The organism is Nonomuraea sp. NPDC049152 (genome assembly GCF_040648355.1).
Classification (GTDB): Bacteria; Actinomycetota; Actinomycetes; order Streptosporangiales; family Streptosporangiaceae; genus Nonomuraea.
Map to the genome: position 1 here is coordinate 45,547 of NZ_JBEZDO010000019.1, position 111,263 is coordinate 156,809.

Sequence of the window (111,263 nt, forward strand, 5' to 3'; positions counted from 1 at the left end):
GCACCACCCACACCGACACCGGCCTTTCGGCCAACACCGCCTACACCTACACCGTCCGCGCCCGCGACGCCGCAGGCAACCAGTCCGCCCACAGCGCCAGCGTCACCGCCACCACCACGGGCGGCGGCGGAGGCGACACCAGCCCGCCGTCGGTCCCCGGCAACCTCCGCTCCACCGGCGTCACCGCCGGCAGCGTCTCCCTCGCCTGGAACGCCTCCACCGACAACGTCGGCGTCACCGGCTACGAGATCTACCGCGGCGGCACCCTCCTCACCACCGTGACCGGCACCACCCACACCGACACCGGCCTTTCGGCCAACACCGCCTACACCTACACCGTCCGCGCCCGCGACGCCGCAGGCAACCAGTCCGCCCACAGCACCAGCGTCACCGCCACCACCACGGGCGGCGGCGGAGGCGGCGGCAACAAGGTCCTCGGCTACTTCGTCCAGTGGGGCGTCTACCAGCGCGCCTACCACGTCAAGAACATCGACACCAGCGGCTCGGCGGCCAAGCTGACCCACATCAACTACGCCTTCGGCAACGTCCAGAACGGCCAGTGCACAATCGGCGACAGCTACGCCGACTACGACCGCTTCTACCAGGCGGGTGAGAGCGTGGACGGCGTCGCCGACACGTGGGACGCGGGCGCGCTGCGCGGCAACTTCAACCAGCTGCGCAAGCTCAAGAAGAAGTACCCGAACCTCAAGGTGCTGTTCTCCTTCGGCGGCTGGACCTGGTCCGGCGGCTTCGGCCAGGCCGCGCAGAACCCGACGGCCTTCGCCGACTCCTGCTACCGCCTGGTGGAGGACCCACGCTGGGCGGACGTCTTCGACGGCATCGACATCGACTGGGAGTACCCGAACGCCTGCGGCCTCACCTGCGACACCAGCGGGCCCGCCGCGTTCAAGAACGTGATGTCGGCCCTGCGCAGCCGCTTCGGCTCCGGCAACCTGGTCACCGCGGCCATCACCGCCGACGGCAACAACGGCGGCAAGATCGACGCGGCCGACTACGGCGGCGCCGCGCAGTACGTCGACTGGTACAACGTCATGACGTACGACTTCTTCGGCGCCTGGGCGGCCCAGGGCCCGACCGCCCCGCACTCGCCGCTGACCGGCTACAGCGGCATCCCGACCCCGGGCTTCTACTCCGACAACGCCATCCAGAAGCTCAAGAGCAAGGGCGTCCCCGCGAGCAAACTCCTGCTCGGCATCGGCTTCTACGGCCGCGGCTGGACCGGCGTCACCCAGTCCGCGCCAGGCGGCACCGCCACGGGTGCCGCGCCAGGCACCTACGAGCAGGGCATCGAGGACTACAAGGTCCTCAAGACCCGCTGCCCCGCCACCGGCACCATCGCCGGTACGGCTTACGCCTACTGCGGCAACCAGTGGTGGAGCTACGACACGCCGAGCACGATCGGCGGCAAGATGAGCTACTCGAAGAACCAGGGCCTCGGCGGCGCGTTCTTCTGGGAGCTCAGCGGCGACACCACCAACGGTGAGCTGATCACCGCGATGAAGAGCGGCCTGGGATGACCTCCGGCTAGCCCGCCAGGGCCGGTCCCCCGCCTGGGGGACCGGCCCTTTCGGCTTCCGGGGACACGGCCGCCCGCCCTGCCGGTACAGCCCCCGATCGGCCCGTCCGGCTCCGGGCGTGGCCCACCGAGGGTGAGCCCGCGTGACCGATATCGCTAACCTTGGTGCCCCATTGGCGTACGAAGGGTGAAGACATGTCCACGACGACAGAGGCCGCCGGCGGGAAGTCGGTCAGGACCTGGTTGCTGGACGGCCTGAAGCCGGAGGACCGCCACTCATCAGGGATGCACGAGGAGCATCCCGACAAGCAGCACCCGTGGTGGAAGACGATGTGCCTCACCGGCGTCGACTACTTCTCCACGCTGGGCTACCAGCCGGGCATCGCGGCCCTGGCCGCCGGCGCGCTCTCCCCCATCGCGACGTCGCTGCTGGTGGCCCTCACCCTGTTCGGCGCGCTTCCCACCTATCGCGCGGTCGCCGAGGAGAGCCCGAGGGGCCTCGGCTCCATCGCCATGCTGGAGCGCCTGCTGCCCCACTGGTGGGGCAAGCTCCTGGTCCTGGTGCTGCTCGGCTTCGTGGCGACGGCGTTCGTCTTCACGATCACGCTGTCCGCCTCCGACGCCACGGCGCACATCGTGGAGAACCCCTTCGTTCCCGAGGCTCTGAGCGGCCAGCGGGTCCTCATCACGACCCTGCTGATCGCCGCACTGGGCGCGATCTTCCTGCGCGGCTTCAACGAGGCCATCGGGCTCGCCGTGGTCCTCGTCGCCGTCTACCTGACGCTCAACGTCGTGGTCGTGGGCATGGGCCTGCTCCAGGTGATCGAGCATCCCGCTCTGGTGGCCAACTGGCAGACGGCCCTGACGACGGGCCACGCGGGGCCGCTCGCGATGATCGGCGTCTCCCTCCTCGTCCTGCCCAAGCTCGCGCTCGGCCTGTCCGGGTTCGAGACGGGCGTCGCGGTGATGCCGCAGATCCAGGGCACCCTGGAGGAGCGCATCAAGGGGGCCAAGCGGCTGCTCACCACCGCCGCCCTGATCATGAGCGGGTTCCTGATCGCCAGCAGCTTCGCCACCGCGATCCTCATCCCGCACGCGGAGTTCGAGAAGGGCGGCAGGGCGAGCGGGCGCGCGCTGGCCTTCCTCGCCCACGAGTACCTCGGCGACTTGTTCGGCACCGTCTACGACATCAGCACCATCGCCATCCTGTGGTTCGCGGGCGCCTCCGCCATGACGGGCCTGCTCAACATCGTCCCCCGCTACCTGCCCAGGTACGGCATGGCCCCCGACTGGACCCGCGCCATCAGGCCGCTGGTCCTGGTGTTCGCCGCGATCTCCGTGCTGATCACCATCATGTTCGGCGCCGACGTCGAGTCCCAGGGCGGCGCGTACGCCACGGGCGTCCTCGCGCTGATCCTGTCCGCCGCCGTGGCCGTCACGATCTCCACCTACCGCAAGGGGCGGCGCCCTGCCGCCTACGGGTTCGCGACGATCTCCCTGGTCCTCGGCTACACGACGGTGGTCAACATCGTCGAGCGCCCCGACGGCCTGCAGATCGCCCTGTTCTTCGTCCTCGCCATCGTCATCACCTCGCTCATCTCCAGGGCCACCCGCTCGACCGAGCTGCGGGCCGGCCGCATCGAACTCGACCCCACGGCGCTGCGCCTGGTCGAGGCCGTCGACGGCCCGCTGCGGCTGATCGCCAACGAGCCCGACGAGCGGGACTCGCGGGAGTACGCGGACAAGGACAGGGAGGCCAGGGCGCATCACCACCTGCCCCCTGACGAGCCCATGCTGTTCCTCGAGGTGACCATCGGCGACGCGTCGGAGTTCTCGTCGGATCTGAAGGTGATCGGCGAGGAGCGCCACGGCTACAGCATCCTCAAGGTCAGCAGCTCCAACATCCCCAACACGATCGCGGCGATCCTGCTCCACCTGCGCGACGTCACGGGCAAGCAGCCGCACGTCTACTTCCACTGGGTGGAGGGCAATCCGGTCGCCGCGATGCTGCGCTACCTGCTGTTCGGCGGCGGCGACGTGCCGCCGCTGACGCGCGAGGTCCTGCGCCAGGCCGAACCCGAGCTCGCCAGACGACCCCAGGTGCACGTCGGCTAGCGAGGTCCCTCCCGCAACGAGAGGGACCTCGCCGCTATCCCTTGTCGAGGGCCAGGTTGAGCTGGAGCACGTTGACCGCAGGCTCGCCCATGAATCCGAGCGCCCTGCCGGTGGTGTGCTCCTTGATGAGCGCGTTCACCGTCGCCACGGCGATCCCGCGCTCCTTGGCGACTCGGGGCGCCTGGAGCTGGGCGTAGGCGAGCGAGATGTGCGGGTCGAGCCCCGAGCCGCTGGCCGTGACCGCGTCCGCGGGCACCGCAGGCGCTCCCGCCGTGCCCCGGACGGGCACGGTACGGCCGGCCGCGTAGTCCTCGCCCGGCTTGCCGCACTCGACCTTGACGCCCTCGAAGGTGGCGGCGAAGGGCCGCGCGGGGCAGGCCTGGTTGACGCTGACCGCCCTGGTCGGCGTTCCGACGGCGGGGAAGACCTTCAGCACCGCGCCCACGCCGTCGGGCGTGCAGTACGGCCTGGCGCCGCTGACGCCCTCCAGCTCGCCGATCGCCTCGGAGCGGGCGCAGACCTGGGTGAGCAGCGATTGCTTGCCCTCGGCGCCCGGCACCGGCAGGGTGTCGACGACGTCCTCGGGGCCGAGGTTGCCGGCGGCGGTCGACAGCATGTCGTAGCCGTCACCGGCCGCCGACGGCCGGCTCTGGAAGTACTTCCTGACGGGGTTGCCGTCCTTGTCGGTGAAGAGCTGGCCGACGATGGCGCTCCCCACGGTCTTGCCGTCGCGCTCGACTAGGGAGCCGTTGGCCTTGTCGTGGAAGACCGCCTGGGCGACACCGGTGACCGCGAGCGGGTAGATCCCGCCGAGGATCACGGTCAGGACGACGATCGCGCGGACGGCGGCGAGGTGCTGGCGAACCCAGCTGGGCAGGCGTTCCATTTACGACATCCCCGGAAGGAATTGGATGAGAAGGTCGAGCAGCTTGATGCCGATGAAGGGCGCGACGATGCCGCCCAGGCCGTAGACGTAGAGGTTGCGGCTGAGCAGCTTGGAGGCGCTGGAGGGCCGGTAGCGCACGCCGCGCAGGGCCAGCGGGATCAGCGCGATGATCACCAGCGCGTTGAAGACGACGGCGGACAGGATCGCCGACTGCGGGCTGGTCAGGCGCATGATGTTGAGCGCGTCCAGGCCCGGGTACACCGCGGCGAACATCGCGGGAATGATCGCGAAGTACTTGGCGATGTCGTTGGCGATCGAGAACGTGGTCAGCGCGCCACGCGTGATCAGCAACTGCTTGCCGATCTCCACGATCTCGATGAGCTTGGTCGGGTTGGAGTCGAGGTCCACCATGTTGCCCGCCTCCTTGGCGGCGCTGGTGCCGGTGTTCATGGCCACGCCGACGTCCGACTGCGCGAGCGCGGGGGCGTCGTTGGTGCCGTCGCCGGTCATGGCGACCAGGCGGCCGCCCTCCTGCTCCCTCTTGATCAGGGCGAGCTTGTCCTCCGGCGCGGCCTCGGCGAGGAAGTCGTCCACGCCCGCCTCGTCGGCGATCGCCCTGGCGGTCAGCGGATTGTCACCGGTGATCATGACGGTGCGGATGCCCATGCGACGCATCTCGTCGAACCGCTCGCGCATGCCCTGCTTGACGACGTCCTTGAGGTGGATGACGCCGAGCACGCGGCCCTTCTCGGCCACGACCAGCGGGGTGCCGCCCGAGCCCGAGATCCCGTCCACGATGTGGCCGACCTCGTCGGTCGGGTGGCCGCCGTGGTCGCGGACCCACTTCATGACGGCGGTGGCCGCGCCCTTGCGGACCTGCCTGCCGTCGAGGTCGACGCCCGACATGCGGGTCTGCGCGGTGAACGGTATCCAGTGGGCGTGGGCCAGCTCGCCCGGCTCCCGCTCCCGCAGGCCGTACGCCGTCTTGGCGTACACCACGATCGAGCGGCCCTCGGGCGTCTCGTCGGCCAGGCTGGACAGCTGTGCCGCCCGCGCCAGCTCCACCTCTGGCACCCCTGCGACCGGCACGAACTCCGAGGCCTGCCGGTTGCCCAGCGTGATGGTGCCGGTCTTGTCCAGCAGCAGCGTGCTCACGTCGCCCGCGGCCTCGACCGCGCGGCCCGACATGGCCAGCACGTTGCGCTGGACCAGCCGGTCCATGCCCGCGATGCCGATCGCCGACAGCAGCGCGCCGATCGTGGTCGGGATCAGGCAGACCAGCAGCGAGACCAGCACCACACCCGTCACGCCGTCACCGGTCAGCGCCGCCGAGTCGGGGACACCGGGGTTGACCGTCTTGGCGTAGATCGCGAAAGGCTGCATGGTGACAGTGGCGACCAGGAAGATGATCGTCAGCGCGGCCAGCAGGATGTTGAGCGCGATCTCGTTCGGCGTCTTCTGCCGGTTCGCGCCCTCGACCAGGGAGATCATCCGATCGATGAAGCTCTCTCCCGGCTTCTGCGTGATCCGTACGATGATCTTGTCGGACAGCACCTTGGTGCCACCGGTCACCGCCGACCTGTCACCGCCCGACTCCCGGATCACCGGCGCGGACTCACCCGTGATCGCCGACTCGTCGACGCTCGCGATGCCCTCGACGACGTCGCCGTCTCCGGGGATGGTCTCCCCCGCTTCGACGACCACGAAGTCGCCCAGCTTCAGCTCGGGCGCGCCGACGGTGTCCCACTCCGTGGAGGTGCGGCTCCTCAGGCGGCGGGCCGTGGTGTCGCGCTTGGCGGCGCGCAGCGTCGCCGCCTGCGCCTTGCCCCTGCCCTCGGCGACCGCCTCGGCCAGGTTGGCGAACACGACCGTCAGCCAGAGCCAGACCACGATCGCCCAGGCGAAGAACGACGGGTCGAGGACCGCCAGGACGGTGGTGAACACCGCGCCGATCTCCACGATCAGCATCACGGGGTTGCGCCAGAGCGTGACGGGGTTCAGCTTGACGATCGCGTCCGGCAGCGACCTGACGAGCTGTTTGGGATCGAGCAGGCCGCCACCGACCTTGTTCCTCTTGGGTGAGGGAGCGTTCTCCGGCGCCTCTGCCAGGTGGGTCGTCATGACAGGAGTCCTTCCGCGAGGGGGCCGAGCGCCAGAGCCGGGAGGAAGGTCAGCGCGACCACGATGATCGTCACGCCGACGACCATGCCGACGAACTGCGGCCTGTGGGTCGGCAGCGTGCCCGCCGACTCGGGCACCGGCGCCCGCTTGGCCAGCGAGCCGGCCAGCGCGAGCACGAAGATGATCGGCAGGAAGCGGCCGAGCGCCATGCACAGGCCGAGCGCCACGTCGTACCACGGGGTGTTCACGGTGACCCCGCCGAAGGCGGAGCCGTTGTTGTTCGAGGCGCTGGTGAAGGCGTAGAGGATCTCGGAGAAGCCGTGCGGCCCGGCGTTCAGCCTGGCCGCCAGGCCCGCCTCGTTGCCCATGGCCACAGCCGTGCCGACCAGCACCAGGATCGGGGTGACCAGGAAGTACAGCGAGGCCAGCTTGATCTCTCGGGCGCCGATCTTCTTGCCGAGGTACTCGGGCGTCCTGCCGACCATGAGGCCGGCGACGAACACGGTGATCACGGCCAGGACGAGCATGCCGTACAGGCCCGCGCCCACGCCGCCGGGAGCGACCTCGCCCAGCATCATGTTGAACAAGGTCATCATGCCGCCGAACGCGGTGTAGGAGTCGTGGGCGGAGTTCACGGCGCCCGTCGAGGTGAGCGTGGTCGAGGCGGCGAACGTCGCGGAGTTGGCGACGCCGAAGCGCACGTCCTTGCCCTCCATGGCGGCGCCGATCGCCTGCGGGACGGTGCCCCCCGCCCGCAGCTCGAACACGTTGGTGAGCGCGACGCTCGCGACGGCGATCGTGGCCATCACCGCGAGGATCGCGTAACCCTGGCGGACCTGGCCGACCATCCTGCCGAAGGTGCGGGTCAGGCCGAACGGGATGACCAGGATCAGGAAGATCTCGAACCAGTTGGTCCAGGAGGTGGCGTTCTCGAACGGGTGGGCCGAGTTGGTGTTGTAGAAGCCGCCGCCGTTGGTGCCCAGCTCCTTGATGACCTCCTGGCTGGCCACCGGGCCGCCGGTCATGTTCTGCGTGCCGCCGGCGAGCGTGGTGATCTCGTGTGGGCCTGCGAAGTTCTGCACCAGGCCGCCCGCCACGAGGATCAGCGCACCGACGAACGCGATGGGCAGCAGGATGCGCACGGTCCCGCGCACCAGGTCGACCCAGAAGTTGCCGATGGTGTCGGCCCCCCTGCGGGCGAAACCGCGCACCAGCGCGATCGCCACGGCCATGCCGACCGCGGCCGAGACGAAGTTCTGTACGGCGAGCGCCGCCATCTGCACCAGGTGGCCCATGGTGTTCTCGCCCGCGTAGGCCTGCCAGTTGGTGTTGGTGACGAAGCTGATCGCGGTGTTCCACGCGAGGTGGCCGGGCACCGGCGCGAAGCCGAGCGACAGCCACAGCTTGTCCTGCAGGCGCTGCATGCCGTACACGAACAGGATCGAGACGAGCGAGAAGGCCAGCAGGCTGCGGGCGTAGACGGCCCACCGCTGCTCGGCGTCGGCGCGGACGCCCAGCAGCCGATAGATGAAGCGCTCGACCACGGTGTCCTTGGCGCCGGTGTAGACCCGGTACATGTGGTCGCCGAGCGGCTTGTACGCCACGGCCAGCGCGATGGCCAAGGAGGCGATGAAGACCCAGCCCATCAGAAGCGCTCCGGGAAGAGCAGGGCCGCGATCATGAAGATCACCACGACGACGGCCACGATCAGGCCGGTGGCGTTGACGGCGCTCACAGGCGCTCCACCGCCTTGACGACAAGCCCGAAGATCACGAAGATCGCGATCGTCAGGGCGACGAAGATGACGTCAGCCATCCCCACTCCTCAGGTCCGAATATTGCTTTCCTGGTCAGCAAATCGGGGGATTTGAGGAGTTTTGCCGTTCTTGACGGGTTCCATACGGCAAGGCGCCGAGTATTGACACGATCCTTACGTCATGCGTGCCGTTGACGAGAGGCGGCGATGCCGTCGAGATCGCTCGCCCCGCTCAAAAACACAAGCCGGGACCCGGCCCCTTAAGGGACCAGATCCCGGCTCGTGTCGCGCGAATCGTCAGACGACGGGAACGATGTTCTCCGCCTGCGGGCCCTTCTGGCCCTGCGTGACGTCGAAGCTGACCTTCTGGCCCTCCTGGAGCTCGCGGTAGCCCTGGGTGGCGATGTTGGAGTAGTGGGCGAAGACGTCAGCGCCGCCGCCGTCCTGCGCGATGAAGCCGAAACCCTTTTCGGCGTTGAACCACTTCACGACGCCAGTTGCCATGTCGATCTCCCTCGATAGGCGCAGTAATGAAACCCGTACGTCACGGGCCCACGTCGCCGCAATGACCCATCCGGAAATGACCGGCTAAAACAAATGCGCCTGGGGGTTACATCCCGTCAGGCGCACACAACGTTCATGGGTACCAGAACTGCAACACCAATAAATTTAGCACGTACCCCGGCTGCTGCGACACGCGCTTGCGGGTCGTTTTTCTCCTCCGGCAGGATCCGCCCGGGCGCGTATAGCAGGCTCCACGCGAGAGGGGTCAATCCCCCTGGGGAGGCGTAAGCTGGGCTCACCTGGGACATTCCGTATGTCGGCAGCCGCGTCGGCGTCGCCTCAGGCACAGTCGGCGCTGTACGCCGGAGACGGGCGGCACGTCTGATGCCGAACCACGACTTGCACATCGTACGCACCCTGCCCCCGCCCGAGCCGACGCCGACAGCCCGGATCCATCTGGAACCGACCCTCACCCGCGACGGGAACCTCGACGGAGCATGGTGGCCTCGCTCGACGGAGCTGTGCGCCGAGCTCCCCGCCCTCGTCAGCGCGCTCGACGCCCTGCTCGGCCCCATCCTGCGGGTCAGGCTCGACCTGGCCGCCTGGGACGACGTTCCCGCCCACCTCATGATCGACGGCCGGTTCCTCCGGGTCAGCGGCTTCCCTGAGACCGCCGACACGATCAGGCTGATCCGTGGTGACCAGGACGGCTTCCAACTCCTGGTGATCCCACCGGACACCGCCTCGTCGATGGCCGCCGCCGCGATGCGGACCGCGGCGCGCACCGGCAACACCCTGTCCGCGACGGAGATCCTCTCTCATTGCCGCCCGTTCCACCCGGCACCGGCGCCCGACATCGCGATACGCCCCTACCGGTCCTCCGACCAGGCGGCCGTGCTGGCGCTGGTCGAGGCCGACCACCTGCCGGGCCAGCCCATCTGCTCGCCCGAGGTGCTCGACGAGGCCATCGAGGGAACGTGCCGCCGCGACCCCGCCCCCTGGGCGCAGTTCGACAGGCCGAGAACCGAGGTGATGGTGGACGCCGACAGCCAGGTGCTCGGCGCCGTGTCCTACGCGGTTCGCAGGGACACCGGCGAAGGACTGATCCTGTGGTTGCACGGCCGCGAGATCCTGGTCGTCGTCGAGGCGCTCGTCTCCCACGCCCTTGAGGAACTGAGCGGCAGGCGGACCGTCCACGCCTTCATGTCCGGCCTCGGTCTCGGCCCCTCGGCCCTTCCTTCCGGACGCCGGCCCGTGACACGCAAGGTGCTGGAGCACGCCGGGTTCTCCGGCCGGAACTCGTGGCGGTACCTGCGTCGTGTCACGCCAGAGGCCTGCCTTCCTGAGACGACCCACCCGCCCGTCGAGGTGGTCCGCAGCACGGCCCCGCTCGGCTGGTGGCTGAGGAGCCACGACGACGACCTCTCCGCCGAAGTCGTCGCCCAGACGCCGGTGGGAGACGTCGGCGTCCTTTGGTGGTTCGGCGCGGACGCCCTCCACACGGACGAGACGTTCGAGCGGGCGATGCTGTACGAGGCCATCACGCTCCTGCGCAGGCACGGCGCGTCGGAGACGGTCCTCTACGCCGACGACAAGCAGGCCGACGGGCACCCGACCTGGGCGGTGTTCGTCGATGCCGGTTTCGTGGAGATCGACCATCTCGTCTCGTACGCCAAGCGGGGCGCCACCACGATCACGGTCGGCGGTGAGGCCTACTGAGACGAGCGACTCGCGGCCGCCGCCCGCCGGACGTCCACCGTCCGAGCAGGTAGGCTGGCGCGACCGAGGACATCGTGCACGCCGGCGCACCGGCCCGGCGTCGCCGCGGCGATAGACAGAGCATCGGTCTCACTCGAGCACCGAGACGGGCTTGGCCAGCATGACATCGGCACTTCTCGCGCCCACCGCCACCGTCGTCCACCTGCGCGGCGTCATCGACATCTTCTCCAGCAACGCCCTGCGCCAGCGGCTGCTCCGGCTCCTGCCGACCAGCGAGGGCACCCTGATCTGCGACCTTTCGTGCGCCTCGTTCGACGACGTCTCCGGTCTCGGCGTGCTGGTCGGAGCACGACGCCGCGCCAGGTCCATGGGCATCCTGCTCGCCCTGGCCGCGCCGAACCCGTACACCGCCGAGCTCCTGCGAACCACGGGCCTGGGCCCCGGCTTCCTCATCTACGAGTAGGACGGGTCGCGCTCCAGGAGTGGTCAGGCCCAGCGGCCGTCGCCGGGTCCCGTCGGCAGCCGGTCGGCCCGCTCGATCCGGCCGGGCACGCTCAGGCCGCCGTCAGGAGCGCGCGGGCCACGTCGGCGGTGGCCGAGGAGGTCACGGTCGAGGTGTAGCCGTCGCGCAGCGAGGCGTCCAGGTCCTTGAGCCCGTTGCCGCTGAGCGTGATCACGACCCGCCGGCCGAGCTCCAGCCTGCCCTTGGCGTGCAGGTCGAGCAGGCCCGCGATCCCGGCCGCCGAGGCGGGCTCGGCGAAGACGCCGTCACGGCGGGCGACCTCCCGGTAAGCGTCGAAGATCTGCTCGTCGGTCACGGCGGCGATCAGCCCGCCGGACTCGTCGCGGGCGGCGACGGCGCCGTCCCACGTGGCGGGGTTGCCCACGCGGATCGCGCTCGCCTCGGTCTCCGGGGCCGCGACCGGCGCGCCGTGCACGAGCGGGGCCGCGCCGGCCGCCTGGAAGCCCCACATGCGCGGGAGCCGGCCGGCCAGGCCCGCGGCCTGGTAGGTCTGGTAGCCGCGCCAGGTGGCGGTGATGTTCCCACCGTTGCCCACGGGCTAGCACGATCCTGTTTCCGACCGAGGAACCTGCGCGGCACAGGACGGACGAGCGGGCGGGGTGACAAGACCTCCGGCCGCGAGGCGGTCGAGGCGCGCAGGCCGCGTCAGGCGAGTTCCGACGGCTCCCGCTGGGCCTCGGCGAGGACTTCGTGGATGACGTGGCGGGCGTTGGCGGCGATGCCGGGGTTGGTGCGGTGGTAGTACGGGAGCTGGATCAGGGCCATGGACAGGGCCCAGCCGCGGCCGCGTGCCCACATCGCGTCATCGGCGCCCACGGCGGCGCGGAAGACCGGGCGGGCTTGCGCGGGCAGCAGGTTCCAGGCGGGGAGCAGGTCGCAGGCCGGGTCGCCGACGCCCATGCATCCGAAGTCGAGGACGGCGCTCAGGCGGCCCTGATCGACCAGGAGGTTGCCCGGCATCAGGTCGGAATGGGACCAGGTGGGCGCCCTGACCAGTCCGGGGTCTTCAGGGCGGCGTCCCAGGCCCGGATGGCCGCCTCCGTGTCGATGAATCCGCGCAGCTCGTCGATCGCGGCCCGGGTCGAGGTGTCGAGTGCCGCCAGCGGGCCACCCCGGTAGGCGGGCGGGGCTCCCGCGGGGTCGATCCGCCGCAGCGCGGTGATGAAGGCCGCCAGGTCCTCGGCCAGCAGGTCGGGATGAGGCAGGGCGTTGACGACGGGATTCTCACCCTCCAGCCAGGGGCAGACGGTCCAGTGCCATGGGTAGCCCTCGGCGGGTTCTCCGGTCTCCAGGACCGCGGGGACGGCCACGGGCAGGAGCGGCGCGAGCCTGGGCAGCCACTGGCGTTCGGCCACCGCGTCCTTGACGCCTCCCTTCACGCGGGGGAGGCGGACGGACAGGTCGTCGCCTAGCCGGTAGACCGCGTTGACCGTGCCCGAGGAAGGGAAGGGCTCGATGGGCAGCTCGGCCCAGCGGGGGAACTGGCCGGCGAGCAGCCTGCGGACGAGGTCCGCGTCGATGTCCGGCTCATTCGCGTGCATCTTGCCAGAGGTCATGGACGCCTTCCGCGGGCCTGGGCGGCTGTTCGAAGGTCAATACGAGCGTCAGCCGACGGTCCGCGTCAACTCGTGCGCTCCAGGACGACCACCGGGATCTCCCTGCTCGTCCTGACCGCGTAGGTGTAATAGATCGGCCGCCACAGGTCAGGCTTCTGGCATGCGTATGGGGAGAGCGCGGACGGCAGGCGCGGCGGTGGATGGAGGGCGACCTCGCCTACTACCGCAAGGGACTCGACGACTTCATGGATCTGCACGCCGAGCCCTAGCGATCAGGCGAAGCGGCTGACGACCTTGTCGAAGACCGCGCGTTCCTCCGGCTTGGGCGCGTAGCAGACGATCTCGTCGAAGCCGATCGCCTCGTAACGGTCCACCATCCTCGCGAAGTCGTCGACCGAGGCCCACGGCGTGATCGAGCCGTACGCGAGCAGGATCCTGCGCACCTGCCCCGGCTGCCTGCCGCGCTCGCCGCAGAGCGCGTCGAGGGTCCTGCCACGCTCGACCGAGGCCTGGTAGAAGTCGTCCTCGGCGGCCGCTCCTGTGAACGTCACCCACGCGTCGGCGTGGTCGGCCACCACGGCGAGCCCCTTCGGCCCGTTGGCGGCGACGATGAGCGGGACGCGCGACTGGACGGGCGCAGGGGACAGCGCCGCGCCGGAGTAGGGGTAGTGCGGGCCTTCGTGGTCGCTCGTGTCGCCCGACAGCAGCCGGTCGACCGCGCCGACGAACTCACGCAGGCGCTCCGCCCGCTCCCTGGGGTTCCAGAACGGCACCCCGGCCATGGCGTGGTCGGCGGGCCACAGGCCGGAGCCGATGCCGAGCTCGAACCGCCCCGCCGACACGTGGTCGATGCTCACCGCCTGCTTGACCAGCACGGTCGGCCGCCGGTAGGCCATGTTGCCGATCAGCAGGCCGACCCTGATCCGCGTCGTGGTCGCCGCCCACGCGGCGATGATCGTGGGCCCGTCGTGCACGGGTGTGGCGGCGTTACGCGAATTGAGCAGGTTGTCGCCCGTCCACAACCCGTCGAACCCCGACTCCTCGGCGATCCGCGCCCATTGGCTCGCCTCCTCCCAGGTGCCAGGGTTGACCTTGAGGCCGAAACGCATGGGGGTCCCCTCTCGCCGAGATCTGCCGCGACCAGTGTCGCCCATGCCGAACGATCGCGACGAAGGAGCCCGTACGGCCGGCGGCCAAGGACCCCGCCGTCCGCCGCACTCACCTCGACCGCAGAAACCCGACGGCCCGCGTGGACCGCATGGACCGCGCGGGACGCACTGCGCGGGACGCAGAGGGCCGCGCGGGCTCGCGGCGGGGGTTGACCCGGGGTCCGCTCCATCTCCTAGGGTGTCTGGGCGACGCCCGGATCACCGGGCCCCCCGTCGAAGGATCGTGATCATGCGTTACCGCACCCTGGGTGGCACCGGTATGGAGGTGAGCGTCCACTGCCTCGGGACCATGATGTTCGGCGCTGTCGGCAACCCCGACCACGACGACTGCGTCCGCGTCATCCACGCCGCCCTCGACCAGGGCGTCAACTTCGTCGACACCGCGGACATGTACTCCGCGGGCGAGTCCGAGGTGATCGTGGGCAAGGCGCTCAAGGACCGCCGTGACGACGTGGTGCTCGCCACCAAGGTGCACTTCCCGATGGGCCAGGGCCCCAACAGGGGCGGCAACTCCAGGCGCTGGATCATCAAAGAGGTCGAGCAGAGCCTGAGGCGCCTCCAGACCGACTGGATCGACCTGTACCAGATCCACCGCCCCGACCACAGGACCGACATCGAGGAGACGCTGTCGGCGCTGACCGACCTCGTGCGTGACGGCAAGATCCGCGCGTTCGGCTGCTCGACGTTCCCCGCCGAGGAGATCGTCGAGGCGCATCACGTCTCCGACCGCCGCGCCCTGCACCGGTTCAGGACCGAGCAGCCGCCGTACTCGCTGCTCGCCCGCGGGGTCGAGTCGTCAGTGCTGCCCGTATGCCTGCGGTACGGCATGGGCGTGCTGACCTGGAGCCCGCTCGCCTCGGGATTCCTGTCGGGCGCGTACAGGAAGGGCAGGAGCGTCGACCTGTCCACCGGCCGGCCCGCGCTCACGCCCGCCCGCTTCGACCCCTCGCTCCCGCAGAACGCGGCCAAGTACGACGCCGTCGAGCAGCTGATCGAGGTGGCCTCCAGCATCGGCTGCTCGCTCGCCGAGCTCGCCGTGGCCTTCGTGGTCGCGCACCCCGCCGTCACCTCCGTGATCACCGGGCCACGGACCATGCGTCACCTGGACGAGCTGCTGAAGGGCGCTTCGCTCGTCCTCGACGACGAGACTCTCGACCGGATCGACGCCATCGTGCCGCCGGGGACCAACGTCTACCACCCCGACGGCGTGTGGCGTCCGCCGTCGCTGGCCGACGCCGCGCGCCGCCGCCGCCCACTCGCGGAGCGCGCCGCGGCCGAATGACCCGGCCCCGAACGGCAAGGCCTTCACCGGGATCAGCACACCGGCGAGAGCGATGAGGTAGGCGTCCGCCGCCCATGCGGCGGCGGACGGCGCGATGCTGTAGAGCAGGGCGAGAGGTTCCGCGATCGCGTTCAAGACGGTCGCGTTCGTCGCGAACAGGAGCGCCGCGAGAGTGAAGGAGGTAAGCGTCAACCAACGTCTGATCATGGGACAGACCGTAGGAAAGAACACTTGACGATCACTTACACCGCCTGTCAGGCCCCGGTGGGCGCCAGGGGACGGGGCTAAGCACCGCCGGTCAGGGACCTGTGGGGCGCCAGGGCACGGGGCTGGACAGGACCATCGAGCTGGACGGCGTGCCGTACGCCGCGAGCCTGTCGATCAGCGACTCGAAGTCCTCCATCGTGGGCACCGCGACCCGCAGCACGCAGCACGCCCCGCCGGTCACCCTGTGCACCTCGAAGATGTCGGCCGAGTCGAGCATCTCAGGGTGGCGCAGCACGCACCCGGGTCCGTAGCAGGACATCGTGACCAGCGCGACCACGCTGCGGCCCGTGTGCCTGGGGTCGACGTACGCGCGGTAGCCACCGATGACGCCCGACTCCTCCAGCTTGCGCACCCGCTCGGCGACCGCGGGCGGCGACAGGTGCACCCGGCGCGAGAGCTCGCTGAAGGACAGCCGCGCGTCGGCCTGCAGTTCACCCAGCAACAACCAGTCCAGATCGTCCACTTTCACTTCCAAAGGCTTCAAGGCGAAATCCGCGACGAGTATGCGGGTAAACAGCCTAAGGACCGTTCGATCGGCATTCCACCTCAAGGGCCGCGAAGGCAGGATGGGCGGTATGGAAGTCATGCCGATGACCGCCGTCGATAGGGACGAGAGAGCCGAGGCCAACGGCGGTGCGCCGACGCTCGAGTTCGACCGTCGCGTGCCGTACGACCGGTATGTTCGCGCGAGCACGCTGCACACGCTGCAGCGGACGTTGAGCGACGACCCCGGCGAGATGTCCTTCCTGATGATCAGCCAGATCATGGAGCTGTACTTCGGGCTGATTCGCTTCGAGCTGCGCCAGGCCCAGAGCCTGCTGCGTGACGACGACGTGTGGGGCGCGCTGGCGCCGCTGCGCAGGGCCGCGCTGCACCTGGACGGGCTCAACGCCGCATGGCGCGGGCTGCGCTGGATGACCCCCGCCGAGTTCAACCGCTTCAGGGACCTGCTGGGTGAGGGATCGGGCTTCCAGTCCGCGATGTACCGGCACCTGGAGTTCGCGCTGGGGCTCAAGACCGAGTCGCTGATCCGGCCGTTTAAGCGTCAGCCCGAGATCTACGCCGAGCTGGTGGACAGCCTGGAGTCACCGTCGCTGTGGGACGAGGTGATCGCGCTGCTGGAGCGCCGCGGCCTGACCGACGGCGGCGAGGGCGTGGTCGACGCGTGGGTGTCGATCTACGGCGACACCGGGCCCGGCAACTACCTGCGCATGCTCGGCGAGGCGCTGGCGGACGTCGCCGAGGGCTTCGCCGACTGGCGGTACCAGCATCTGCAGGCCGTACGGCGAGCGATGGGCGCCAAGGCCGGCAGCGGCGGGTCGGCGGGGCTGGTCTGGCTGGAGCGCAGCATGGCGCGCACGGTCTTCCCCGAGCTGTGGACCGCCCGCACCTTCATCTAGCACCCCAGGAACGCCCAGCGACCACCGCATGATCTCGGGTGATCATGCGGTGGCCGGCTCTCGTGCGCCCTGGGCAGGCGAGAGCGGGAGTGTTAGCTCGGCGGGGTCAGCTCGTAGAACGCCTCGCAGTTGCCGGGCCACTCGTCGTTGCCGCGTTCACCGGGCACGGGGTAGACCCTGCACGCGGAATGCGCGATCCTGCCCTCGCCGTTGCGGACGGTCACGTGCAGGATGGGGCCCGAGGCCGCCAGCGCGACAGCGACGGCGTCGCCGGGGTAGTACTCCACCGACGACACGTCATGCCACTCGGGGTTGGTCCGTGGGTCGCGAACGAGAGTCCTGCCGTCGCTCGTCACCGTGGCGACGAACTTGGAGTCCTTGATGAAGACGGTGGCGACGCTGCCACCAGGGCCCTCCGGCCCTCTATCGCCCGCGGGGCCCTTCGGGCCCTGCGAACCCTTGGGACCCTGCGGACCCCTGAGACCCTGCGGCCCCCTGAGACCCTGCGGACCGCGGCGCCCGGCCTTGCAGCGGCAGTGGTGACGACCGTGGTGGTGGCGGTGGCAGCAGCGCCCGAAGTGGCGCCGACCCCAGCAGCCGCCCCCTCGGCAGCTCAGCGACTTCTCCCAGGAGAGGACCGCCGGCTGTGCGGCGGTCTGGACTCCGGCGGTAACAGCGCTTGACGCACCCCACGCCTGGGCGGAGGGCAGGAGCAGGGCACCCATGGCGAGGGCGGCCAGCGTCAGCTTGCGAACACTTCCGCGACGTTGCGGAAGGCCGGTCTGTATCGTCATTTTTGTCCATTTCGTGTCATGCATGGCCTTCAGAAGTAGCGAGCTTCGTGAAGGCCTGGGTAGCGACGATCTACCCCGCGCATGGTCAGGTCAGCCGCCCCCGATCTCCATATGACCTCCAAGACTCGATACTCAAAAAGAAAGAGCCACATACACGCGAAATCGCACTATTAGTAGTTGAATCGCAGTTCCCGGTCTAACGAGGCTGGATGGCTTATAGCGCTATAACGTGAGATAACCGCCACCGTAATCGTCCGGAGTGACGGATCTCCTGCGCCACCCGCCCGCCCCGATCCGCCGGCTCGTCTGGCCCGATGGCCGGAGTCGGTCTCGCAGAAGATCGCGAACGTCAAGAAAGTCGCCGCTCCTCAACTCCGCGAAACACGACGAACAGCGCCTAATGAGGTCATTCATGACACGGACCAGGGCTTTAGCCAGGCCATAGACGCGAAATGCGGGCGTCGTGGCACAAACCACGACGCCCGCGGCTCCGGGCGTACACCAAGGGGCGCATGGCCTCCATGGAGGAGATTCAGGAAGTCCTGAGCATGGGCTCGAAGGTTGTGCACTCGCGCCTGCCGTCCAGCATCCTGAACGCTCGCCGGATGGACGGCCGGTGTCGCCGGCAGTTCATGTCCATTCTGCGGATGAGTCGACGATCCGCATTCGGACCGACGCCCTTCATGAACTGCTCGGCGTCCTGTTACTGCTGGTTGACGCTGACGTTGCAGCCCGTCGACTCGTTGTTGGCGGACGTCATCGGGCCGATGGGGATGAGGGCGACGGTGATATCGCCGATACCGCGGTTGCCGCACACGGCAGTGTTCCCGGACACCGTGGAGACGTTCAGTTCGGTCTCATTCGACTTGGGCCACTCGTCCGCCTGAGCCGGAGTGACAAAAGCCACGCCGGCGAGCCCTGCAATCACTGCGCCACTGACTAGAAGCTGCTTGAGCATCTTAATTCCCCGATTGATCTCGATTCCATAGCTCAGCCTTACCGCTTGAAGGCTGGCCATTAGCTATTAGACCTGCATGTAGCACCAGAGGCAATCGAATGACGGCAAAGAAGTCTCAATCTCTCATCAACACGTTTTCGAGGGGCAAGTCCGATATATAGGACATACTTGATGAAGGCGATTATATTGTGTCCATTTCACCGCGCCGCCGCACAGGAGGGCCATCAGGGAGCCGACGGCCCGGTCATCACTCCCTGCAAGGGCGAGAACCAGCCGGAATCCCAGAAGCGGCCAATCGATCACACGCCCGTCTACGCGGCCCGGACCAACCCGCGAACACCCCAGCTCAAAAGCTGGCGGATTCACCACAAGGTCGCTGTCGCCCCGGAAAAGGCCGGCCACATATGCAAAGGCATCGCCGTCCGGAGCCACCAGGTATCCCAAGAATGGAAAAAGGCTTAGCGCACTCGGCGAGTCGGTGTCCGACCGCCATCCCCGAAGAGGGTTTGGTGTTTCTTTACGCCGGCCATGGGGCGATTGGCTTGCTCTTCGTGAGACGCGTAGGTCTACTTGCTAGGGCTCACCCTTCTGGGATACGAGCTGAATCCTCAGACCGAGTTCGATCGGGAGTTTTAAATGCTCAAGAGACTCGCATTTGGCGGAGCCCTGTTCGCAGCGTTGGCCGGCGTGGCTTTTGCCTCTCCGGCTCAGGCGGAGACGCCTCGGCCGAACGACTCCAACACGGCCAAGGCGCACGGAAACGTGATTGTGTGCGGCAACAGTGCGGTTGGCGACATCATCGCCGTCGTCGGAGCCCTCGCTCCGGTGTCGTTCGTCAAGCAGCAGCCCGTGGACTGCAGTATTCGGGTCCTCCAGAACCAGGGCGAGAACCAGGGCTAGGACCAGCACGAGGACTAGGAACTGCTGCGATCAGTGGCTAGCACGAATGAGGCTACAAAGGTCGGTGTTGAAAATGCTCGCCAGGACGGGCAACGGTCACCGATCTGCTGTCCGGCGTGAGGGTGATGAACCTTTCGCCGGACCTGGCCTGCTGCATTAGCCTCAGGCTTTCGCGGTGAATGTGCCCGAAGCCGATTGTTTTATCTGACAAAACGTCTTTGAACGTGCCCCCTCACACAAACGCAGGCCCGGATCGGGCACTCTCCCGCGCAACGTCATCGCCGATCTCCAGCCTCGCCTCAGGTGGTGACTGCCTGGCCGACATCGCGCTGGGCGCGCCCAGCCCGAACCATGCGGCCCGCAGTCTCGTCTCCCGCCCGAGCGACCGACCGGCCATCGACTCAGCTCAAGCGTTGACAGCCATCCGCCTCGCTCCGGCTCAGCTGCCTCAGCGCAGGTCCTGATCCGCGCCGACTCCGGTGGCGGCACCCGTGATTTCCTCACCTGGTTGACCCGGTCCGGCCAACCTGCCGCTACACGACTTCACCCCGAACCAGCTGTGGTGTTAACTCGTCGCGCCGGCCTGGAGCCCCTGGCCTGGATGCAGATCCTCGTCCTGAACGGCACCACCGCGCCTGTTCGCCGTGACCGGCCGACTCATCCGCAGCGGTCGACGGCTACGACTTCACATCACCGCACCATGGCCCTGGCTCCGAGACATCCCCATCGCCCTCGACCGGCTACAGCGCTCCATGCGACGGGACCAGCACCGCATCGCCCCGACGGGTGAGAGGACAGACGAGCTGAGCTGTGGAACCCGCCCACCCGGTCCGACCGCCGGGCAGAACACGCTGACCACGACGCGGACGTCACCTCAGCCGCAAAGTAATCCACATTGCATTTGGATATGCCAAATTCTTTGGCGGGCGCCGGTCCAGGCCAGCGGCTTTCTCACTTCATGGGATCGTTCGACCCGGCATGAACACGTCCGGCCATCGTCTTATGGTTAAGGAACACTCTGAGAGGCTTAGTGTTTCTTTACGACGGTCTCGCGCTTATTAGCTTGCTCTCCGCGTGACGTGTGGGTCTACTTGCTAGCGGCTCTCCCCTTTTGGGATAAGAGCTGATCCTCAGAACGAGATCGATCAGGAGTTCAGATGCTCAAGAAGCTCGCACTTAGCGGGGCCGTGCTGGCTGCGTTCGCCGGCCTGGCTCTTGCTACTCCGGCTCAGGCTGACACGTGGCCCAAGTCGCGCGAGAGCGACCAGAACGTCTCCACGGTGTCCGGGAACCTCGCCGTGTGCGGTAACCGTGGCATTGGCGATATCTCCATCGTCGCCATCACGCTCAACCCGGTTACCTTCGCCGACCGCGAGCCGGTGGACTGCAACGTTAAGGTCGACCAGGACTAATGCTTGTCCTGGATCGGTAGGAAACCAGATTGAGCACGGGGGCCGGTACTCAAGCCGGCCCCCTGTGCGTCTTCGTCGCCGTCTGACGTTAATACACCGCATCCTTCGCTGGAACCTGTCCAGCGCTCCGGCTTCACCACCGCCCGTTCGGACGGGTCGTGATACAACCCGAGCACATCGACGGCCTTCTCCACAAACAGCGGACCGGCCGACAACTTGACCGTCTCGCTCCGGTGCGGCTTGAGCTCAAAGTGCCGCCAGAGCCGGCCGATGGTCGACTTACGCTGGTTGTCCTTGCCCTCCGCACAGGCCGGCACGATCTTCGAGCGCAACCCCACGACCCGCGAGGACTTCGCGCGCCGTGCCCACGGATATCTCCAACTCCCGCGGCACCTGCGCGTTGTCGGCCCCTGGCTCAGCACACACCAACACGATCTACGGTCGGATCGCCAAACTCGACGTCCCCACCCGACATGCCGATCAGCCGTGTCCGCTCAGCTTCGCTCAGGGGATCTCCGCCGCGCCCAAGGCCCTCTTCACCGCCCCGGACCTGCCGCCTGATGTGGATCGCCTGGACGGCGTGCGGGAACCGTCAGCGGGCCTTGACCCGGCAAGCCACGCGGTTCCTCTGTCTGGCCACGGTGATCGACCAGTATGCGCGGCTGGCGGGATGGCCGATCGCCGAGCGCAGGCGCGCCGACCTAGTCGTTGACGCGGCGCATGCCGCGACTGTCGTTCGCGCGAGGCTGGACATGGCGATCTTCCAATCTGATAGTGCCCAGGACGCCTCTCGGCAGTTCACCGGGGCCTGGCGGCAGTGGAGCGTGCGCCAGTCGATAGGTGTGGTGGGCAGCAGCGCCGACTACGCCGAGGCCCTTCGACGCCACGCTGCAACGCGACACCTTGCAATGCGCTCACGGTTGGTCATGTCGGCGGCGTTCACCGGGGTGAGTCTTGCCATTCCGGGGCAGGTGGGGATGCCTTGGCCGAACGACCCCGATGCGGCCGAGCAGTACGGAAACGTCACTGTGCGCGGCAACACTGGAATCAACCCCGCCTCGGCGCTCCGGTGACTGCGCCGAAAGTCCGCAGGTCGACTGCGGTATTCATGCCTACAGGACCAGAGCGAGGGCCAGGACTGAGAACTACTGCGATCGGGTGTGCGGCACGGATGGCCCCACAAGGTCGGTGTTCGAGGACCCCAACGCGTCGGCCGATCTGTAAACACTTGGTGCTGTTGGAGTTGATGGACATCATATTATCGATAAAGCGTGTACTCGCATACTCGGGCGGCCGGTCTGCAAATCGCCGCCGATCCGTCCGGCAGCTTCTCCTTTTGGCACCGTTCGACCAGAAGTACGCTCGGCTTAATACGCCTCGCCATCATCTTCAAGGTAAGCAATACGCCGAGAGGTTTGGTTTTTCTTTACATCAACAACGGGGTTATCAGCTTGCTCTCGGTGCGACGCGTCGGTCTACTTGCTTACCGGCTCACCCTTCTGGGAAACGAGTTGAATCCTCAGACCGAGATCGAGGGAGATCAGATGATCAAGAAGCTTGCATTCAGCGGCGCCGTCCTCGCAGCGTTCGGCGGCCTGGCTATTGCCGGCCCCGCCCTGGCGGACACCTACCCGCAGCCGGGCGCGGCCAAGCAGAACGTCTCCGCGCAGAACGGCAACACCGCCGTGTGCGGCAACAGCGGCATCGGCGACATCACCGTCGCCCTCGTCCCGCTCAACCCGATCGTCTTCAACGAGGACAAGTCGGTGAACTGCAGCGTCCAGGTCGACCAGGACTAAGAGCAGTTCTCGATCAGTAGGAATCTGATCGATCACAAAGGTCGGCGCCACCGCGGCGCCGACCTTTTCCTGTGCACGACGCACCTCGAGCCGACGGCGCGTTGATCCCTCGGGATCTCGACGCCACCGTCCTCATCTCGCACTCTGACAAGGGTCAGGCTGCTCCGGCCTGGGAGGCGTTCAGCTTTCCTGGCGGGCAGAAGCCGGGCCGCCTGGCGATCGGCTTCCCCCTCACCGACGACATTCAGCCTCGCCTCCTGGCCCAAGGGCATACGGTCATTGTTCCAGCGGAGGTGGATCAGGGCCTTCCAGGCTGTGAGGACCGTCACGGAGCGTTCGCCGAGGGCCTGGATGAGGGCATGAGGCCTTGCACTGCCCTGGCCGGTGCCAGGAGAGACCCCGAACGAGTCGGTCGAGTCGATCGGCGACGACCTGGGCGTCCAGCGCGCCTTGTCATCCTCGGGCTATGTGGTGGTTCTGGACGGCGTTGGCTTCGCAGAGGTGGCCGGCCTTCCGGGTCCGCAGCGGAGCTTGCGGGGGACTGCCGGCTTTCGAGCCGGGCGTTCGCGCGTGCGCCCGGCACGCCGCTGTGGACCTCAGGCTTCAATCTCCGGCGTGGTCCACGACTTGAAGGCGGCCCGCATCTGGCATCTCCGCCGCCTCAAGGCCGCCGGACCTATCACGCTCGCCCACCGACAAAGGCTACGCCGGTGGTCAGCCGTGCCTTACAAGGACGTAAGGTGCCACCGCCGCAGAAGGCCGACTCCCACGCCAGGCTTCGCGGACCGGGAGCGCGGGCAAATCCGGCGACCAAGTGGGCGTAGAGGTCGCCGTTACGCGGGTGTGCCGGCATCAGTAACGCTTACCGCGCGGGCTCCAGGCGCCGCCAGCGGCACAGCGCTCCGGATGCCGGGCGCGGACCAGGTCGGCCAGGCTGATCAGGGTGCGGTTGGACAGTTCCGCGTTCCTCTTTCTGAGCCCGCGGCAGAGACATGCCCGCTCGCCGGCGGTGCGGGACGGTCAGGGCGGTGTTGGGGCAGACGCCGTCGGCCAGGACGCTGACAACTTCGTCGGCCTTGTCGCCCGGTGCCCGGTCGGCCGGTCGCCACCACCAGGCGGGTGTCGGCATCGACAATGGCCTGAACGTTCGCGGAGAAGCGGTGGTTGCGGCTCGAAGCGCCGATGGTGCGATCGCGCACCGGGATGAGGATGCCGTCCACGATCCCCAGGCGGTCCTCGGCATCAGCCGGCGGGGCGCGGGCTCGAGAGCGAGCAGGGGGCCACGGGGCCCGCTGATATGGCAGACGGTGGAACGGGCAGAGCGTCGCGAGCTGCCGCATGGTGAGGTTGGTGCGGTAGTGAGCGGAGAAATGCCCGCTCCCGCTCGTCTGCAACACCCTTGAGGGTGAGCAGCGCCGGCAGGTAGAAAAAGACTTTCACTGCCGGACGCGCAATAGCGAATATACAGGGGGTCGGCCGTTTTCCGCGCCGGCCCCCTGCCACCGATCTATCGTCTTACTAGTCCTGCGTGGCAATAACCTGGCAGGTCACAGCCTTGTTGTCGCGGATGACAACCGGTGTGAAGTTGAGGACGACGGCGGTGACATCGCCGATGCCCTGGTTGCCGCACACGGCAGTGTTCCCGTTCTGCGTGGAGACGTTCTGTGCGGCGTCACTCGGCTTGGGCCACGTGTCCGCCTGAGCCGGAGTGGCAAGACCCACGCCGGCGAACGCAGCCAGCACGGCCCCGCTAAGTGCGAGCTTCTTGAGCATCTGAACTCCCGATCGATCTCGGTCTGAAGATTCAGCTCGTGCCCCCGAGGGGTGAGCCGCTAGCAAGTAGACCGATCTGCCTGATGAGAAGCAAGCCAATAGCACGGCCATTGCCGTAAAGAACCGCCAAACATTACTGCATGTCTCTCAGAGAGAAGAAATGCATTGTGGGCGAGATCTTAATGAGGACGCAGTACGGTTATGTCATACCTCTCAATAAGCCTTTTTCGTCCCGCTTCGCGAAGCCCCCTGGCCAGGGTCGATACGAAGCGGATTGAATGCGACGAGCTAGTTATAGAGGGCGAAATGCGGGCGTCGTGGCGCAGACCACGACGCCCGCGACTCCGGGCGTATGCCAATGCCTCCATGTAGGAGATTCAGGAAGTCATGGGCATGGGCTCGAATATTGTGCATCCGCGCCTGCCGCACGGCACCTTGAACGCTCGCCGGATGGACGGCCGGTGTCGCCTGCAGTTCATGGCCATTTTTGCGGATGAGTCACGATCCGCATTCGGACCGACGCCCTTCATGAACTGCTCGGCGTCCTGTTACTGCTGGTTGACGGTGACGTTGCAGCCCGTCGACTCGTTGTCGGCGGACGTCACCGGGTTGAAGTTCAGGAGGGCGACGGTGATATCGCCGATACCGCGGTTGCCGCACACGGCAACGTTCCCGGTCACCGCGGAGATGTTCCTTTCGGTCTCACTCGGCTTGGGCCACTTGTCCGCCTGAGCCGGAGCGGCAAAAGCCACGCCGGCGAGCCCTGCAATCACTGCGCCGCCGACTAGAAGCTGCTTGAGCATCTTAATTCCCCGATTGATCTCGATCCCGCAACCCAGCCTTACCGCTTGAAGGCTGGCCATTAGCCATTAGACCTGCATGTAGCGTTAGAGGCAATCGAATAGCGGCAAAGAAGTCTTAATCTCTCATCAACACGTTTTCGAGGGGCAAGTCCGATATTTAGGACATAATGAGTACTTTCATCCCGCTTCGCGGAGCTGAAGTATGAGGATGGCTTTGAGTTGACATGTGAGAAGCAGCGTAGTTTCCGCAGGATAAGCCAGATTTTCAGCTGCGCATTCGGCGTTCACCTGGGCACGGAGCTTGGCATGCGAGGAGTTCGCGGTCCGCTCTGAGGCCGGCCTCGCGGATGTGGAGCCGAGACACGGACATGCTCACAGTGAAGCCCTCTGCCAGCCCCGCGAGCGTCTCGCCCTTGCTCCGGGCATGGAAGCAGCCCAGGTCCAGGTCAGTCCAGCGAGGTGTCGCCCATCGACTCGAGCACCCCGCGCAACAGCCCGCAGAGCTGATCACGTTCGGCTGGGCCGAGGGCGGCCAGCAGCCTGGCCTCGTTCTCGACGTGCAGCCCGACCAGCTCGTCGATGAGGCGCAGCCCCTCGGGGGTCAGCCTGATCCGCACCGATCTGCGGTCCTCGCTGTCGCGGACCCGCTCGACCAGCCCCTTGGCCTCCATCTTGTCGATCCTGTTGGTGATCGCTCCCGAGGTCACCATCGCCGCCTTGAGCAGCGCTCCCGCCGTCAGCTCGTACGGTGGCCCCGAACGCCGCAGCGTGGCCAGCACGTCGAATTCGAAGCTCTCGAGCCCATGCTCGGCGAAGAACTGTCTGAGCGCCTGGTCGAGTAGGCGTGACAGCCGCGAGAGCCTCCCGACGACACCCATGGGCCAGACGTCGAGGTCAGGCCGCTCCCTGTTCCACTGCGCGATCACCGCGTCCACCGCGTCGGCCATGCCTGTCCTCTCAACGGAAATAATCTCAACGTTCATAGACTTGACGTTCATACAAGTTGGGTGCTGTTATCTCAATGTTGAGATTATCAATGAGAGGTGATCGACGTGTCCACGATCGAAGCCGAACCGATCGCGCGCGCTCACTACACGAGCGACGTGGCTCTGGCCGCCCTCGCGCCTGTGAGCTGGGGAACCACGTATGTCGTCACCGCGACGCTGCTGCCCCCCGACCGACCGCTGCTCGCCGCGACCCTGAGGGCGCTACCCGCGGGTCTGGTGTTGCTGGCCGCGACCCGCCGCCTGCCGCGCGGAGCGTGGTGGTGGAAGGCCGCTGTGCTCGGCATGCTCAACTTCGGCGCCTTCTTCCCCCTGTTGTTCTTCGCCGCCTACCGGCTGCCCGGCGGGGTCGCGGCCACGATCGGCTCGGTCCAGCCGCTGGTCGTGGCGCTGCTGTCGATGCTGATCCTCCAGGCGAAACCGGCCCGCGCCGCGCTGTACGCGGCCGCGGCGGGCACCGGCGGCGTGGCCCTGCTGACCCTGACCGCGCAGGCCCGCCTCGACCCGCTCGGCATCGGCGCCATGTTGCTGGCCACCTCGCTGATGGGGGCGGCCATCGTCCTCACCAAGAAGTGGGGCCAGCCGGAGTCGCCCCTGGTCATGACCGGCTGGCAGCTCACCATCGGCGGCCTCGTCCTGGCACCGTTCACGCTCGCGGTCGAGGGCCTGCCCCCGGCGTTCACCGGGCAGAACCTTCTCGGCTTCGCCTACCTGGGCATTGTCGGCACCGCCCTGGCCTACGCCCTGTGGTTCCGCGGCATCGACCGCCTCGCGCCCACCTCCGTTTCCCTGCTCGGCCTCACCAATCCCCTGGTCGCCACGGTGGCCGGCCTGGTGGTCCTCGGGCAGACCCTGACCGGCTGGCAGATCGCCGGATTCGCCATCGCGCTCGCCGCGCTCGTCGCAGGCCAGACCCTGAGCAGGAAGGCATCATGACCACCACAGTCCTGTCCCCCGAGCGGGTCCCGTTGAAGACCTGGCTGGCCGTGGCGGCCGTCGCGGTCGGGACCTTCTCCGTCGTGACCGTCGAGCAGCTTCCCGTGGGTCTGCTCACCTCCATCGGCGGCGACCTCGACGTCACGGAGGGTACGGCCGGCCTCATGGTCACCGTGCCAGGCCTGGTCGCCTCGGCCGCCGCGCCCCTCCTGCCCGTCGCCATCCGCCGCCTGGACCGGCGCGTGGTGCTCATCGGCCTGCTCAGCCTGATGGTCCTGGCGAACGCGCTGTCGGCCCTCGCGCCCAGCTTCGCCGTCCTGCTCGCCTCACGCTTCCTCGTCGGGGTCAGCATCGGCGGGTTCTGGGCGCTGGCGGCCGGCATCGCCGTACGGCTGGTGCCCGACAAGCACGTGCCCCGCGCGACCTCGCTGGCCTTCGGAGGGGCGACGGCCGCCAACGTACTCGGCGTCCCCGCGGGCACGCTGATCGGCGGGCTCACCGACTGGCGCGTGGCGTTCGCCGCCGTGGGCGCGCTCGGCCTGCTCGTGGTCGCCGGCCTGTGGCTGCTGCTGCCGCGGCTGCCCGCCACCGAGCCCGTACGGCTGCGCGCGCTCCCCCGGCAGTTCCGCAACCCCGTCGTCAGGACCGCGGTGGTCTCGACGTTCCTCCTGGTGAGCGGCCACTTCGCCGCCTTCACGTTCGTGAGCCCCATCCTGCAGGGCATCTCGGGCGTCAGCGAGAGCATGATCAGCCCGCTGCTGCTCGCCTTCGGCGTCGCCGGGGTGGTCGGCACGTTCATCGCGGGGGCCGGAGCCTCACGCGACATCAGGAAGACCATCATCACGCTCGGCGTCACGCTCGCGGCGATCCTGGCGCTCTTCCCTCTCCTCGGGGGAAGCCCACTCAGCGGGTCGGCGCTGCTGATCCTGTGGGGCCTGGTCTACGGCGGGGTGCCCGTGGCCGTACAGACGTGGATCTTCAAGGGTGCGCCGGACGCGACGGAGGCGGCCACCGCGCTGAACACCTCGGTGTTCAACCTGGCCATCGCGCTGGGAGCACTGCTGGGCGGCGTCGTCGTCGACGCGGTCGCCATCACCGGCGTCCTGTGGTTCGGCGCGCTGCTCACGGCCCTGACGTCGTTGGCGGTGTGGCGGACCAGGGACGCGTGATCGGGAATTCGCGCTGAGGAATCTCGCGGCGAAGGGGGCCGTGGCGTGCCACGGCCCCCTTCTCGCGGATCAGCTACGGCCGGCGAAGAAGGCGCGGACGTCCCCGGCCAGCACCTCGGGCACCTCGTGCGCGGCGTAGTGGCCGCCCACGCCATAAGTGTTCCACTGCGCGATGGCCTTGTGGTCGCGCTCGGCGAAGCGGCGGATCGACTGGAAGTCGTTGGCGAAGCCCGCCAGACCGATCGGCACCGTGGTCGGCCCTGTGGGGTTCTCGGCCTTGGCGTCCTCGTAGTAGAAGCGGATCGACGAGCCCGCGGTGCCGTAGAACCAGTGGATCGCGATGTTCGTCAGCGTGAAGTCGCGGTCCAGGTGTCCCCCGATGAGCTGCCCCATCCAGCCGAGCAGCCCGGCGGGCGAGTCGGCGATCGCGTGGGCCAGGGTCTGCGGCGACTGCGACTGGAGCTGGTTGAAGGCGCCCATGTTCTCCCAGAACCACTGCAGGTGCCGCATCGCCGCCTGCTCCTCCTCCGTCAGGTCCTGCAGCTCGGCGGGGTCGCCGGTGGGGAAGGAGAAGATCTGCGTGACGTGCACGGCCACGACGTGCTCGGGGTCGACCCTGCCGATCTCGGGGGAGACGAGCGCGCCGCCGTCGTTGCCGACCGCGCCGTAGCGCTCGTAGCCCAGACGGGCCATCAGCTCGGCCCACGCCTTGGCGGTCCTGTACCTGTTCCAGCCCTTCTCGGTCGGCGGACCCGAGAAGCCGAAGCCCGGCAGGGAGGGGATAACCAGATGGAAGTCGCGGGAGAGGTCCTCGATCACGTCGAGGTACTCCACGACCGTGCCGGGCCATCCGTGCGTGAGGATCAGCGGGAGCGCGTCCTGCTTGGCCGAGCGGACGTGGATGAAGTGGATGTTCTGCCCGTCGATCTCGGTGGTGAACTGCGGGTGGGCGTTCAGCCTCGCCTCCCAGGCGCGCCAGTCGTAGCCGCTGCGCCAGTAGTCGACCATCTCCTTGACCCACTCGACGCTCACGCCGTACTCGAAGTCACTGCCGGGGATCTGGTCGGTGAAGCGGGTCAGCGCCAGCCGGGCCTGAAGGTCGTCCAGATCGGCCTGCGGGATCTCGACGCGGAAGGGACGGATCTCAGACATGGAAAGCTCCTCCTGAACGGAACGGCTTGTTCTGTTCCAACTCTATCAGAATGAAGCCTTCCGTTCCAGACCTTGAGGGCGGAGAACGAGGGGGCGCCTCGGGCGTGTCTGCGCCCACCGGGACCTTCCCTGACTCACGCCGCGTCCATCCCCTACAGCACTACCAGTGGGAAGTACCATCAGCGAATGATCGAAAATACCGAAACCGTGCCTGGGTGGCTTGCTCCGGACGAGCTGGAATCGATGCGCGGCCGGATGCCGATCCTCTACGTCGATGCCGTCCCCGTACGGGTCGACGAGACCGGCGTGGTCACCCACGTCGGCCTGTTGCTGCGCATCTCCGCGGACGGCGCGGTCAGCAGGGCGCTGGTCTCCGGGCGCGTCCTGCACCACGAGCGGATCCGTGACGCGCTGATGCGCCACCTGGAGAAGGACCTCGGGCCCGTCGCGTTGCCGCACATCCCGGCGTCGCCCCAGCCGTTCACGGTGGCGGAGTACTTCCCGACGGCCGGCGTCACGCCGTATCACGACCCGCGCCAGCACGCGGTGTCGCTCGCCTACATCGTCCCCGTGGTCGGCGACTGCAGGCCCCGGCAGGACGCGCTCGACCTCGTCTGGTTCACGCCCGAGGAGGCGGCGTCGCCGATGGTGCAGCAGGAGATGATCGGCGGGCAGGGCGTGCTGCTGAAGCAGGCGCTCGCCTCCGTCGGCCGACTTCCCTGAGCCCGCCCGCGCCCAGGCCCGACGGTCAGCGCTCGGGCTTCGCTCTGACATGCATGCGCTCGCCCTGCTTGCCGAAGAGGCTGAGCACCTCGGCGGGACCGTCGCCCGCGCTGCCGAACCAGTGCGGCAGACGGGTGTCGAACTCGGCGACCTCGCCCGCGCGCAGCACCAGGTCGTGGTCGGCCACCAGGAGGCGCAGCCGTCCTGACAGCACATAGAGCCACTCGTAGCCCTCGTGGGTCTTCAGCTCGGGCTCCTGCCGCCTGACCGGGATGACCAGCTTGAACGCCTGGATCGCGCCGGGCTGGCGGGTCAGCGGCAGGACGGTCATGCCGTGCGCCTGCCTGGGGGCGATGCGGACGCGGGGGTCGCCGACCTCGGGCGCCCCGACCAGTTCGTCCAGAGGCACCTGGTGCGCCTGGGCGATCGGAAGCAGGAGTTCCAGGGACGGCCGGCGCAGGCCGGACTCCAGGCGCGACAGCGTGCTCTTGGAGATCCCCGTCGCCTCGGACAGCGCGGTCAGAGTGACGCCCCGGTCGGTGCGCAGCCGCTTGAGCCTCGGGCCGACCTCCGCCAGCACGGCATGAATGGACACATCACGAAAATAGCGAACCCGCCGCCCGAGAAGTCGCCACTGCGGTGATATGTGCGATATTTCAGCAGGTCAGCGGCGTTGCGCGAGCAACCGGCGCGGGAACCATCACAGTCATGTCGATCCCCCTGATCAACGCGTCCCCCGCCCCCGACGGCGCCTTCCCCCGGCCCGCACCCTACCATCAGCTCCGCGTGCCCGCCGAGCTGGTCGCCACGGCCCGGCGCGGGCTCAGAGGCGCCGGTACGGCACGCAAGCGCGTGCTCGTCATCGGTGCCGGCATGGCCGGCCTCGTCGCCGCCTACGAGCTGATGCGGCAGGGCCACGAGCCGATCGTCCTGGAGGCCCAGCAACGGGTCGGCGGCAGGGTGCTCACCCTGCGCGGCTTCGCGCCAGGCCTGTACGCCGAGGCGGGCGCGATGCGGATCCCGCGCGTGCACGACCTCACGCTGGCCTACTGCGAGCGGTTCGGCCTGCGGCTGCGACCGTTCGTGATGGGCAATCCCCGCACCCTGGCCTACATCCAGGGCGTCAGGACCACCATGGCCCGGCTGAACGCCGACCCCGCGATCATCGACTTCGAGCTGGCCGAGCACGAGCGCGGCAGGACCTACGAGGACCTCTGGCGTGCGGCCACCCAGGAGATCCACGACCTGTACGAGCAGGAGGGAGAGAACGCGCTCGACCGGATCTGCGCCGAGTACGACCGCTACTCCATCCGCGGCTTCCTGCGCGACCGCGGCTTCTCCGAGGGCGCCATCGAGCTGTACGGCGTCATGAGCTTCAGGGAGGCCAACCTCAACGCGGCCGTCATCGAGCAGTTCCGCGAGATCGTCGGGCGGGCGTTCGAGGACATGCAGGAGATCGAGGGCGGCAGCGACCTGCTGCCGAACGCCTTCTACAAGGAGCTCAGGCACCACATCAGGTTCGGCCACGAGGTCACCGCCATCGAGCAGGACGGCTCGTCCGTCACCCTGCACGTCAGGACCGGCTCGGGCAGGACGGCGATCACCGGCGACCACGCCATCTGCACGATCCCGTTCTCGGTGCTGCGCGACGTCGAGACCAGCCCCGCCTTCTCCCGCCGCAAGCAGCGCGCCATCCGCGAGCTGAACTACAACGCCTCCACCAAGATCCTCTTCCAGGTGCGGCGGCCGTTCTGGGAGTCGAGCGACGGCATCGTCGGCGGCACCACGGTCACCGACCTGCCGATCAGGCGCATCTGCTACCCCTCCCACCAGGCGAAGGAGGAGGAGCGTTCGGTTCTGCTGGCCAGCTACACCTGGGGCCAGGACGCCCTGCGGTGGGGCGCGATGTCGTCGCAGAAGCGGGTCGAGCAGGCGCTCGAGGACGTCGCCAAGATCCACCCTGAGATCCACGACCACTTCGAGTTCGGGCTCTCGCACGCCTGGTACGACGACCCCTACGCGGCGGGGGCGTTCGCGCTCTTCGAGCCCCACCAGCAGACCAGCCTGCACGAGGCGATCATCGCCCCAGAGGGCAGGGTCCACTTCGCGGGCGAACACTGCTCGCTCTGGCACGCCTGGATCGAAGGGGCGCTGGAGTCGGGGCTCAGTGCGGCGCGTGCCGTACACCAGGCTGCGTGATGGCCGCGTAGCGGCGCAGCCAGGCCGAGGCCTCCGCCAGGTCAGCGGAGGCCGCGGCGCAGGCGGCCAGGTGCGCGCGCACCGATTGGCGCAGCCACGGCGGCGCCGCCCCCGCCTCTTCCAACTTGGCCTCGATCTTCCGCAGCCGCTCCGCGCACTCGGCCAGCGCGTGGGCGTCGCTCTGCAGGACCATCGCGTGGGCCGTGATCACTTCGGGTACCGCCGACATGCCGCTCCTTCGTGTCAGGTGATGAGAACAGGCCCGGCCGCGTCCGTGAACGTCTGGCGCGCAGGGGACGTCAGGCACAGCAGGGGGCGGGCCCCGTCGAGGTCCAGCCGGCGGAACGCGTCGGCCAGCGGATGCGCCCGCAGCGCGACACCCAGCCTTAGCCTCGGCGCCAGGTGCGCCCTTCCCTTGCCGCGGGCCTGTACGCGGGAGCGCAGCACGGTGTCGCCGTCGCGCGCGTAGCCGACCAGGCCGCGGTCGCCGTGCGGCAGCCACGGGCCGAGGCTCCCGCGCAGCCGGAGCAGCTCGCCGGCCGAGACGTTCACGGCCCTGCCCGTCAGCCCGACCTCCATGGGCAGCTCGTACGGCACGCCGCCCCACAACCGCGCCGCCACGGCGCAGACGTCCGCGCCGTCCACCACCGAGGCGACCGTGAACCACCCGGAGCGCCCGCGGTCCGCGGAGCGCAGCACGACACCGAGATGGAGCTCCCGGTAGGCGCCCACACTGGTCCGCCGGTTCCACGCCACGTGCAGCGCGACGAGCGCCCGGCCGCCGAACCCGGTAGCGGGGCCGAGCCCGCTCCCCCGGAGCAGTTCGGCCGCCGCGACCGCGTCGGCGGCGAAGTACGCGGTGAGCGCGCTGCCCTCCCGGCACCTGACGGGCGGCGCGGCCGTACCCTCACCATGGGTCTGGAACGGAAGGCCCTCGGCGTACGGCACGCGGTCGAACAGCAGGTAGGCCTGTGATCGCACCACCCTCCCCCGGTACGGCCCGAGCCGCTCGTCGATCGTCCGCCTCGCCTCGGGCAGGTCGGCGGCGAGGTTGGCCATGTAGTGCTCGATGCTGTGGCAGAGCGGGAACAGGTGGGTGGCGTCGAAGTAGTCGACCACGTACCAGTCGGGATGCAGGTCGAAGCAGCCGCCCGCGCCCTGCCCGTCGAGGGTCGGGATGATGTCGTGCTGGTTGGTGACGCTCGCGACCCACGTGCGCGGGTCGGCGGGCTTCTTGAAGTCGATCGGCGAGCCGACGGCGACGGCGTGGGTGACGGTGTGGCGGGCGCAGAAGCCGGGATCCTGCGCGAGGTTCATGATCGCGGCGCCGCCCGCGCTGTGGCCGATCAGCGCGATCTCGTCGCCCTCGGGCACGCCGTAGTCCTCGACGGCCTTGGTCAGGGCGCGGCTGTAGGGGCTGCTGTCCAGGACCGCGCTGCTGAACGCGCCGAGCAGGTCCTGGGGCGAGTCGTTGTCGGGCGTGCCCGCCCGCATGCCGGGCGCCTGGAGGACGTGGCGCACCACCCCGTCGGGGCCCTCGACGCTCTGGACGAGCACCCTGCCCTTCGTGCCGAGCGCGCTGATGTTGCCGAGGAAGGCGAGCAGCGACCCGTGGTCGTTCAACGGCACGCCGGACTCGACGCGGCGGGCGGCGCCCTCTCCCTTGTCGAGCACGGCGACGGCCCTGTTGCTCATGCCGGTGATCGGGTCGGCGGTGGCGTAGCCCCTTCCGGTCGCGATCAGCCAGGCGGCGGCGTCGTTGAGCGGGTTCTCGTCCAGGAGCGCGCGCAACGCGAGGACCTCGCCGAAGACGGGGGCGAGCGCGCTGAGCGTGCGCACCGCTCCCCTGTCCTTGAGCAGGGCACGCAGCGCGCGGACCGCTTCGAGGTCACGGTCCTCGGCGGCGGCCTGGACGAGCCTGCCGAGCATGGGGTCGGTGACCAGCTCGGGGTGGTCGAGGGCGACGGCGGCGATCCGCAGGCGCAGGGAGGTGGCCAGCACGCGGACGGCGAGGCTCTCGGCGCCGGCCATGGCGCCGGCTTTGGCCGCGAGGGTGGCCAGGCGGTTTCCCGTGACGGCGTAGCCGAGACCGTCGCGGTTGGTGACGGTCTTGAGCAGGGCGCGCTGGGTCAGGCAGCCCGCGACGAAGGAGCGGGGGATGGCGGCCAGAACGGCCTTGTCGGTGAGGGCGGTGGTGGCGTGGGCCGCCGCCTCGTGGATGAGGATCCCGACGTCGACGAGGTCGCGTGCGGCGGCCCTCAGCTCTGCCGACCCGGTGGTGGCCTTGTCCCGGGGAGTGGGAGGGGCCGCGAGGGGGTCGGAGGCCGGATCGGACGGGGTCGGGTCGGAAGAGGCGGGGCCGGTCATGGGCGGTCCAGGCGCGTCATGCTGATGTAGCGGGGCCGAGGGTCCTCGGGGGTGTTCCTGCGGACGACGTCCGCCAGGCTCCGGGTGCTCCCGATGATGCGCACTCCCTGCGGCGAGAACGTGGCCGCGTTGAAGACCCGGGGCGCGAGCAGGGGGTTCGTCAGCGCCTGGGAGAACGCGTCGATCGCGATGATCTTCGTCAGCAGCGGCGGGAGCATCGCGTCGGGCGATCCGGGCTCCTCGGCGAACAGCCCGACGTACAGGTCGAGGTCGTCCACCCCCCGGTACAGCGACCGCAGCGCGTCGGCGACCTTCACGTCCCCTGTCACCTGCTCGAACCCGCGCACGGGCGGGAAGCGGCAGTGCGCGCGATAGCTGTTGTACGGCGCCAGGTCGAGCGCGCGGGAGTCGGCGATGCTGGCCACGTCCACCTGCCGCAGGATCGGGTCGGTGTTGAACAGGCCGATCCTGCCCGCCCGCTGCCTGGAGGCCTCCTCGAGGAGCCTGCCGAGCCCCGCCGAGGGGATCAGCGGGCCGCCGAGCATGGTCTCGGCCATCGGCAGCTCGCGCCCGCCCACCGACAGGGTGGAGGGGATCAGGCTGTGCCAGCGGTAGACCAGGTTGAACTCCACCGACGCCCAGTTCTCGCGCTGCCAGGGCGCGCAGGCCAGGCGGGTCGACAGCCGGGGGTCGAGGGTGAACCTGAAGTGGTACGGCGTGATGTGGTTGATGTACTCCTCGACCACCAGTTTGATCAGCAGCACGATGAGGATGTTGCGCGCGGTCTGGAACAGCCGCTCGTCGTCCCAGCCCGGGTAGTGCTCGGCTAGCACGGTGACCACCCTGTTGTGCTCTCGCAGGAACAGCACGGTGAGCATGGTGAAGCCGATCTGGATGTTGCCCCGGTCGCTGCCGGTGGCGAACAGGGTGTCGCGCTGGGCGTCGGTGAGCTCGTCGAAGCGGATCACGCTCAGCGGGGCGAACTCCGGCTTGATCTTGCCGTTCTCGCAGAGGTGGGGAGGGAACTCACCGCCGTCGATGAGCTGGCTCTTGAGCCGCCCGCCGTCGAACGTGCGCAGCGCGGCCGTCGCCGCCTCGTGCAGGCCGTACACCTGGTTGAGGTCGATGTGGTGGTTGGAGGAGTTCTTGCGGGGATCGCGGGGTGTGGCGGTGTCGCCGCGCAGGAACCCGTCGGTGAACCACTGGGCGAAGTAGGCGAACAGCACGGTCGAGCGGGGGCAGGGGATCATCCGCTCGCCCCTGGTGAACAGGTCGGCCGCGCGCTCGGGGGTGGGCCTGCCCTCGGTGCCGCAGGAGGCGGGCACGTGCCTGCCGCTGTAGGTGCGGTCGGTCAGCGACGCCCACGAGGTGTAGTCGGCCATCGTGCTGAACGGCTCGGGCCTGGGCGGCATCTCGCGGATCGCGTGGTCGATCAGCGTGGCGTTGAGGCGCCGCCGCAGGGGCTGGATGGTCTGCACGATGTCCCAGAACGGCCGCGCGCTGGTCAGGGCGAGGAACCTGAGCCGGTTGGCGGCTCCGTCGGTGGCGATGCTCCGCGCCGTCATCAGGCCTCCAGCCCGAGGACGAACCGATCGGGGAAGATCCCGTTGGAGCGGGTGACCGCCTCGATCACGTGGACGCCCGGGCGGCGCAGCAGCCGCCGTACGGCCTCGCAGATCACCACCCTGGCCGGATGCACGCCCAGGCACGCGTGATGGCCGTGGCCGAAGAACAGCTGGTGGTGGCGGGGCCGGTCGAGGCGGAACGACTCGGGCTCGGTCAGCACGTCGGCGTCGAACATCGCGGAGGCGGCCGCGGCGAGCACGAAGGTGCCGGCCGGGATCAGCGTGCCCGACAGCTCGTGGTCGCGCTCGCAGATCCTGGGAAGCAGCTTGAAGAACGGGTTGAACCGCAGCGCCTCCCACACGTAGCGGTCGAAGTCGTCGTCGCGGACGGCCTGGGACAGCACCTCGGGGCGCAGCAGCAGCTGCTCCGTCGCCTCGACCATCGCGCCGGGACCGCTCTCCACGAACCCGAGCGGCAGCCCCGCCATGTTGACCAGGACCCGCTCGTCGTCGCAGCCGCTGGCCGCCAGCCTGGAGAACACGTCGCCCGACCGCGCCGCCGTCCCCGATCTCCGCAGGGCGAGCTGCTCGCGCAGATGGGCGATCATCTGGGTGCCCGCCTCGACGGAGGCGGCCTGGATGGCCGGGTCGCCGAGGTAGTTGGCGAAGCAGTCGGCGATGATCGTCCTCGACCACCGTGAAAGGGTCTGCGCGTCGGGCCCTGGGAAGCCGAAGTACTCCGCGCACACGCCGAGTGCTACGGGTCTGAACAGCTCGTGGACCACCTCGATCTTCCCGTTCGGCGCGGCCGCGTCGAGCGCCTCGTCGGCCAGGCGGCCCGCCATCGCCCGCACCTCGGGCACGTCGGCGGGGTCGAGCAGGTACTGCATCAGCCCCTTCTCCCGCCAGTTCATCGCGGTGGCGTCCCTGGCGAGCATGAACGCGCCGCCGAGCGCGGCGTCGAGCCGCGGCCCGAAGGCGCGGACGCTGAACACCTCCTCCAGGGAGAGCACCTCGGTGACGTCCGCGAAGCGGGTCACGACCGTGAAGACGGGGGTGACGAGGACGGGGCGTCGCTCGCGCAGCTCGGCGAACAGCTCCCGCCATTCGGTCCGCATCCACTCGCGGACCAGGCCGAACGCGGCCATCGGGTCGCGAGCCAGCACGTCGTCGTACTTCTCCAGATGGCCCATGACGCTATGTAGCCACAGTGCGGCGACCGATCCCGATGGCTACTCCGTGGAGTGTTCCGGATCTCGTGAGTGACTGATCCGTCACTTAACGGCAACTGCCGTGACATGGGAACACGACTCTTGAATGAGGGGCGTGAACCCGGAGACCGTCGCGGTCGGAACCGCCCGCCGCACCGCCTATCTGGTCGTCCTCGTGCTCCTTCCGCTGCTGCTCGTGGCGCTCGCCGTGCCCGGCGCGTGGGGGTGGGGCATCGGGCCTCGCGACGTGGTGATCGCGGTGGTGATGTACCTGGTCAGCATCTTCGGCATCGCGATCGGCTACCACCGGCTCTTCACCCACAGGGCGTTCAAGTGCGGCAGGCCGTTGCGGATCGCGCTCATGTTCGCCGGGGGGATGGCGGTCGAGGGCCCTGTCACGCTGTGGTCGGCCGAGCACCGCCGCCACCACAAGTACGCCGACAGGGAAGGCGACCCGCACTCTCCATGGCGCTACGGCGAGAGCGGCCTCGCGCTGCTGCGCGGCATGGCGCACGCGCACGTCGGCTGGTTCTACACCGCGCGCAGGCGCTCGAACCGCCGGCACTGGGTGCCCGACCTGCTGGCCGATCCCGACGTGCGGCGGTTCGACGCCTGGTACCCCGCGGTCGCCGCGCTGTCGTTCGCGCTGCCCGCGGTGGTGGGCGGGCTGTGGTCGATGTCGTGGGCGGGCGCGTGGACCGCGCTGTTCTGGGGCGGCCTGGTGCGCTTCGCGGTCGTGCACCACGTCACCTGGTCGGTCAACTCGATCGCCCACACCTTCGGCTCCAGGCCGTTCGCGACGCGGGACCGCTCGTCGAACGTGCGGTGGGTGGCGATGCTGACCCTCGGCGAGGGCTGGCACAACTGGCACCACGTGGAGCCGACCTGTGCCAGGCACGGAGTGCTCAGGGGGCAGTTCGATCCGAGCGCCAGGCTGATCCGCTGGTTCGAGCTGGCCGGGTGGGCGCACGGCGTGCACTGGCCCGATCCCGCCAGGCTGGAGCGCGTCTCGCGCACCCCCTAGGCCGCCGGCCTCATCCCCGCGCGCGAAGGTCGGCGATGGTGTCGTCGGCCCACTCCACGGTCGTCCGCACGTGCCTGATCCCGTGGTCGAGCGCGTAGCGTCCGAACTTCTCGCCCGCCGACGTGTCGGCGCACAGCGCCTCCAGCATCTCCAGTTTCTTGACGTACCGCTCCCGCAGGCGATCGAGCACCGCCACCGCGTCCTGCGGGTCGAGCAGCGGCAGCAGGAACGCCTGCAGCGCGCTCTCGCTCCTGACCGTGAGGCTCGGCGTCTGCTCCATGAGCCACGCGCGCAGCTGTTCGGCGCCCTCGGGGGTGATCGTGTAGGTCTTGCGGCCCCTCGCTCCCTCGGCGTCGGCGGTGACGAGACCGTCGGCGGCCATCTTCACCAGCTCCGGATAGATCTGGCTGTGGCCCGCCTGCCAGACGTAGTTGAGCGACGACTCGAACGATTTGGCCAGGTCGTAGCCGCTGGACGGGCCAGCGGCTGTCAGCAGGCCGAGGAGCGCGATCCGTAGGGACATGGCTCCATGATAGCTAAGTTTTGACATGTAAATTCTTACATGTCACTCTCGACACATGTTGCTGATCCTGGCCGTCCTTGGCGGCATGTTCCTGGCGATGCTCGACCAGACGATCGTGGGCACCGCGCTTCCGCAGATCACCGCCGAGCTCGGCGGCACCGGCCTGTACACCTGGGTCGTCACCGCCTACCTGCTGACCTCCACCGTGACCGTCCCCCTGTACGGCAGGCTGTCCGACCAGCACGGCCGCAAGCCCCTGCTGCTGATCGGCGTGGTGGTCTTCCTCGTCGGCTCGGCGCTGTGCGGCCTGGCGCAGGACATGCCGCAGCTGATCGCCTTCAGGGCGTTGCAGGGGCTCGGCGCCGGCGCGTTGCTCCCGCTGTCACTCGCGTTGATCATCGATCTGTTCCCGGCCGAGCGGAGCGCCCGGGTGCAGGGCGCGATCGGCGGCGTGATGGCGTTGAGCTACCTGGCGGGCCCGTTCCTCGGCGGCCTCTTCACCGACCACGCGAGCTGGCGCTGGGCCTTCTACGTCAACCTGCCGATCGGCATCGTGCTGATCGCGATCATCGCGTGGCGCCTGCCGTACCTGAGGGGCACGGGCGGCGGAAAGCCCGACTACCTCGGCATCACCGTCTTCACCGTCGCGATCAGCGCCCTGCTGATCGGCCTGACCGAGAAGGGCGTCGACGGCCACACGTGGACGGACGCGGCCGTCGCGGGCCCGATCGGCGGGGCGCTGCTGGCGCTGGCGGCGTTCGTGCTGGTGGAGCGACGGGCCGAGCACCCGGTCATCCCGCTCCATCTGTTCGCCGACCGCACCTACACGCTGGTCATGCTCACCTCGTTCTTCACGGCCTTCTGCATGTACGCGGGCGTGGTCTTCCTGCCGCGCTACTTCCAGGAGGCGCTCGGCGCCAGCGCCACGGACTCCGGCCTGCGGATCTACCCGCTCATGCTCGCGATGGTGATCGGCAGCGCCGCGATGGGCGCGCTGATCTCCAGGACCGGCACGTACAAGCCCTACCTCGTCGGCGCACCCTTCCTGCTGGCCGCCGGCTCGCTCCTGTGCGCGAACCTCGGCCTCGACACCTCCGGCCTCGCGCTGGCGGCATGGATGGCGCTCATCGGCCTCGGCATGGGCCCGATGCTCTCGGGCCTCACCGTCGCCGTGCAGACCTCGGTGGCGCCGCAGCACATCGGCACCGCCTCGGCCAACCTCACCTTCTTCCGGCAGATCGGCGGCTCGGTGGCGCTGGCGATCGCGGGCACCGCCTACGGCTCGGTCATCTCGACGGACGCTCCCCTGCACGGCCTGCAGGCCGCGCACGCCTCCGCGGCCGCCACCGTGATCCCGTGGCTGGGCGTGTCGGGCGCGCTGATCGCCCTCATCGCACTGCTCGCGCTGCCCAGCCGTACCGTGCTGCGGAACGGGCCGCGTCCTGGCGCCGAGGCCATGGCGGCCGCCTAGGAGAGCTCGATCGCGTCGAGTGCGGCCGACAGCCTGGTCAGTGCCTGCAGGGCGGCGGCCCACTCGGCCTCGCCCAGCTCGGCCGCCAGCCGCTCGGCCAGGTCCCTGTGTCCAGGGTCGATCTTCTTGACCGCGGCCATGCCCTCGGGAGTCGGCCTCAGCAGCTTGGCCCTGCGGTGGGCAGGGTTGGGCAGGTACTCCGCCAGCCCCTTCTCCACCAGCAGGTCGGCGATGCGCTGCACGCCCTGGCGGGTCATCCCCATCACCCTGGCGATGCCCGCCACCGGCAGCGGCTGCTTCAGCACCGCGCCCAGCACCTGCCACCAGGCGGCGGTGAGGCCGACCGGTCTGGCCAGCCCCTCCGCCACCTCCATGAACTGCCCGTTGAGCCGGAAAGCCGTCAGCGCGGTCGCGGACAACAGCTCTCCAGGGTCGCTCATGGCGCCATCAGCACCTCGACCGCCGACGCGTCGCTGTGCTTGAACAGCCTGAACCACGCGTCGAGCTTCTCCGGCGAGTAGACGCCGAGCTTGGCCAGCACCTCCCTGGCGAAGGCCACGGGCTCGGTCGGCCCCGCCGTGATGAGGTCGCGATCGGTCACCGCGTCGGCGTCGACGTAGTGCTCGGCGCCGTTGTAGCCGTCGCCCTGCACGTAGCCGGGGAACGCGCTGGTGTGGTCACGATCGTCGAGCAGCCCTTCCCTGGCCAGGCCGGGGACCGCGCCGCAGATCGCCGCGACGGGCACGCCCGCGTCCAGGAACTCGCTCGCCTTCTTCGCGAACGCGCCGTTGCCGCCCTCGTCCCACAGGGACGCGCCGGGCAGGATCAGCATCGCGCTGTCGGCCGGAGAGAGCTGGTCGAGCGCGAGGTCGGGCAGGATGCGCGAGCCGCCCATCGTGGTGATCGGGTCGGTCGACTCGCCGACGGTGACGATGTCGTACTGCTCGCCGCGCAGGTGCGCGGTGGCGTATCCGGTCTCCCAGTCGGCGAGGGTGTCGTAAACGGCGAGGTGAACGATTCGCTTCATGGCAACATCTTGTCATAACGACAACATGTTGTCAATCGAATATCTGCAAGGATGGTCCCCATGGCAGAGATCGTCGGCGGCGGACGTCCAGTCAACGACGCCGAACGGCGGGTGATCGCCCATCTCCGCGACCACGCGCCCGACGACTGGCTGCTGCTGCACAACATCGAGATCCCGCGCCGCGGCGACCTGTTCGAGGTCGACCTCATCGTCCTGACCGGCCACTCGCTCGTGGTCATCGACGTCAAGGGCACCAGAGGCCGCATCGAGGTGTCGGGACAGCGCTGGTTCCCTCCGCGCAGGGAGGCGTTCGGCTCGCCCGTGGCCAAGCTGCGCGGCACCGCGAGGGCGCTGAAGGGCCTGCTCGTCGACAAGCACCGCGAGCTGGAGCGGGTCTACGTCGACAGCCTGGTCGTGCTGTCCTCCCCCGACGCCGAGCTGGTCGACGCCGGAGGGCGCGAGGCCGCCAACGTCACCTACCTGCCCTCCCTCATCGCCACGCTGGCCGACCCCGGCAGGGTACGGCGGGGCGGCACCCATGACGCCAAGCCGTACCTGCCGAAGATCCTCGACGCGCTCAACGCCACCGTACGGCGCAGCACCGCCCCGCCCAGGTTCGGCAACTGGGAGGTCGCCGAGCGGCTCGGCGGCGACAGCAAGGTGACCGAGTATCGCGCGTTCAACGCCACCGTGCCGGACAGCGAGACCGTGCTGCTGCGCGTCTACCAGGCCGACCCCCTGGCCGACCAGGAGCAGCGGGCGGCCGAGCGGCAGCGCATCGCCAACGCCTACCAGTCGCTGACGAGGATCCCCGCCCACCCCGCCGTCGTCAGGTCGCGCGACTTCTTCGCCATCGACGACGAGAGCAGGTTCGTGCTCGTGCTGGACGACGTCCACGGCAGGGCGCTCCACCTGCAGCTCCAGGAGCACAGGCCCGAGCTGATCAAGGGGGCGCTGCGGGGCATGCTCTCCGGCCTGGCGCACGTGCACGCCCACGGCGTGGTCCACAGGGCGCTGACCCCCGCCTCCGTGCTGGTCACCGAGGAGGGCCAGGCGATGCTCACCGGGTTCGACTACGCCAAGGGCGCGCCCAGGGCCTACACCGTGGCCAACGAGCTCAGCAACGTGCTCGACGCCCAGTACGTCGCCCCCGAATGCCACGACAGGCCCGACCTGATGACCGAGGCGTCCGACGTCTACGCGGCCGGCGTGATCGCCCACCGGCTGCTGCCCGACGCCGCCGACGGCCTCTTCTCCGAGATGGTGCACCCCGACCCCGACAAGCGGCCGAGCGCGGCAGAGGCGCTCTCCGCGCTCGACGGCACCCCGCTCTCCGCGCTCGACGGCGCCCCGCTCTCCGCCAGGGAGGGACGGCTCAGACGCCTTCTGCGGCGAGTGATCCCCTGAGCGCCACGGCCTCGCTCAGGTAGCCGCGGGCCAGGTCCGCCCTGCCCGCCGAGCGGTACAGCTCGCCGAGGAGCTCGGCCGAGGACGCCTGACCGCTGCGGTCGCCGAGCTGCCTGAAGACCGCCAGCGAGCGTTCGAGCCCCGTCGAGGCGGGGATGAGATCGCCGCGCGCGGCCTGGAGCCCCGCCAGCCGCTGCAGGGCGTAGGCGCCGCAGTGCAGGTCGCCGAGGCTTTCGAAGATCTCCAGCGCGCGCTCGACGTGGTGGCCGCCGAGCTGGATCGACACGCAGCCCTCGCGATGGACGTCGCCGAGCTCCTGGGCCAGGCGCAGCGCCTGCCCCAGCCAGTGCGCTGCCTGGACGGGGTCGCCCGACTTCAGCCAGACCCTGCCGATGGCCTGCCGGGTGTAGGCCTCGCCGTTGAGGTCGCTCATCGAGCCGAACATCGCCAGGGCGCGGCGGAAATGGGACAGCGCGCTGGGGTGCTGGCCGCGGAACTGCGCGACGGCGCCGAGCCCGCAGACCGAGGTGGCCTCCGCCCTGGTGTCGCCCAGCTCGTGGAAGACCCTGCGGGCGCGGGCGAACATCTCCTCCGACTCGGCGTAGCGGTCCTGGTAGAGGCAGACCTGGGCGAGACCGCGGAGCATGGCGGCTTCGCCGTACCTGTCGCCTGCGACCCTGGCGGCGGCCAGCGCGGTGCGGTGGGTGCGCTGCCAGGTGTCGAAGTGGCAGCGCAGGTCGAGGTAGGGGACCATCGCGGCGGCCAGCCCCCAGGCCTGCTCGGCCATGCCCGCCGCCGCGGCAAGGCCGACGGCGTCCTCCAGCGCCCCGTGCTCGACCTCGAACCAGGCCAGCGGGTCGGAGGTGAGCATGTCGAGGGTGCCACGCGGCAGCCACCAGCGATCCGCGGCGGCCGAGCTGAGCGTGAACACCGTGGTGGGCAGCTTGGCGGTGGCCAGCTCGGCGGTCGCGGTCCATCCCGCGACGACCCTGGCGAGCGCGGCGGGATCGGAGCGCTGTTCGAGCGCGTGACATCGGACCAGGTCGGGCAGCTGGAAACGCGGCTGGCCGAGCCGGTCGGTGCCGACCAGCCGTAACAGGTCGGCGTCCACCAGGGCGTCGGTGACGTCGTCCGCGCGGTGCCTGTCGAGCACGGCGTCGACCACCCAGCCGGGAATCGCGGCGCCACCGAGCCTGCCGAGGGTGTGCAGGGTGCGGGCGGCCTCCTCCGGCAGGCCCCGATAGCTGTGGTCGAGGCCCGTGCGCACGTCGAGGTCGCCGATGCGCAGCTCTCCGATCCTGCGGTCCTCGTCCGTGAGCCGGCTCTGGAAGACCGCGAGCGACCAGCCGGGCCGCGCCGCCAGCCTGGCCCCCGCGATCCGTACGGCCAGCGGCACGAACCCGCACGCCCGCACGATCGCCGTGGCCGCCTCAGGCTCCCGCGCCGTCCTCGCCTCGCCGACGATCCTGCGCAGCAGGTCCTCGGCCTCGGACCGTGACAGCGCCTCCAGGTGGATCTGGAGCGCGCCGGGCAGCGAGGTGAGCTTCGCCCTGCTGGTCACGATCACCGCCGACCCGTGGCCCGGCAGCAGCGGCCGCACCTGCGAGGCGTCCATGGCGTCGTCGAGCACCACGAGCATCGGCCGGTCGGCGAGCATCGAGCGGTACAGGGCCGAGCGTTCCGCCGGCGAGGAGGGGATCGAGGTCGCGCCCATCGCCCTGAGCGCCTGGGCGAGCAGGTCGGCGGGGTCGGTGGTGGCCAGGCTGAGGAACAGCTGTCCCGCGGGGAACCTGACCGCGAGGGCCTGTGCGGCGTGGACGGCGAGCGCGCTCTTGCCCGACCCCGGCGGCCCCGAGATGACCGCGAGGGAGAACGGGCCCGCGAGCGCCACCGACTCGCCGACGCGGCCCACGAAGTCGGGGATGTCAGGGGGGAGCTGGCGAGGGACGGGCGCGACCGCCTCGGCCACCCGGACCGCGCCCGCGACCACGCCGGGCGGCGGCCCTCCCTCCAGCACCCTGGCCTGCACCTCGCGCAGCCCCGCTCCCGGCTCCACGCCCAGCTCGGCGACCAGCTGCCGCCTGATCGTGGTGTAGCAGGCCAGCGCCTCCGCCTGCCGCCCACTCCAGTGCAGGGCGAGCATGAGCTGCCCCCACAGGTCCTCGCGGAAGGGATGCTCCGCGCACAGGGGGCGCAGCAGGGCGACCGCCTCGCCGTACCGCCCCTGCTCGAGGCGGGCGGCGATCAGCTCGCGGGCAGCGGCCAGCCGTACCTCGTGAAGGGGGGAGAGCCTGCGCGTCCACAGCGGATGGTCGGGCAGGTCGGCCAGCGGCGCGCCGCGCCACAGCGCGAGCGCGGCGGCCAGCGAGTCGGGATCGCGGCGAGCCACCAGGCGCTCGAACTGCAGCAGATCGAGGTCCTGGGGGGCGACCTCGATCAGGTATCCGGACCCCTCGGCGCGGATGTGCGTGCCGAGGGACGAGCGCAGAGCACTGGTGTAGGTGCGCAGGTTCGCCTGAGCCGAGCGGGGCGGGCGATCCCACAGCACCTCGGCCAGCAGGTCCGCGCTGACCAGGTGGTTGGCGTCGAGAAGCAGTGTGGCCAGCAGCATGCGCGGCTTACCGCCGGAGATTCGCAGTGGCCGCCCTCCGGCCCACGCCTCCAGCGGGCCGAGCACATGGAAGGACACCATGGCAGCCCTCTGTACGTTTTTTGTGCAGGTTATTCCCACCCTGGGCCCTAGCAAGACATATCCGGTGCGGAAGGGGTCCCAGTGAAACTCCGAGCAGTCGCCATCGCGGGCTTAGCCCTGTTCCTGAGCGTCGCCGCCGCCGACCCAGGCGACGAGGGCGGCGACCCACCCAACCAGGTGACCGCCGACGTGGGCGTCATGGCCACCAACTTCCAGATGCCCTTCCCCTGCGGGCAGTCGTGGAACGGCAACTCCAGCGCGAGCAGCGCCCACCAGTCGTGGGAGATCGACTTCAACAGGGGCAGCACGCCCGACGCCGACCTCGGCGACACCGTGGTGGCCGCCGCGGCGGGCACGGTGGTCATCTCCGCCCATCAGGGCTCGACCAACGGCTACGGCAACCTCGTCAAGATCGACCACGGTGGCGGCTGGGCAACCTACTACGCGCACCTGAACGTCCGCTCGGTCAGCGTGGGCCAGTCCGTCTCCCAGGGCCAGAAGGTCGGCACCGTCGGCAACACCAGCAAGCCGGGCAACAACATCTCACCCCACCTCCACTACGAGGTGCGGCTCGGCAGCAGCTACCCGTCCAACATCCAGAAGGCCGTCTTCAACGGCGTGACCTTCGGCTACCCCATCCAGACGCTGACCTCGAAGAACTGCGGCGGCAGCAGCAACCCGCACACCCCGCAGGAAGTCTGCGGCGCCGGCTACAGCGTGATCGACTCGGCGGCCCTCGGTTCCTCCGGCACGGTCTACCTGCTCTACAACAGCGGCAACGGCTACAACTGCGTCGCCACGATGAAGAGCGCCTCGCTCGGCACCGCCACGGCGACCACCGCCTACCTGGAAGTGCAAGGCAGTAGCAGGATCACCGACTCGGGCAACTACGAGTACTACGCGGGACCCGTCAGGGCGTCGGCGGCGGACAAGTGCGTGAAGTGGGGCGGCAAGGCAGGCTCCTCCACCTACGACAGCCCCTTCGAGCACTGCGGCTGATCAGCGAGCTTCGACAGGGCCTCCACGGCGCGGTGGAGGCCCTGTCCCGCGTCACACCATGCCGATGATGTCGACCACGTAGACGAGCGCGGTCCCCGCGGGGACCGCCATCCCCCCCGCCGTCAGGACCTCCTTCGCGACGGCGGGCGCGGTGATCGCGACCCTGCTGCCCACCCGCCTGCCGGTCAGCCCCTCCACCCAGCCTGGCGGCACCGCGCCTTCCTTCAGCACGACGACGTTCGGGCCGCCCCTGGCGGACGAGGAGTCGAAGACCTTCCTGCTGGGCCAGCGGGCCCCGACGTACTGCACGACCACCCTGGCGCCGCGCGTCACCGGCGGTCCTGAACCGTCGATCAGGACGCCAGGGCGGAGGGTGTCCGGCAGGTCAGGCAGCCGCCGGCCGACCAGCCTGGCGTCCGGCGGGTAGCCGGCGAGGATGTCGAAGACGAGCACCAGCGTCTGGCCGCTGTCGGCGCGCCCGGGTGTGCCGCGCGGGCCGTACGCGAGGTGGGCTGGGCTGACCAGCATCACCCTGCTGCCCACGGGCCGGTCGACCAGCGCCCGCTCCCACGCCTGCGAGACGTGCCGCCCGTCGAGGACGACCGCGGTGGGCTGGTTGGTGTCGTAGGTCGTGACGTACGGCTTGGCGCCGTCCCACCGGCGGATCTCGACCTCCGCCAGCACCACGTCGCCCCTCCTGGTACGCGGGCCTGAACCCTCCGACAGCACGCTCACCGTGGGCGTGGGTTCTGGACGGCGCAGGGGCACCTCGATGACGGGCCGCTCGCCGAACGCGCCGGTCACCGTGGGGGTGGCGGGTGGTGCGCAGGAGACGGCGAACACCAGGCAGAGCAGGACGATGGCGCGCACGGTGATGACCTAGCCGCGATCGTCTCAAGCGACTCCTGGCCGCCCGCCATCTCCGCGCAAACCCGCCCACTGGGGATCCGGGCGTCCGGAGGCTCGGGCGGCGGGCACACTGGTGTGCTGTGAGCCGACCGAACCTGGCGCGCAGGGTCGCGGACGCGGCCGAGATCGCGCTCGCCACCCGCAAGTACGTCACCTTTCTCGACGTCGTCACCGGCCTGCGCTGGCTGCACAGCCGCCACGTCGACACCTGGCGCCAGGGCAGGGCCGCCACGCTCGCCGAGCTGGCCGCCGTCGACGACTCGCGGCTGCTCGACGCCGCCGCGGCGCTGGGCGAGTGGGCGCGTTCCAAGGGCCTGCGCCCGGTGGAGACGCCGTACCTGTCAGGCGGCAGGGACCGTCGGGAGCTGCGCTTCACCACTTCGGGCGAGCAGGGCTCCTTCAAGGTCCACTGGATCTCCCCCGACCTCAGCGACACGCGCGTCAAGCAGCTCACCGAACGGCAGAGCAAGGCGCCCGACCTGGTCGTGGTCTCCCCGCTGGAGCCGTGGAGGTGCGCCGTGTGTGGCGACACGGGCCCCTACCTGATCACAGAGGACGACCGCCCGCTCTGCCTGACCTGCGCCGACCTCGACCACCTCGTCTTCCTCCCCTCGGGCAACGCGGCACTGAGCCGCAGGGCGAAGAAGGAGAGCGTGCTGTCGGCGGTGGTCGTGCGGTACAACCGGCGGCGCAAGGTCTACCAGCGCCAGGGCGTGCTGGTGGAGGAGGCCGCACTGGCCCGCGCGGAGGAGCAGTGTCTGGGCGACGAGGAGGCGCGCGAAGCCCGCCGGGCACGCGACCGTGAGCGCAGGGCCGAGCAGGACCTCGACTATCAGGCCAAGATGGCGGACGAGATCGTGCGGCTCTTCCCGCGCTGCCCGCCGGGGCGCGCCGAGTCCATCGCCGCCCACGCCGCCCAGCGCGGCAGCGGCAGGGTCGGCCGTACGGCCGCCGCCAAGGCCATGGACGAGAACGCGATCACGCTCGCGGTCGTGGCCTCGATCCGCCACCTCGACACCGACTACGACAGGATGCTGATGGACGGCGTCCCCCGCATGGAGGCCCGTGACCGCATCCGGCCGGTGATCGAGGCCAAACTGTCGGAGCTCAAGGGTAGAAATCAGGCATGAGCGACTGGCACGCCGTCCGACAGGCCATCCACGACTTCGCGCTGAGCCTGCCCGAGACCCACGAGGACTTCCCGTGGGGCGAGAGCGTCATCAAGGTCAACAAGAAGGTGTTCGTCTTCCTCGGCATCGACGAGCCGACGGAGAAGTGGAACCCGGCGTTCGGCGTGAAGCTGCTGTCGGAGTCGCACGGCCACGCGCTGACCGTCCAGGGCGCCGAGCCCAGCGGTTACGGGCTGGGCAAGGCGGGCTGGGTGACGGTCCCGTTCGAGAGTGAGCTGCCGGAAACCGAGGTGCTGCTCGACTGGGTGGAGGAGAGCTACCGGGCGATCGCCCCGAAACGGGCGATCAGGCTACTGGACGGCCAGGCGCAGCGCGAAGCCGACGAGTAGGACGCCGGTGATCCGTTCGACGCGCCGCCGTACCCGGGGAGTGCGCAGCAGCGCGCCCATCCTGTCGACCACGAGGACGTAGACGAGGAACCACAGGAAGTAGAGCCCGGCGAAGACGGCCGACAGCAGCAGCGCGTCGTCGGGCCCCTTCATGAACTGCGGCAGGAACGTGACCTGGAACAGCAGCACCTTCGGGTTGAGCAGGTTGGAGAAGAAGCCGTTGCGGATGTGCCGCTGCCCCGCGGTCGGCGCCTCCTGCGGCTTGGCGCGGAAGGACTGCACGCCCAGCCACAGCAGGTAGGCGATGCCGAGCCACCTGAGCACGGTGAACGCGGTCGGTGAGGCGGCCAGCAGCGCCGACAGGCCGAGCGAGGCGGCGGTGGCGTGGACCGTGAGGCCGAGCAGGCCTCCCGCCATCGTGAGCAGTCCTGCGACGCGGCCGTGGGTGAGGGAGCTACGCATGATCAGGGCCGCGTCGGGGCCGGGGATCATGATCATGACAAGCGCGGTGACCGCGAAGGTCAGCAGCATGGCGGGGGTCTCCCGGAAGCCGGGCGCGCTCCGGGAGACCCGCGGGTGTGCAGGCCGCACGGAACCGCGGACGTACAGGGGCGCCTTGTGGGCGCCCTTGATATTACTTGTCCGAATTCCGGTACGGCGCCACGGGCCTGCCCAACGTGGGCGTGCCCAGCAGCCTGGCCGAGGAGACAGCGTAGATGCCGTCGTTGGTGAACACCCAGACGATCTTGCGGTCCCATTCGACGTAGACGGCGTGGGTCTGGTTGCCGAGCGCGTAGTCGGGGACGCCCTTGGCGAACCCGCTGGGCACGAACTGCGCGACCCGCTTCGGCCGCCTGACGTCGGTGGTGTCGAAGAACTGCACGCCCGCGTTGTAGAAGGCGTAGGTCAGCAGGCCCTGCTTCGGGTCCCCCGGAGAGGTGTAGGAGCCCGACCGCTTGGGCCCGAAGCTGCCGCCCCGCCGGCAGTAGTCGGCGAACCTCGCCCCCGCCGCGGGCTCGGGCCTGGGAAGCTTGCCGACGATGCGCGGGTGGCGCGGGTCGCGGGCGTCGATCTGGAACACGTCCTTGTACGGCTCGTGGCAGTCCTCACCGAGCGGGTAGCCGGAGACGTAGACCAGGCCGGTCTTGGCGTACTGGGAGACGTCCACGTTGTCGGCCTCGGTGCCGCCGACCGACATCGGCAGGTCGAGGTGGCCGACCTCCTTCATCGCGGCGGGGTCGGAGAGGTCGAGGATCGACAGCCCGTAGCCGCCCATCGCGGCGAAGCCGTACTTGCCTGAGACGAAGAACGGCATGCGCGCGCCCATCCACGAGGTCTGGTTACCGCAGCGCGGGTTCTTCGCGTAAGCCGCCTCCTCGCCCGCCACCTGGCCCTTGCGGTGCCATTCGCCGACCTTCTTCGGGTGCTTCAGATCGGACATGTCCCAGGCCTGGTAGCCGGGCGAGTAGAGATAGGTGGGCACCTCGGTGTTGCGCCAGGTGTCGAGCGGGGCGACGGCGACGTACATGTACGTCCCGCCGGTCCAGTACGGCACGTCCAGCGAGCCCGAGCCCTGCTGCACGCCCGGCTTCGGGTCCGTCAGCGTGGGGTCGGTGGTCACGGTGGACAGGAGCTTCCAGTCCTTCCTCCGCGGGCCGTCAAGGCGGTAGACCTTGAAGCCCTTGAAAGTGGTCTCCTCGCGCAGTTGCTTCACGCCCGAAGGGTTGTGGAACTTGGTGCGCTCGACCGCGTCGCCCAGCTGGTCGACCTGGCGCTTCTGCTCGAAGGACTGGATCATCACGTAGTGGCCGTCACGCCACTGGATGGTGGAGGCGCCCCAGTAGTCGGCCGTCTTCCAGTCCTTGCCGGTCAGCACCTCGACGATCTTCACTTTGCGCACGTCGGTGACGTCGTAGACGCGGGCCTCTGTGCGGTCGTACTGGAACAGGTAGCGGCGGCCGTCGAAGTCGACGACGTTCTGCCAGGTGTGGAAGTAGTCCGGGGTGAAGTCCGCGCCCCTGTAGGAGGCCTCGACCTTGATCGGTCCCTCGACGTAGCTCTTCGGGTCGTAGCCCTTGGTCTTGGGGAAGAGGTCCTGCGCGCCGCCGGGGAAGCGGAAGCGCTCCTCGCCCGCGGGCGTCAGTGCTGGATGGCGGAACGAGCCGTCGAGCTGCATGCCGTACTCGCCGGGGGCCGGTTCGCCCGGCCGGCGGTCACCGCAGACGGTGGGGAAGGCGTCGTCGGGTTCGGCCTGCGCGGGGGCGGCCACCAGCAGGCTTGCCAGGCAGGCGGTGGTGGCCAGAGTCGCTCTGAACATCTTGTGACCTTTCGGGGGATGCGCACCAGAGTGGGGGGTGCGCGTCCCGTTCCCCAATGGCTGGTTCCGCGTTACGGAACCAGGGCGGCCAGCGCCACGCCCAGTCCGCGCTGGTTCCGGCCCGAGGCCTTGGCGTCGGTGGAGTTGATGGAGTAGACGACGGTCCTGCTCAGGTCGCGGGTGGCGCCCACGCCTGCCGAGAAGCCGTACCTGGCGCCCGTCTTGCCGTAGGCGACCTGCCCGCCGGGCAGCACCATCCTGGACATGCCGGAGGTGTAGACGGCGGGGTCGCAGCTGCCGAATGCCGTCACCCTGGGGACGGTGAACATCGGCTCCAACTGGGCGTAGGGCACGACCTCCCCGGAGAAGAGCGCGTTCACGAACGTCTCCAGGTCGCGGGCGGTCGAGATGAGGTCGCCCGAGGCCCAGGTGGAGGTGACGCTGGTCGTGGTCATGTCCACGACGGACGCGTCGCCGTACGCGGTCGAGCCGGGGAAGCCGTCGGGGACGACCTGGTAGCCGTGGTTGTGCTTGCCGCGGATGTGGGTCGACCGTCCTGGCAGGTAGCTGTCGCGCATGCCGAGCGAGCGCAGGATGCGGGCGGTGACCTCGTGCTCGTAGGAGCGTCCTGTGAGCTTCTCGATGAGCAGGCCCGCGACGAAGGTGTTGATGTTGACGTAGTGCTGCTTGGTGCCGGGCGTGAACTCGACCGGGTTCTCGACGGCCAGCGCGACGTACTCCTTCGGGGTCCAGGTCTTGAACCTGGTCCTGTAGACCTCCTCGAAGCCGCCGTCGATCTCGGGCGAGGGCAGGCCGCTGGTGTGGTTGAGCAGCTGGCCGACGGTGATCGGCGGGTAGTCGGCGGGGAGCAGGCCTGGCAGGTACTCCTGAACCGTGCCGTCGAGCGACACCTTGCCCTCGGCGACGAGCTGGAGCACGACGGCGGCGGTGAACATCTTGGTGACGCTGCCGGCGCGGAAGCGGACGTCGTCCCGGGCGGGCCGCTTGGCGCGCAGGTCCCCGACCCCCGTGACCCCCTTCCACGTGCCCTTCGTGCCGCCCACGCGCACGACCGCCGCGGTGGCGTCGGGCGCGGGCAGCTTCTCGATGCTCTTGGCGAGGGCCGCCTCGTTGAGCGGCGGCACCTTGATGACGGGGTCGGTGGCGGGCGGAGGGACCGGGCAGTCCTCGGCCGAGGCACGCGCGGGGGCCGCGACGACGGCGGCGAAGGTGGCGAGGCAGGCGAGCGCGAGGGCCGAGGAGAGGCTCTTGTTCATGTCCTCGATCTTGTCGAGAACGCCCGTCTCTCCGGATCGCCGGTGCCGGTGAACTCCGGCCTCCCTCCTGGGAGGGAGGCAGATGGGTCGCTCAGGTGACCGCGAGCCGCTGGGCGTACTTCTCGTCCCTCCACAGCTCCTTGTCGAGCACCTCCAGCAGGGTCTGGGCCGCGTCGTAGACGTCGACGTGCCTGATGTACAGCGGCGCGAACCCGAAGCGGAGGATGTCGGGTGCCCTGAAGTCGCCGTGGACGCCCCTGTCGATCAGCGCCCGCATCACCGGATAGCCGTCGGGGTGGCGGAAACTGACCTGGCTGCCCCTGCGCTCGGGCGCGCGGGGAGAGGCGAGCTCGAGCGCGTCGCCGACGAGCTCGACGAACGTCTCGGTCAGCTGGACGCTCTTGGCCCTGACGTGGGCCATGTCCACGCGCTCCCAGATGTCGAGCGCGGCCTCCAGCGCGGCGAACGACAGCACGTGCGGGGTGCTGACGGTGAAGCGCCTGATGCCGTCGGCGGGCCGGAAGCGCGGTTCGAAGGCGAACGGCTCGGCGTGGCCGTACCAGCCGGACAGCACGTTCTCCGCCGCCTCGTGGTGGCGCGGGTTCACGTAGAGGAACGCGGGCGCGCCGGGCCCGCCGTTGAGGTACTTGTAGGTGCAGCCGAGCGCGAAGTCGGCCTGCGAGACGTCGACGTGCAGCGCGCCCACGCTGTGGCAGACGTCCCAGATCATCAGCGCGCCCGCGGCCTGCACCCGCGCGGTCACCTCGGCCACGTCGTAACGCTCGCCCGTGCGGTAGTTGACCTCCGACAGCAGCACCGCGGCCACGTCGTCGCCGACACCCTCGGAGAAGTCGCGGATCTCGCAGCCGAGCCCCTCCAGGATGTAGTTGTCGGTGGGGAAGTTGGTCACGTCGGCGACCACCACCGGCCTGGAAGGACGCAGCCGCATGGCCGCGGCCACCGCCTGGTACACCGCGATCGACGTGGTGTTGCCCACCACCACCGTCCCCGGGCCCGCGCCGATCAGCGGGGCGAGCCTGTCGCCCGTGGTGAGCGGCTGGGCGTACCAGCCCGCGCTGTTCCACCCGCCGACCAACTCCCGGCCCCACTCCTCCTCGACCGCCCTCCGCACCCTCTCGGCGGTACGGCGGGGCAGCGCGCCGAGGGAGTTGCCGACGAGGTAGACGACCCCCTCGGGCAGCACGAACTCGTCCCTGAACTCCTTCAGCGGGTCGGCCGCGTCAAGAGCCAGGCAGTCTTCACGATTCACGGTGTTTCTCCAAGAAAGGTCTCGGCATTGCCTCCCAGGATCCTGGCGCGAGCCCGGTCGGAGAGGAAGCCCGCGCCGCTGACCAGCCTCCCCACGGGAGACTCGCCGAGCGGGTAGGGGTAGTCGGAGCCGAGCATCACACGGTCCTCCCCCATGGTGTCCACCAGCAGCCGCAGCGCCCGCTCGTCGAACACGACGGAGTCGACGCTGAAGCGGTCGAGGTAGTGCGAAGGGGGGTGCTCCGAGGTCCCGATGACGTCGTTCCTGCGATGCCACGCGTTCTCGAAGCGGCCCAGCCAGAAGGCGAACGAGCCGCCTCCGTGGGCGAAGCAGATCCTCAGCGTCTCCGGCACGCGGTCGAAGACGCCGCCGAGGATCATGGCGAGGATCGACAGGTGGGTCTCGGCCGGCATCCCGACCAGCCACTGCGCCATCCACCTGTCGAGCCTCGGTCCCGTCGGCAGGTCCCACGGGTGAACGAAGACGGGAGCGTTCCTGGCCGCGCAGTGCTGGAGGAACTGCACGACGCCCTCGTCGTCGAGGTCCCTGTCGCCGACGTGGTTGCCGATCTCGACGCCCCTGTGCCCGGCGGCCAGACACCGGTCGAGCTCCTCGCAGGCCAGGTCGGGGTCCTGCAGCGGGACCTGGCAGAACGGGATCAGCCGCTCGTCGGCGCAGATCTCCAGGGCGAGGTCGTTGAAGATCCGCGCGACGTTCGCGGCCTGCTTCGCCGGGCGCTCGTAGGCGAAGAACACCGGGGTCGGGGAGACGACCTGCCTGTCCACGCCCATCGTCGCCAGGCGGACCTCGGGATCCCAGCAGTCGTCCTGGATCCTGCGGAAGTCGCGGTCGTTGACGACGATCATCGCCTCGCGCTCGGACTCGATCCGCAGCCGGGGCGCGCCGGGCCAGCCCAGGTCGGGCCAGCCCTTGGCGACGTAGTGCGTGTGGACGTCGACGATCACTCGGTCAGCCCTTGCCGGGGTGCAGTGCCCCGCAGTTGTCGCAGGTGCGCGCCTTCTCGTCGGTGTAGAACGCCTCGAAGACCGGCGGCAGGTCCTTGACGATGTCGCGCACCTGCAGCTCCACCTCGTGGACCACCGCGTCGCACTGCTGGCAGTACCACCTGAACGTCTCCAGCGTGCCCTCAGGCCTGATCCGCTCGATCACCAGGCCGACGGAGTCGGCCTCGCGCTGCGGCGAGTGCGGCAGGTTGCCGGGCAGCAGCCACATCTGGCCCTCGCGGATGTGCACGGTGTCAGGACCGTCGGGAGTCATGACGTTGAGGCGCATGTTCCCCTTGATCTGGAAGAACAGCTCCTCGAAGGGGTCGATGTGGAAGTCGGTGCGCTGGTTCGGGCCGCCGACGACCATGACGATGAAGTCGTCCGCCTTCTCGAACACGACCTTGTTACCCACCGGCGGCTTGAGCAGGTGGGCGTGCTCGTCGATCCACTTGTTGAAGTCGATGGGCGGGATCATGCTCGCTCCTCTTCTGATGGTCGCGACCGCTTCGTCGCTCGCTGGCATTGGATTAAACCTCGCTCCCGATCGCCGAGCTCCTTCGCTCCTTTGTCGATGGTGAATAGGCGACGGCCTGCATCTCGATCAGCAGGTGCGGGTGCGGCAGCTGGTGGACGGCCACCGTGGTGCGCGTGGGTCCTGTCTCGTCGAAGAACTCGGCGTAGGTCTCGTTGTAGCCCTTGAAGTCGTTCATGTTGACCAGATACGTGGTGATCTGTACCAGATCGGCGAGGCTCGCTCCCGCGGCTCGCAGGATGTCGCCGATGTTCTCGATCACCGCTCTGGTCTGCACGCGGATGTCCAGGTCCGTGGTCCCCAGCTCGTCGACCGACACACCCGCGAAGGTGTTGTCGGGCCGCCTGGAGCTGGTCCCCGACACGTAGAGGAAGTCCCCCGCCCGTTTGACGTGGGGAAACCTCCCTCTCGGCGTCGCCTTCCCCTCGACCAGCATCACAGCGCCACCCTTCCCAGCCGCTGGATCTCCACCTGGACGTGCGCGCCTGACAGGAGCGGTTCGGCAGGGGTGGCGGCGCCGGCCAGCAGGATCGCGCCCTCCTCGATCACCAGCCCCACCTGTACGGCGAGCCGTGCCGCCTCGACGATCGCCCTGCGCGGGTCGCCGAGGATGGCCGCGGTCGACCCGACGTGCACGGGCCGCCCGTCGATCTCGAAGACCACGCCAAGGTTCCAGTCGTCGACGTCGTAGGGCCGCCAAGGCCCGATCGTGTAGCCCGCCGCCGAGGTGTTGTCGGCGATGACGCTCTCCAGCGAGAACCTGAAATTCTCGTACCGCGAGTCGATCACCTCGATGCCCGCCGCGACGGCCGCGACGGCGCCGGGCCGCGTGGCGTCCTCGACGCTCTCGATCCTGCGCCCGACCAGGTAGGCCACCTCGGGCTCGACCCTCGGGTGGATGTACTTGTCGTGGTCGACCACCGCCATCGACGGCGTCAGCCGTCCCAGGATGAGGTCGTTGACGCCCATCTGGCGGCGTTTGCCCTCGCTGGTGAAGCCGAGCTTGACCCCGGACAGGGGCTCGCCGCGCAGGCCGACGACCTCTTCCTGGATCTCGTAGGCGGTGGCGACGTCGAGCTCGTCCACAGGCTGTGGAATCGGCATCCGGGTGAGCGCGGCCTCGTGCAGCGCCTGAGCCAGCTTCATTTCGTCAGGTCCAATGCGATATCGACGATCATGTCCTCCTGACCGCCGACCATCCGGCGGCGGCCCGCCTCGGCGAGGATCTCCCTGGTGTCGACGCCGTACCGCTGTGAGGCGGCCTCGGCGTGGCGGAGGAAGCTGGAGTAGACGCCCGCGTAGCCGAGCGTCAGCGTCTCCCTGTCGACCCGCACGGGACGGTCCTGCAGCGGCCTGACCAGGTCGTCGGCCGCGTCCATCAGCGCGTAGAGGTCGCAGCCGTGCGCCCAGCCCATGAGGTCGGCCACGGCGACGAACACCTCAAGCGGCGCGTTCCCCGCGCCCGCGCCCATCCCGGCGAGCGAGGCGTCCACGCGGGTGCAGCCGTTCTCCACCGCGACCACGGAGTTGGCCACGCCGAGGCTGAGGTTGTGGTGGGCGTGGATGCCGATCTCGGTCTCGGGCCTGAGCGCGTCACGGTAGGCCCTGATCCGCTCCCTCGCGCCGTCCATGGTGAGGCCGCCGCCGGAGTCGGTCACGTAGACGCAGTGCGCGCCGTACGACTCCATGAGCCTGGCCTGCTCGGCGAGGACCTCGGGCGGGGCCATGTGCGCCATCATCAGGAACCCCGCGACGTCCATGCCCAGCTCGCGGGCGGTGGAGATGTGCTGGGCCGAGATGTCGGCCTCGGTGCAGTGCGTGGCGATCCTGACCGAGGTGACGCCCAGCGCGTGGGCCTTCCTCAGGTCCTCGATGGTGCCGATGCCGGGCAGCAGCAGCGTGGTGAGCCTCGCGTTCGTCACGGCTCCCGCGACGGCCTCGATCCACTCCTCGTCGGTGTGGGCGCCGGGACCGTAGTTGAAGCTCCCGCCCGCGAGGCCGTCGCCGTGCGCGACCTCGATGGCGGCCACTCCCGCCGCGTCGAGCGCCCTGGCGATGGCGGTGGCCTGGTCGATCGTGTAGCGGTGGCGGATGGCGTGCATGCCGTCCCGCAACGTCACGTCCTGCACGTAGATGCGCGCGCTCATGCCCGTCCTCCCTCGGTGACCTGCGAGATGGCTCCCGCGGGGGTGAGGGGGGCGGTCTCGGCGAGGCGTTCGGCGGTGCGCAGGGCGGCGGAGGTCATGATGTCCAGGTTCCCCGCGTAGGCGGGGAGGTAGTGGGCCGCCCCCTCGACCTCCAGGAAGACGCTCACCTTCACCCCACCCCTCGCCCCCTGCGCCAGCGTCCACACCGGCTCGTCGGCGGCCACGGGTGTGAACTGCACCTCCTGCTTGAGCCGGTAGCCGGGCACATATTCCTGCACCGAGGCCACCATCTCCGCCACCGAAGCGGCCACCTCGTCCTCCGAGCACGAGTCGACCAGGCAGTAGACGGTGTCCCGCATGATCAGCGGCGGCTCCGCAGGATTCAGCACGATGATCGCCTTGCCCCGCGTCGCACCGCCGACCTGCTCCAGTGCCCTGGCGGTCGTCACCGTGAACTCGTCGATGTTCGCCCGCGTGCCGGGACCGGCCGACTTCGACGCGATGGAGGCCACGATCTCGGCGTACGACACCCTGGCCACCTTCGACACCGCGGCCACGATCGGGATCGTCGCCTGCCCTCCGCACGTCACCATGTTGAGGTTCGGCGCGGACAGGTGGGCGTCCAGGTTGACCGAGGGCACCACGTAGGGGCCGAGCGCGGCGGGCGTGAGGTCGATGACCCTCTTGCCGTACGACCGGACGACCGCGGCGTTGTGCGCGTGGGCGCCCGCCGAGGTGGCGTCGAGCACCACGTCGACCGAGTCGAAGGACGGCAGCGCCACCAGTCCCTCGACGCCCGAGGAGGTCGTCTCGAGGCCCCTGCGCCGCGCCCTGGCGAGGCCGTCTGAGGCGGGGTCGATGCCCGCCATCGCCACGACCTCGACCTTCTTCGACAGCAGGGCCTTGAACATCAGGTCGGTCCCGATGTTGCCCGAGCCGATGATCGCCAGCCTCACCCGAACACCGCCCGCACCGAGCCGAGACCGTCGATGAGCGCCTCGAACACGTCGCCGTCCTCCACCGGCACCACGGGGCCGAGCGCGCCGGTCAGCACGACGTCTCCCGCGCGCAGCGGGTGGTCGGTGCGGCCGAGCGTGTCGGCCAGCCAGACGGCCGCGTTGAGCGGGTGACCCATGCAGGCCGCGCCCGCGCCCGTGGACACCTCCTGCCCGCGCCTGGTCATCGTCATCCCCGCCAGGCGCAGGTCGAGCCCGCGCAGCCCGACCGGCGTGTTGCCCAGCACGAAGGCGCCGCTGGAGGCGTTGTCGGCGATGGTGTCGGCCAGCGTGATGTCCCAGTCGGCGACGCGCGAGTCGACGATCTCGATCGCGGGCAGCGCGAAGTCGACCGCCCTGATCACCTCGGCGACCGTGAAAGGCCCGCCGACCAGGTCGCACCCCAGCACGAGCGCGATCTCGGCCTCGGCCCTCGGCTGCAGGAACCTCTCGTACGGCACCGGCAGCCCGTCCAGGTAGGCCATGTCGGCGAACAGCATGCCGAAGTCGGGCCGGTCCACCCCGAGCTGCTTCTGCACGGCCAGGTTGGTCAGCCCGATCTTGCGCCCGACCAGCCTGCGCCCCTCGTCGAGCGCCCTGCGGGTGTTGATCTCCTGTACGGCGTAGCCCTCGCCCGCCGTACTCACCAGGTCCCTGACGGGAGCGCACGGCTTGCCCGAGCGCTGGGCCTCGAGCAACCGGTCGGCCGCCTGGGTGCGGACGTCCACGGCCTCTGACCACTCGTCGTTCATGCGCCACCTTCCAGCTTGATCGTGATCGTCGTCGGCTCGGAGTAGAAGTCGAGCGACTGGGTGCCGCCCTCTCGGCCGATGCCCGACAGCTTGACGCCGCCGAACGGGGTGCGCAGGTCGCGCAGGTACCAGGTGTTGACCCAGACCAGCCCCGCCTCCAGCCGCTGGGCGACCCGGTGCGCCCGGTCGAGGCCGCTCGTCCACAGGACGGCGGCCAGCCCGTAGTCGGAGTCGTTGGCCAGCGCGACGGCCTCGGCCTCGGTGTCGAACGGGGCCACGTGGCAGACCGGCCCGAAGATCTCTTCCCTGTTGAAGCGGGAGGACTCCGGCAGTCCTGTCACCACGGTCGGTTCCACGAAGTAGCCGGGCCCGTCGGGAGCGCCGCCGCCGGTGAGGAACTTCGCCCCCTCGTCGCGGGCGAGAGCGTAGTACGACAGCACCTTCTCCCTGTGCTGCGCGGAGATCATGGGCTGCGGGGTGACCGACGCTACCCGCTCGGCCAGCAGGGCGCAGAACTCCTCGAAGATCGGCCGCTCGACGTAGAGCCGCTCGGTGCACAGGCACACCTGGCCGCCGTTGGTGAACACCGACCGCACGCTGCCCTCGACCGCCCTGTCGAGGTCGGCGTCGGCGAAGACCAAGCCGGCGTTCTTCCCGCCCAGCTCGAAGGAGATCGGCTTCACCCGGTCGGCGACGGACTTCATGATCGCCGAGCCGGTGCGGGTGGAGCCGGTGAACGTCACCCCGTCGACCCCTTCGTGGGAGACCAGGAGCTGGCCCGCCTGGCCGTACCCGTGGATCACGTTGACCACACCAGGGGGCAGACCGACGGAGGCGCAGATCTCGGCGAAGAGCGCGGCGGAGCCGGGCGTGTTCTCCGACGGCTTGACCACGACGGTGTTGCCCGCGACCAGCGCGGGGCCGAGCTTCCACGTCATGAGCAGGAACGGCAGGTTCCACGGCACCACGACCGCGACCACGCCGAGCGGCCTGCGCACGGTGTAACTGAGCACGTCCGGCAGGTGGAAGGCCTCCGAAGGGCGCTGCGCGGCGATCTCGGCGAAGGCGCGGAAGTTGGCGGCGCCGCGCGGGATGTCGAGCGTGCGGGTCTGCTCGAGCGGCTTGCCCGTGTCGGCGATCTCGGCGGCCACCAGGTCGTCGAACCGCGCCTCGATCCCCTCGGCCAGGCGGCGCATCCAGGCGGCCCGCTCGGCCACCGGCAGCGCGGCCCAGGCGGGCGCGGCCTCGCGCGCGGCGCGCACCGCCCTGTCGACCACGGCCTGGTCCGCCTCATGGACCTGCCTGTTCACCTGTCCTGTCATGGGATCGTAGGACGCGAACGGCTCGCCCTCGGCCACCCACGCGCCCCCGATGAAGTGGGCTACCTGCTCAAATGACATCGTTCCTCCACCTAGGGGTATAGAACTTCCCGGCGGTTTCGGACAAGAATGCGTTCCGTGACACGGAACACCGATCGCTTGTCGATGCTGGAGAAGTCATGGCTGGTCCTGGACGCGTTCCGGCCGACCGGCGGCCCGCTCCGGCTGATGGACGTCGCCCAGCACTGCCACCTGCCCAAGACCACCGCCTTCCGGCTGCTCACGGAACTGACCGAGATCGGCGCCGTCGCGCGCAGGGAGAACGGTTACTACCTCGGCCGCCGGTTGTTCGAGCTCGGTAGCATCGTCCCTCTCGAACGCGACCTGCGCCACGCCGCCCTGCCGTTCATGCACGATCTCTACGAGGCCACCCGCGAGACGATCCACCTCGGCGTGCGCGATGGGCTCGACGTGGTCTACGTCGAGAAGATCCGCGGTCACGAGTCGTTCTCGCTGCCCTCGCGGGTGGGCGGACGGCTGCCGCTCAACTGCACGGGCGTGGGCAAGGCGCTGCTGGCCTACTCGGGACCCGAGTTCATCGACGAGGTGCTCTCGCGGCCGCTGCGCAGGCTCACCCCGCACTCGATCGTGGATCCCAAGCGGCTGGAGGAGGCCATCGGGCAGGTCCAGGCCGCGGGCCTGGCCTACGAGCGGGAGGAGGCGCAGCTCGGCGGCGCGTGCATCGCGGCGCCCGTCTTCAGCGGCGGCACCGTCGTCGCGGCGCTGTCGGTTTCGGTGCCGCTGGCCCGCTTCCACCCGACCCGGCTGGCGCCCGCGGTGAAGACGGCCGCGCTGGGAGTCTCCAGGGCACTGACGAGATCGATCTAGACCGGGCGTCCGGTCACCGACCGTGGCGGTCCTGTGCGAACGCAGTGACGCCGCACGGGCCCGAACTTGTTCCACACCTGTCGATATTTGGCTGTCCTTTCGGACACTTTTCCGTACCTGCATTATTGCCTCGTGGGCCAAACATGGGATTTGTGGGGACATGTCGTCATCGCGGGATTGCTGGGGATTCCGCTTGCCGTACTGGCGGCTTTGACACTGGCCCGCGCGCGCCGCAGGCGCGGGCACCCCGCCCCCGGACGCACCGCGATCGCCGACGTGGGCATCGTCGCAGGCACGGCCCCGTGGATCTGGATGATTCTCACTCCGGCAAACGGTCAGAGCGGTGTCAATCTCGTCCCGTTCAGAGATCTCACCTGGGTCTTCTCCGCACCGCCCGCGACCGTGTTCGTGCAGGTCGGAGGCAACCTCCTGGTCTTCGCCTGCCTGGGCGCGCTGCTTCCCGTCCGTTCCGCGCGCTTCGCGGGCATCGCCCGCGTGGCGGGTGTGGCCGCAGGTGCCTCGGTGACCGTCGAGCTGCTGCAGTACGGCCTGCGCCTCGGTCGCTTCTCCTCGATCGACGACGTCTTGATCAACACAGCGGGGGCGATCGTTGCCGCTTTGATTACTCGCCGCTGGTGGGGCTCCAATTAGCGGCCAGGACCGTTCCACAGTAACGGCCCGAGAAAACTCGCGAGGGTCACCACACGGGCACGATCCACTCAAAAGAAGCTCGGGACCAACCTGCGTATCTGTGCGATCGTGGACAAGGCGGGGCAAGTTCTCTGGAGACGCCAAACCTGGTTGGTGACAGAGGGTGATCAAACGTGTCTGAATCCCCGGTACCTCAGGAGCCCCCGATCTATCGGCGCATCGCCGACGGCCTGCGCGCCAGGATCCTGTCCGGCGAACTGCGCGATGGGGACCGACTACCGGGCGAGAACGCGCTCATGGCCGAACACGCAATCGCGCGAGCCACCGCCCGCCAGGCGCTGGCCGTGCTGATCAACGAAGGGCTGGCGGTGCCGAAAAGAGGTTCGGGGGTTTATGTGCGACAGTTCAAGCCGATCCGCAGGCACGGATCTCGACGCCTGTCCCGCGAGCAGTGGGGCCAGGGACAGGCCATCTGGGACGCCGACACGCGCGGCCGTCCTTTCACCGTGGACGCGGTGGAGGTGGCCCGCACGCGGGCCGGCGAGGTGACCGCCGGCGTCCTCGACAGCACGGAGGTGTGGATCAGGCGCCGTCGCTACTCGGTCGATGCCCGACCTGTCCAGCTTGCCACGTCCTACTTTCCCGCCGACCTGGTGGAAGGCAGCGCGATCACGCTGCCGGACACGGGGCCGGGCGGCGTCTACGCCCGGCTGCGGGACCTCGGCCTGCCGCCCGCCCACTTCACCGAAGAGGTGCGCGCCCGCATGCCGCAACCCAGGGAGGCGAGCCTGCTGGAGCTGCCGGCGGGCACTCCGGTGATCGTGATCTCCAGGACCGCCTACACCGCCGGCGGCCTCCCCGTTGAGTACAACGAGATGGTCCTCGACTCCGCGTCCTACGTACTCCAATACGACTTCGACGCTTAGGTCAAGTCGCTTTGTCAAGCGATAGGTTGACCTGTCCCCTGCGATCATTGATTTCTCTAGAGATGTGCCGCACCTTCTAAAGAGAAGGAAGCGTAAGTGGGGGACCCGGGAAGGGTGACCAGATGTCCTTTGACCGGCATCTCGCCGAGATCGCCCTGGAGTACCCCCACTGGACCATCTGGCGGAGCGACGCGGGCCGCTGGTGGGCCACGCGGCACCACCCGCTGAGCGCGGAACAGCGCGACGCGGGATGCGCCATGACCATCGATGCCGACGACCCTGAGGGCCTTCGCGAACAGTTGAGGGACCAGGAGAGGCGGGCAGGACCCGCCCCCTAGCGCGCGTGCTGTGGATCGTTCTAGGCGGGGGATCCACGGCACGCGCCCGGCCTCGTTCCGAGGCCACGAGCAGCCCGGTGCCGGGTTCAGCGTCTCGGCGGCTCCGGCACCGGGCCCCCAGGCGCGGAAGTCTCCGACCCTATCGGGGGCGGGGGCTTCCGCCCTAGCTTGTCCGCGCTGCGGGGCGGCCTACTTGTGCGCCAGCCTGCCCAGGTTGACGTCGGTGTCCTCGGAGACCTGCCGCTGCTCCTCCGCCACGTCGGCCGGCTCGTCGTCGACGATCACCCGTACCTCGTCGACCTCCCGCATCTCGTCGACGTCGTCGACCGCCTCGACCGCCTCCACCTCTTCGACCGCGGGCTCGACGACCGGCATCAGCGGCCCTGCCGTGTTCTCCCTGCGCATCAGGTCGCCGAGCACGGAGCTGATCTCGTTGAGCCGCCTGACCACCTCGCCGTGGGTGTCGGTGAGGTAGGTGACCCGCCGGCCCGCGTGCTCGTCGAGCGCGTTGACCCGCTGCTCGGCCGCCGCGAGCGACGCCTGCGCCTGAGCCTGGGCGCTGCTCAGCGTCGACTCCGCCTCGGCTCGCGCGATGGCCAGGGTGGACTCGGCCTCCTCTCGAGCGCTCTCGACGGTCTGCTCGGACTCCAGCCTGGCCGCCGTGAGGACCCTGTCGGCCTCACCCCTGGCCACGCGCAACGTCTCTTCGGCCTCGGCCCTGGCGGTGGTGAGGGTCTCCTCCGCGTCGGCGCCCGCCTGGGCCAGCATGCGCTCGGCCGCACCCGTCGCCTCGCCCACGCGGCGCTCGGCCTCTGCCTGGGCGCTGGTGAGGATGTTGTCGGCGGTCTCGCGAGCCGAGGAGACCATCCGCTCGGCCTCCATGCTGGCCGACTCGCGCAACCTGTTGGCCTCGGTCTCGGCGTCCTCCCGTTTGGCGGCCGCCTCCTCCTCTCCCAGCTTGAGAATCTGCGCGAGCCTCGGGCTGAGGTCCTCGTAACTCTGTGGCGCTTCGACCATCCTGCGTCTGGCCTCTGCGAGCTCGATCCGGCCTTGCTCCGCCTGGTCGATCGCTCGTGCCAGCCGCTCCTCCAGATCCCTGATCTGGTTGCGGGAGCGGATCATGTAGTCGTGTACCTGACGACGGCTGTAGCCGCGCATGACGACTTCGAAGGAGTCTTCCTGCATCAGGTCGGGAAAGCTCTCGTGCTGGTTTGTCATGAGGAGTACCTAGGTGGGGAGCTTGCGGTTTGTGAGGGTCCGACAACGACGTGTCAGGAGACGACTTTCCTGCCATCTGCCCAAGTCCGCAACCCGAACGCCGTACCTGCCCGGGAAATCCTAATGAGAAACCCGCCCTGTGCGCCCGCTCAGACGCTGCTGAGCTGGCCAGGCACGATTCTCGTCAAGCGGGCCGACTACGATGTCCAAGATGTACATCGCAGCCCTGGACGACGGTGCAATTCCTGACATTCACCCGGACGCCTATATCGCACCGGGCGCGGTGGTTGTCGGTAACGTCAGAGTAAGCCGTGGAGCCAACATCTGGTACGGCTCGGTCCTGCGCGGCGACGACGAACGCATCGAGATCGGCGAGGAGTGCAACGTCCAGGACCTGTGCTGCCTGCACGCGGATCCGGGCGAGCCCGCCGTACTCGAACCGAGAGTGAGCCTCGGCCACAAGGCCATGGTCCACGGCGCCCACGTCGAGACCGGCGCGCTGATCGGCATCGGCGCGATCGTGCTCGGCGGCGCGCGGATCGGGGCGGGCACCCTGGTCGCGGCGGGCGCGCTGGTCGGTCCTGGCAAGCAGATCCCCTCAGGGGTGCTCGTGGCGGGCGTGCCCGGCAAGATCGTCCGCGAGCTCACCGACGACGACAGGGCGGGCTTCGCGCACACGCCCGACCGGTACATGGCCAAGGCCCTCAGGCACGGGCGGGCGTCAGCAGTTTGACCAGCACCGCGTCGGGGACCTTCATCAGGTCTCCCGCGGGAGTGGCGGGCCGCAGGAAGCGCACGTAGTCGACGGTCAACCTGAGGTCGGGCTTCCCCTTGATCGTCTTGGCGGCGTTGGCCTTGGCCGCGTCCTTCTTGAGCGCGCCGTAGCTGTCCCAGTCGGTGTAGCCGGTCACGCCCCACTCCAGCACCTTCGGCAGGTCGGGACGCAGCCACCGCTGTCCGACCTTCCACGCGCCGCCCTCCTCCTTGTAGAGGGCGGAGACCATGGTTCCGGTCCTGGCGAGGATCAGCTCCATCCAGCGCCCGGTGACCGGCACCTCCTTCGGCTTGGAGCTGCCGTTGGCGGTCTCCTTCATCTCGACCCGCTCGGCGTTGTCGCCCGTGCCGGTGGTGACCGAGAGCCAGTTCGGCCTGTCGTTGGACTGCGGCACCCGCAGCATCGCGCCGCCGAGGGAGAACTTCCGCCGCGGCGGCCCGCTCTTCCTGCCCTCGACCTTGACCCTGGTGTGCAAGACGATGTCGCCCGCCAGTTCCTGGTAGACGAAGGGGCCGCGGAAGCCGTCGAACCAGGTCGAGGTCGTGGGCTCCAGATAGAGGGCGTCCTTCGCGGTGGCGTCGACGTCGAGCTTGGCGAGCCTGTTCTGGTCGCCCTCTGTGTCGCTCAGCTTGCTCCACACCGCCAGGTCGGCGGCGCTGGAGAACTCGCTGGAGGCGGAGCCGACCTCGCCGCCCGGATCCGGAGCGCTGACATCGGCCACGGTGAGCGCCTTGGGCTTGGGGGGCTGGCTCGACGTGGCCGTGCCGCAGCCCGCGAGGGCACAGGCGGCGAGCAGCGAAACCGTGATCTTGGCTCTCATGTCGGGACATTCTGCCCGGTCTCGAGGGCGGGCTACGATGCCGCCATGCGGTTCACGGCCATCGAGGCGGACGTCCGCGCAATGGTCACGGACCCGCGCTGGGCGACGCTCCCCCTCCAGACCAGGGCCAACGCCATCGCCTCCAGGGCGCTGGCCACCCCGGACGGCGGCAGGTGGGTGTTCGGCGCGCACGCCCGCTGGTATCTCCAGGACCCTGGCGACGGCCGCTGGCACCTGTCCGCGCCACCACGCAACTGCCCCGCCCGCGTCGAGCACTACGTGGGCGTCCTGCTGCCGCATCTGGTGCCGAGCGGCCCGGACTTCGCCGCCGGGCGCTGGTCCAGCCAGGCGTTCGTCGGACCCGACGTGCCGGCGCCGCTCACGTCGGAGATCCGCGCGCTGGTCAGGGCGAACGGCATGCGCTCCGTCGAGGAGTACCCGCTGACCTCCTTCCGCGAGGTCTTCGCGGGCGACGTGCCGAGCACGGTGGCGGCGATCTGGGCGACGATCATGTGGTGCGCCTACGCGCCCGCCTTCGACGGCAACGAGCAGCTCCTGTCGGTGTTCGGCGAGTACCTGGGCCGCCCGCTGCCGGGCGACGAGTGGGTGCGCTGGCTGCCGTCCCCGCCGCTGAGGTCCCTCGTCACCCTGTACGGCGAGCGCGTCCGCTCCGGCGCCCCCCGCGCGGCGTTGCGCCTGGCCGCCCTGATGGCCGACACGGCGGGGATCGTGGCCGCTGACGCGCGCTTCCGCCCGAGGGCCGAGGCGCTCATCGCGATGCTGGAGCCCGCGCTCCGCAACCCCTCCCTCGACCACCGGACCGCCACAGGTCCGCTGCCGCGCTTCGAGCCCCGTCCGGTCGCGCCGCGGGGATCCGCCACCGGCCCGTTCCCTCCCCCGCCCCCTCTCGCCACCACAGGGCCCTTCGAGCGCACGGCGGGCCACGGACCCACAGGGCCGCAGCAGGGCAGCTGGCGGACCGCCACAGGACCCCACACAGGAGCCGCCACCGGCGACCCCTACGCCACCGGCGCGTGGTCGCCCGCCGGCCAGTGGAACGGGACCTCCACGGGAGCCTCAGGCGCCGCCTCGACCGGCGCCTCTGGAAGGCCCCCCACCGACGCCTCGGGATGGACCTCCACCGGCACCTCGGGAGGGACCTCGACCGGCGCGTCCGAACGGGTGGGCTCCGGCGTTCATGGACGCGCGGGCTCCGGCGCTCAAGGGGGCGCAGCAGGCTCGGGGGAAGGCCCCACGGCCGACGACAAGGCCGCCAGGGACGCCGACAAGGCGCTGCGGAGGGCGTGGCTGGCCAGGGTGCCCGATCACCTCGCGAGGGCCGTCCTCGCCGAGACGGACCCCGGCGAGCACTTCCGCCACACCGTCGGCGACCTCCTGGAGGCCGTGGCCTTCTCCTCCGACCCGCACAGGACGGCGGCCGCCCTGCTCGCCGCCGACCACGCCGACGCGCCCGAGGACCTGCCGACCGTCGCCGCATGGCTGGATCATCGGCTGCGCCACGCGCTGCACGTCCAGCTCGCGGCGCCGAGGGGCGAGCAGACCGAGCCCGACGGGTTCGAGGTGGGCCCGCGGTGGCTCGATGCCGTACCGCCGACCAGGGACGGCGCGGCCGCGGTGCTGGGCGCCGCCTACGCGGCGGGGCTGGCCTGGTGCCGGCTCACTCGCACGCCCACGCCCGAGCGCGGCTTTCCGGGGGCCGCCGCGATTGTTCACAGGCTCATCCATGAGCGCGACGATCCCATCTAAACCACTAATCTCGTTATTTCACCCTTACTCGGTAAATATCGTTCCAGGACGAGAATTCGCCGAATTGTGATCTCGGAATCGGGAAATGATCCTTGTGGGGGCAGGAAGGCGCCGCAAGGAATGACCCCGATGGGCCATGTCGCCGGAAGGGCCTCCGCCGTAACCTCGAAGCAGGGTGTGGGCTGCGGAAGGAAGGACGACGCGGTGGGGCACGACGACCTGGACTCTCGGGTCCACGATCGTGTCGCGTTGGACGAGATTGCACTCTACGCCGAGGTGCTGACCGCCGTAGCCATCAGTGAACGGCGGCTCACCTTGGATGAACTCGACGACGCGCTCGGATTGCGGACTTCGGCGAGCCGCTGAAGACCATCACATTGACTAGTCCCGGACTCCCGCGGGGTCCGGGACACGGTTATCTGGATAGTTCACCGAAGCCCGGGGTGACTAGTCATGAGCGAACGAGCCGGGCGATGGCCGCCGACGCCTCCTTGACCTTCTCCTCCGCCTCGGGACCGCCGGAGTTGATCGCGTCGGCCACGCAATGGGAGATGTGCTCCTCCAGCAGCCCGAGCGCCACCGCCTGAAGCGCCCGGGTCGCCGCCGAGACCTGGGTGAGGATGTCGATGCAGTAGGCGTCGTCCTCCACCATGCGCTGCAAGCCCCTGATCTGACCCTCGATCCGCCGCAGACGGGTCAGATAGGCCTGCTTGTCTCCGCTATACCCATGCATGCATCAAAGGTACCTAGTCAGCGGAGGCCCGCGATCAACCCTTCCCACAGCGCCGAGACCTCGGCGGCCCCGTGCGCGGAGGCCGTGTCGAGCGCGCCCGCGGCCAGCGACCTGCGCCTGCGGTCGTCGTCGATCAGCGTGAGCAGCGCCGCGGCGTACATCTCGATCTGACCGTCGGGCACGAGCACGCCGTTGTAGCCGGTGATGATGTACTCGGCGGGGCCGCGGGCGCCGTCGAACCCGACGACGGGCACGCCGCACCCCATCGCCTCCAGGACTGCCATCCCGAGCGTCTCGGCGCGCGAGGTGGTCGCGACGATCGACGCTTTCGCGAACTCGCCCGCGAGGTCGGGAGTGGTCCCCATGAAGTAGACGTGGTTGTGCAGGTTCAGGTCGCGTACCAGGTCACGCAGCCTGCGTTCCTCAGGGCCGCCGCCGTACAGCCTGAGCCGCCAGTCGGGACGCTTGTCGGCCACGATCGCGAACGCCCTGATCAGCCGGTCGTAGGCGCGGGTGGCGACCCAGCGCCCTCCGGTGGCCACGATCCTGTTGTCCATCCTGGAGCGCGGCCACAGGCCGCCGGGCAGCGCGTCGGGCACCATGTGGACGGCGGGCCCGCCCTCCAGCAGCCGTTCCCAGTCCTCCCGCCCGCTCTCCGTCGCCGTCACCACCGCGTCCAGCCGTGGATAGAACCGCTGCACGGGACCCGGTACGGCAGGCCGCCCCCACTCCCGCGCGATCTTGAGCAGTTCCTTCGGCGCGTACCTGGCCGCCTGGACACTGATCGCGGGCCTGGTGGTGATGAGAACGTCACTCTTGAGCGCGCGAAGCAGCCGCCACAGCGCCACCTCCGTGCGCATCTGCCCGCGCGGCAGCAGGTGCCTCGCACCCGGCCTGGCGTCGATGAGCGAGCGCATCCGCACCTTGCCGCCGACGGCGAAGAACGGCTTCTCCTTCTGCCGCCTGACGCTGATCACCTCGACCTCGTGCCGCTCGGCCAGGTCCGAGGCGAGGTTGAGGATCGAGCGGACGTCGCCGCGCATGCTGTAAGCGGAAGGGAGCACGAGGCTGACCTTCACGCGCCCACCTCGATCCGCAGTTCGTCGTCGGCGGTGTAGCAGGGGCGGACCGGCACGCCGTCCACGCGCAGCGCCGGATAGTGCAGGCGGCGCCGTTTACCGTCCACGTCGTCGAGGCGGGAGGCCAGTCGCAGCGGCGTGGGCACGCCCTCCACCTCCAGCGACGGCTCCCACATCCCCACGCCCTCGGGGTCGGCGGCCACCACGTCGACCAGCGAGACGGCGGCATGAAAGCGCACGCCCTGCACGGTCGCGGCGGCGGCCACCGTCGTGGCCGTCCTGCCGCCGTCGCGGACGTCCTCCGCCGGCGAGGGCTGCCTGCGCTGAAGGGAGAGCCTCGCCTCGTGCCTGGAGTCGTCGTCGTCGAGTCCGGTGTAGGCGAGCAGGCCCGTGACCTCGAACCTTCCCTCCCTGAACCAGACCGCGCGCACCTCGGCCGCGGGCTCGGCGTCGGAGACCTTCAGCGCCAGGTAGCCGTTCCTCGTGCGGTAGGCGCGATAGGCGATGGTGCGCTTCGACAGCGCGTAGGTGTCGAGGTGGTCGAGGGAGAAGCCGGGGTCGACGCTCCTGATGCGGGTCCTGCCTTCCTCTTCGAACAAGTAGGCGTCCCAGCGACCCGCCGCCAGTGTCAGCGGCGCCAGCGAGACCGCCAGCGTGGCTCCGCGCGCCTCCGCCCCCGACGTGCCGAGCGCTACCTCCCGCTCCACGCCCGACACGCGATGGCGCAGCACCAGCCTCGTGCCGGATCTCAGCGGTCCTTCGATGGCGAGTCGCAGGGAGAGCACGTCAGCCAGGGTGACTTCCGCGTCGGTCACGACGACGCGCATCCGCAGCCCCCTCCCCGTCGAATGAAGCCATGCGACGTTGAGGTTACCGTGATTTTCCCGTTATGTGGAGAAAGCTTTTTGGCCTCGTCGCATGCCTGACATGCGAAAGTCCGCAACACGCGGTGTTGCGGACTTCCGACTCAGCCCTTGACAGACTTGATCAACAGCTGCGCGACGTCGACCACTTCGAGGGTTTCCTTGGCCTCGCCGTTGTTCTTCTTCTCGTTGATCGCGTCGCCGAGCATCACCATGCAGAACGGGCACGCGGTGGAAACGGTGTCCGGATTCGTGGTCAGCGCCTCGTCCACCCGTTCGGTGTTGATGCGCTTGCCGATGCGCTCCTCCATCCACATGCGGGCACCGCCGGCGCCGCAGCAGAAGCCCCTGTCCTTGTGCCTGTGCATCTCCTGGGTCTGCACGCCAGGCACCTTCGACATGATGTCGCGCGGCTGGCTGTAGACCTTGTTGTGACGGCCGAGGAAGCACGGGTCGTGGTAGGTGATCTTCTCCTCGATCGGGGTGACCGGGGTGAGCAGGCCCTCGTCCACGAGCTTGGCCAGCAGCTGGGTGTGGTGCACGACCTCGTAGGTGCCGCCGAGCTGCGGGTACTCGTTGGCGAGGGTGTTGAAGCAGTGGGGGCAGGTCGCGACGATCTTCTTGACGCCCGCCTCGTTCAGCGTCTCGATGTTCTGCTGGGCGAGCATGTTGAACAGGAACTCCATGCCCAGACGGCGGGCCGGGTCACCGGTGCACGCCTCGGCCGGGCCGAGTACCGCGAACTTCACGCCGGCGATGTGGAGCAGTTCGGCGACGGCCTTCGTGGTCTTCTTCGCCCGGTCCTCCAGGGCGCCCGCGCAGCCGACCCAGAACAGGTACTCGGTGTCCTCGGGCATCTTCTCGTCGATGAGCGTGACCTCGAAGTCAAGCTCCTCGATCCAGTCGGCCCGCTTCATCTCGGACATGCCCCACGGGTTGCCCTTGTTCTCCAGGTTCTTCACCATCACTCCCGCCTCGGACGGGAACGACGACTCGACCATCACCTGGTAGCGGCGCATGTCGAGGATGTGGTCGATGTGCTCGATGTCCACGGGGCACTGCTCGACGCAGGCGCCGCAGTTGGTGCAGGACCACAGCACGTCCGGGTGGATGACGCCTTCCTCGCCGACCAGCGGCTTCTCCAGCAGCGCGAGCACGTCGGTGTCGGCGTGGCTGGTGTCGCCGCCCTGCAGCAGGTACGGCGCGACCTTGAAGGCGTGGTCGCGCTGGTCGAGGATGAGCATCTTCGGCGACAGCGGCTTGTCGGTGTTCCACGCCGGGCACTGCGACTGGCAGCGACCGCACTCGGTGCAGGAGTAGAAGTCGAGGAAGCCCTTCCACGTCGTGTCAGCGATCTTGCCGCGGCCGAGCCGTTCGGGGTCGAGGTCCTCGTCCTCGAAGTCGACGGGCTTGCCGTCGATGCGCAGCTCGGGCGCGCCGCCGAGGCCGTCGGGCCGGCGGGAGAAGAGCACGTTCAGCGGCGCGGTGAAGATGTGCAGGTGCTTGGAGTTCACCACGATGACGAGGAACACCAGCATGAAGCCGATGTGCAGCAGCAGCGCGATCTGCTCGAGCAGGTGACTGGCGGGAAGCGCCTTGCCCAGGGCCAGGGACACGAACGCGCCGCCGTCGTAGGGGAAGTTGCCGTTGGCGGCCGCCGCGCCGCGGGCGAGGAACAGCGTCCAGATGATGTTGAAGATCATGAACAGGACGAGCCACGCGCCACCGAGGTGCGAACCGGAGAAACGCGACTTGCGGCCCAGCGCCTTCGGGGAGTTCTTGATCCGGATGACAGCGAACGCGATCAGGCCGAGCACGCACGCCACCGCGATGAAGTCCTGCAGGAAGCCCAGCACCGACCACTGCCCGATGAGCGGGATGTGGAAGTCGGGCCTGCCGGTGATCGCGCCCTGGATGATCGCGCCGTAGGCCTCGATGTAGACCGTCAGGAGGATGAAGAAGGCCCACATGACGAAGAAGTGCGCCACGCCCGAGGGAGTCCACTTCAGCAGCTTCTTCTGCCCGAAGACCTCGACGAGCTGCGCCTTGATCTCATCGCCCACGTTCGCCTTGGCGTACTCGACGCGCTCGGGCGCGGGCGGGCCCACCGTGGCGAGCTTGAACAGGAACAGCGCTCGGCGACCCGCGAGGGCGACCGCCGCCGCGGTCATCGCGAGCCCGATGATGGCTACCCAGAGCACATGTCCTCCCACAGACTGCGTTGGCTGCCCACTATCCTACCGACGGGTAACATTTGGTCGATACGGGCCCGCCGCGACCATAGTAGAACGATGCTCTACGGGGCCAGATAGCGCTGCACGGTCGGGCCGAGCAGCTCCACCAGATCCTCGATGTCGGCGGAGGCCAGCGGTTCGAGCACGAGTACGTAACGAGCCAGCACCACCCCGATGAGCTGGGCGAACGCCGCCTCGATCCGCAGGTGTGACACGCCGAGACCGTCGGCCACCCGGTAGAGCAGCGCGTTGGTGATGAACTCCCGCATCATGTTCACCGCCTGCTCGTTCGTCATCGCCGAACGCACCAGCGCGAGCACGGGAGTCCTGGCCTCCTCGTCGGCCGTGACCGTGAGGATGAGCCTGACCAGCCGCTCGCCCACCTCCTCACGCGGCCCCTCCAGCAACTGGCTCAGCACCTCGACGGGGTCGACGGGCAGGTGCATCGCCGCGACGAACAGCCCCTCCTTGGAGTCGAAGTAGTGGTGCACGAGCGCCGGGTCGACGGCCGCCTCGCGGGCGATGCCGCGGATCGTCGCCTTGTCGAAACCCTTCTCCGCGAACACCTGCCTGGCCGCCGCCAGGATGTCGCCCCGGGTGTCGGAGGCGCCCGGCCTGCGTCCCGTGCGGCGCTTGACGGTCATCGGCCGACCGCCAGGTAGACGCGCATGGGGACGGTCAGCACGCCTTGGGGGAAGACCCTGAGGAGTTCGGCCCGCTGCATGGCGACCAGCTCGTCGGCGGCCTCCTGCGGCATCGTCACCATGTAGGAGTGGGAGCGCAGGTCGAGCAGGAAGTCGTCGACGGTGACCAGCCGCGTCCAGTGCAGCCAGCGCTCCTCGACCGGCAGCGTCGCGGCGATCTGCGGCACGTTCCACTCGGGCAGCGCGGGGCCCCAGTAGGTGGAGCACGACTCGGCCAGGCGCACCTCGTAGGCGGCCAGCCAGTCGGCCCTGCCCGCGTCGGTCGTGTTCCACCAGGCCGCGATCGCGCCGTCGTCGCGCAGCACGCGCCGCGCCTCCGCGACGGAGACCGCCGGGTCGAGCCAGTGCCACGACTGGGCGTAGGTGACCAGGTCGGCGCTGCCGTCCCTGATCGGAAGCAGGTTGCCGTCACCCTGCACGGCCGCCACGGTGCCGCGGCCCTGCCCCCTGGCCACCGGCAGGGCGGCGCCGTCGTAGGGGGGCTCCTCGGAGGCCACCGGCATGGCCGCGCCGTCGCCGGGGAGTTCTTCGGCGCGCGGCTCGGCCGTACTCGAGGAGAGGTCGCGCGCCACCAGCCGCGCGAGCATCTCGCGCCCAGGGTCGAGGGCGACCACGCGGGCGCCGCGCTCCCGCAGGGCACGCGCGGAGATGCCGGTGCCCGCGCCGACGTCCACCACCGTCGCGCCCGCCAGCTCCACGCCCGACATCTCGCCGAGGGCGCGGAACAGCTCGTCGGGGTAGCCGGGACGGGCCGCGTCGTAGGCGTCGGCGACCCGGTCGAACACCCTGCCGAGCGAGCGAGAGGGGCCAGTGAAACTCATGAGATCACTTTGCCCCACGTCGGGCTCATCTAGACGCCGCAAGGTGCAGCCTGGCGAAGGCGAGCCCCTCTGCCAGGTCGTCGATCCTCTCGGTACGGCTGGCCGCCTTGCGCGTGTTGATCTCCAGCACGACCACCCCGCCGAACCCGGTCGTCGCCAGCCGTTCGAGGATCGGCGCGCACGGCTGGTTGCCCCTGCCGGGCACCAGGTGCTCGTCCTTGTTCGACACCCCGAGGCCGTCGGCCAGGTGCAGGTGCGCGAGCCTGTCGCCGAGCTTGACCGCCATCTCCATCGCGTCGGAGCCCGAGACCGCCGTGTGCGACAGGTCGAGGGTGACCTGCGGGAAGGCGTAGTCCATCGGGTTCCAGTCGGGCGAGTACGGCACGACGTCGTTGCCCCGCGCCTTGAGCGGGAACATGTTCTCCACCGCGAAGATCACGTCGGTCTCCTCGCGCATCCTCGCCAGGCCGTTCTCGAAGTCGCGGGCGTAGTCGCGCTGCCAGCGGAACGGCGGGTGGACCACGACCGCCCGCGCGCCGAGCCGTTCGGCGGCCTTCTGCGCCTTGAGCAGCTTGGCCCACGGGTCGCGCCCCCACACGCGCTGTGTCACCAGCAGGCAGGGCGCGTGGATCGCCAGCACCGGCACCTGGTAGTGGTCCGACAGCCGCTCGATCACGTCGATGTCCTGGCTGACGGGATCAGCGCCCACCATGATCTCCACGCCGTCGTAGCCGAGGCGCGCGGCCAGCTCGAAGGCGTCAGGGGTACGTTCCGGATATACCGAAGCCGTGGACAATGCGATCTTCGCATTGGGCACGCGGATGACATCTGCCACGCTGCCAGCCTACGCGCGAGGCCGTACCGTGGGGCCATGCCGCGCATCGCCAACGGAGCCATCCCCAGCCCGAACATCTGGAACACCCCCGCGATCTACGAGCTGGAGAACCGCGCGGTCGACCCCGAGGGCGTCGCGAACGCCGCGATGCGCGCGATCCGCCCATGGGACGGCGCGACCGTGCTCGACATCGGCTGCGGCACCGGCTACCACCTGCCCTCCTTCGCCGCCTCCGCCGCCAGGGTGATCGGCGTCGAGCCCCACGGCGACCTGGTCGGCCTGGCCCGCCGCCGCTGCTCGGGTCTCGCCAACGTGTCCGTCCACGCGGCCACCGCGCAGGCGCTCCCGCTGCCCGACGCGAGCGTCGACGTGGCCGTCGCCAGGTGGGCGTACTTCTTCGGGCCCGGGTGCGAGCCCGGGCTGCGCGAGCTCTCCCGCGTGGTACGGCGGGGCGGCGCGGCGTTCGTGATCGACCTGGACGCTTCCCGAGGTTCGTTCGGCAGATGGTTCCAGCGGACCGTGCCCACGTATGCGCCGAAGGACGTGGAGGACTTCTGGTCGCGGCAGGGATGGAAGCGGGACGAGCTCGATCTGCGGATGGTCTTCGAGCGCAGAGCCGACCTCGAGGCGGTGCTGCGCATCGAGTTCACGCCGGAGGTGGCGGAGGAGGCGATCAGGGAGACGAGTGGGGTCACGCTCGCCTACCCGAACGTCCTTCGCTGGCGCTACTTCTGACTCCCCTTTTGTCGGCATTTCGGGACCCTGCTTGACCTTGACACCAACGTCAACGTTTAGCGTGGGAGGCATGCGGATCGGAGAGCTGGCCGAACGGACTGGCGTGAGCGCCCGCTCCCTGCGCTACTACGAGCAGCACGGGCTGCTCAGCGCGCGCAGGGGGCCGAACGGCTACCGCGAGTACTCCCTCGAGGACGTGAAGCTGGTCAGCGAGATCCGCTCCCTGCTCACGGTCGGGTTCACACTCGAGGACGCCCGCCCGTTCGTCGACTGCCTGCGTGCGGGTCACGCGACGGGCGCCGCGTGCGCGGAGTCGGTCGCCGTCTACCGGCGCAAGCTGGCCGAGATCGACGAGGAGATCCGCGTCCTGCTCGGCAGGCGGGCGGAGGTGGCGGGCCAGCTCACCGCGGCCTGCCCAGGATGTTTCGTGAAGGAGAATCGTGATCAAGCTGACGACTGAGAACTTCGAGGAGCTCGTGCTCAAGAGCTCCGAGCCCGTCCTGGTGGACTTCTGGGCGGAGTGGTGCGGGCCCTGCAGGATGGTGGCGCCGGTCCTGGACCAGATCGAGGCGGAGCGCGGGCTGACCATCGGCAAGCTCAACACCGACGAGAACCCCGAGATCATGACTCGCTACGGCGTGATGGGCATCCCCACCCTCCTGCTCTTCGAGAACGGCGAGCCGGTGAAGCAGGTCGTCGGCGCCAAGCCCAAGCGCATGCTGGAAGCCGAACTCGGCCTGTCCTGAGCCCTTCCCGAACCCCGCGGTCCGCCGTCGGCCCCCTTCCCATCCCATGGCCGGCGGCGGAAGCGCGTGACCGGAGGTGCGGTCAGCCCCTCGCGCGGTCGAAGAGCGCCGGTGGGTGTCGACCGTGAACTTTCGCCCCAGACGGCGCATCAAACACCTACATGAATAGCTTTCAGAAAAGCCTCGTGCTATCCGTGGCATCACTCGTCTCGGCTGGGACGCTGATCGCCTCGCCCGCCCACGCTGCTGTCGCGAAGCCCGGCTGTCCCGTGCCGAGCAAGGCGGAGATCAAGCGATCCATGGCGTCCGCCTCCGACCAGCCGCCGAAGGGCGCCACCGCCCTCAAGGGCGTCCGCGTCGACCACATCCCGTCGGGCTTCAAGACGGGTCAGGTCGTCACCAGCAAGCACGGCGGCATCTCGGAGTACGGCTACCAGTGGGCCGACGACCGCAGCGAGGTCGACCTGAAGCAGAGGTCCCTGTGGGTGCGGGTGGTCTGCTGGCCGCAGGCGCGGAAGCTCTCCCAGCTGAAGAAGGGCCCGTTCGACATCGGGACGTTCACAGGGGACCCGAAGACCGCGAGGATCGGCGGTCGCGAGGTGCTCATCCAGGACGGTGACGGCGCCCTCGGCCACGGGAAGTACGTCGGCTGGGTCGAGCGCGAAGGCGTCGTGGTCACCGTGATGGCCAGCCAGCCGCTCGTGCCGGAACTGGACAAGATCGTCAAGGGGATCCACCTGCGCTGACGCACGCGGAGGCGTCGGCGGGGCGGGCCCTCCCCCCGTCGCCGTCGCGATCACCGTCACCGTTGCCGTCTCGGTCACGATCACCTTCGCCGTTGCCGTTGCGGTCGCCGTCACGATCACCGTCACCGTCACCATCGGTTGCCAACCCCGTCGCCGGGAGTCGGCGCTGGAGTCGAGTTAGGCTGCCGTCGTGGTGGAAGGGCTCAGGGAACGGAAGAAGCGGCAGACACGCCGGCACATCTCCGACGTGGCGACCGGCCTGTTCGTGGAACGGGGCTTCGAGCAGGTCACGATCGCCGAGGTGGCCGAGGCCGCGCAGGTGTCGGTGAACACCGTCTACAACTACTTCCAGAGCAAGGAGGACCTCGTCCTCCCGCCCGACGAGGCGTCTCCGCAGCGGCTCGCCGACATCGTGCGCAACCGCCCGGTCGGCGAGCCCGCCGTACGGGCCGTGCTGGCCCATCTGCGTGACGAGGTGCGCGGCCGTGACCGCAGGTTGGGGCTGACCGAGGGGTTCGGCCGGGTCTTCGAGATGATGCGGGCCGCCCCCACCCTGACCGCGAGGCTGGAAGCCCTCGGTCAGCAGATGACCGACGCGCTCGCCACCGTCCTCGCGGAGGAGACAGGGGCCGCGCCGGACGATCCACTGCCTCGGGTGGTCGCCTGGCAGGTCGGCGGCTTCCACTCACTGGTCTACACGGAGATCGGCACGCGTACCGCGGCGGGCCAGAGCCCCGACACGATCGCCGAGGCCGTGCTGGTCCTGCTGGAGGCCATCGAGGACGTGCTGGGAGAACGCGTTCTCAGCTACGCCGTGCGGGAGAACTGATCGCGCTTCGTCGTGGCTCACGGATCCACCGAGGACCGTGGCTCCCGGGACGCCTGATCCGGATGCGGCGGATTGTCGGCGGGGCAGGCTAGCCTGCTCGGCATGGCACCCAAGACCGCGCAGAAGCCCGGATACCGCTGCGCCGAGTGCGGCTGGCGCACCACCAAGTGGGTCGGCAGGTGCGGCGAGTGCCAGGCGTGGGGCACGGTCGACGAGGAGGGCGCGAGAGCGGGCGTCCACGTGGTGCAGCCGGGTGCCACCAGCGGCCCAGCCGTACCGATCGGCGACGTCAAGGCGGAGATCGCGACCGCCCGCACCACCGGCGTGAGCGAGCTCGACAGGGTGCTGGGCGGCGGTCTGGTGCCGGGGGCGGTCCTGCTGCTGGCGGGCGAGCCCGGCATCGGCAAGTCCACCCTGCTCCTCGAGGCCGCGGCGCGCATCGCCGAGCGGGCCACCGTCCTCTACGTCACGGGCGAGGAGTCCGCCGCCCAGGTCCGACTGCGCGCCGACCGCATCGGCGCGATCCGCGACAACCTCTACCTCGCGGCCGAGACCGAGCTGTCGGCGCTGATGACCCACGTGGAGAAGGTCCAGCCCCAGCTCCTGATCGTCGACTCGGTGCAGACCGTGGGCTCCGCCCAGGCCACGGGCGTCCCTGGGGGCGTGACGCAGGTGCGGGAGGTGGCCGCCAATCTCGTACGGCTGGCCAAGGAGCGCAACATGGCCGCCGTCCTGGTCGGCCACGTCACCAAGGAGGGCTCGATCGCGGGCCCCCGCACGCTCGAGCACCTCGTCGACGTCGTGCTCAGCTTCGAGGGCGACCGGCACTCCAGGCTGCGCATGGTCCGCGCGATCAAGAACAGGTTCGGCCCGACGGACGAGGTCGGCTGCTTCGACCTCCACGAACGCGGCATCGAGGGCATCACCGACCCGAGCGGCCTGTTCGTCTCCCGCCGCAGCGAGCCCGTCCCCGGCACCTGCGTCACCGTCACCGTCGAGGGCACCAGGCCGCTTCCCGCCGAGGTCCAGGCGCTGGTCGCGCGCACCGAGGCCCAGCAGCCGCGCCGCACCTCCTCGGGCCTCGACCCCTTCAGGGTGCAGATGATCCTGGCCGTCCTCGAACGCAGGCTCAACGCCAGGCTGGGCGGCTGCGACGTCTTCACCGCCACCGTCGGCGGCATCAAGCTCGCCGATCCCGCGGTCGACCTGTCGGTCATGCTCGCGGTGGCCAGCGCGGCGGGCGACAAGCCGCTGCCCCAAGGGCTCATCGCCCTGGGCGAGGTGGGGCTGGCCGGCGAGCTCAGGCCCGTGCGCGACGTCCGTCGCCGGTTGTCGGAGGCGGCGCGGCTGGGCTTCAAGCGGGCGCTCGTCCCGCGGGGCTCGTTGGAGGACGACGGCCGCCGCCGTCCTGGCGAGCAACGCGCGCTCGTCCCGGTGGGGCCGGTCGCGTTCGCACCGGGGTTCGAGGTGATGGAGGCGGAGAACGTCTGGGACGCCCTCACCCACGTCACCTGATCGTCACGGCAACGGTTGGATAACGACTGCGCGGATTCCACGACGCCCATCACGGTCTCCAACGTCAGTAAGGGAGATGAAATCGCACGGGACGGGCAGGAGGAAGAGCGGTTCCAGGGATCTGACGTGACGGCGCCCAGCCCCGTGGGCCCGCAGTAGCGTGATGGACAGCGCGGGACCGACGGACCACGGTGGCCTATCGTCGGCTTGCCGTAGAGACAGGAGCGGGTTGTCCCCCTGACTGCGGCTCGCCGGGAGACGGAGGCGAGGTTGTCCTGCGAGAACGGCCTGCCCGTCCGAGAGGGAGCTCTCGGATGAGGATGGGGTTGATGAGACTGCGGGTACGGCACACAGGTTGGCCGGTAAGCTGGAATTTGACTAGAACACGGGGGTCAGGTGGCAATCGACAGGAGTCTTGACGACCGTCGTCGTGCGGCCCTCGCCTCGGTTGCTCCGGGCACTCCGCTGAGAGACGGCCTGGAGCGCATCCTGCGCGGCCAGACGGGCGGCCTCATCGTGCTCGGCTACGACAGCGTGGTCGAGGAGCTGTGCAGCGGCGGATTCGAGCTCGACGTGGAGTTCTCCGCGACGCGACTGCGCGAGTTGGCCAAGATGGACGGCGCCATCGTGCTCCGCCCCGACGATCACAAGATCGTGCGGGCCGCGGTGCACCTCGTGCCCGACCCGTCCATCTCGACCGACGAGTCAGGCACCCGACACCGTACGGCGCAGCGCGTCGCCAGGCAGACCGGCTTCCCGATCATCGCGATCAGCAAGTCGATGCGGATCATCGCCCTCTACCTCGACGGCATCCGCTACGTCCTGGAGGAGTCGGCGGCCATCCTGTCCAGGGCCAACCAGGCCCTTGCCACGCTCGAACGCTACAAGCACCGCCTCGACGAGGTCTCCGGCACCCTGTCGGCGCTGGAGATCGAGGACCTGGTGACGGTCCGCGACGTGGCCGCCGTCGCCCAGCGCCTCGAGATGGTGCGCAGGATCTCCGAGGAGATCCAGGGTTATGTCGTCGAGCTCGGCACCGACGGCCGCCTGCTGTCCCTGCAGCTCGACGAACTGGTCGCCGGGGTCGACTCCGACCGCGAGCTGATCGTGCGCGACTACCTTCCCGCGTCGTCGGCGCGGACCAGGCGCAGGGTCGCCGACATCCTGCACGACTTCGACGGGCTGTCGGCGAGCGAGTTGCTCGACCTGTCGGCGGTGGCGCAGGTGCTGGGGCGCGGCGAGAACGAGACGCTCGACAGCCCGGCAAGCCCGCGCGGGTTCCGGCTGCTGGCGAAGGTCCCCCGGCTGCCGGCGACAGTGGTCGACCGGCTGGTGGACCACTTCGGCGGGCTGCAGAAGCTGCTGGCCGCGAGCGTCGACGACCTGCAGGCGGTGGGCGGGGTCGGCGAGTCGAGGGCCAGGAGCGTTCGCGAGGGGCTGTCGCGGCTGGCCGAGTCCAGCATCCTCGAACGCTACGTCTGAGCCCGCCGCTCCCTGTGGCTCGCCCCGGAGAAACGACCCCATCGCCTCCCGGACGAGCCCGGCGTGCGGCGCGTTCAGCGGAGGTGGAAGACCGCCTTGGGGCTGCGCATCCCGCCCGTCCGCACCACCGCGACATACGTGCCCGGCAGCGCGTCGGCCCGCCTGGCCGAACAGTCGGTGCCCGAGCGGCGACGGTCCCAGTCGAGGCTGCGAACGTAAGGGATGCCGCGCTGCAGCTTGTGGATCTCGACCCCCTCACCGCTCACGCAGTCGGACGTCGACCACACCCGATCGCTGCCCGACGTGATCCGGATCTCCATCGCGCGCGGACCCACATCGGCCGTGCACATCACAGGACCGGTGTTGACCAGGGTGACCATGAAGTTCGGCTGGGTCTGGGACGTGTAGACCTCCTGCCGCTGCTCCAGGTTGAGCACCAGGTCCTTCTCCTCGCACGGCATCCCCGCCCTGCGCACCTGGTGCGTCGGCGACGGAGAGGGGGAAGGAGACGGTGAAGGGGAAGGGGTGGCGCGCGCCTTCGGCGGCTTGGGGGTCGGCGTCATCGTCACGGAGGGCAACCCTGCGAGCACCGGCTCCCCCGACGGCGCGGACGCCTTCTCCGTGTTCGCGGCGTGCTGCGGTCCACCTGTGGCCGAACACGCCCACGCCACGAAGGCCACCACGACCAGCACCCCGACGAGTACGGTCATGCGCCGCCGCCAGTAGACATCCCCAGTGCCGCCACGCAGGGTATCCGGATCCATACTCACAGGATGCTGAAGCCCCACGCACGGAGGGTGACGACACGCCGTAACCCACTAGTCTGAGCGGGTGGCCGACCCGAACCTCCTACGAGAGCCGATTCTCGACTGGTACGCGGACAATGCCCGCGATCTCCCCTGGCGCCGCCACGACGCCACCCCGTGGGGAATCCTGGTCAGCGAGATCATGCTCCAGCAGACCCCCGTCGTCCGTGTCCTGCCGGTGTGGGAGGAGTGGATGCGGCGCTGGCCCACCCCTGCCGACCTCGCGGCCGAACCCCCCGGCGAGGCCGTACGCCACTGGGGTCGGCTCGGCTACCCGCGCAGGGCGCTGCGCCTGCACGCCTGCGCCAAGGCGATCACCACCGAGCATGGCGGCGAGGTGCCCTCCGACCACGCGACGCTGCTGGCACTGCCCGGCATCGGCGAGTACACCGCCGCGGCCGTGGCCAGCTTCGCCTTCGGCGGCAGCCACCCCGTGCTCGACACCAACGTCCGCCGCGTGCTTGGCCGGACGGTCCGTGCGGAGGAGTACCCGCCGACCGCCACCACGGCCGCCGAACGCCGCCTCGCTCACGACCTGCTGCCCCTCGTGGGCGCGCCCGTCTGGGGTGTGGCGGTCATGGAGCTCGGCGCCTTGGTCTGTACGGCACGCAGCCCCCGGTGCGAGCGCTGCCCCGTCCAGGCGCAGTGCGCTTGGCGCCTCGCGGGGAAGCCTCCTGGCCAGGCCCGCAAGGGCCAGACGTATGACGGCACGGACCGGCAGTGCAGGGGACGCCTGCTCGCGGTGTTGCGCGCGGCGCACGGCCCGGTCCCGAAGACGGCGCTCGACGCGGCCTGGGACGAACCTGTCCAGCGGGAACGCGCCCTCGACGGGCTCATCACCGACGGCCTGGCCGAAGTCCTGGACGACGGCACCTACCGCCTACCCACCTGAACCACCACACCGAGCCCCGGCGCAGGGACCCGGAGTCCGGTGCGGCGGGGTCAGGCGGCGAGTTGGAGGCCCAGGGAGGTGAGGTTGGTGCGGGCCCAGTCGAGCTCCTCGGCCAGCATCGACACCAGCGCCCCCGGGCCCTTGGCGCGACCCGGCACCATCAGGTTGTGGGTCTCGACCTCGATGTGCGCGGTGCCGTTCACGGCGCCCGACAGGATGGCGGTCAGCGTGTCGTGCAGGACCGCGCCGGTGTCGGTGTGGTTGTGAACGTGTCCCAGCTTGACCACCGGCGCGCCGACCTCGGCAAGCCCGCGCAGCGCCGCACCAGGCTCCTCGCCACCACCGCACGCGAGGTGACAGGCGTCGAGGCATACGCCGAGGTGTTCGGAGTCGATGCCGCCCACCCGCTCGAGGGCCTGCTCGGTCGTCTCCAGGACGCATCCGGGCCACGGCTCGAAGCCGACCCGAATCGTCTTCCCCGTGACGCTGTAGATGCCGCGCAGCTCACGGGCCAGGCGCTCCAGCCTGCGGGTGGCGATGGCGTGCAGGTCGGCGGGCCAGTCGCGGCGCCACCCGATCGGGATGGTGGAGATGCTGCCGAACCGCACGTCCTCCGGCAGCAGGAAAGCGAGGATCTTGGCGAGGGACATCGTGTAGCGGTAGCGCTCGGGCTTGGCCCAGTCGGGGCCCGGCACCTCCTGGTTGCGGCCGCCGGTGCCGTTCAGGCTGACCACTTCGAGACCGCGCTCCTCGAGGGAGCGGCGCAGCCGTACCAGCTCGATACGGTCGGCGATCAGGTGGTCGGCCACGGCGGGCGAGAGCCACAACCCGACGCCCATCCGCTCCACGGCGAGGCGCTTGCGCACAGGTACGGCGTAGCGGGTCAGGTGGGCGATCAGGTTTTCGAGGTCCTCGGCGGGGTGCACGCCTGCGTTGTAGGCCAAGTGAACGAGCGTTCCGTCGTCGTGACGCAGGCGCATCGGCTTCCTCCACGGCTTGCACTGGGTGTTGTGTCCATCGCCCGGACATACGCCGAGCTTGCCCGCCCGGCGGGGGCCTCCGCGTCCGCCCTGAGTTGATTCCTGACTACGCCTCAGGGATTAGCCCCAACCTAAGGACGCCGTCTTGTGGGTCACTTGTGCGGGACTTGGCAGTCTTTACTCTACAGATTGTAGTACTACTTCCCGTGGCGGTGTAGCGGATCTCGACCTGGAGTCACCGATCTGACACCAAACCGATGCAACCAAGCCCGCCATCCGGCCTGCCACCGCCCATCCCGCGCCCCCAAGAGCATCCGACAGAAGCCGACCTGTTGCGCGGTTTGATGTGCGCCGTGGCGGCGAGAAGCGAAGTCCTGCTGGGCGGCGCGCCTTCGACGGACGGCACCACGTGCCGGACGGAGGCGCCTGGCGGGGCTTGCCGTGGAGAACGACCGGGCATGTCGGGGCGACGCCCACCAGAAGAACCCACTACCCGGATGACCCGGCTTCCCGAGGGGAGACGAACGGAGCCGTCACGCGGACGCCCCGGCCTCTCGAGAGGACCCCACGAAAAGGCAGGGCCCACGTGGGAAGTCCCACGCGGGCCCTGTCGCAACCCTGCGCTAGTTCTGGATCGGCTCCGCGATGGCGGCGGCCGAGTCGGGAACGCGCGAGGCGGTCTCGCCGATGAAGGTGAACTTGGCGTTGTCGCCCTCACCCTCGATGTCGATCTTGACCACCTGGCCGGGACGCAGCTCGCCGTACAGGATCTTCTCCGACAGAGAGTCCTCCAGCTCGCGCTGGATCGTACGGCGGAGCGGACGGGCGCCCATCACCGGGTCGTAGCCGCGGTCGGCCAGCAGCTGCTTGGCGGCGGGCGAGACGTCGAGCCCCATGTCGCGGTCCTTCAGGCGCTCGTCCACCTGGGTGAGCATCAGATCGACGATCTTGATGATCTCCTTCGGGGTGAGCTGGTGGAAGACCACGATGTCGTCGACACGGTTGAGGAACTCGGGCCGGAAGTGCTGCTTGAGCTCTTCCTGGACCTTCGACTTCATCCGGTCGTAGTTGGACTCCGCGTCGTTGGACTTCGCGAACCCGACCCCGATGCCCTTGGAGATGTCCCTGGTGCCGAGGTTGGTGGTCATGATGATGACCGTGTTCTTGAAGTCGACCACCCGACCCTGGGCGTCGGTCAGGCGACCGTCTTCCAGGATCTGCAGCAGCGAGTTGAAGATGTCGGGGTGGGCCTTCTCGATCTCGTCGAACAGGACCACGGAGAACGGCTTGCGCCGCACCTTCTCGGTCAGCTGGCCGCCCTCTTCGTACCCGACGTAGCCGGGCGGGGAGCCGAACAGCCTGGAGACGGTGTGCTTCTCCATGAACTCCGACATGTCCAGCATGATCAGAGCGTCTTCGTCGCCGAAGAGGAACTCCGCCAGGGCCTTGGACAGCTCGGTCTTACCGACACCCGAGGGGCCGGCGAAGATGAACGAGCCGCCGGGACGGCGCGGGTCCTTCAGACCGGCGCGGGTGCGCCGGATGGACCGCGACAGGCCCTTGATGGCGTCGTCCTGGCCGATGATCCGCTTGTGGAGCTCGTCCTCCATGCGGAGCAGGCGCTGGGACTCCTCCTCGGTCAGCTTGAAGACAGGGATGCCGGTGGCGGTGGCCAGGACCTCGGCGATGAGCTCCTGGGTGACCTCGGCCACGACGTCCATGTCGCCGGCCTTCCACTCCTTCTCGCGGCGCTCGCGCTTGAGCTGGAGCTGCTTCTCCTGGTCGCGGAGGGCAGCCGCCTTCTCGAAGTCCTGCGCGTCGATCGCGGACTCCTTGTCGCGACGGACGTTGGCGATCTTCTCGTCGTACTCGCGCAGGTCCGGCGGAGCGGTCATCCTGCGGATGCGCATCCGGGAACCGGCCTCGTCGATGAGGTCGATCGCCTTGTCGGGAAGGTAGCGGTCGCTGATGTAGCGGTCGGCCAGCTGCGCGGCGGCCACCAGCGCGTCGTCGGTGATGGACACGCGGTGGTGCGCCTCGTAGCGGTCGCGCAGACCCTTGAGGATCTCGATCGTGTGGCTGAGCGAAGGCTCGGCCACCTGGATCGGCTGGAAACGGCGCTCCAGCGCGGCGTCCTTCTCGAGGTACTTGCGGTACTCGTCAAGAGTGGTGGCGCCGATGGTCTGCAGCTCGCCGCGGGCCAGCATCGGCTTCAGGATGCTGGCGGCGTCGATCGCGCCCTCCGCCGCGCCCGCACCCACGAGCGTGTGGAGCTCGTCGATGAACAGGATGATGTCGCCACGGGTGCGGATCTCCTTGAGCACCTTCTTCAAGCGCTCTTCGAAGTCACCGCGGTAGCGGGATCCAGCCACCAGCGCGCCGAGGTCAAGCGTGTAGAGCTGCTTGTCCTTCAGCGTCTCGGGGACCTCGCCCTTGACGATCTTCTGCGACAGGCCCTCGACGACGGCGGTCTTGCCGACGCCGGGCTCGCCGATGAGAACGGGGTTGTTCTTGGTCCTCCTGGAGAGGACCTGCATGACCCGCTCGATCTCCTTCTCACGGCCGATGACCGGATCCAGCTTGCCCTCGCGGGCCGCCTGGGTCAGGTTGCGGCCGAACTGGTCGAGCACCAGGGAGGTGGAAGGCGCGGACTCCTGCGGGCCGCCCGCGGCGGCCGGCTCCTTGCCCTGGTAGCCGTGGAGCAGCTGGATGACCTGCTGCCGGACACGGTTGAGATCGGCTCCAAGCTTGACCAGCACCTGGGCTGCCACACCCTCACCCTCGCGGATGAGCCCGAGCAGGATGTGCTCGGTGCCGATGTAGTTGTGACCCAGCTGCAAAGCCTCACGGAGCGACAGCTCAAGAACCTTCTTGGCCCGCGGGGTGAACGGAATGTGCCCCGACGGAGCCGATTGGCCCTGGCCGATGATCTCCTCGACCTGCTGACGCACACCCTCAAGGCTGATGCCGAGGCTCTCCAGAGCCTTGGCGGCTACGCCCTCACCTTCATGGATCAAACCAAGAAGAATGTGCTCAGTGCCGATGTAGTTGTGGTTGAGCATCCTGGCCTCTTCTTGGGCCAGGACGACAACCCGCCTTGCTCGGTCGGTGAACCTCTCGAACATCTCGTCGCTCCTCACAGAGCGGTCAGTCAGGCCGGTAAATCCGGTCCCGTCCTCCCGCATGCTAGCCCTGGCTCGGCGAACCATGCCTCTTGCCGCTGACACGCTCTATAGCAGAGACGTTCCCCGAGAGCAGGGCGTTCACCCTCCATCCAACTACCTACTGGGGGTGCTGTGTTCCCGATACGCCGCAAGCGAACGACGTTTAGCGCGCGGGCCATCGCCCGCACGACACGCCCGGGTTTTCACGGGCAAACACGATCATGCGCTTATGGCGATCTCCGGGGTTCTAGGCGATCGGCATAAGCGCATGATGTCAGTGCGCTGCTTCGTACTTCTCCACGATCGCGGAGGAGATGCGCCCGCGCTCGCTGACCTGGAGGCCGTGGGCCTTCGCCCACTGCCGAATCTCGGAGCTCTTCTCACGGCTCATCGAACGTGCGCCTCCGCGCACCCGGCGACGGGCGGCAACGGCGCCCGACTTGCGAGCGGACGAGACGAAAGGCGTCAGCGCGTCCCTCAGCTTCTTGGCGTTAACGTCGCTGAGGTCAATCTCATAGGACGCTCCGTCAATGGCGAAGCTGACCGTCTCATTGGCCTCGCCCCCATCGAGGTCATCGATGAGAATCTCCTGGATCTGCTTGGCCATCTACGGAATCCTTTCCCGGAGCATTGTTTCATTCGCCTGCCAAACATATACCCGAAAAGGCGACGAGACAATTCAGCGCTTCGCGGATTCTCTGACAACTCAGCCAGATCCGGTTCCCGGCGGACCCGTCCTGTTTGGACGGCGCCCGGCGGCTCATTCCGCCCCACTCCGCCTCATGGGGTTTGTGGGAGACGCGCCCTTTATGCACGAGCCGCCCGGCGACGGGGCGCGGGACGGCTGTTGTCGACTCTCCGCCCCGACGATAGCGCCCCCAAAGACGGCGACCACCAGGCGGGGTGTCCCACCTAGCCTAATGCCAGTCTCTCCAGAGTTCTTACCCGATCGCCCGGAAAATCCTGAAAAATCGGTTCCTGGCGGTAGATGCACACTTCAGTGAGGGTCTTTGATCACCAAGGAACCCGCCCACCTGTCATGCAACCCCCGTTGCAAGGGCTTGTCGATCAAGATAGACAGCCCGACGGCGAACACGAGGATTCCCACGACGACATTGGCGCCAGGAATCTCCAGGAGGGCGATGGGCCCCGGATAGAGGATCGCGCGTTTCGACAGATCCACCAGCGACAGCCGCCGCCCCGGAGCGGGCGCCAGGCTTATCTTCATGATCACCTTCCCGAAGGTGCGGCGGTGCCGGTAATGCGCCTGGCAGTCATAGCCCGCATAAGCCAGCCCGATGACGAGCCAGGCCAACAACCCCGGCAGCCAGTCGCCATACACCGCGAGAAGGCCTACAGTCCGCAACAAACCCCAGGCCGCGATGAACAGGATGTAATAGAAGACCCCGATGACGAGGGCCTCAATGCTTCGCGCGACGAGCCGTTCCCACCAATCAGCCGGTACGGCCCGCACTCCCGCCGGCGGCGCGACCATAAGGCCCATTCTGTACGCCCGCCGACCGCGATTACAGGGCCTAGGACACGAAAACGGGAGCCGGCCTCATGCCGACCCCCGTTTTACAGGTATCGCCTTACTTGATCTTCACGACGACGGTGTTCGCCACCTTGTCGGCGAAGGTCTGCTGCAACGGCTTGTCCCAGAGCTGGGAGGCGGCGTTGACGCCCATCGCGGCGAACGCGAGAAGCCCGCCGAACCACGGCACCAGGTTGAGAATGGCACCGCCCCAGGTGATGGCCGCCCGCTTGATCGCGGCGTCGCTGGATAGGCCGCCGGGGCCCACGGTTCCACCGACCGGGACGATCTTGATGCCCATGACCATCTTGCCCAGAGTCTGTCCCTTGGACTTGGTCAGCAGGAACTCGTAGCCCACGTAGAACAGTGTTGCGATGACGGCGAGGATCGCCGTGAGCACGCCCGCGCTCAGGCCGCTCGTCGCACCGGTGTTGATGTCGTAACTGGCGAACAGGACCGCGAAGAGGATCGCGCTCATGATGAACCAGAAGATCCCGAAGATCACGCCGTCGACGATGCGGGCGACCAGACGCTGCCACCACTCGGCGAGCGGGGCGGGCGCGCCCGGCGGCTGCACTCCGGCCGGAGCCCCGTACGGCTGGCCGTAGCCGGGCTGCCCGTAGGCGGGCTGCTGCTGCTGGCCGTAGCCGGGCTGGGCGTAGGGCTGCTGCTGGCCGTAGGGCGACTGCTGGCCGTAGCCGGGCTGCGACTGGCCCTGCTGACCGTAGCCCTGCTGGGGCTGCTGACCGTAACCGGGCTGCTGGCCGTAGGAGGGCTGCTGCTGGCCATAGCCAGGCTGCTGACCGGACGCGGGCTGGCCGTAGCCGGGCTGCTGGCCATAGCCGGGCTGACCGTACTCCGGCTGCTGGCCGGAGCCGGATTGACCGTACTCCGGCGGCTGGCCCGAGGAGGCCTGCTGGCCGTACCCCTGCTGCTGACCGTAGTCCGGCTGGCCGTAGCCGGGCTGCTGGCTGGAGGAGGGCTGCTGCTGGCCGTAGCCGGGCTGCTGGCCGTAGGAGGGCTGCTGCTGTCCGTAGCCGGGCTGCTGGCCGTAGTCCGGCTGCCCGTAGGAGGGCTGCTGCCCCGAGGAGGAGGGCTGCTGGCCATAGGGAGGCTGCTGCTGGCCGTAGCCGGGCTGCTGGCCCGAGGACGCGGCCTGCTGGCCGTAGCCCTGCTGCTGACCGTAGCCGGGCTGGCTGTAGCCCTGCTGGCCGTACCCCTGCTGCTGCTGGCCGTAGCCCTGCTGCTGACCGTAGTCGGGCTGCTGCGCCTGTGACGGCTGACCGTAGCCGCCGCCGTCCTGGCGGTAGCCGACGATCGTCACGTCAGGATCGGGCTGCTCGCCCGGGCGTCCTGCGTTCTGCTGACCGTATCCGGAATTCTCATCAGGTTGATCCTGCGGATACGGCGGCTGTCCGGTGCTCACCGTGTCACCTCGCTTCGATGGCGCATGTGGCACATGTCAGGACACATGCTTGCTGTTGCCCAACGTATCGACATGAGTATCAACAATCACCTTTCCTCTTGGTCAACGCCATAGTCAACTGCTTCCAGATGGAGCAGCATCCTGGTGTTGCCAAGGGTGTTGGGCTTGACGTGCTCGAGGTCGAGAAACTCGGCCACACCCTCGTCGTAGGAGGCCAGCAACTCGGCGTAGACCTCGGGCGATACCGGAGTTCCCTGGATCGGGACGAAGCCATGCCGGGTGAAGAAGTCGACCTCGAACGTCAGGCAGAAGACCCTCCGAAGCCCCAGGTCGCGGGCCGTTCTCACCAGCGCGGTAACAATACGGTGACCGATACCTGAACCTTTGACCGCGGGGTCCACGGCGACCGTGCGAATTTCGGCGAGATCCTCCCAGAGCACGTGGAGCGCGCCGCAGCCGACGACCTGGCCGCCGCGCTCGGCGACCCAGAACTCCTGGACATCCTCGTACAGCGTGACCGTGGCTTTTTCCAGCAGCTTTCGGCCCGCTCCCGCGTAGATGTCGACCAGGCGCCTGATCGACCTGACGTCCGGCGTGCGGGCTCGCCGTACGACGATCTCGGTGTCCTGCATTGCGCGCTCGACGACCTGCTCCATGGCCCTTCAGCGTACCTAGCCCGTTTCGGCCCATCCTTAACTGCCGTCACATGGCGCTCTGTAGCGAGGCGAGCACAGTCCGCATCTCTGCACGACAAGCCCGACAAACCATCGTGAATCTCAGTAAAGGCTTTGCAACCTCCTGGTCGATCGGCCTTTTGTGTGATCTGCCCGTGATCCTTCGGATGCGCTTCCTCTACTGGATTGGCAGTTCTGGTTGAGCACGAACCTTGCTTGCACTAGTGTCCACCGACGATGTCCCCCACGCGCCAGGCGTGGAGACACGCCTAATCCCCCACACGGGGAGCCGGGGACCCGCCGGCGGCCACCAGCCGTCAAGGGGTGAGTCCGAGCTCGCGCTCGGTAGGGCTGCTCCGGCCCGAACCCGTCAGCTAACCCGGTCGGCGACTACGAGAGGAGCTGGTTGGTGAAGCGCAGGCGCATCCGCGAGGGGAAGTCCGCGGGCGAGCACGCCCGCCCCCACGAACCGGGTTCCTACAGGAAACGGTTCGCGATCGTGGGCGCCGCGATGGCCGTGCTGGCCCTCACCACGCCTCTGGGCTCGGCCACTGCCGATCCCAAGCCGTCGCTCAAGGAGCTCTCCAAGCGCGTCGAGAAGCTCCACAACGACATCGAGACGCTCACCGAGCAGTACAACGGCCAGCGCGAGAAGCTCAAGAGCGTCAAGAAGTCCGCGGACAACGCCAAGAAGATCCTGGCCACCAGCGAGGCCGACCTGGCCGCCAAGCGGGCGCGGGCCACCCTCCTGGCCGAGAGCACCTACATGTCCGGCGGCCTCACCGACGGGCTCGCCTTCGCCAACTCGGCCGACCCTGACGCCTTCCTCGACGCCGCCGCCACCTCCTTCGCCCTCAACCAGCAGCAGGGCCAGGAGGTCAAGGCGCTCGCCGATTCCATCGCCGCCGCCGAGAAGGCCAAGGCGACGGCCAAGACGCGGCTGGCCGAGGTCCAGAAGCTCGTCGACGACCTCGGCGGCAAGCGCGACAAGATCACCTCGATGGTGGCCAAGGTCGAGAGCAGCCTGTTCAAGAGGGCGATCGGCGAGGCCGGCCGGCCGGGCACCCGCGCCACCAGGGTCAACCTGCCGATCATCGGCAGCGGCAAGGCGGCGGAGGCCGCGCGGTGGGCGCTGACGCAGCAGCTCAAGCCGTACGTGTGGGGTGCCGAGGGTCCAGGCTCCTACGACTGCTCGGGGCTGGTCATGGCCGCCTACCAGCGCGTCGGCATCAGCCTGCCGCACTACACCGGCGACCAGTGGACGGCCGGCACCCACATCACGCGCGAGCAGCTGCGCCCCGGCGACCTGGTCTTCTTCTACAGCGACCTGCATCACGTGGGCATCTACCTCGGCGGCGGGATGATGGTGCACGCGCCCCAGACCGGCGACGTCGTCCGGATCGCCGCGATCGGCAACAGGCCGTTCGCGGGAGCCGTCCGCATCGCCGACTAGACGGGACCGTCCGCAGCCGACTGGGCGGGACCCGTCCACACCACCGACCCGGCCGCGCCGCCGATCAGCGTCGGCTAGATGAGTCTTCGGCGCGCCGCCCAGGCCACCGCCTCGATCGCCGTGGCCACGCCGATCCTGTCGCAGATGACGCGCAGGCGACGACGGACCGTGCGGCCGCTGATCTCCAGCGTCCTGCCCACGCGGTCGACCGTGACGCCCTTGGCCAACTCCGCGAGGAGTTCCAGGTCATCCTGGCTCAGCACGACTCCGTCGTCGGTGAGCACATCCATCGGGAGCCCTCCCACCAACAGCACAACCCTGCGACGTCTCGGCCCGAGCAAGCCGCTCGTCTCGCAGACGGTAAACGCATACGGGAAAGGTCGTCAAGGTCGATTCGCTCGACGCTTGACGGCGGCTATTGACTTGATCGTTTCTATATGAAGAACTCGGATGGCGCGTGGTGCGCAGAACGATCCACAACCGCCTTACAGGAAACTGTCCTTATCCGGAATTTCGCCCTGATTGTTCGCCGTCCAGTTGGGCGTCATAGCGTTCGCGGGCGAGCTCGACGTCCTCGATGTGACTCTCGGCCCATTCCTTGATCGCTGCCATGAGTGGCAACAGGCTCGTTCCGAGTGGTGTGAGGCGATAATCGACCCGCACGGGCACCGACGCGGTCACCGTTCTGGAGACCAGACCGTCCCTTTCCAGCCCGCGAAGTGTCTGGGTCAGCATCTTCTGACTCACGCCCGCCACCATCCTGGCCAGATCGCTGTAACGCATCGACCCATTGGCAAGAGCGGTGAGCACCAGACTGACCCATTTGTCGCTAAGAGCGTCGAGCAGCTTCCTTGAAGGGCACTGGGCGATATAGGCGTCATAGGCCTGCTTGGCCTCGGCGCGGCGCGCGGCCGCCGTCATGGTCGCCAACGGAGCTCCCTCGGGTGAGTAACGCACTTCCAGGTGCCTTCTTACCAGAAGAGAGCAACACTCCCTAGCGTCGGCGGCATGACGACAATGCGTGCACTCATCGGGGGGTCAGGCTCTCCCGAGCTCATCGACGCACCGATCCCTCAGGCGGGGAAGGGCCAGGTGCGGATCAAGGTCGCGGCCGCGGGTGTGAACCTGTTCGACCTCGCGGTCGCGGCGGGAACGCTCACCGACTACGGCGTCGCCCGCGAACTCGACTCCTACGGGCTCGGCTTCGACGCGGCAGGCGTGATCGACCAGGTGGGCGACGGCGTCGCCTTCACACCCGGCCAGGAGGTGATCGCCATCGTCGGCCGGCTCGAACTGCCGACCAAGGCCCAGGCGGAGTACGTGGTGGTCGACGCCCACGCGGTCGCGCCCGCGCCGCAGGGGATCTCCGCGGTCGAGGCGGCCACACTGCCGCTCAACACGCTGACCGCTTGGCAGGCGCTCGACAGGACCAATCTGAACCAGGGCCGGACCGTGCTCGTCACGGGCGCCGCCGGTGCGGTCGGCGGGTTCGCGGTGGAGCTGGCGGCCGCCCGGGGCCTGCGGGTGGTCGCCGCGGCGGGGAGGGACGACGAGGAACTGGTGCGAGGGTTCGGCGCCGAGTGGTTCGTCTCTCGGGATGAGGACCTCGGCGAGGCGGTCAGAGAGCGGGTGCCTCACGGGGTCGACGCCGTGATCGACGCCGCGGTGACCGGGCTGGCTGGGCTGAACGCGCTGCGCGACGGCGGCGTGTTCATCACGCTGACGGCGGGCGTGGCGCCGGTCGCGCTGCGCGGGACGGACGTGACGACCGTGTTCTTCAGGGAGGAGCCGCGCCAACTCGCCGAGATCTCGCGGCTGGCCGGCCTCGGCCGCCTCACCGCCAGGGTCGCCGGCACCTACCCGTTGGAGAAGGCCGCCGACGCGCACGCCCGCCTCGCCGCCGGCGGCCTGCGCGGCCGCCTGGTCCTGACTCCTTGATCGGGTACGGCACCAGCGGCTCGACCCACGAGAACACGACGCCGGCCGTTCGCGGAGAACGGCCGGCGACACGCCGCGCCCGACGTCACCGTGGGGTCAGTGGGTGGGCTTCACCAGCGGGAACAGGATCGTCTCCCTGATGTTCTTGCCGGTGAAGGCCATGATCATCCGATCGATGCCCGCCCCCATGCCACCCGTCGGCGGCATCGCGTACTCGAGCGCCTGCAGGAAGTCCTCGTCGAGCTGCATCGCCTCGAGGTCGCCCCCCGCGGCCAGCACCGACTGCTCGGTGAGCCTGCGGCGCTGCTCGATCGGGTCGACCAGCTCGGAGTAGGCCGTGCCGAGCTCGGTGCCGAACCCGATCAGGTCCCACTTCTCGGTGAGCAGCGGGTTGTCGCGGTGCTGCCTGGTCAGCGGCGAGGTCTCCAGCGGGTAGTCCATGACGAACGTCGGCTGGATCAGCGTGTGCTCGACGAGCTCCTCGAAGAGCTCCTGGACGAGCTTGCCCTGGCCCCACTTCGGGTCCCAGTGGATGTCGCGCTTGTCGGCGTGCTTCCTGATCTGGTCGAGCGGGGTCTCGGTGGTGATCTCCTCACCCAGCGCCGAGGAGACCGAGCCGTACAGCGTGATCCGCGGCCACCTCTCCAGGCCCAGGTCGATCTCGACGCCGTCGTGCACGACCACGGTGGTGTCCAGCGCGGCCACGACCGCCTTCTGGTACATCCGCTGCGTCAGATCGGCCATATCGTCGTAGTCGAGGTAGGTGCCGTAGGCCTCGAGCATCGTGAACTCGGGGTTGTGCGTGGAGTCCGCGCCCTCGTTGCGGAAGTTGCGGTTGATCTCGAAGACCTTCTCGATGCCGCCGACCACGAGCCGCTTCAGATAGAGCTCGATCGCGATGCGGAGATAGAGATCCATGTCGTAGGCGTTGATGTGCGTCTTGAAGGGACGCGCCGCCGCGCCGCCGTGGATCGGCTGCAGCATCGGGGTCTCGACCTCGAGGTAGCCCTCCTCGTGCCAGAAGTCGCGCACCGCGCGGACCGTGGCGCTGCGGATGTGGGCCATCTTGCGCGCCTCGTCGTTGACGATGAGGTCGACGTAGCGCTGCCGTACCCGGGCCTCGGGATCGGTGAGCCCGACGTGCTTCTCCGGCAGCGGGCGCAGGCACTTGGAGGTGATCTGCCAGCTGTCGGCCAGGATGGACAGCTCCCCGCGGCGAGAGGTGATGACCTCGCCCTCGATGCCGACGTGGTCGCCGAGGTCGACGTCGCGCTTCCAGGCGGCCAGCGACTCCTCGCCGACCTTGTCGAGGGAGATCATGACCTGCAGGTCGCCGCCGCCGTCACGCAGGGTGGCAAAGCAGAGCTTCCCGCCGATGCGGTTGAGCATGACGCGCCCCGCGACTCCGACCTTGTCGCCGGTCGCGGTGTCAGGGTCGAGGCCCTGGTATTTCTCCCTGATCTCGGCGTTGGTAGCCGTACGGGGAAAGGTCACCGGATAAGGGTCGACGCCCTCGTCGCGAAGGCGGTCGAGCTTCTCCCTCCGGATGCGCATCTGCTCGGGAAGTTCGTCGCTCACAACACCAAAGGGTACCGATATGGCGCAATGCAAGAGTTCGTCAGCTTATTGCAAAGGGAGTGCAAGCAGGCGGGGCTATCAATGAGACACAGAGCCCAGGGGGGATCCGGCAGGGAGCCGGAACCGTGGGGCTCAAGGAGAGATCATGATGAAGAAGCTCGCGACAGGCTTCCTCGCAGTGGCCGCCACCGGCGCACTGGCTCTGTCGCTCCCCGCCACCGCCAACGCCTCGACCTCCCCCTCCTTCACCACCAGCGCCTCCGGCTACGACTACGACGACTACTGGGGCCCCTACTACTCGAAGTACGGACTCGCCAAGGCGAGCGGCTGGATCGGCGTCGAGGGCGACTACGAGGACGGCAACTCGGTGCACGTCAAGGGCCGGCTCTACGACCTGGACAACAGGAAGTACAGCCACGGCGGCAAGTGCGCCTTCGTGAAGTTCGAGGCGGCCGACGACGAGTACGACTGGAACCAGGTCTACTCCCGCTACTACTGCGGCTACCCCGGCTCCAAGTCCTTCCAGTTCCACGAGGAGGACGTCTACGCGCTTCGCGTCAAGGTCTGCCAGTACGACCCCTACAGCCACCACGTCAGCAAGTGCGGCAAGTGGTGGGACATCTACGACGCCGAAGAGGTGTGACCCTCAGGACAGAAGGGCCCCTTCCCGCGGGGGCCCTTCTTCACGTCGTGTTGCGGGCGTAGATGAGCCTGAGCCCGATGAGCGTCAGCCACGGCTCGTGCACGTCGATCGAGCGCGACTCCCTGACCACGAGCGAGGCGTGGCCGCCCGTCGCCACCACCGTGACGTCGTCGGGGTCGTCGGCGAGTTCGGCCGCCATCCGCTCGACGATGCCGTCCACCTGCCCGGCGAAGCCGTAGATGATGCCGGACTGCAACGCCTCGACGGTGTTCTTCGCGATGACGGACCGCGGCCTGATCAGCTCGACCTTGTGCAGCTGCGCTCCCGCGGCCGCCAGGGCGTCGACGGAGATCTCGATGCCGGGCGCGGTGACCGCGCCGACGTACTCGCCCTTGGCCGACACCGCGTCGAAGGAGGTCGCGGTGCCGAAGTCGACGATGATGCAGGGCCCGCCGTACTGGTCGATGGCGGCCAGGGAGTTGACGATCCTGTCGCTGCCGACCTCCTTGGGGTTGTCCATCCTGACCGGCACGCCGGTGCGGATGCCGGGCTCCACGATGACCGCGGTGACGTCGCCGTAGTAGCGGCGGCACATCTCGCGCATCTCGTTGAGCACCGAGGGCACGGTCGAGCAGATCGCGATGCCGCTCACGTCCGCGCCCTTCAGCAGGGGCGACTGGGTCAGCAGCCCCTGCACGACGACCGCGATCTCGTCGGCGGTACGGCGGGCATCGGTGGCGATCCGCCAGTGTTCGATGACCTCCTCGCCCTCGAAGAGGCCGAGAACCGTGTGAGTGTTGCCGACGTCGATCGCGAGCAGCATTTAGTTCCCCCGTAGATCCAGGGCTATGTCAAGCGCAGGTGCCGAGTGCGTGAGCGCTCCCACAGCAACGTAGTCCACGCCAGTTTCGGCTACATCACGGGCCGATTCCAAGGTCAGCCCGCCGCTCGACTCCAGCCGTGCCCTTCCCGCGACGAGTTCGACGGCTCGGCGCAGGTCTTCCACGGTGAAGTTGTCCAGAAGGATCTCCTCGGCGCCCTCGGCGAGGACGGGCGCGATCTGGTCGATCCTGTCCACTTCCACCTCGATCGGGAGATTTGGATACAGATCTCTCACCTTGCGGAAAGCCTCGGCGACGCCGCCCGCGGCGACCACGTGGTTGTCCTTGATGAGCGCCGCGTCGGACAAGGACATGCGGTGGTTGACCCCGCCGCCCGCCCTGACCGCGTACTTCTCCAGCGCCCTCAACCCCGGCAGCGTCTTACGGCTGTCGCGCACCCTGGTGCCCGTCCCCTCGACCGCCGCGACCCATCGGGCGGTGAGCGTCGCGATGCCCGACAGGTGGGTGAGCAGGTTCAGCGCCGTGCGCTCGGCGGTGAGCAGGGCGCGCGTCCCGCCCTCGACCGTCATGAGCACGTCGCCTCGGCGCACCCGCTCGCCGTCCTTGACCGTGCGCTCGACGGAGGTGACGCCGAGTCTGCGGAAGACCACCTCGGCGACGGCCAGGCCCGCGACCACGCCGTCGGCCCTCGCCACCACGTCGGCCGTCGCGATCTGTCCTGAGGGGATCGTGGCCAGGGAGGTGACGTCTCCCGCCTCCCGCAGGTCCTCGGCGAGCGCGCGCGAGACGACCTCGTCGACGGCGGCGGGATCGAGCCCCGCGGCCTCCAGTTCCTCCGCCAGGCGCGACCCCGTCCCGTGCGGCGTGTACGTCATGGCCAGCCCCTCCTGTGTCAGCGTGATGTCCAGATGCCCGAGCCAGTTCTCGTCGTCGCGGTCGGGGAAGTCCTCCCGCCAGTGCGAGCCCCTGGTCTCCAGGCGTGCGTGGGCGGCGGCCACGAGGACCGAGGCCACGGTGAGCAGGTTCGTGCTCTCCCACGACTCCACGCACGGCTGGACGGCCACGGGGGTCCATCTGGCGTCCCGCAGCGCGGTCCCCGTCCGCGCGACCGAGGACCTGCTGCGCAGCACCCCGGCGCCGCTGCTCATGTGGGCCTGGACGCGGGCGCGGGCACGGGGGTCGACGAGGCCCTCCTCGGCCGTGGAGGTCACGGGCTCGCCGGGGGCCGGCCGTACCAGGTGGATGTCCTCGGCGATGCGCTCGGCGAAGACCAGCCCTTCGAGCAGCGAGTTGGAGGCCAGCCTGTTCGCGCCGTGCACGCCCGTGCAGGCGACCTCGCCGCAGGCGTAGAGACCTTCGATCGAGGTGCGCCCGCGCAGGTCGGTCCTGACGCCGCCGCTGGCGTAGTGGGCGGCGGGCATGACGGGGATCAGCTCGGTGGCGGGGTCGATCCCGTGGTCGAGGCAGATCCCGTAGATCGTCGGGAAGCGGCTCTTCCACTTGTCGAGGCCGAAGTGGCGGCCGTCGAGGTAGATCTGGCCCGGCCTGCGCATGATCGCCTTGGCCACCACGTCGCGCGGCGCGAGCTCGTCGGTGAACCTCTCGCCCTCCGCGTCGACGAGGTAGGCGCCTTCGCCGCGCACCGCCTCGGAGATCAGCGGCTGCTGGCCGGTCGACTCCTCCCCCAGCCACAGCACGGTGGGGTGGAACTGCACGAACTCCAGGTCCCTGACGACGGCCCCCGCGCGCAGCGCGAGCGCGACTCCGTCGCCCGTGGAGACGACGGGGTTGGTGGTGGAGGCGTAGACCTGGCCCATGCCACCGGTGGCCAGCACCACGGCCCTGGCTCGCGCCTCGCCCACGCCGTCGCGCGCGCCCTCTCCCATGACGTGCAGCGTCACGCCCCTGGCTCGGCCCCTGGCGTCCTTGACCAGGTCGAGCACGAGCGCGTGCTCGATCACTTCGATCGTGGCGTGCGCGAGCACCGCCTCGATGAGCGCCCGCTGCACCTCGGCGCCCGTCGCGTCGCCGCCCGCGTGCACGATGCGGTCGCGGTGGTGCCCGCCCTCGCGGGTGAGCTGGAGCTCGCCCCGCTCGTCGGTGTCGAACCTGGCGCCCCTCGCGATCAGGTTCCGCAGCGCGCCCGGACCCTCTGTCACCAGCGTCCTGACGGCCTGCTCGTCGCAGAGCCCGACGCCCGCGACGAGCGTGTCGCCCAGGTGCTCGGCGGGCGAGTCCGCAGGGTCGAGCACGGCGGCGATGCCGCCCTGCGCCCATCTCGTGGAGCCTGACGACAGCACGTCCTTGGTGACGACCAGGACTTTCGCGGTGGGTTCGAGCTCGGCGTAGCGCAGGGCCACGGTCAGCCCTGCGACACCCGAGCCCACCACGACGACGTCGGCCTCGACCGTCCACCCGGGGGCGGGTGCGGTGAGCTTCATCGGGATCGCCGGTGCACTCATGGGGGGACCTCCTCAGATTTCGTCAGTATGACGATAACGCCCGGCGGCCCGTGCTCCCTTCCCGCCCCCCATGTTTCATCGGAGGACCGCGTCGCCCCGTACGGCTCCCTCTACGGCCGCCGCCAGGTCGGAGCCCAGTTCGACGATGCGGTTGTCGCGGTCGACGTGAACCACTCGAGGCGTGAAGGATCGCGCCTCGGCGTCGTCGAGCTGGCCGTAAGCGATGACGATCACCAGGTCGCCTGGAGAGATCAGCCGGGCGGCGGCGCCGTTGACGCCGATGATCCCCGACCCGCGTGGTCCGGTGATCGCGTAGGTCACCAGGCGGGCGCCGTTGTCGATGTCGACGACGTGGACCTGCTCGCCCTCCAGCAGGCCGGCCGCCTCCATCAGGTCCTCGTCGATGGTGAGAGAGCCCACGTAGTGCAGGTCGGCCTGTGTGACCGTGGCTCGATGGATCTTGGACGTCATCATGGTCCTGAACACGGGGGCCTCCTCAGAACGTCACATGGACGTTGTCGATCAAGCGGGTGGTGCCGACTCTAGCCGCCACCGCCAGGACCGCCTGACCGCTGAAGGAGTCGGGGACCTCGGCGAACGTGGCAGGGTCGACCAGGACGAGGTAGTCGACCGCGAGCCCCGACGCGGCCAGTTCCCCGGTGGCGGCCGCGCGCGCGGAGGCAGGCGTGCGCTCGGCGGCTCCCGCGCGCAGGGCGCGGGACAGGGCGAGCGCGGACTGCCTGTCGTCGGGGGTGAGGTAGCGGTTGCGGCTGGACAGCGCCAGGCCGTCGGGCTCGCGCACGGTCGGAGCGCCCACGATCTCCACGGGCACGTTGAGGTCGGCCACCATGCGCCTGATGAGCGCGAGCTGCTGGGCGTCCTTCTGGCCGAAGACCGCGACGTCGGGCTGGACCAGGTTGAACAGCTTGAGCACCACGGTGAGCATGCCGTCGAAGTGCCCGGGGCGGACCGCGCCCTCGACGATCGTGCCCATCTCGCCGGCCGAGACTCCGACCTGCCGGTCGGAGCGGTACATGTCGTCGGCCGAGGGGGCGAAGACCACGTCCACCCCTTCCTCCGCGCAGACGTCGAGGTCGGTGTCGAGGGTGCGGGGGTAGCGGGAGAAGTCCTCGCCGGGGCCGAACTGCAGCGGGTTGACGAAGATGCTGACCACGACCTGGTCGCCCAGCGCGCGGGCCGCCCGCATCAGCGAGCGGTGCCCCTCGTGCAGGGCGCCCATGGTCGGGACGAGCGCCACTCTGCCCGAGGAGCGGGCTTTGTCGAGGCCGGCGCGGTCGTGCGCGACGATCAGTTCCATCGATGTCCTCCTAGACTGATCAGGTCCAGGCGGAACGTCCCGGCCCGATCAGGTCCAAATGTTCCCCCCGAGCGCGTCGAGCAGTCGCTCGGCCGCCTCGGGCTTCAGCAACCCGGCGGCGAGCGCCCGGTCCGCCGTGAGCCTAGCGAGTGCCACGTATGCGTCGGCCGCTTCGGGCGCCGCCAGGATGAGCGCGTCGACGTGCTTGCGCACGGTGCCCGCGTCGCCGCGCACCACGGGCCCCGTCAGCCCCGAGATGCCAAGCCTGAGCACGTTGTCGAGCGCGGCCCCGAGCAGCGGGCCCAGCATCCTGCCAGGGTGCTCGACACCGATCCTCCCCAGGAGTTCGGACGACTCGGCGATCAGCGTGACCATGTGGTTGGCAGCCCCCGCGATGGCCGCGTGATAGAGAGCGCGGTCGGCGTCGGCGATCCAGACGGGCTCGCCGCCCATCTCGATGACCAACGCCTCGGCGATCGGGCGCAGCGGGTCGGGCGAGGTGACGCCGAACGAGATGCCGGTGATCCTGTTGAGGTCGTCATCCCTGCCGGTGAAGGTCATCACGGGGTGCAGGGCCAGCGGCAGCGCGCCTGCCTGAGTGGCGGGGTCGAGTACGGCCAGGCCGTAGGCGCCGCTGGTGTGGACGAGCAGCTTGCCGCGAAGGTCGACTCCCGTGGCCGCGAGCCCCGCGACCAGGTCGGGCAGCGCGTCGTCGGGAACGGTGAGCAGGATCAGCTCGGCCCTGCCGACGACCTCGTCGGGGCTGACGGTGCGCACGCCGAGCCGCTCGCCCGACCAGCGCTGCGAGGCGTCGGAGACACCGCTCGCGGCCACGATCCTGTGGCCGGCCTGGGCCAGCGCGGCGCCGAGCACCGAGCCCACCTTGCCTGCGCCCAGCACGCCGACGGCCAGCCGTCCCGGGCGATCCCCTGCGTCCATGACGTCGCGCTCCCCTGTCATCCGACACTGCTGACCAGGGTAACCGGCGCTCCTCGGCAGCCACCGTCACGGCTCTTTTGCCGCATGTTGGGCTGGGACAAAGCCGGGCAAGGGCACATATAGGAGACATCCCCGTCAGGGCGCGCGTCGAGCCACGGTGACCCGGCGCCGGCTCCCACACAAGAGGGCCGACCCTCCGCCGACGGGCCGGCCCCCGGGGGTGCGAAAGCGCGCCCGCCCTGCTTCGTCGCAGGGCGGGCGCGCGGCTCTCACATCACCAGTGGTTGACGACCCCGGCGCCACCCCTGCACCCGGCGACGGCCACGCCGAGGATCGCCACGGCGTTGCCGCACGCGTTCACGGGGATCGAGATCGGCGCGAAGATCTGGTTGCCCGACAGCACGCCGCTGTCGCCGCTGGTGACGTTGTCCGCGTGGGCGGCAGGCGCGCCGAGCGCCATCATGGCCAGCACACCGGCGACGACGACAGACTTCTTCAGCATGGGTTGTCCTCTCATTGCGCGGCACGCGGCCGCGGTACGGGTGCCTGCGTCGACGATCGGACCGGGCCCATTGGGGGAAGGGTCGGGGCGATCGTCTGATGACACCGGGTAACCGTAGCGCAAAGCGGCGACAGGGAGTAGTCATTCCATCACCGGGCGTGCCACCGGAAGGTCATGAGATAGTCCGTGACATGTGGCTCACCTGGCGGGCGGCGATGGAACGGGCGCTCTATGGGGAGAGCGGTTTCTACCTGCGCGAACGGCCCTCAGGACACTTCCGCACCTCGGTCGGCGCCTCGTCCGTCTTCGCGGGGGCCGTCCTGACGCTGCTGCTGCGTCTCGACAGCGAGCTCGGCCGGCCCGACCGGCTCGACCTGGTCGACGTCGGCGCGGGTGACGGAGCGTTGTCCTCTCACGTGCTGGCCGCCGCCCCGCCCGCGCTGCGCGACCGGCTGAGGGTCACGGCGGTCGACCTCTCCTCCCGCCCCGCCGACCTGCCCGAGGCGATCGCGTGGAGCCACACCATCCCGCGGGGGATCACCGGCATGGCGATCGCCAACGAATGGCTGGACAACATCCCCTTCGACGTGGTGGAGCAGGCCGCCGACGGGCCTCGCGTGGTGCTCGTCCACATCGAGACGGGCGAGGAGCGGCTCGGCCCCCCGCCCTGCGAGGAAGATCTGCGATGGCTCGAACGATGGTGGCCGTTGCGGCGGGTGGGCCAGCGGGCCGAGGTCGGCAGGTCGCGGTGCGCGGCGTGGGCGGCCGTGGTCGGACGGCTGGCCAGGGGTCAGGCGATCGCCGTCGATTATGCACACCCTGTGGATAACCGGCCGTCCCGCGGCACGCTCACCGGATACAGGGACGGTTGGGTCGTCGCGCCCATACCCGACGGGACCTGCGACATCACCGCACATGTCGCACTCGACGCGTGCGCGGACGCAGGCCTACGAGCCGGTGCGATATCCACAACCTTGTCCACACAGCGCGACATTCTGCGCACTCTCGGAGTGACCGGCGTCCGCCCTTCGCTCGACCTCGCGCGAACCGATCCGACCGGCTATCTGAGGGCCCTGGCCCGCGCCTCACAGGAAGCCGAACTAGTCGATCCGGCAGGCTTGGGCAGTTTCGGCTGGCTTAGCCAGGTACGTTAAAACGTGTGGAGATCGAACAGACCGCGCTTCCAGGCATCGGGCTCAAACACGAGTTCGGCACCCAATCGGGCCGCCGTGTCGCCGTCGTCTCACACCGCTCGGGGCGACGCGACCTGATCATCTACGACCGGTCGGATCCCGACCGGGCGTGCGAGGCCATACAGCTCAACGACGAAGAGGCCGACGCGCTGGTCGAGCTGCTCGGCGCGCCGCGCATCGTCCAGCGGCTCAACGCGCTCCACCGTGAGATCGAAGGGCTGGTCAGCCTCCAGCTGACGATCCTGCCCGGCTCGCCGTACGACGGCAGGACGCTGGGCGACGCGCGCATCCGCACCCGCACAGGCGCCTCCGTGGTCGCCGTCGTGCGCGGTCCGCAGGTCAACGCGAGCCCCACCCCCGACTTCAGGTTCGAGGCGGGAGATGTCGTGGTCGTCGTCGGCGATGCCGACACGACCGCCGCGGCCGCCGACATCCTGACGGACGGCTGATGCGCCACCTGCTCGTCAGCCCATCAGAGGCGACCTGATGGGGGTTCTCGCGGTCGAAGCGCACAACACGGCGATAGTCTTCCTCGAACTCGGCGGCATCATCCTCGGCCTCGGCGTGCTCGGCGCGCTGGCGTTGCGGGCGGGTATCTCCGCCATCCCCCTCTATCTCATCGCCGGCCTCGCCTTCGGGCAGGGCGGCATCCTCCCCCTGGCGACCAGCGAGGAGTTCATCGCCATCGGCGCCGAGATCGGCGTCGTGCTCCTCCTGCTGACGCTCGGCCTGGAGTACAACGCGGGCGAGCTCGTCTCCAGCCTGCGCGGCAACGCCAGAGCGGGCCTGGTCGACATCGTCCTCAACGCCGCCCCAGGCGCGATCGCAGCGCTGCTGCTCGGCTGGGGCCCCGTGGCCGCGGTCGCGATGGCAGGCGTCACCTACGCCACCTCCTCGGGCATCACCGCGAAGGTGCTGTCGGACCTCGGGTGGATCGGCAACCGCGAGACACCCGTGGTGCTGTCGCTGCTGGTCTTCGAGGACCTGGCGATGGCCGTCTACCTGCCGCTGCTCACCGCGATGCTGGCCGGCGTCTCGCTGATGACAGGGGCGATCTCCCTGGGCATCGCCCTGGGCACGGTCACCGTCGTCCTGGTGATCGCGCTGCGCTTCGGCAGGTTCATCGAGGCGTTCGTCTCCAGCCCCAACAACGAGGTGCTGCTGCTGAAGGTGCTCGGCCTGGCCCTGCTCGTGGCGGGCCTCGCCCAGGAGCTCCAGGTGTCGGCGGCCGTCGGCGCGTTCCTCGTCGGCATCGCGCTGTCGGGCGAGCTCGCGCACGAGGCCAGGGCGCTGCTGATGCCGCTGCGCGACCTGTTCGCCGCCGTGTTCTTCGTCTTCTTCGGCTTGCAGACCGACCCGACGAAGATCCCGCCCGTGGCGCTGCTCGCGCTGCTGCTCGCCCTGGTCAGCATCGTCACCAAGCTGCTGACCGGCGCCTACGCCGCGCGAAGGGCGGGCATCGCCAGGGCCGGCCGGATGCGCGCGGGCATCGCGCTGGTCCCGCGCGGCGAGTTCAACATCGTCATCGCCGGACTGGCGGTGGCGGCGGGAGCCCATCCCGATCTCGGCCCCCTCGCCGCCACCTACGTGCTGATCCTCGCGGCCTTCGGCCCGCTGGCCGCCAAGCTGGTCGAACCTCTTCTCACGCGGCCTCCCTCGTCGGCCCCGTGAGAAGGACCTGCCGGGTCCACTGGCTCACTCGGTTCGCTCAACCGCAGGAAACGTCCAGCGACCGAAGCCCTCGAATGATGTAGCCGGGGTTCCAGACGGGCTCGCTCGTCAGCTCCATCGCCGGCGCCTTCCTCAGGAGGGCGCCGAAGGACTCCACCAGCTCGATCCTGGCCAGCGGCGCGCCCAGGCAGAAGTGGATGCCCGCGCCGAACGAGATGTGCGGGTTGTCCGCCCTGCCGACGTCGAGCCTGTCGGGCTCGTCGAAGACCTCGGGGTCGCGGTTGGCCGAGCCGAACAGCAGGGCCACCTCCTTCCCCTTCGGGATGGCCACGCCGCCGACCTCGATGTCCTCCAGCACCCAGCGCTCGAACATCTGCAGCGGGGTGTCGTAGCGCATCAGCTCCTCGATCGCGGTGGGCAGCAGCGAGAGGTCGTCGCGCAGCCGTACGAGCTCGGAGGGGTTGCGGAACAGCGACCACCAGCCGTTGCCGGTGACGTTCACGGTCGCCTCGTGGCCCGCGTTGAGCAGCAGCACGCAGGTGCCGACCAGCTCGTCCTCGGTCAGCTCCCCGATCTGGGCGAGCGCGCTGATCAAATCCTCGCCCGGGTCCGCCTTGCGGGCGCGGGCGAGGTCCTTGAGGTAGTCGGAGAACTCCGAGGCGGCCCTGACCGCCGTGTGCTGGGCCTCCTGCGAGGGGTTCAGCTCGTACATGCCGCAGATGTCGGCCGACCACGGGCGCAGCAGATGCCTGTCGGCGTCGGGGACGCCGAGCATCTCGGCGATGACGGTGACCGGCAGCGGCTCGGCCACCTCGGCGATCAGGTCGCCGCCGCCCTTCTCGACGAAGTCGTCGACCAGGCCCTCGACGATCGCGCGGACCCTGGGCCGCATCGACTCGACCATGCGGGGCGTGAACGCCTTGGAGACCAGGCGGCGCAGGCGGGTGTGGACGGGCGGCTCGACGTCGAGCATGCCCGCCCTGACCACCCGCCAGAACGGATCCTGGAACTCCGGCTCCGGCTCGCGGCCGAACTCCTCGTGCGTGGCGAGGTGCAGGTAGGACCTGCCAAGGCGGCGATCCCTGAGCAGCGCGTTGACGTCCGCGTGCCTGGCGATCAGCCACTGTCCCGTGGGCTCGAAGAAGCTGACGGGCGCGTCGCGCCGCAGCTCGTCATAGACCGCGTACGGCGAAGCTACAAAATCCGGATTCCAAGGATCAAAGCGCACTACTGCATCTTAGATTCGGCCTTCGCGTGCCTGCTCCGCATCCTGATGTTGAGCAGCTCGACGACCACCGAGAACGCCATCGCGAAGTAGATGTAGCCCTTGGGGATGTGCTGGTCGAAGCCCTCGGCCAGGAGCACGACACCGATCAGCACCAGGAACGACAGCGCCAGCATCTTGATGCTCGGATGCCTGTCAACGAACCTGCTGATCGGCCCCGAGGCGAACAGCATCACCAGCACCGCGACGATGACCGCCGCGACCATCACACCCAGCTCGTCCACCATGCCGACCGCGGTGATGACCGAGTCGAGCGAGAACACGACGTCGAGCACCATGATCTGGAGGATGACCGAGGTGAAGGAGGTCACCTTGCCCTGCTTACCCTCCTTGTCCTTCAGCTCCATGCTCTCGCCGATCTCCAGCACGCTCTTGGCCAGCAGGAACAGGCCGCCGAGGATGAGGATCAGATCTCGGCCCGAGATCTCCTGCCCCAGTACCTCGAAGAGCGGCTCCGTCAGCCGTACCACCCAGGAAAGCCCGAGGAGCAGCAGCAGGCGCGAGACGAGCGCGGCGGCGAGGCCGAGGACCCTGGCCCTGTCGCGCTGCTCGGGCGGGAGCTTCCCGGCCAGGATCGAGATGAAGATGATGTTGTCTATCCCCAGCACGATCTCCAGGGCGACCAGGGTGAAGAACCCGATCCAGATCTGTGGGTCTGCCACCCAGTCCAGCATCATGTGCCTCCTTGTTCGCTGTCCCCATCCCCAACGAGCTCACCGCCCCAGAAGTTCGCGGCTTGCGAAACGGCACCCCATGTCGGTTATAGTTCGGGCGTAGGTCATGAGTGCCAGCGCTTAGCCCCGGCTTGCTGGCCGGCAACCCTCGCGTCCGCGGCGGGGTGCCCCGGGTGAAGACCTGGTCCGCCACGAGGTGTGGCGGGCAAGCGCGGGCTCCGATGCGCCATGGCCAGGGGTCCGATGACCCTAGAAGGGCTGTGCCGTGTCCGTTGCGACGATCTTCAACCCCGTTCAGGTCAAGGTGCTGGGCGAGGACCTCGAGGTGCCCGTCAAGGGTGGTCGCCTGGTCTCCTACGCCAACCTGGACTACGCCGCCAGCGCCCCCTGTCTGGAGCCGGTCAGCGCGGCCGTCGCCGCCGCGCTCCCGGCCTACTCCAGCGTCCACCGCGGCGCGGGCTACGCCTCCCAGCTGACCACCGCCCGCTACGAGCAGGCGCGCCACACCGTCCGCGCCTTCGTCGGCGCCCGCGCCGACGACGCGGTCGTCTTCACCCGCAACACGACCGACGCCACCAACCTGCTGGCCAGGTGCCTTCCCAAGGGCGCCACGACCGTGGTCTTCGACACCGAGCACCACGCGTCCCTACTCCCGTGGCAGCGCGTCGTGCGCCTCGCGCCGCCCGCCTTCCCCGGCGAGGCCGTACGGCAGGCCGACGAGGCGCTGGCCGCCATCGAGGGCCCCAAGCTGCTCGTCGTGACCGCCGCCTCGAACGTGACGGGCGAGCTGTGGCCGATCGCCGCCCTCGCGCACATCGCCCACCGGCACGGCGCCCGCATCCTCGTCGACGCCGCCCAGCTCGTCCCTCACCGCAAGCTCAACCTGACCGCGCTCGACCTCGACTACGTCGCCTTCTCCGGCCACAAGCTCTACGCCCCCTTCGGCGCGGGCGTGCTGGTCGGGCGGCGCGACTGGCTCTCGGACGGCGAGCCGTACCTCAAGGGGGGCGGCGCGGTGAAGTCGGTGGGCACCCTGGCCGACGGCACCACCGAGTGGCACGAGGACGCAGAGCCGAGGCACGAAGCCGGGACCCCGAACGTGCTGGGCGCGATCGCGCTGGCCGCCGCGTGCGACGCGCTCACCGCGACGGGATGGACGCCGCTGGTCCACGAGGAGGAGCGGCTGATCTCCAGGCTGCGTGAAGGGCTGGACGCCGTCGAGGGGGTCCGCGAGCTGTCGCTCTGGGGGCCTGACCACCCGCGGGTCGGCATCGTGTCGTTCGTCGTCGACGGTTACACCGCCAGGCAGGTCGCCGAGGCGCTCTCCACCGAGTACGGCATCGGCGTGCGTGACGGGAAGTTCTGCGCGCACCCGTTCGTGCGGCACCTGCTCGACATCCCCGAGCGCAGGAGCTCGGGCGGAGAGAGCGAGGCACGAGCCAACGAGGACCGAAGCGGGCGCGACAGTCAGAACGACGGCGGCTGCGAGGACGACACCGCGTCGGCCGTCAGGGCCTCGATCGGCATCGGCACGACGGAGGAGCACGTCGACCGGCTCGTCGGCGCGCTGCACGATCTGGTCGCCCGCCGCTAGCTAGGGCCGGGTCGGCGAGTCGGGCGGCAGGTCCTCGTCGCGCCGCGGCTCGTCGAAGATGTCCATGGGGGCGCGCTCGGCCTCTCGCTCGGCCTCGCGCTGCTCGGCCTTCCGCCCGCGGGCGCGTACGAGCAGGCCGTCGGCACCGAAGCGTCCCCCGCCGACCGCCACCAGCAGGAGGCAGGCGGACGCGAGGGCGCCGACCAGCTCCCAGCCGCCGCTCGTCACGAAGATGCCCTTGCCGCCGTGCACGAACACGAAGGCGCCCACCATGTCGACGACCAGCGCGAGCGCCGCCAGGCGCACCAGCAGGCCGACGATCAGAAAGGCGCCGCCCACCAGCTCGGCCGCCGCGGCGAAGGCCGCGGACAGCCCCGCCAGCGGGATCCCCATCTGGGTGAACATCTGAGTGACGGCGCCGAGTCCGCCCTGGAACTTCTGCCAGCCGTGGGCGACGAAGATCACGCCGATTACCACCCGCGCCACCAGCACGGCCAGGTCGAAAACCGCTCGCTTCATGGGCCCTATGTCCCCGCACCACCTGGCGAAATGCGCAAATAGACCATTCCTTGACTGGATCACTATCAGCGCCAGTGGCAGCATGACGGTATGGAAGAACGCGTGGTCGGCATCGGAGCGGGCGCCAAGGAGCTGGCCACGGAGGACATGATCCTCAACATCGGCCCCCAGCATCCCTCGACGCACGGTGTTCTACGGCTCCGCCTCACCCTCGACGGCGAGCGCATCGCCACGGCCGAACCGATCATCGGCTACATGCACAGGGGCGCGGAGAAGCTGTTCGAGGTCCGCGACTACCGGCAGATCATCATGCTGGCCAACAGGCACGACTGGCTGGCGGGCTTCGCCAACGAGCTCGGCGTGGTGATCGCCACCGAGCGCATGCTCGGCATGGAGATCCCCGCCCGCGCGGTCTGGGCCCGCACCCTGCTGGCCGAGCTGAACAGAGTGCTCTCCCACCTGATGTTCCTCGGCTCCTACCCGCTCGAGCTCGGCGCCATCACCCCGATCTTCTACGCCTTCAACGAGCGCGAACGCATCCAGGGCGTCATGGAGGAGATCTCCGGCGGCCGGATGCACTACATGTTCAACCGCGTCGGCGGGCTCAAGGAGGAGCTGCCCGCGGGCTGGCTCGACCGCGTCACCGCGACCGTCGCCGCCACCCGCGCCAAGGTGCCCGACATCGAGGACCTCATCCTCGGCAACGAGATCTTCCTGGCCCGCACCAGGGGCGTCGGCGTCCTCGACCGCGACACGATCATGCAGTACGGCGTGAGCGGCCCCATCGCCAGGGCCTCGGGAGTCGACATCGACCTGCGGCGCGACCAGCCGTACCTCGCTTACGACGAGCTGCCCGTCAAGGTCGTCACCCGTACGGCAGGCGACTGCCACGCCCGCTTCGAGGTCCTGCTCGACCAGCTCAAGGTCTCCCTCGAACTGGCCGACGCCTGCGTCGAGCGGCTGCGCTCGCTCCCTCCCGGCCCGATCAACCAGCGCCTGCCCAAGGTGCTGAAGGTGCCGGAAGGCCACACCTACGCCTGGACGGAGAACCCGCTCGGCATCAACGGCTACTACCTGGTCTCCAAGGGCGACAAGACGCCGTGGCGGATGAAGCTGCGCTCGGCCTCCTACAACAACGTCCAGGTGCTGCGGGAGATGCTGCCGGGCCACCTGGTCTCCGACATGGTCGCGATCCTCGGCTCGATGTTCTTCGTGGTGGGTGACATCGACAAGTGAGGGACAAATACGTCGACTGGCTCCGCGCGGTCAGCCTCATCACCGTGGTCGTCTGGCACTGGGCCTTCACCATCCTCGTCTGGACCCCCGAGGGCCCCTCCCCGACCAGCCCGCTCGGCTTCACCTCCGGCCTGTGGATGCTCACCTGGCTGTTCCAGGTGCTGCCGCTGTTCTTCTACGTCGGCGGGCACGTCCACCTCCTGTCCTGGCAACGGGCCTGCGAGCGAGGGACGGGCGTCGGATCCTTCGTCTGGCGGCGCATCAAGGCGCTGGCCATCCCCGGCCTGACCCTGTCCGGCGTGTGGCTCGCCGTCGGCGCGGTCGTGACCATGCTGTTCGACGTGCCCTGGATGTGGCGGGTGGTGCTGCTCGTGCTCAGCCCGCTGTGGTTCCTCATCGTCTACCTGATGCTGATCGCGCTGCTGCCCGTCGCGCTGTGGCTGCACCGC

General features: G+C 69.2%; 112 protein-coding genes, 1 pseudogene and 2 riboswitches (1 of these 115 running past the window's edge). Of the genes and pseudogenes, 45 read left to right on the forward strand and 68 right to left on the reverse strand.

Features of this window, described 5'->3' with window-relative positions; genetic code table 11:
- Both AB0B45_RS30390 and AB0B45_RS30395 read left to right on the forward strand, forming a co-directional pair.
- The coding region (locus AB0B45_RS30390; protein WP_358137435.1) for a glycosyl hydrolase family 18 protein at positions 1–1,538 on the forward strand (1,538 nt) is incomplete at its 5' end.
- A 194-nt stretch (positions 1,539–1,732) separates the two neighbouring features.
- Positions 1,733–3,652, forward strand: coding sequence for an amino acid transporter (locus AB0B45_RS30395; protein WP_358137438.1), 1,920 nt, complete (start codon positions 1,733–1,735; stop codon positions 3,650–3,652).
- Between the two features lie 34 nt (positions 3,653–3,686).
- Here AB0B45_RS30395 and AB0B45_RS30400 read toward each other — a convergent pair whose 3' ends face one another.
- The 5 genes from AB0B45_RS30400 to AB0B45_RS30420 all read right to left on the reverse strand — a co-directional run bounded on the left by AB0B45_RS30400 (position 3,687) and on the right by AB0B45_RS30420 (position 8,918).
- On the reverse strand, positions 3,687–4,538 hold the full coding sequence (locus tag AB0B45_RS30400) for a potassium-transporting ATPase subunit C (protein WP_358137441.1): 852 nt from the start codon (positions 4,536–4,538) through the stop codon (positions 3,687–3,689).
- Positions 4,539–6,659, reverse strand: a complete 2,121-nt coding sequence (gene kdpB / locus AB0B45_RS30405) for a potassium-transporting ATPase subunit KdpB (RefSeq protein ID WP_358137444.1) — start codon at positions 6,657–6,659, stop codon at positions 4,539–4,541.
- The gene (gene kdpA / locus AB0B45_RS30410) at positions 6,656–8,305 is read right to left on the reverse strand and encodes a potassium-transporting ATPase subunit KdpA (RefSeq protein ID WP_358137447.1); all 1,650 of its coding nucleotides are present in this window, start codon (positions 8,303–8,305) and stop codon (positions 6,656–6,658) included. Before kdpA ends, kdpB begins: the two co-directional genes overlap by 4 nt.
- Positions 8,305–8,394, reverse strand: coding sequence for a potassium-transporting ATPase subunit F (locus tag AB0B45_RS30415; protein WP_358137450.1), 90 nt, complete (start codon positions 8,392–8,394; stop codon positions 8,305–8,307). The genes kdpA and AB0B45_RS30415 overlap by 1 nt, the downstream gene beginning before the upstream one ends.
- A gap of 317 nt (positions 8,395–8,711) precedes the next feature.
- On the reverse strand, positions 8,712–8,918 hold the full coding sequence (locus AB0B45_RS30420; protein WP_358137453.1) for a cold-shock protein: 207 nt from the start codon (positions 8,916–8,918) through the stop codon (positions 8,712–8,714).
- Between the two features lie 399 nt (positions 8,919–9,317).
- Here AB0B45_RS30420 and AB0B45_RS30425 point away from each other — a divergent pair, with 399 nt between their 5' ends.
- Complete coding sequence (locus AB0B45_RS30425) at positions 9,318–10,637, forward strand: DUF5994 family protein (protein ID WP_358137456.1); 1,320 nt, start codon at positions 9,318–9,320, stop codon at positions 10,635–10,637.
- 160 nt (positions 10,638–10,797) lie between these two features.
- Positions 10,798–11,100 (forward strand): STAS domain-containing protein, encoded by a 303-nt coding sequence (locus tag AB0B45_RS30430; RefSeq protein ID WP_358137458.1) that lies wholly within the window; start codon positions 10,798–10,800, stop codon positions 11,098–11,100.
- Positions 11,101–11,191: 91 nt separating this feature from the next.
- Here AB0B45_RS30430 and AB0B45_RS30435 read toward each other — a convergent pair whose 3' ends face one another.
- The 5 genes from AB0B45_RS30435 to AB0B45_RS30455 form a co-directional block, all read right to left on the reverse strand.
- Complete coding sequence (locus tag AB0B45_RS30435; protein ID WP_358137461.1) at positions 11,192–11,695, reverse strand: pyridoxal-phosphate dependent enzyme; 504 nt, start codon at positions 11,693–11,695, stop codon at positions 11,192–11,194.
- 110 nt (positions 11,696–11,805) lie between these two features.
- Positions 11,806–12,120, reverse strand: coding sequence for a phosphotransferase (locus AB0B45_RS30440; RefSeq protein ID WP_358137462.1), 315 nt, complete (start codon positions 12,118–12,120; stop codon positions 11,806–11,808).
- Positions 12,120–12,716 (reverse strand): phosphotransferase, encoded by a 597-nt coding sequence (locus AB0B45_RS30445; protein ID WP_358137465.1) that lies wholly within the window; start codon positions 12,714–12,716, stop codon positions 12,120–12,122. Before AB0B45_RS30445 ends, AB0B45_RS30440 begins: the two co-directional genes overlap by 1 nt.
- Positions 12,717–12,781: 65 nt before the next feature.
- Complete coding sequence (locus AB0B45_RS30450) at positions 12,782–12,973, reverse strand: hypothetical protein (protein WP_358137468.1); 192 nt, start codon at positions 12,971–12,973, stop codon at positions 12,782–12,784.
- Between the two features lie 15 nt (positions 12,974–12,988).
- Entirely contained in the window at positions 12,989–13,825 is an 837-nt protein-coding gene (locus tag AB0B45_RS30455) for an LLM class flavin-dependent oxidoreductase (RefSeq protein WP_358137471.1), read from the reverse strand.
- 289 nt (positions 13,826–14,114) lie between these two features.
- On the opposite strand from AB0B45_RS30455, the gene AB0B45_RS30460 reads away from it, so the two are divergent.
- Positions 14,115–15,167, forward strand: coding sequence for an aldo/keto reductase (locus tag AB0B45_RS30460; protein WP_358137473.1), 1,053 nt, complete (start codon positions 14,115–14,117; stop codon positions 15,165–15,167).
- Between the two features lie 298 nt (positions 15,168–15,465).
- Here AB0B45_RS30460 and AB0B45_RS30465 read toward each other — a convergent pair whose 3' ends face one another.
- Complete coding sequence (locus AB0B45_RS30465) at positions 15,466–15,897, reverse strand: Lrp/AsnC family transcriptional regulator (protein ID WP_358137843.1); 432 nt, start codon at positions 15,895–15,897, stop codon at positions 15,466–15,468.
- A gap of 127 nt (positions 15,898–16,024) precedes the next feature.
- Between AB0B45_RS30465 and AB0B45_RS30470 the strand changes: the two genes are divergently transcribed.
- A complete protein-coding gene (locus AB0B45_RS30470; RefSeq protein WP_358137477.1) occupies positions 16,025–16,834 on the forward strand; it encodes a tryptophan 2,3-dioxygenase family protein in 810 nt (269 codons plus the stop codon).
- Between the two features lie 92 nt (positions 16,835–16,926).
- Here AB0B45_RS30470 and AB0B45_RS30475 read toward each other — a convergent pair whose 3' ends face one another.
- Both AB0B45_RS30475 and AB0B45_RS30480 read right to left on the reverse strand, forming a co-directional pair.
- A complete protein-coding gene (locus AB0B45_RS30475) occupies positions 16,927–17,628 on the reverse strand; it encodes a hypothetical protein (protein ID WP_358137480.1) in 702 nt (233 codons plus the stop codon).
- Between the two features lie 703 nt (positions 17,629–18,331).
- Positions 18,332–18,586, reverse strand: a complete 255-nt coding sequence (locus AB0B45_RS30480; RefSeq protein WP_358137482.1) for a hypothetical protein — start codon at positions 18,584–18,586, stop codon at positions 18,332–18,334.
- A 243-nt stretch (positions 18,587–18,829) separates the two neighbouring features.
- Here AB0B45_RS30480 and AB0B45_RS30485 point away from each other — a divergent pair.
- From AB0B45_RS30485 to AB0B45_RS30495, 3 genes and pseudogenes are all read left to right on the forward strand, one after another.
- Positions 18,830–19,048: pseudogene (locus AB0B45_RS30485) on the forward strand (IS5/IS1182 family transposase); the annotation flags it as partial.
- Between the two features lie 174 nt (positions 19,049–19,222).
- Entirely contained in the window at positions 19,223–19,486 is a 264-nt protein-coding gene (locus AB0B45_RS30490; protein WP_358137485.1) for a hypothetical protein, read from the forward strand.
- A 1,157-nt stretch (positions 19,487–20,643) separates the two neighbouring features.
- Complete coding sequence (locus tag AB0B45_RS30495; protein ID WP_358137487.1) at positions 20,644–20,898, forward strand: hypothetical protein; 255 nt, start codon at positions 20,644–20,646, stop codon at positions 20,896–20,898.
- Here AB0B45_RS30495 and AB0B45_RS30500 read toward each other — a convergent pair.
- Positions 20,895–21,230: a hypothetical protein gene (locus AB0B45_RS30500; protein WP_358137490.1), complete on the reverse strand. Its 336-nt coding sequence runs from the start codon at positions 21,228–21,230 to the stop codon at positions 20,895–20,897. The genes AB0B45_RS30495 and AB0B45_RS30500 overlap by 4 nt on opposite strands.
- A 309-nt stretch (positions 21,231–21,539) precedes the next feature.
- Here AB0B45_RS30500 and AB0B45_RS30505 point away from each other — a divergent pair, with 309 nt between their 5' ends.
- Together AB0B45_RS30505 and AB0B45_RS30510 are read left to right on the forward strand one after the other, a co-directional pair.
- Positions 21,540–21,971 (forward strand): hypothetical protein, encoded by a 432-nt coding sequence (locus tag AB0B45_RS30505; RefSeq protein ID WP_358137493.1) that lies wholly within the window; start codon positions 21,540–21,542, stop codon positions 21,969–21,971.
- 471 nt (positions 21,972–22,442) lie between these two features.
- Positions 22,443–22,697 carry a hypothetical protein gene (locus AB0B45_RS30510; RefSeq protein ID WP_358137496.1) on the forward strand — a complete coding sequence of 85 codons (255 nt, stop codon included), beginning with the start codon at positions 22,443–22,445 and terminating at the stop codon, positions 22,695–22,697.
- Between the two features lie 1,518 nt (positions 22,698–24,215).
- Here the strand turns inward: AB0B45_RS30510 and AB0B45_RS30515 are convergent.
- From AB0B45_RS30515 to AB0B45_RS30525, 3 genes are all read right to left on the reverse strand, one after another.
- Positions 24,216–24,470 (reverse strand): hypothetical protein, encoded by a 255-nt coding sequence (locus AB0B45_RS30515; protein WP_358137498.1) that lies wholly within the window; start codon positions 24,468–24,470, stop codon positions 24,216–24,218.
- A gap of 548 nt (positions 24,471–25,018) precedes the next feature.
- Positions 25,019–25,273, reverse strand: a complete 255-nt coding sequence (locus tag AB0B45_RS30520) for a hypothetical protein (RefSeq protein ID WP_358137501.1) — start codon at positions 25,271–25,273, stop codon at positions 25,019–25,021.
- A 446-nt stretch (positions 25,274–25,719) separates the two neighbouring features.
- A complete protein-coding gene (locus AB0B45_RS30525) occupies positions 25,720–26,220 on the reverse strand; it encodes a MarR family transcriptional regulator (RefSeq protein ID WP_358137504.1) in 501 nt (166 codons plus the stop codon).
- A 105-nt stretch (positions 26,221–26,325) separates the two neighbouring features.
- Between AB0B45_RS30525 and AB0B45_RS30530 the strand changes: the two genes are divergently transcribed.
- Positions 26,326–27,213, forward strand: a complete 888-nt coding sequence (locus AB0B45_RS30530) for an EamA family transporter (RefSeq protein WP_358137507.1) — start codon at positions 26,326–26,328, stop codon at positions 27,211–27,213.
- Positions 27,210–28,382: an MFS transporter gene (locus AB0B45_RS30535; protein ID WP_358137510.1), complete on the forward strand. Its 1,173-nt coding sequence runs from the start codon at positions 27,210–27,212 to the stop codon at positions 28,380–28,382. Before AB0B45_RS30530 ends, AB0B45_RS30535 begins: the two co-directional genes overlap by 4 nt.
- A 69-nt stretch (positions 28,383–28,451) precedes the next feature.
- Here AB0B45_RS30535 and AB0B45_RS30540 read toward each other — a convergent pair whose 3' ends face one another.
- Positions 28,452–29,534: an epoxide hydrolase family protein gene (locus AB0B45_RS30540; RefSeq protein WP_358137512.1), complete on the reverse strand. Its 1,083-nt coding sequence runs from the start codon at positions 29,532–29,534 to the stop codon at positions 28,452–28,454.
- A gap of 186 nt (positions 29,535–29,720) precedes the next feature.
- Between AB0B45_RS30540 and AB0B45_RS30545 the strand changes: the two genes are divergently transcribed.
- Positions 29,721–30,257, forward strand: a complete 537-nt coding sequence (locus tag AB0B45_RS30545) for an NUDIX hydrolase family protein (protein ID WP_358137514.1) — start codon at positions 29,721–29,723, stop codon at positions 30,255–30,257.
- A gap of 25 nt (positions 30,258–30,282) precedes the next feature.
- Here the strand turns inward: AB0B45_RS30545 and AB0B45_RS30550 are convergent, their stop codons facing one another.
- Positions 30,283–30,852, reverse strand: a complete 570-nt coding sequence (locus tag AB0B45_RS30550; RefSeq protein WP_358137517.1) for an XRE family transcriptional regulator — start codon at positions 30,850–30,852, stop codon at positions 30,283–30,285.
- A 113-nt stretch (positions 30,853–30,965) separates the two neighbouring features.
- On the opposite strand from AB0B45_RS30550, the gene AB0B45_RS30555 reads away from it, so the two are divergent.
- Positions 30,966–32,456, forward strand: coding sequence for an FAD-dependent oxidoreductase (locus AB0B45_RS30555; protein WP_358137520.1), 1,491 nt, complete (start codon positions 30,966–30,968; stop codon positions 32,454–32,456).
- On the opposite strand, the gene AB0B45_RS30560 is transcribed toward AB0B45_RS30555, so the two are convergent.
- The 4 genes from AB0B45_RS30560 to AB0B45_RS30575 are packed head-to-tail and all read right to left on the reverse strand — an operon-like array spanning position 32,422 to position 37,581.
- Positions 32,422–32,685, reverse strand: a complete 264-nt coding sequence (locus AB0B45_RS30560) for a hypothetical protein (RefSeq protein ID WP_358137523.1) — start codon at positions 32,683–32,685, stop codon at positions 32,422–32,424. The genes AB0B45_RS30555 and AB0B45_RS30560 overlap by 35 nt on opposite strands.
- Positions 32,686–32,699: 14 nt before the next feature.
- The gene (locus AB0B45_RS30565; RefSeq protein WP_358137525.1) at positions 32,700–34,823 is read right to left on the reverse strand and encodes a hypothetical protein; all 2,124 of its coding nucleotides are present in this window, start codon (positions 34,821–34,823) and stop codon (positions 32,700–32,702) included.
- Complete coding sequence (locus AB0B45_RS30570; RefSeq protein ID WP_358137527.1) at positions 34,820–36,388, reverse strand: peroxidase family protein; 1,569 nt, start codon at positions 36,386–36,388, stop codon at positions 34,820–34,822. The genes AB0B45_RS30565 and AB0B45_RS30570 overlap by 4 nt, the downstream gene beginning before the upstream one ends.
- Positions 36,388–37,581 (reverse strand): cytochrome P450, encoded by a 1,194-nt coding sequence (locus tag AB0B45_RS30575; protein ID WP_358137530.1) that lies wholly within the window; start codon positions 37,579–37,581, stop codon positions 36,388–36,390. The genes AB0B45_RS30570 and AB0B45_RS30575 overlap by 1 nt, the downstream gene beginning before the upstream one ends.
- A 133-nt stretch (positions 37,582–37,714) precedes the next feature.
- Between AB0B45_RS30575 and AB0B45_RS30580 the strand changes: the two genes are divergently transcribed.
- Complete coding sequence (locus tag AB0B45_RS30580) at positions 37,715–38,623, forward strand: acyl-CoA desaturase (RefSeq protein ID WP_358137532.1); 909 nt, start codon at positions 37,715–37,717, stop codon at positions 38,621–38,623.
- A gap of 10 nt (positions 38,624–38,633) precedes the next feature.
- Here AB0B45_RS30580 and AB0B45_RS30585 read toward each other — a convergent pair whose 3' ends face one another.
- Positions 38,634–39,146, reverse strand: coding sequence for a PadR family transcriptional regulator (locus tag AB0B45_RS30585; protein ID WP_358137534.1), 513 nt, complete (start codon positions 39,144–39,146; stop codon positions 38,634–38,636).
- Between the two features lie 55 nt (positions 39,147–39,201).
- On the opposite strand from AB0B45_RS30585, the gene AB0B45_RS30590 reads away from it, so the two are divergent.
- Positions 39,202–40,617: an MDR family MFS transporter gene (locus AB0B45_RS30590; protein ID WP_358137537.1), complete on the forward strand. Its 1,416-nt coding sequence runs from the start codon at positions 39,202–39,204 to the stop codon at positions 40,615–40,617.
- On the opposite strand, the gene AB0B45_RS30595 is transcribed toward AB0B45_RS30590, so the two are convergent.
- Positions 40,614–41,057 carry a MarR family transcriptional regulator gene (locus AB0B45_RS30595; RefSeq protein ID WP_358137540.1) on the reverse strand — a complete coding sequence of 148 codons (444 nt, stop codon included), beginning with the start codon at positions 41,055–41,057 and terminating at the stop codon, positions 40,614–40,616. The genes AB0B45_RS30590 and AB0B45_RS30595 overlap by 4 nt on opposite strands.
- The gene (locus tag AB0B45_RS30600) at positions 41,054–41,644 is read right to left on the reverse strand and encodes a type 1 glutamine amidotransferase family protein (RefSeq protein WP_358137543.1); all 591 of its coding nucleotides are present in this window, start codon (positions 41,642–41,644) and stop codon (positions 41,054–41,056) included. The genes AB0B45_RS30595 and AB0B45_RS30600 overlap by 4 nt, the downstream gene beginning before the upstream one ends.
- A 60-nt stretch (positions 41,645–41,704) precedes the next feature.
- On the opposite strand from AB0B45_RS30600, the gene AB0B45_RS30605 reads away from it, so the two are divergent.
- Positions 41,705–43,051: an NERD domain-containing protein gene (locus tag AB0B45_RS30605; protein ID WP_358137546.1), complete on the forward strand. Its 1,347-nt coding sequence runs from the start codon at positions 41,705–41,707 to the stop codon at positions 43,049–43,051.
- Here the strand turns inward: AB0B45_RS30605 and AB0B45_RS30610 are convergent.
- On the reverse strand, positions 43,020–45,743 hold the full coding sequence (locus AB0B45_RS30610; RefSeq protein WP_358137548.1) for a BTAD domain-containing putative transcriptional regulator: 2,724 nt from the start codon (positions 45,741–45,743) through the stop codon (positions 43,020–43,022). The two genes, AB0B45_RS30605 and AB0B45_RS30610, sit on opposite strands and share 32 nt — an antisense overlap.
- 81 nt (positions 45,744–45,824) lie before the next feature.
- On the opposite strand from AB0B45_RS30610, the gene AB0B45_RS30615 reads away from it, so the two are divergent.
- Positions 45,825–46,742 carry a M23 family metallopeptidase gene (locus AB0B45_RS30615; RefSeq protein WP_358137551.1) on the forward strand — a complete coding sequence of 306 codons (918 nt, stop codon included), beginning with the start codon at positions 45,825–45,827 and terminating at the stop codon, positions 46,740–46,742.
- Positions 46,743–46,793: 51 nt separating this feature from the next.
- On the opposite strand, the gene AB0B45_RS30620 is transcribed toward AB0B45_RS30615, so the two are convergent.
- Positions 46,794–47,612, reverse strand: a complete 819-nt coding sequence (locus AB0B45_RS30620; protein ID WP_358137554.1) for an FKBP-type peptidyl-prolyl cis-trans isomerase — start codon at positions 47,610–47,612, stop codon at positions 46,794–46,796.
- Positions 47,613–47,731: 119 nt separating this feature from the next.
- Between AB0B45_RS30620 and AB0B45_RS30625 the strand changes: the two genes are divergently transcribed.
- Together AB0B45_RS30625 and AB0B45_RS30630 are read left to right on the forward strand one after the other, a co-directional pair.
- Positions 47,732–48,781: a DUF2293 domain-containing protein gene (locus AB0B45_RS30625; protein ID WP_358137556.1), complete on the forward strand. Its 1,050-nt coding sequence runs from the start codon at positions 47,732–47,734 to the stop codon at positions 48,779–48,781.
- The gene (locus AB0B45_RS30630; protein WP_358137559.1) at positions 48,778–49,170 is read left to right on the forward strand and encodes an MmcQ/YjbR family DNA-binding protein; all 393 of its coding nucleotides are present in this window, start codon (positions 48,778–48,780) and stop codon (positions 49,168–49,170) included. The genes AB0B45_RS30625 and AB0B45_RS30630 overlap by 4 nt, the downstream gene beginning before the upstream one ends.
- On the opposite strand, the gene AB0B45_RS30635 is transcribed toward AB0B45_RS30630, so the two are convergent.
- From AB0B45_RS30635 to AB0B45_RS30690, 12 genes are all read right to left on the reverse strand, one after another.
- Positions 49,132–49,701: a LysE family translocator gene (locus AB0B45_RS30635; protein ID WP_358137561.1), complete on the reverse strand. Its 570-nt coding sequence runs from the start codon at positions 49,699–49,701 to the stop codon at positions 49,132–49,134. The two genes, AB0B45_RS30630 and AB0B45_RS30635, sit on opposite strands and share 39 nt — an antisense overlap.
- 103 nt (positions 49,702–49,804) lie before the next feature.
- On the reverse strand, positions 49,805–51,487 hold the full coding sequence (locus tag AB0B45_RS30640; protein WP_358137564.1) for a hypothetical protein: 1,683 nt from the start codon (positions 51,485–51,487) through the stop codon (positions 49,805–49,807).
- A 71-nt stretch (positions 51,488–51,558) separates the two neighbouring features.
- Positions 51,559–52,764 carry a serine hydrolase domain-containing protein gene (locus AB0B45_RS30645; protein WP_358137566.1) on the reverse strand — a complete coding sequence of 402 codons (1,206 nt, stop codon included), beginning with the start codon at positions 52,762–52,764 and terminating at the stop codon, positions 51,559–51,561.
- Positions 52,765–52,855: 91 nt separating this feature from the next.
- Positions 52,856–54,034: an aminotransferase class V-fold PLP-dependent enzyme gene (locus AB0B45_RS30650; protein ID WP_358137568.1), complete on the reverse strand. Its 1,179-nt coding sequence runs from the start codon at positions 54,032–54,034 to the stop codon at positions 52,856–52,858.
- Entirely contained in the window at positions 54,031–54,999 is a 969-nt protein-coding gene (locus AB0B45_RS30655; RefSeq protein WP_358137570.1) for an amidohydrolase family protein, read from the reverse strand. Before AB0B45_RS30655 ends, AB0B45_RS30650 begins: the two co-directional genes overlap by 4 nt.
- Before the next feature lie 4 nt (positions 55,000–55,003).
- Complete coding sequence (locus tag AB0B45_RS30660) at positions 55,004–55,516, reverse strand: 3-hydroxyanthranilate 3,4-dioxygenase (RefSeq protein WP_358137572.1); 513 nt, start codon at positions 55,514–55,516, stop codon at positions 55,004–55,006.
- A gap of 52 nt (positions 55,517–55,568) precedes the next feature.
- Entirely contained in the window at positions 55,569–56,009 is a 441-nt protein-coding gene (locus tag AB0B45_RS30665) for a RidA family protein (RefSeq protein WP_358137846.1), read from the reverse strand.
- Positions 56,009–56,719 carry a fumarylacetoacetate hydrolase family protein gene (locus AB0B45_RS30670; RefSeq protein ID WP_358137575.1) on the reverse strand — a complete coding sequence of 237 codons (711 nt, stop codon included), beginning with the start codon at positions 56,717–56,719 and terminating at the stop codon, positions 56,009–56,011. Before AB0B45_RS30670 ends, AB0B45_RS30665 begins: the two co-directional genes overlap by 1 nt.
- Positions 56,716–57,720: a 4-hydroxy-2-oxovalerate aldolase gene (gene dmpG, locus AB0B45_RS30675; RefSeq protein ID WP_358137577.1), complete on the reverse strand. Its 1,005-nt coding sequence runs from the start codon at positions 57,718–57,720 to the stop codon at positions 56,716–56,718. The genes AB0B45_RS30670 and dmpG overlap by 4 nt, the downstream gene beginning before the upstream one ends.
- Entirely contained in the window at positions 57,717–58,676 is a 960-nt protein-coding gene (locus AB0B45_RS30680) for an acetaldehyde dehydrogenase (acetylating) (RefSeq protein ID WP_358137580.1), read from the reverse strand. Before AB0B45_RS30680 ends, dmpG begins: the two co-directional genes overlap by 4 nt.
- Entirely contained in the window at positions 58,673–59,467 is a 795-nt protein-coding gene (locus tag AB0B45_RS30685) for a fumarylacetoacetate hydrolase family protein (protein ID WP_358137583.1), read from the reverse strand. The genes AB0B45_RS30680 and AB0B45_RS30685 overlap by 4 nt, the downstream gene beginning before the upstream one ends.
- Positions 59,464–60,867, reverse strand: a complete 1,404-nt coding sequence (locus tag AB0B45_RS30690; protein ID WP_358137586.1) for an aldehyde dehydrogenase family protein — start codon at positions 60,865–60,867, stop codon at positions 59,464–59,466. Before AB0B45_RS30690 ends, AB0B45_RS30685 begins: the two co-directional genes overlap by 4 nt.
- A gap of 48 nt (positions 60,868–60,915) precedes the next feature.
- On the opposite strand from AB0B45_RS30690, the gene AB0B45_RS30695 reads away from it, so the two are divergent.
- The 4 genes from AB0B45_RS30695 (at position 60,916) to AB0B45_RS30710 (ending at position 63,589) form a co-directional block, all read left to right on the forward strand.
- Positions 60,916–61,674 (forward strand): IclR family transcriptional regulator, encoded by a 759-nt coding sequence (locus AB0B45_RS30695; protein WP_358137589.1) that lies wholly within the window; start codon positions 60,916–60,918, stop codon positions 61,672–61,674.
- A gap of 132 nt (positions 61,675–61,806) precedes the next feature.
- The gene (locus tag AB0B45_RS30700) at positions 61,807–62,325 is read left to right on the forward strand and encodes a VanZ family protein (protein ID WP_358137591.1); all 519 of its coding nucleotides are present in this window, start codon (positions 61,807–61,809) and stop codon (positions 62,323–62,325) included.
- Between the two features lie 173 nt (positions 62,326–62,498).
- A complete protein-coding gene (locus AB0B45_RS30705) occupies positions 62,499–63,251 on the forward strand; it encodes a GntR family transcriptional regulator (protein ID WP_358137594.1) in 753 nt (250 codons plus the stop codon).
- A 122-nt stretch (positions 63,252–63,373) separates the two neighbouring features.
- Entirely contained in the window at positions 63,374–63,589 is a 216-nt protein-coding gene (locus tag AB0B45_RS30710) for a hypothetical protein (protein ID WP_354909456.1), read from the forward strand.
- Positions 63,590–63,778: 189 nt separating this feature from the next.
- On the opposite strand, the gene AB0B45_RS30715 is transcribed toward AB0B45_RS30710, so the two are convergent.
- Complete coding sequence (locus tag AB0B45_RS30715; protein WP_358137596.1) at positions 63,779–64,807, reverse strand: hypothetical protein; 1,029 nt, start codon at positions 64,805–64,807, stop codon at positions 63,779–63,781.
- Positions 64,808–65,018: 211 nt separating this feature from the next.
- Here AB0B45_RS30715 and AB0B45_RS30720 point away from each other — a divergent pair, with 211 nt between their 5' ends.
- Positions 65,019–65,540: a gamma carbonic anhydrase family protein gene (locus AB0B45_RS30720; protein ID WP_358137599.1), complete on the forward strand. Its 522-nt coding sequence runs from the start codon at positions 65,019–65,021 to the stop codon at positions 65,538–65,540.
- On the opposite strand, the gene AB0B45_RS30725 is transcribed toward AB0B45_RS30720, so the two are convergent.
- Complete coding sequence (locus AB0B45_RS30725) at positions 65,512–66,402, reverse strand: hypothetical protein (RefSeq protein WP_358137601.1); 891 nt, start codon at positions 66,400–66,402, stop codon at positions 65,512–65,514. The genes AB0B45_RS30720 and AB0B45_RS30725 overlap by 29 nt on opposite strands.
- A gap of 45 nt (positions 66,403–66,447) precedes the next feature.
- On the opposite strand from AB0B45_RS30725, the gene AB0B45_RS30730 reads away from it, so the two are divergent.
- The gene (locus tag AB0B45_RS30730) at positions 66,448–68,169 is read left to right on the forward strand and encodes a hypothetical protein (protein ID WP_358137604.1); all 1,722 of its coding nucleotides are present in this window, start codon (positions 66,448–66,450) and stop codon (positions 68,167–68,169) included.
- Positions 68,170–68,298: 129 nt separating this feature from the next.
- The gene (locus AB0B45_RS30735; RefSeq protein ID WP_358137607.1) at positions 68,299–68,535 is read left to right on the forward strand and encodes a hypothetical protein; all 237 of its coding nucleotides are present in this window, start codon (positions 68,299–68,301) and stop codon (positions 68,533–68,535) included.
- A gap of 85 nt (positions 68,536–68,620) precedes the next feature.
- Here AB0B45_RS30735 and AB0B45_RS30740 read toward each other — a convergent pair whose 3' ends face one another.
- From AB0B45_RS30740 to AB0B45_RS30770, 7 genes are all read right to left on the reverse strand, one after another.
- A complete protein-coding gene (locus AB0B45_RS30740; protein ID WP_358137610.1) occupies positions 68,621–68,902 on the reverse strand; it encodes a metal-sensitive transcriptional regulator in 282 nt (93 codons plus the stop codon).
- A 17-nt stretch (positions 68,903–68,919) separates the two neighbouring features.
- Positions 68,920–69,981 carry a glycosyltransferase gene (locus AB0B45_RS30745; protein ID WP_358137613.1) on the reverse strand — a complete coding sequence of 354 codons (1,062 nt, stop codon included), beginning with the start codon at positions 69,979–69,981 and terminating at the stop codon, positions 68,920–68,922.
- Positions 69,978–70,808 (reverse strand): hypothetical protein, encoded by an 831-nt coding sequence (locus AB0B45_RS30750; RefSeq protein ID WP_358137616.1) that lies wholly within the window; start codon positions 70,806–70,808, stop codon positions 69,978–69,980. Before AB0B45_RS30750 ends, AB0B45_RS30745 begins: the two co-directional genes overlap by 4 nt.
- 140 nt (positions 70,809–70,948) lie before the next feature.
- Positions 70,949–73,045, reverse strand: coding sequence for a (Fe-S)-binding protein (locus tag AB0B45_RS30755; protein ID WP_358137619.1), 2,097 nt, complete (start codon positions 73,043–73,045; stop codon positions 70,949–70,951).
- Between the two features lie 95 nt (positions 73,046–73,140).
- Complete coding sequence (locus tag AB0B45_RS30760) at positions 73,141–73,722, reverse strand: TetR family transcriptional regulator (protein WP_358137622.1); 582 nt, start codon at positions 73,720–73,722, stop codon at positions 73,141–73,143.
- Entirely contained in the window at positions 73,719–74,603 is an 885-nt protein-coding gene (locus AB0B45_RS30765) for a class I SAM-dependent methyltransferase (RefSeq protein ID WP_358137624.1), read from the reverse strand. The genes AB0B45_RS30760 and AB0B45_RS30765 overlap by 4 nt, the downstream gene beginning before the upstream one ends.
- 25 nt (positions 74,604–74,628) lie before the next feature.
- Complete coding sequence (locus tag AB0B45_RS30770; RefSeq protein WP_358137627.1) at positions 74,629–75,438, reverse strand: sugar phosphate isomerase/epimerase; 810 nt, start codon at positions 75,436–75,438, stop codon at positions 74,629–74,631.
- 36 nt (positions 75,439–75,474) lie between these two features.
- On the opposite strand from AB0B45_RS30770, the gene AB0B45_RS30775 reads away from it, so the two are divergent.
- The 7 genes from AB0B45_RS30775 (at position 75,475) to disA (ending at position 81,491) form a co-directional block, all read left to right on the forward strand.
- On the forward strand, positions 75,475–76,173 hold the full coding sequence (locus tag AB0B45_RS30775) for a methyltransferase domain-containing protein (protein WP_358137630.1): 699 nt from the start codon (positions 75,475–75,477) through the stop codon (positions 76,171–76,173).
- A 70-nt stretch (positions 76,174–76,243) separates the two neighbouring features.
- A complete protein-coding gene (locus tag AB0B45_RS30780; protein ID WP_358137632.1) occupies positions 76,244–76,633 on the forward strand; it encodes a MerR family transcriptional regulator in 390 nt (129 codons plus the stop codon).
- Entirely contained in the window at positions 76,614–76,919 is a 306-nt protein-coding gene (gene trxA / locus AB0B45_RS30785; RefSeq protein WP_358137635.1) for a thioredoxin, read from the forward strand. The genes AB0B45_RS30780 and trxA overlap by 20 nt, the downstream gene beginning before the upstream one ends.
- A gap of 194 nt (positions 76,920–77,113) precedes the next feature.
- A complete protein-coding gene (locus AB0B45_RS30790; RefSeq protein ID WP_358137637.1) occupies positions 77,114–77,665 on the forward strand; it encodes a hypothetical protein in 552 nt (183 codons plus the stop codon).
- A gap of 190 nt (positions 77,666–77,855) precedes the next feature.
- Positions 77,856–78,494, forward strand: a complete 639-nt coding sequence (locus tag AB0B45_RS30795) for a TetR/AcrR family transcriptional regulator (RefSeq protein WP_358137640.1) — start codon at positions 77,856–77,858, stop codon at positions 78,492–78,494.
- A 102-nt stretch (positions 78,495–78,596) separates the two neighbouring features.
- Positions 78,597–80,009 carry a DNA repair protein RadA gene (gene radA, locus AB0B45_RS30800; RefSeq protein WP_358137643.1) on the forward strand — a complete coding sequence of 471 codons (1,413 nt, stop codon included), beginning with the start codon at positions 78,597–78,599 and terminating at the stop codon, positions 80,007–80,009.
- Between the two features lie 396 nt (positions 80,010–80,405).
- The gene (gene disA, locus AB0B45_RS30805) at positions 80,406–81,491 is read left to right on the forward strand and encodes a DNA integrity scanning diadenylate cyclase DisA (protein WP_358137645.1); all 1,086 of its coding nucleotides are present in this window, start codon (positions 80,406–80,408) and stop codon (positions 81,489–81,491) included.
- A gap of 74 nt (positions 81,492–81,565) precedes the next feature.
- Here disA and AB0B45_RS30810 read toward each other — a convergent pair whose 3' ends face one another.
- Positions 81,566–82,255 carry a hypothetical protein gene (locus AB0B45_RS30810; protein WP_358137648.1) on the reverse strand — a complete coding sequence of 230 codons (690 nt, stop codon included), beginning with the start codon at positions 82,253–82,255 and terminating at the stop codon, positions 81,566–81,568.
- Between the two features lie 67 nt (positions 82,256–82,322).
- On the opposite strand from AB0B45_RS30810, the gene AB0B45_RS30815 reads away from it, so the two are divergent.
- Positions 82,323–83,189 carry an A/G-specific adenine glycosylase gene (locus tag AB0B45_RS30815; RefSeq protein WP_358137651.1) on the forward strand — a complete coding sequence of 289 codons (867 nt, stop codon included), beginning with the start codon at positions 82,323–82,325 and terminating at the stop codon, positions 83,187–83,189.
- A gap of 50 nt (positions 83,190–83,239) precedes the next feature.
- On the opposite strand, the gene AB0B45_RS30820 is transcribed toward AB0B45_RS30815, so the two are convergent.
- The 6 genes from AB0B45_RS30820 to AB0B45_RS30845 form a co-directional block, all read right to left on the reverse strand.
- On the reverse strand, positions 83,240–84,169 hold the full coding sequence (locus AB0B45_RS30820; RefSeq protein WP_358137653.1) for a TIM barrel protein: 930 nt from the start codon (positions 84,167–84,169) through the stop codon (positions 83,240–83,242).
- 623 nt (positions 84,170–84,792) lie between these two features.
- Entirely contained in the window at positions 84,793–87,294 is a 2,502-nt protein-coding gene (locus AB0B45_RS30825) for an ATP-dependent Clp protease ATP-binding subunit (RefSeq protein WP_358137655.1), read from the reverse strand.
- 313 nt (positions 87,295–87,607) lie between these two features.
- The gene (locus AB0B45_RS30830; RefSeq protein WP_358137658.1) at positions 87,608–87,940 is read right to left on the reverse strand and encodes an Lsr2 family protein; all 333 of its coding nucleotides are present in this window, start codon (positions 87,938–87,940) and stop codon (positions 87,608–87,610) included.
- A 390-nt stretch (positions 87,941–88,330) separates the two neighbouring features.
- Positions 88,331–88,828, reverse strand: coding sequence for an RDD family protein (locus tag AB0B45_RS30835; protein ID WP_358137661.1), 498 nt, complete (start codon positions 88,826–88,828; stop codon positions 88,331–88,333).
- 97 nt (positions 88,829–88,925) lie between these two features.
- Entirely contained in the window at positions 88,926–90,293 is a 1,368-nt protein-coding gene (locus tag AB0B45_RS30840) for an RDD family protein (RefSeq protein WP_358137663.1), read from the reverse strand.
- An 86-nt stretch (positions 90,294–90,379) separates the two neighbouring features.
- The gene (locus AB0B45_RS30845; protein ID WP_358137666.1) at positions 90,380–90,949 is read right to left on the reverse strand and encodes an amino-acid N-acetyltransferase; all 570 of its coding nucleotides are present in this window, start codon (positions 90,947–90,949) and stop codon (positions 90,380–90,382) included.
- A gap of 274 nt (positions 90,950–91,223) precedes the next feature.
- Positions 91,224–91,371, forward strand: a riboswitch (cyclic di-AMP (ydaO/yuaA leader).
- Between the two features lie 5 nt (positions 91,372–91,376).
- Here AB0B45_RS30845 and AB0B45_RS30850 point away from each other — a divergent pair.
- Positions 91,377–92,420: an NlpC/P60 family protein gene (locus AB0B45_RS30850; RefSeq protein WP_358137669.1), complete on the forward strand. Its 1,044-nt coding sequence runs from the start codon at positions 91,377–91,379 to the stop codon at positions 92,418–92,420.
- A gap of 74 nt (positions 92,421–92,494) precedes the next feature.
- On the opposite strand, the gene AB0B45_RS30855 is transcribed toward AB0B45_RS30850, so the two are convergent.
- The gene (locus AB0B45_RS30855; RefSeq protein ID WP_358137671.1) at positions 92,495–92,710 is read right to left on the reverse strand and encodes a LuxR C-terminal-related transcriptional regulator; all 216 of its coding nucleotides are present in this window, start codon (positions 92,708–92,710) and stop codon (positions 92,495–92,497) included.
- Between the two features lie 211 nt (positions 92,711–92,921).
- Positions 92,922–93,341 (reverse strand): helix-turn-helix domain-containing protein, encoded by a 420-nt coding sequence (locus tag AB0B45_RS30860; protein WP_358137849.1) that lies wholly within the window; start codon positions 93,339–93,341, stop codon positions 92,922–92,924.
- An 87-nt stretch (positions 93,342–93,428) separates the two neighbouring features.
- On the opposite strand from AB0B45_RS30860, the gene AB0B45_RS30865 reads away from it, so the two are divergent.
- A complete protein-coding gene (locus AB0B45_RS30865; RefSeq protein WP_358137674.1) occupies positions 93,429–94,358 on the forward strand; it encodes an NADP-dependent oxidoreductase in 930 nt (309 codons plus the stop codon).
- Between the two features lie 96 nt (positions 94,359–94,454).
- Here AB0B45_RS30865 and lysX read toward each other — a convergent pair whose 3' ends face one another.
- Complete coding sequence (gene lysX / locus AB0B45_RS30870) at positions 94,455–95,936, reverse strand: bifunctional lysylphosphatidylglycerol synthetase/lysine--tRNA ligase LysX (RefSeq protein WP_358137677.1); 1,482 nt, start codon at positions 95,934–95,936, stop codon at positions 94,455–94,457.
- 145 nt (positions 95,937–96,081) lie between these two features.
- Between lysX and AB0B45_RS30875 the strand changes: the two genes are divergently transcribed.
- Positions 96,082–96,579, forward strand: coding sequence for a hypothetical protein (locus tag AB0B45_RS30875; RefSeq protein ID WP_358137680.1), 498 nt, complete (start codon positions 96,082–96,084; stop codon positions 96,577–96,579).
- 40 nt (positions 96,580–96,619) lie between these two features.
- Here AB0B45_RS30875 and AB0B45_RS30880 read toward each other — a convergent pair whose 3' ends face one another.
- The 6 genes from AB0B45_RS30880 to AB0B45_RS30905 form a co-directional block, all read right to left on the reverse strand.
- Entirely contained in the window at positions 96,620–97,402 is a 783-nt protein-coding gene (locus tag AB0B45_RS30880; protein WP_358137682.1) for a type III pantothenate kinase, read from the reverse strand.
- Positions 97,403–99,883, reverse strand: a complete 2,481-nt coding sequence (locus tag AB0B45_RS30885) for an L-aspartate oxidase (RefSeq protein ID WP_358137685.1) — start codon at positions 99,881–99,883, stop codon at positions 97,403–97,405.
- Between the two features lie 75 nt (positions 99,884–99,958).
- Positions 99,959–100,369, reverse strand: a complete 411-nt coding sequence (gene panD, locus AB0B45_RS30890; protein ID WP_358137688.1) for an aspartate 1-decarboxylase — start codon at positions 100,367–100,369, stop codon at positions 99,959–99,961.
- Positions 100,370–100,379: 10 nt separating this feature from the next.
- Entirely contained in the window at positions 100,380–101,201 is an 822-nt protein-coding gene (gene panC, locus AB0B45_RS30895; RefSeq protein ID WP_358137691.1) for a pantoate--beta-alanine ligase, read from the reverse strand.
- A 48-nt stretch (positions 101,202–101,249) separates the two neighbouring features.
- Positions 101,250–102,140, reverse strand: a complete 891-nt coding sequence (locus tag AB0B45_RS30900) for a DUF2520 domain-containing protein (protein WP_358137694.1) — start codon at positions 102,138–102,140, stop codon at positions 101,250–101,252.
- Between the two features lie 274 nt (positions 102,141–102,414).
- Positions 102,415–102,642: a chaplin gene (locus tag AB0B45_RS30905; RefSeq protein WP_358137697.1), complete on the reverse strand. Its 228-nt coding sequence runs from the start codon at positions 102,640–102,642 to the stop codon at positions 102,415–102,417.
- A gap of 191 nt (positions 102,643–102,833) precedes the next feature.
- Here AB0B45_RS30905 and AB0B45_RS30910 point away from each other — a divergent pair, with 191 nt between their 5' ends.
- Genes AB0B45_RS30910 through AB0B45_RS30920 form a run of 3 tightly spaced genes read left to right on the forward strand, consistent with a single transcriptional unit; the run spans position 102,834 to position 105,506 of the window.
- Positions 102,834–103,796, forward strand: a complete 963-nt coding sequence (locus AB0B45_RS30910) for an SAM-dependent methyltransferase (protein ID WP_358137700.1) — start codon at positions 102,834–102,836, stop codon at positions 103,794–103,796.
- 5 nt (positions 103,797–103,801) lie between these two features.
- A complete protein-coding gene (locus tag AB0B45_RS30915; protein ID WP_358137703.1) occupies positions 103,802–104,284 on the forward strand; it encodes a TrkA C-terminal domain-containing protein in 483 nt (160 codons plus the stop codon).
- A gap of 37 nt (positions 104,285–104,321) precedes the next feature.
- Positions 104,322–105,506 carry a cation:proton antiporter gene (locus tag AB0B45_RS30920; protein WP_358137706.1) on the forward strand — a complete coding sequence of 395 codons (1,185 nt, stop codon included), beginning with the start codon at positions 104,322–104,324 and terminating at the stop codon, positions 105,504–105,506.
- Between the two features lie 37 nt (positions 105,507–105,543).
- On the opposite strand, the gene AB0B45_RS30925 is transcribed toward AB0B45_RS30920, so the two are convergent.
- Together AB0B45_RS30925 and AB0B45_RS30930 are read right to left on the reverse strand one after the other, a co-directional pair.
- Positions 105,544–106,734 (reverse strand): cytochrome P450, encoded by a 1,191-nt coding sequence (locus AB0B45_RS30925; RefSeq protein WP_358137708.1) that lies wholly within the window; start codon positions 106,732–106,734, stop codon positions 105,544–105,546.
- A complete protein-coding gene (locus AB0B45_RS30930) occupies positions 106,734–107,468 on the reverse strand; it encodes a TerC family protein (protein WP_358137711.1) in 735 nt (244 codons plus the stop codon). Before AB0B45_RS30930 ends, AB0B45_RS30925 begins: the two co-directional genes overlap by 1 nt.
- Positions 107,469–107,567: 99 nt before the next feature.
- Positions 107,568–107,683: riboswitch (SAM riboswitch) on the forward strand.
- A gap of 47 nt (positions 107,684–107,730) precedes the next feature.
- Here AB0B45_RS30930 and AB0B45_RS30935 point away from each other — a divergent pair.
- Positions 107,731–109,059, forward strand: coding sequence for an aminotransferase class V-fold PLP-dependent enzyme (locus AB0B45_RS30935; protein WP_358137713.1), 1,329 nt, complete (start codon positions 107,731–107,733; stop codon positions 109,057–109,059).
- Here the strand turns inward: AB0B45_RS30935 and AB0B45_RS30940 are convergent, their stop codons facing one another.
- A complete protein-coding gene (locus AB0B45_RS30940) occupies positions 109,060–109,578 on the reverse strand; it encodes a DoxX family protein (protein ID WP_358137716.1) in 519 nt (172 codons plus the stop codon). It abuts the gene before it with no gap.
- Positions 109,579–109,668: 90 nt separating this feature from the next.
- On the opposite strand from AB0B45_RS30940, the gene AB0B45_RS30945 reads away from it, so the two are divergent.
- Together AB0B45_RS30945 and AB0B45_RS30950 are read left to right on the forward strand one after the other, a co-directional pair.
- Complete coding sequence (locus tag AB0B45_RS30945) at positions 109,669–110,814, forward strand: NADH-quinone oxidoreductase subunit D (protein WP_358137717.1); 1,146 nt, start codon at positions 109,669–109,671, stop codon at positions 110,812–110,814.
- Positions 110,811–111,263: the 5' end (the start) of an acyltransferase gene (locus AB0B45_RS30950; RefSeq protein WP_358137720.1), read on the forward strand. 630 nt of this gene lie beyond the right edge of the window; the window shows 453 of its 1,083 coding nt (coding positions 1–453); it begins with the start codon at positions 110,811–110,813; its stop codon lies off the right edge, out of view. The genes AB0B45_RS30945 and AB0B45_RS30950 overlap by 4 nt, the downstream gene beginning before the upstream one ends.

Coding starts and splice junctions, on each gene's coding strand:
- AB0B45_RS30395 (WP_358137438.1), top strand. CDS start 1,733: ATGTCCACGACGACAGAGGCCGCCGGCGGGAAGTCGGTCAGGACCTGG.
- AB0B45_RS30400 (WP_358137441.1), bottom strand. CDS start 4,538: ATGGAACGCCTGCCCAGCTGGGTTCGCCAGCACCTCGCCGCCGTCCGC.
- kdpB (WP_358137444.1), bottom strand. CDS start 6,659: ATGACGACCCACCTGGCAGAGGCGCCGGAGAACGCTCCCTCACCCAAG.
- kdpA (WP_358137447.1), bottom strand. CDS start 8,305: ATGGGCTGGGTCTTCATCGCCTCCTTGGCCATCGCGCTGGCCGTGGCG.
- AB0B45_RS30420 (WP_358137453.1), bottom strand. CDS start 8,918: ATGGCAACTGGCGTCGTGAAGTGGTTCAACGCCGAAAAGGGTTTCGGC.
- AB0B45_RS30430 (WP_358137458.1), top strand. CDS start 10,798: ATGACATCGGCACTTCTCGCGCCCACCGCCACCGTCGTCCACCTGCGC.
- AB0B45_RS30440 (WP_358137462.1), bottom strand. CDS start 12,120: ATGCCGGGCAACCTCCTGGTCGATCAGGGCCGCCTGAGCGCCGTCCTC.
- AB0B45_RS30445 (WP_358137465.1), bottom strand. CDS start 12,716: ATGACCTCTGGCAAGATGCACGCGAATGAGCCGGACATCGACGCGGAC.
- AB0B45_RS30455 (WP_358137471.1), bottom strand. CDS start 13,825: ATGCGTTTCGGCCTCAAGGTCAACCCTGGCACCTGGGAGGAGGCGAGC.
- AB0B45_RS30460 (WP_358137473.1), top strand. CDS start 14,115: ATGCGTTACCGCACCCTGGGTGGCACCGGTATGGAGGTGAGCGTCCAC.
- AB0B45_RS30470 (WP_358137477.1), top strand. CDS start 16,025: ATGACCGCCGTCGATAGGGACGAGAGAGCCGAGGCCAACGGCGGTGCG.
- AB0B45_RS30475 (WP_358137480.1), bottom strand. CDS start 17,628: ATGACGATACAGACCGGCCTTCCGCAACGTCGCGGAAGTGTTCGCAAG.
- AB0B45_RS30480 (WP_358137482.1), bottom strand. CDS start 18,586: ATGCTCAAGCAGCTTCTAGTCAGTGGCGCAGTGATTGCAGGGCTCGCC.
- AB0B45_RS30490 (WP_358137485.1), top strand. CDS start 19,223: ATGCTCAAGAGACTCGCATTTGGCGGAGCCCTGTTCGCAGCGTTGGCC.
- AB0B45_RS30495 (WP_358137487.1), top strand. CDS start 20,644: ATGCTCAAGAAGCTCGCACTTAGCGGGGCCGTGCTGGCTGCGTTCGCC.
- AB0B45_RS30510 (WP_358137496.1), top strand. CDS start 22,443: ATGATCAAGAAGCTTGCATTCAGCGGCGCCGTCCTCGCAGCGTTCGGC.
- AB0B45_RS30515 (WP_358137498.1), bottom strand. CDS start 24,470: ATGCTCAAGAAGCTCGCACTTAGCGGGGCCGTGCTGGCTGCGTTCGCC.
- AB0B45_RS30520 (WP_358137501.1), bottom strand. CDS start 25,273: ATGCTCAAGCAGCTTCTAGTCGGCGGCGCAGTGATTGCAGGGCTCGCC.
- AB0B45_RS30525 (WP_358137504.1), bottom strand. CDS start 26,220: ATGGCCGACGCGGTGGACGCGGTGATCGCGCAGTGGAACAGGGAGCGG.
- AB0B45_RS30535 (WP_358137510.1), top strand. CDS start 27,210: ATGACCACCACAGTCCTGTCCCCCGAGCGGGTCCCGTTGAAGACCTGG.
- AB0B45_RS30540 (WP_358137512.1), bottom strand. CDS start 29,534: ATGTCTGAGATCCGTCCCTTCCGCGTCGAGATCCCGCAGGCCGATCTG.
- AB0B45_RS30545 (WP_358137514.1), top strand. CDS start 29,721: ATGATCGAAAATACCGAAACCGTGCCTGGGTGGCTTGCTCCGGACGAG.
- AB0B45_RS30555 (WP_358137520.1), top strand. CDS start 30,966: ATGTCGATCCCCCTGATCAACGCGTCCCCCGCCCCCGACGGCGCCTTC.
- AB0B45_RS30560 (WP_358137523.1), bottom strand. CDS start 32,685: ATGTCGGCGGTACCCGAAGTGATCACGGCCCACGCGATGGTCCTGCAG.
- AB0B45_RS30565 (WP_358137525.1), bottom strand. CDS start 34,823: ATGACCGGCCCCGCCTCTTCCGACCCGACCCCGTCCGATCCGGCCTCC.
- AB0B45_RS30570 (WP_358137527.1), bottom strand. CDS start 36,388: ATGACGGCGCGGAGCATCGCCACCGACGGAGCCGCCAACCGGCTCAGG.
- AB0B45_RS30575 (WP_358137530.1), bottom strand. CDS start 37,581: ATGGGCCATCTGGAGAAGTACGACGACGTGCTGGCTCGCGACCCGATG.
- AB0B45_RS30585 (WP_358137534.1), bottom strand. CDS start 39,146: ATGTCCCTACGGATCGCGCTCCTCGGCCTGCTGACAGCCGCTGGCCCG.
- AB0B45_RS30590 (WP_358137537.1), top strand. CDS start 39,202: ATGTTGCTGATCCTGGCCGTCCTTGGCGGCATGTTCCTGGCGATGCTC.
- AB0B45_RS30595 (WP_358137540.1), bottom strand. CDS start 41,057: ATGAGCGACCCTGGAGAGCTGTTGTCCGCGACCGCGCTGACGGCTTTC.
- AB0B45_RS30600 (WP_358137543.1), bottom strand. CDS start 41,644: ATGAAGCGAATCGTTCACCTCGCCGTTTACGACACCCTCGCCGACTGG.
- AB0B45_RS30605 (WP_358137546.1), top strand. CDS start 41,705: ATGGCAGAGATCGTCGGCGGCGGACGTCCAGTCAACGACGCCGAACGG.
- AB0B45_RS30610 (WP_358137548.1), bottom strand. CDS start 45,743: ATGGTGTCCTTCCATGTGCTCGGCCCGCTGGAGGCGTGGGCCGGAGGG.
- AB0B45_RS30630 (WP_358137559.1), top strand. CDS start 48,778: ATGAGCGACTGGCACGCCGTCCGACAGGCCATCCACGACTTCGCGCTG.
- AB0B45_RS30635 (WP_358137561.1), bottom strand. CDS start 49,701: ATGCTGCTGACCTTCGCGGTCACCGCGCTTGTCATGATCATGATCCCC.
- AB0B45_RS30640 (WP_358137564.1), bottom strand. CDS start 51,487: ATGTTCAGAGCGACTCTGGCCACCACCGCCTGCCTGGCAAGCCTGCTG.
- AB0B45_RS30645 (WP_358137566.1), bottom strand. CDS start 52,764: ATGAACAAGAGCCTCTCCTCGGCCCTCGCGCTCGCCTGCCTCGCCACC.
- AB0B45_RS30660 (WP_358137572.1), bottom strand. CDS start 55,516: ATGATCCCGCCCATCGACTTCAACAAGTGGATCGACGAGCACGCCCAC.
- AB0B45_RS30665 (WP_358137846.1), bottom strand. CDS start 56,009: ATGCTGGTCGAGGGGAAGGCGACGCCGAGAGGGAGGTTTCCCCACGTC.
- AB0B45_RS30670 (WP_358137575.1), bottom strand. CDS start 56,719: ATGAAGCTGGCTCAGGCGCTGCACGAGGCCGCGCTCACCCGGATGCCG.
- dmpG (WP_358137577.1), bottom strand. CDS start 57,720: ATGAGCGCGCGCATCTACGTGCAGGACGTGACGTTGCGGGACGGCATG.
- AB0B45_RS30685 (WP_358137583.1), bottom strand. CDS start 59,467: ATGAACGACGAGTGGTCAGAGGCCGTGGACGTCCGCACCCAGGCGGCC.
- AB0B45_RS30690 (WP_358137586.1), bottom strand. CDS start 60,867: ATGTCATTTGAGCAGGTAGCCCACTTCATCGGGGGCGCGTGGGTGGCC.
- AB0B45_RS30695 (WP_358137589.1), top strand. CDS start 60,916: ATGCGTTCCGTGACACGGAACACCGATCGCTTGTCGATGCTGGAGAAG.
- AB0B45_RS30710 (WP_354909456.1), top strand. CDS start 63,374: ATGTCCTTTGACCGGCATCTCGCCGAGATCGCCCTGGAGTACCCCCAC.
- AB0B45_RS30715 (WP_358137596.1), bottom strand. CDS start 64,807: ATGACAAACCAGCACGAGAGCTTTCCCGACCTGATGCAGGAAGACTCC.
- AB0B45_RS30720 (WP_358137599.1), top strand. CDS start 65,019: ATGTACATCGCAGCCCTGGACGACGGTGCAATTCCTGACATTCACCCG.
- AB0B45_RS30725 (WP_358137601.1), bottom strand. CDS start 66,402: ATGAGAGCCAAGATCACGGTTTCGCTGCTCGCCGCCTGTGCCCTCGCG.
- AB0B45_RS30730 (WP_358137604.1), top strand. CDS start 66,448: ATGCGGTTCACGGCCATCGAGGCGGACGTCCGCGCAATGGTCACGGAC.
- AB0B45_RS30735 (WP_358137607.1), top strand. CDS start 68,299: ATGGGCCATGTCGCCGGAAGGGCCTCCGCCGTAACCTCGAAGCAGGGT.
- AB0B45_RS30740 (WP_358137610.1), bottom strand. CDS start 68,902: ATGCATGGGTATAGCGGAGACAAGCAGGCCTATCTGACCCGTCTGCGG.
- AB0B45_RS30750 (WP_358137616.1), bottom strand. CDS start 70,808: ATGCGCGTCGTCGTGACCGACGCGGAAGTCACCCTGGCTGACGTGCTC.
- AB0B45_RS30760 (WP_358137622.1), bottom strand. CDS start 73,722: ATGACCGTCAAGCGCCGCACGGGACGCAGGCCGGGCGCCTCCGACACC.
- AB0B45_RS30765 (WP_358137624.1), bottom strand. CDS start 74,603: ATGAGTTTCACTGGCCCCTCTCGCTCGCTCGGCAGGGTGTTCGACCGG.
- AB0B45_RS30775 (WP_358137630.1), top strand. CDS start 75,475: ATGCCGCGCATCGCCAACGGAGCCATCCCCAGCCCGAACATCTGGAAC.
- AB0B45_RS30780 (WP_358137632.1), top strand. CDS start 76,244: ATGCGGATCGGAGAGCTGGCCGAACGGACTGGCGTGAGCGCCCGCTCC.
- radA (WP_358137643.1), top strand. CDS start 78,597: ATGGCACCCAAGACCGCGCAGAAGCCCGGATACCGCTGCGCCGAGTGC.
- AB0B45_RS30810 (WP_358137648.1), bottom strand. CDS start 82,255: ATGGATCCGGATACCCTGCGTGGCGGCACTGGGGATGTCTACTGGCGG.
- AB0B45_RS30820 (WP_358137653.1), bottom strand. CDS start 84,169: ATGCGCCTGCGTCACGACGACGGAACGCTCGTTCACTTGGCCTACAAC.
- AB0B45_RS30825 (WP_358137655.1), bottom strand. CDS start 87,294: ATGTTCGAGAGGTTCACCGACCGAGCAAGGCGGGTTGTCGTCCTGGCC.
- AB0B45_RS30830 (WP_358137658.1), bottom strand. CDS start 87,940: ATGGCCAAGCAGATCCAGGAGATTCTCATCGATGACCTCGATGGGGGC.
- AB0B45_RS30835 (WP_358137661.1), bottom strand. CDS start 88,828: ATGGTCGCGCCGCCGGCGGGAGTGCGGGCCGTACCGGCTGATTGGTGG.
- AB0B45_RS30845 (WP_358137666.1), bottom strand. CDS start 90,949: ATGGAGCAGGTCGTCGAGCGCGCAATGCAGGACACCGAGATCGTCGTA.
- AB0B45_RS30855 (WP_358137671.1), bottom strand. CDS start 92,710: ATGGATGTGCTCACCGACGACGGAGTCGTGCTGAGCCAGGATGACCTG.
- AB0B45_RS30860 (WP_358137849.1), bottom strand. CDS start 93,341: ATGACGGCGGCCGCGCGCCGCGCCGAGGCCAAGCAGGCCTATGACGCC.
- AB0B45_RS30865 (WP_358137674.1), top strand. CDS start 93,429: ATGACGACAATGCGTGCACTCATCGGGGGGTCAGGCTCTCCCGAGCTC.
- AB0B45_RS30875 (WP_358137680.1), top strand. CDS start 96,082: ATGATGAAGAAGCTCGCGACAGGCTTCCTCGCAGTGGCCGCCACCGGC.
- AB0B45_RS30880 (WP_358137682.1), bottom strand. CDS start 97,402: ATGCTGCTCGCGATCGACGTCGGCAACACTCACACGGTTCTCGGCCTC.
- AB0B45_RS30885 (WP_358137685.1), bottom strand. CDS start 99,883: ATGAGTGCACCGGCGATCCCGATGAAGCTCACCGCACCCGCCCCCGGG.
- panC (WP_358137691.1), bottom strand. CDS start 101,201: ATGGAACTGATCGTCGCGCACGACCGCGCCGGCCTCGACAAAGCCCGC.
- AB0B45_RS30900 (WP_358137694.1), bottom strand. CDS start 102,140: ATGGACGCAGGGGATCGCCCGGGACGGCTGGCCGTCGGCGTGCTGGGC.
- AB0B45_RS30905 (WP_358137697.1), bottom strand. CDS start 102,642: ATGCTGAAGAAGTCTGTCGTCGTCGCCGGTGTGCTGGCCATGATGGCG.
- AB0B45_RS30910 (WP_358137700.1), top strand. CDS start 102,834: ATGTGGCTCACCTGGCGGGCGGCGATGGAACGGGCGCTCTATGGGGAG.
- AB0B45_RS30920 (WP_358137706.1), top strand. CDS start 104,322: ATGGGGGTTCTCGCGGTCGAAGCGCACAACACGGCGATAGTCTTCCTC.
- AB0B45_RS30930 (WP_358137711.1), bottom strand. CDS start 107,468: ATGATGCTGGACTGGGTGGCAGACCCACAGATCTGGATCGGGTTCTTC.
- AB0B45_RS30940 (WP_358137716.1), bottom strand. CDS start 109,578: ATGAAGCGAGCGGTTTTCGACCTGGCCGTGCTGGTGGCGCGGGTGGTA.
- AB0B45_RS30945 (WP_358137717.1), top strand. CDS start 109,669: ATGGAAGAACGCGTGGTCGGCATCGGAGCGGGCGCCAAGGAGCTGGCC.